100 protein-coding genes and 2 pseudogenes are annotated in these 105,462 nt (G+C 49.5%); 44 read left to right on the forward strand and 58 right to left on the reverse strand.

Features of this window, described 5'->3' with window-relative positions; translation table 11 throughout:
* Positions 1-281: 281 nt before the first annotated feature.
* Together IQ217_RS02945 and IQ217_RS02950 are read right to left on the reverse strand one after the other, a co-directional pair.
* On the reverse strand, positions 282-3,395 hold the full coding sequence (locus IQ217_RS02945; RefSeq protein ID WP_194018863.1) for a UPF0182 family protein: 3,114 nt from the start codon (positions 3,393-3,395) through the stop codon (positions 282-284).
* Positions 3,331-3,582, reverse strand: coding sequence for a hypothetical protein (locus tag IQ217_RS02950; RefSeq protein WP_194018864.1), 252 nt, complete (start codon positions 3,580-3,582; stop codon positions 3,331-3,333). The genes IQ217_RS02945 and IQ217_RS02950 overlap by 65 nt, the downstream gene beginning before the upstream one ends.
* A gap of 226 nt (positions 3,583-3,808) precedes the next feature.
* On the opposite strand from IQ217_RS02950, the gene IQ217_RS02955 reads away from it, so the two are divergent.
* Both IQ217_RS02955 and IQ217_RS02960 read left to right on the forward strand, forming a co-directional pair.
* The gene (locus IQ217_RS02955) at positions 3,809-4,132 is read left to right on the forward strand and encodes a PepSY domain-containing protein (RefSeq protein ID WP_338116576.1); all 324 of its coding nucleotides are present in this window, start codon (positions 3,809-3,811) and stop codon (positions 4,130-4,132) included.
* Positions 4,133-4,339: 207 nt separating this feature from the next.
* Positions 4,340-5,149: a prepilin peptidase gene (locus tag IQ217_RS02960; protein WP_194018865.1), complete on the forward strand. Its 810-nt coding sequence runs from the start codon at positions 4,340-4,342 to the stop codon at positions 5,147-5,149.
* 140 nt (positions 5,150-5,289) lie between these two features.
* Here IQ217_RS02960 and ychF read toward each other — a convergent pair whose 3' ends face one another.
* From ychF to phoU, 9 genes are all read right to left on the reverse strand, one after another.
* The gene (gene ychF, locus IQ217_RS02965; RefSeq protein ID WP_194018866.1) at positions 5,290-6,381 is read right to left on the reverse strand and encodes a redox-regulated ATPase YchF; all 1,092 of its coding nucleotides are present in this window, start codon (positions 6,379-6,381) and stop codon (positions 5,290-5,292) included.
* Positions 6,382-6,518: 137 nt separating this feature from the next.
* Positions 6,519-6,941, reverse strand: a complete 423-nt coding sequence (locus IQ217_RS02970; protein ID WP_194018867.1) for a hypothetical protein — start codon at positions 6,939-6,941, stop codon at positions 6,519-6,521.
* A 63-nt stretch (positions 6,942-7,004) separates the two neighbouring features.
* Positions 7,005-9,245, reverse strand: coding sequence for a glycogen debranching protein GlgX (gene glgX, locus IQ217_RS02975; RefSeq protein WP_194018868.1), 2,241 nt, complete (start codon positions 9,243-9,245; stop codon positions 7,005-7,007).
* 184 nt (positions 9,246-9,429) lie between these two features.
* Positions 9,430-10,098, reverse strand: a complete 669-nt coding sequence (locus IQ217_RS02980; protein ID WP_194018869.1) for a glutathione S-transferase family protein — start codon at positions 10,096-10,098, stop codon at positions 9,430-9,432.
* A 1-nt stretch (position 10,099) separates the two neighbouring features.
* A complete protein-coding gene (gene infB, locus IQ217_RS02985; protein WP_194018870.1) occupies positions 10,100-13,117 on the reverse strand; it encodes a translation initiation factor IF-2 in 3,018 nt (1,005 codons plus the stop codon).
* A gap of 259 nt (positions 13,118-13,376) precedes the next feature.
* Positions 13,377-13,631 (reverse strand): YlxR family protein, encoded by a 255-nt coding sequence (locus tag IQ217_RS02990; RefSeq protein ID WP_190597250.1) that lies wholly within the window; start codon positions 13,629-13,631, stop codon positions 13,377-13,379.
* Positions 13,632-13,694: 63 nt separating this feature from the next.
* Complete coding sequence (gene nusA, locus IQ217_RS02995; RefSeq protein WP_190597252.1) at positions 13,695-15,071, reverse strand: transcription termination factor NusA; 1,377 nt, start codon at positions 15,069-15,071, stop codon at positions 13,695-13,697.
* A gap of 75 nt (positions 15,072-15,146) precedes the next feature.
* Positions 15,147-15,602, reverse strand: coding sequence for a ribosome maturation factor RimP (rimP, locus tag IQ217_RS03000; protein ID WP_190597254.1), 456 nt, complete (start codon positions 15,600-15,602; stop codon positions 15,147-15,149).
* 161 nt (positions 15,603-15,763) lie between these two features.
* Positions 15,764-16,438, reverse strand: coding sequence for a phosphate signaling complex protein PhoU (gene phoU, locus IQ217_RS03005; RefSeq protein WP_190597256.1), 675 nt, complete (start codon positions 16,436-16,438; stop codon positions 15,764-15,766).
* 186 nt (positions 16,439-16,624) lie between these two features.
* Here phoU and IQ217_RS03010 point away from each other — a divergent pair, with 186 nt between their 5' ends.
* On the forward strand, positions 16,625-17,482 hold the full coding sequence (locus IQ217_RS03010; protein ID WP_194018871.1) for a CPBP family intramembrane glutamic endopeptidase: 858 nt from the start codon (positions 16,625-16,627) through the stop codon (positions 17,480-17,482).
* Here IQ217_RS03010 and IQ217_RS03015 read toward each other — a convergent pair.
* From IQ217_RS03015 to psaD, 4 genes are all read right to left on the reverse strand, one after another.
* Positions 17,479-17,874, reverse strand: a complete 396-nt coding sequence (locus tag IQ217_RS03015; RefSeq protein ID WP_194018872.1) for a hypothetical protein — start codon at positions 17,872-17,874, stop codon at positions 17,479-17,481. The genes IQ217_RS03010 and IQ217_RS03015 overlap by 4 nt on opposite strands.
* Before the next feature lie 79 nt (positions 17,875-17,953).
* Complete coding sequence (gene crtE / locus IQ217_RS03020) at positions 17,954-18,862, reverse strand: geranylgeranyl diphosphate synthase CrtE (RefSeq protein WP_194018873.1); 909 nt, start codon at positions 18,860-18,862, stop codon at positions 17,954-17,956.
* Between the two features lie 89 nt (positions 18,863-18,951).
* Positions 18,952-20,478, reverse strand: a complete 1,527-nt coding sequence (gene trpE, locus IQ217_RS03025; RefSeq protein ID WP_190597264.1) for an anthranilate synthase component I — start codon at positions 20,476-20,478, stop codon at positions 18,952-18,954.
* Positions 20,479-20,599: 121 nt separating this feature from the next.
* Entirely contained in the window at positions 20,600-21,025 is a 426-nt protein-coding gene (gene psaD / locus IQ217_RS03030; RefSeq protein ID WP_010871317.1) for a photosystem I reaction center subunit II PsaD, read from the reverse strand.
* A gap of 195 nt (positions 21,026-21,220) precedes the next feature.
* On the opposite strand from psaD, the gene nblS reads away from it, so the two are divergent.
* Positions 21,221-23,212, forward strand: coding sequence for a two-component system sensor histidine kinase NblS (gene nblS / locus IQ217_RS03035; protein WP_190597266.1), 1,992 nt, complete (start codon positions 21,221-21,223; stop codon positions 23,210-23,212).
* A 45-nt stretch (positions 23,213-23,257) separates the two neighbouring features.
* Here nblS and IQ217_RS03040 read toward each other — a convergent pair whose 3' ends face one another.
* Complete coding sequence (locus tag IQ217_RS03040) at positions 23,258-24,376, reverse strand: NAD(P)/FAD-dependent oxidoreductase (RefSeq protein ID WP_194018874.1); 1,119 nt, start codon at positions 24,374-24,376, stop codon at positions 23,258-23,260.
* Between the two features lie 318 nt (positions 24,377-24,694).
* Between IQ217_RS03040 and IQ217_RS03045 the strand changes: the two genes are divergently transcribed.
* Positions 24,695-24,952, forward strand: coding sequence for a carboxysome distribution maintenance protein McdB (locus IQ217_RS03045; RefSeq protein WP_228016722.1), 258 nt, complete (start codon positions 24,695-24,697; stop codon positions 24,950-24,952).
* 45 nt (positions 24,953-24,997) lie between these two features.
* Here the strand turns inward: IQ217_RS03045 and IQ217_RS03050 are convergent, their stop codons facing one another.
* Positions 24,998-25,939: a tyrosine-type recombinase/integrase gene (locus IQ217_RS03050; protein ID WP_194018876.1), complete on the reverse strand. Its 942-nt coding sequence runs from the start codon at positions 25,937-25,939 to the stop codon at positions 24,998-25,000.
* Positions 25,940-26,107: 168 nt separating this feature from the next.
* On the opposite strand from IQ217_RS03050, the gene IQ217_RS03055 reads away from it, so the two are divergent.
* Positions 26,108-26,365 (forward strand): hypothetical protein, encoded by a 258-nt coding sequence (locus IQ217_RS03055; RefSeq protein WP_199309594.1) that lies wholly within the window; start codon positions 26,108-26,110, stop codon positions 26,363-26,365.
* An 80-nt stretch (positions 26,366-26,445) separates the two neighbouring features.
* On the opposite strand, the gene IQ217_RS03060 is transcribed toward IQ217_RS03055, so the two are convergent.
* Entirely contained in the window at positions 26,446-26,697 is a 252-nt protein-coding gene (locus IQ217_RS03060) for a DUF2283 domain-containing protein (protein WP_194018877.1), read from the reverse strand.
* A gap of 174 nt (positions 26,698-26,871) precedes the next feature.
* Between IQ217_RS03060 and IQ217_RS03065 the strand changes: the two genes are divergently transcribed.
* On the forward strand, positions 26,872-27,264 hold the full coding sequence (locus IQ217_RS03065; protein WP_194018878.1) for a hypothetical protein: 393 nt from the start codon (positions 26,872-26,874) through the stop codon (positions 27,262-27,264).
* Between the two features lie 67 nt (positions 27,265-27,331).
* On the forward strand, positions 27,332-28,501 hold the full coding sequence (locus tag IQ217_RS03070; protein WP_194018879.1) for an FAD-dependent oxidoreductase: 1,170 nt from the start codon (positions 27,332-27,334) through the stop codon (positions 28,499-28,501).
* A gap of 1 nt (position 28,502) precedes the next feature.
* Here IQ217_RS03070 and IQ217_RS03075 read toward each other — a convergent pair whose 3' ends face one another.
* Positions 28,503-28,904 carry a phosphate-starvation-inducible PsiE family protein gene (locus IQ217_RS03075; RefSeq protein WP_476718263.1) on the reverse strand — a complete coding sequence of 134 codons (402 nt, stop codon included), beginning with the start codon at positions 28,902-28,904 and terminating at the stop codon, positions 28,503-28,505.
* Between the two features lie 241 nt (positions 28,905-29,145).
* Here IQ217_RS03075 and IQ217_RS03080 point away from each other — a divergent pair, with 241 nt between their 5' ends.
* On the forward strand, positions 29,146-30,321 hold the full coding sequence (locus IQ217_RS03080; protein WP_194018880.1) for a cysteine desulfurase family protein: 1,176 nt from the start codon (positions 29,146-29,148) through the stop codon (positions 30,319-30,321).
* Between the two features lie 33 nt (positions 30,322-30,354).
* Here the strand turns inward: IQ217_RS03080 and IQ217_RS03085 are convergent, their stop codons facing one another.
* The 8 genes and pseudogenes from IQ217_RS03085 to IQ217_RS03120 form a co-directional block, all read right to left on the reverse strand.
* A complete protein-coding gene (locus tag IQ217_RS03085; protein ID WP_194018881.1) occupies positions 30,355-31,557 on the reverse strand; it encodes a DUF3086 domain-containing protein in 1,203 nt (400 codons plus the stop codon).
* The gene (locus IQ217_RS03090; protein ID WP_190597285.1) at positions 31,554-31,952 is read right to left on the reverse strand and encodes a DUF3119 family protein; all 399 of its coding nucleotides are present in this window, start codon (positions 31,950-31,952) and stop codon (positions 31,554-31,556) included. The genes IQ217_RS03085 and IQ217_RS03090 overlap by 4 nt, the downstream gene beginning before the upstream one ends.
* 91 nt (positions 31,953-32,043) lie before the next feature.
* Positions 32,044-32,349, reverse strand: coding sequence for a DUF3181 family protein (locus IQ217_RS03095; protein ID WP_194018882.1), 306 nt, complete (start codon positions 32,347-32,349; stop codon positions 32,044-32,046).
* A 129-nt stretch (positions 32,350-32,478) separates the two neighbouring features.
* A complete protein-coding gene (locus tag IQ217_RS03100) occupies positions 32,479-33,807 on the reverse strand; it encodes an O-antigen ligase family protein (protein WP_228023966.1) in 1,329 nt (442 codons plus the stop codon).
* Between the two features lie 84 nt (positions 33,808-33,891).
* Positions 33,892-34,905 carry a hypothetical protein gene (locus IQ217_RS03105; protein ID WP_194018883.1) on the reverse strand — a complete coding sequence of 338 codons (1,014 nt, stop codon included), beginning with the start codon at positions 34,903-34,905 and terminating at the stop codon, positions 33,892-33,894.
* Positions 34,906-34,919: 14 nt separating this feature from the next.
* A complete protein-coding gene (locus IQ217_RS03110; protein WP_194018884.1) occupies positions 34,920-35,486 on the reverse strand; it encodes a J domain-containing protein in 567 nt (188 codons plus the stop codon).
* Between the two features lie 225 nt (positions 35,487-35,711).
* Positions 35,712-36,824: a hypothetical protein gene (locus tag IQ217_RS03115; RefSeq protein ID WP_194018885.1), complete on the reverse strand. Its 1,113-nt coding sequence runs from the start codon at positions 36,822-36,824 to the stop codon at positions 35,712-35,714.
* Positions 36,825-36,845: 21 nt separating this feature from the next.
* Positions 36,846-37,735 (reverse strand): annotated as a pseudogene (locus IQ217_RS03120) (16S rRNA (uracil(1498)-N(3))-methyltransferase).
* Here IQ217_RS03120 and rsmA point away from each other — a divergent pair.
* The 6 genes from rsmA to IQ217_RS03150 all read left to right on the forward strand — a co-directional run bounded on the left by rsmA (position 37,700) and on the right by IQ217_RS03150 (position 42,468).
* Positions 37,700-38,530: a 16S rRNA (adenine(1518)-N(6)/adenine(1519)-N(6))-dimethyltransferase RsmA gene (gene rsmA, locus IQ217_RS03125; protein ID WP_194018886.1), complete on the forward strand. Its 831-nt coding sequence runs from the start codon at positions 37,700-37,702 to the stop codon at positions 38,528-38,530. The pseudogene IQ217_RS03120 and the gene rsmA sit on opposite strands and share 36 nt — an antisense overlap.
* A gap of 198 nt (positions 38,531-38,728) precedes the next feature.
* Positions 38,729-39,145 carry a XisH family protein gene (locus IQ217_RS03130; RefSeq protein ID WP_194018887.1) on the forward strand — a complete coding sequence of 139 codons (417 nt, stop codon included), beginning with the start codon at positions 38,729-38,731 and terminating at the stop codon, positions 39,143-39,145.
* Positions 39,133-39,468 carry a XisI protein gene (locus IQ217_RS03135; RefSeq protein ID WP_194018888.1) on the forward strand — a complete coding sequence of 112 codons (336 nt, stop codon included), beginning with the start codon at positions 39,133-39,135 and terminating at the stop codon, positions 39,466-39,468. The genes IQ217_RS03130 and IQ217_RS03135 overlap by 13 nt, the downstream gene beginning before the upstream one ends.
* A 104-nt stretch (positions 39,469-39,572) precedes the next feature.
* A complete protein-coding gene (ispE, locus tag IQ217_RS03140; RefSeq protein WP_194018889.1) occupies positions 39,573-40,520 on the forward strand; it encodes a 4-(cytidine 5'-diphospho)-2-C-methyl-D-erythritol kinase in 948 nt (315 codons plus the stop codon).
* A 105-nt stretch (positions 40,521-40,625) separates the two neighbouring features.
* Complete coding sequence (locus IQ217_RS03145; RefSeq protein ID WP_190597302.1) at positions 40,626-41,603, forward strand: cysteine synthase A; 978 nt, start codon at positions 40,626-40,628, stop codon at positions 41,601-41,603.
* A gap of 157 nt (positions 41,604-41,760) precedes the next feature.
* Complete coding sequence (locus IQ217_RS03150) at positions 41,761-42,468, forward strand: hypothetical protein (RefSeq protein WP_194018890.1); 708 nt, start codon at positions 41,761-41,763, stop codon at positions 42,466-42,468.
* Positions 42,469-42,518: 50 nt separating this feature from the next.
* Here the strand turns inward: IQ217_RS03150 and IQ217_RS03155 are convergent, their stop codons facing one another.
* Positions 42,519-43,910, reverse strand: coding sequence for an NAD-dependent malic enzyme (locus tag IQ217_RS03155; protein ID WP_194016448.1), 1,392 nt, complete (start codon positions 43,908-43,910; stop codon positions 42,519-42,521).
* A gap of 190 nt (positions 43,911-44,100) precedes the next feature.
* Between IQ217_RS03155 and lepB the strand changes: the two genes are divergently transcribed.
* Positions 44,101-44,673, forward strand: coding sequence for a signal peptidase I (gene lepB, locus IQ217_RS03160; protein ID WP_194018891.1), 573 nt, complete (start codon positions 44,101-44,103; stop codon positions 44,671-44,673).
* 20 nt (positions 44,674-44,693) lie between these two features.
* Here the strand turns inward: lepB and IQ217_RS03165 are convergent, their stop codons facing one another.
* Entirely contained in the window at positions 44,694-44,849 is a 156-nt protein-coding gene (locus tag IQ217_RS03165; RefSeq protein ID WP_190597310.1) for a hypothetical protein, read from the reverse strand.
* Between the two features lie 20 nt (positions 44,850-44,869).
* Between IQ217_RS03165 and IQ217_RS03170 the strand changes: the two genes are divergently transcribed.
* The 3 genes from IQ217_RS03170 (at position 44,870) to mutT (ending at position 48,208) form a co-directional block, all read left to right on the forward strand.
* Positions 44,870-45,202, forward strand: a complete 333-nt coding sequence (locus IQ217_RS03170; RefSeq protein WP_190597311.1) for a cupin domain-containing protein — start codon at positions 44,870-44,872, stop codon at positions 45,200-45,202.
* 206 nt (positions 45,203-45,408) lie between these two features.
* Positions 45,409-47,565 (forward strand): polyribonucleotide nucleotidyltransferase, encoded by a 2,157-nt coding sequence (locus IQ217_RS03175; RefSeq protein WP_190597313.1) that lies wholly within the window; start codon positions 45,409-45,411, stop codon positions 47,563-47,565.
* Positions 47,566-47,797: 232 nt separating this feature from the next.
* Positions 47,798-48,208, forward strand: coding sequence for an 8-oxo-dGTP diphosphatase MutT (gene mutT / locus IQ217_RS03180; RefSeq protein ID WP_190597315.1), 411 nt, complete (start codon positions 47,798-47,800; stop codon positions 48,206-48,208).
* Positions 48,209-48,217: 9 nt separating this feature from the next.
* On the opposite strand, the gene IQ217_RS03185 is transcribed toward mutT, so the two are convergent.
* The 4 genes from IQ217_RS03185 to IQ217_RS03200 all read right to left on the reverse strand — a co-directional run bounded on the left by IQ217_RS03185 (position 48,218) and on the right by IQ217_RS03200 (position 53,327).
* Positions 48,218-48,790 (reverse strand): ribonuclease HII, encoded by a 573-nt coding sequence (locus IQ217_RS03185; protein ID WP_190597395.1) that lies wholly within the window; start codon positions 48,788-48,790, stop codon positions 48,218-48,220.
* 83 nt (positions 48,791-48,873) lie between these two features.
* Positions 48,874-50,901 (reverse strand): ribonuclease E, encoded by a 2,028-nt coding sequence (gene rne / locus IQ217_RS03190; protein ID WP_194018892.1) that lies wholly within the window; start codon positions 50,899-50,901, stop codon positions 48,874-48,876.
* 650 nt (positions 50,902-51,551) lie between these two features.
* Positions 51,552-52,517 (reverse strand): SPFH domain-containing protein, encoded by a 966-nt coding sequence (locus IQ217_RS03195; protein ID WP_190597318.1) that lies wholly within the window; start codon positions 52,515-52,517, stop codon positions 51,552-51,554.
* A gap of 135 nt (positions 52,518-52,652) precedes the next feature.
* On the reverse strand, positions 52,653-53,327 hold the full coding sequence (locus IQ217_RS03200; protein ID WP_228017200.1) for a hypothetical protein: 675 nt from the start codon (positions 53,325-53,327) through the stop codon (positions 52,653-52,655).
* 224 nt (positions 53,328-53,551) lie between these two features.
* Between IQ217_RS03200 and IQ217_RS03205 the strand changes: the two genes are divergently transcribed.
* The 3 genes from IQ217_RS03205 (at position 53,552) to IQ217_RS03215 (ending at position 56,538) form a co-directional block, all read left to right on the forward strand.
* Positions 53,552-55,246, forward strand: coding sequence for a transglutaminase domain-containing protein (locus IQ217_RS03205; protein ID WP_338116533.1), 1,695 nt, complete (start codon positions 53,552-53,554; stop codon positions 55,244-55,246).
* 165 nt (positions 55,247-55,411) lie between these two features.
* Positions 55,412-56,056: a HEAT repeat domain-containing protein gene (locus IQ217_RS03210; protein WP_194018894.1), complete on the forward strand. Its 645-nt coding sequence runs from the start codon at positions 55,412-55,414 to the stop codon at positions 56,054-56,056.
* Positions 56,057-56,163: 107 nt separating this feature from the next.
* Positions 56,164-56,538, forward strand: a complete 375-nt coding sequence (locus IQ217_RS03215; RefSeq protein ID WP_190597327.1) for a sulfite exporter TauE/SafE family protein — start codon at positions 56,164-56,166, stop codon at positions 56,536-56,538.
* Between the two features lie 173 nt (positions 56,539-56,711).
* On the opposite strand, the gene IQ217_RS03220 is transcribed toward IQ217_RS03215, so the two are convergent.
* The 3 genes from IQ217_RS03220 to gmk all read right to left on the reverse strand — a co-directional run bounded on the left by IQ217_RS03220 (position 56,712) and on the right by gmk (position 60,010).
* Positions 56,712-57,971, reverse strand: a complete 1,260-nt coding sequence (locus IQ217_RS03220) for a glycosyltransferase (protein WP_194018895.1) — start codon at positions 57,969-57,971, stop codon at positions 56,712-56,714.
* A 53-nt stretch (positions 57,972-58,024) separates the two neighbouring features.
* The gene (locus tag IQ217_RS03225; RefSeq protein ID WP_194018896.1) at positions 58,025-59,356 is read right to left on the reverse strand and encodes a histidine phosphatase family protein; all 1,332 of its coding nucleotides are present in this window, start codon (positions 59,354-59,356) and stop codon (positions 58,025-58,027) included.
* Between the two features lie 66 nt (positions 59,357-59,422).
* Positions 59,423-60,010 carry a guanylate kinase gene (gene gmk, locus IQ217_RS03230; protein ID WP_194018897.1) on the reverse strand — a complete coding sequence of 196 codons (588 nt, stop codon included), beginning with the start codon at positions 60,008-60,010 and terminating at the stop codon, positions 59,423-59,425.
* A 270-nt stretch (positions 60,011-60,280) separates the two neighbouring features.
* On the opposite strand from gmk, the gene IQ217_RS03235 reads away from it, so the two are divergent.
* Both IQ217_RS03235 and IQ217_RS03240 read left to right on the forward strand, forming a co-directional pair.
* A complete protein-coding gene (locus tag IQ217_RS03235; protein WP_194018898.1) occupies positions 60,281-61,843 on the forward strand; it encodes an efflux RND transporter periplasmic adaptor subunit in 1,563 nt (520 codons plus the stop codon).
* Positions 61,844-61,876: 33 nt separating this feature from the next.
* The gene (locus IQ217_RS03240; protein WP_194018899.1) at positions 61,877-62,440 is read left to right on the forward strand and encodes an NUDIX hydrolase; all 564 of its coding nucleotides are present in this window, start codon (positions 61,877-61,879) and stop codon (positions 62,438-62,440) included.
* A 5-nt stretch (positions 62,441-62,445) separates the two neighbouring features.
* On the opposite strand, the gene IQ217_RS03245 is transcribed toward IQ217_RS03240, so the two are convergent.
* On the reverse strand, positions 62,446-63,198 hold the full coding sequence (locus IQ217_RS03245; RefSeq protein WP_194018900.1) for a hypothetical protein: 753 nt from the start codon (positions 63,196-63,198) through the stop codon (positions 62,446-62,448).
* 153 nt (positions 63,199-63,351) lie between these two features.
* On the opposite strand from IQ217_RS03245, the gene purL reads away from it, so the two are divergent.
* From purL to IQ217_RS03280, 7 genes and pseudogenes are all read left to right on the forward strand, one after another.
* On the forward strand, positions 63,352-65,658 hold the full coding sequence (gene purL, locus IQ217_RS03250) for a phosphoribosylformylglycinamidine synthase subunit PurL (protein WP_194018901.1): 2,307 nt from the start codon (positions 63,352-63,354) through the stop codon (positions 65,656-65,658).
* Between the two features lie 145 nt (positions 65,659-65,803).
* Positions 65,804-65,920, forward strand: coding sequence for a DUF4160 domain-containing protein (locus IQ217_RS19460; protein ID WP_420826662.1), 117 nt, complete (start codon positions 65,804-65,806; stop codon positions 65,918-65,920).
* On the forward strand, positions 65,880-66,146 hold the full coding sequence (locus tag IQ217_RS03260) for a DUF2442 domain-containing protein (protein WP_194018902.1): 267 nt from the start codon (positions 65,880-65,882) through the stop codon (positions 66,144-66,146). The genes IQ217_RS19460 and IQ217_RS03260 overlap by 41 nt, the downstream gene beginning before the upstream one ends.
* Positions 66,147-66,299: 153 nt before the next feature.
* Positions 66,300-66,632, forward strand: a complete 333-nt coding sequence (locus IQ217_RS03265) for a thioredoxin family protein (protein WP_228017028.1) — start codon at positions 66,300-66,302, stop codon at positions 66,630-66,632.
* Between the two features lie 89 nt (positions 66,633-66,721).
* A complete protein-coding gene (gene dapB / locus IQ217_RS03270) occupies positions 66,722-67,549 on the forward strand; it encodes a 4-hydroxy-tetrahydrodipicolinate reductase (RefSeq protein ID WP_194018903.1) in 828 nt (275 codons plus the stop codon).
* A gap of 241 nt (positions 67,550-67,790) precedes the next feature.
* Entirely contained in the window at positions 67,791-68,336 is a 546-nt protein-coding gene (locus tag IQ217_RS03275) for an adenylate kinase family protein (protein WP_194018904.1), read from the forward strand.
* Positions 68,337-68,359: 23 nt separating this feature from the next.
* Positions 68,360-68,428 (forward strand): annotated as a pseudogene (locus tag IQ217_RS03280) (transposase); the annotation flags it as partial.
* 25 nt (positions 68,429-68,453) lie between these two features.
* Here the strand turns inward: IQ217_RS03280 and queA are convergent.
* Positions 68,454-69,539 carry a tRNA preQ1(34) S-adenosylmethionine ribosyltransferase-isomerase QueA gene (queA, locus tag IQ217_RS03285; RefSeq protein WP_194018905.1) on the reverse strand — a complete coding sequence of 362 codons (1,086 nt, stop codon included), beginning with the start codon at positions 69,537-69,539 and terminating at the stop codon, positions 68,454-68,456.
* 82 nt (positions 69,540-69,621) lie between these two features.
* Entirely contained in the window at positions 69,622-70,707 is a 1,086-nt protein-coding gene (locus tag IQ217_RS03290) for an AI-2E family transporter (protein WP_194018906.1), read from the reverse strand.
* A gap of 35 nt (positions 70,708-70,742) precedes the next feature.
* Here IQ217_RS03290 and IQ217_RS19165 point away from each other — a divergent pair, with 35 nt between their 5' ends.
* Positions 70,743-70,865, forward strand: a complete 123-nt coding sequence (locus IQ217_RS19165) for a hypothetical protein (protein WP_265583610.1) — start codon at positions 70,743-70,745, stop codon at positions 70,863-70,865.
* A 118-nt stretch (positions 70,866-70,983) separates the two neighbouring features.
* On the opposite strand, the gene IQ217_RS03295 is transcribed toward IQ217_RS19165, so the two are convergent.
* From IQ217_RS03295 to glk, 4 genes are all read right to left on the reverse strand, one after another.
* Positions 70,984-71,724 carry a creatininase family protein gene (locus tag IQ217_RS03295; RefSeq protein WP_194018907.1) on the reverse strand — a complete coding sequence of 247 codons (741 nt, stop codon included), beginning with the start codon at positions 71,722-71,724 and terminating at the stop codon, positions 70,984-70,986.
* A gap of 35 nt (positions 71,725-71,759) precedes the next feature.
* The gene (locus tag IQ217_RS03300) at positions 71,760-72,065 is read right to left on the reverse strand and encodes a hypothetical protein (protein ID WP_228023967.1); all 306 of its coding nucleotides are present in this window, start codon (positions 72,063-72,065) and stop codon (positions 71,760-71,762) included.
* Between the two features lie 185 nt (positions 72,066-72,250).
* Positions 72,251-72,868 (reverse strand): Crp/Fnr family transcriptional regulator, encoded by a 618-nt coding sequence (locus IQ217_RS03305; RefSeq protein WP_194014920.1) that lies wholly within the window; start codon positions 72,866-72,868, stop codon positions 72,251-72,253.
* A 181-nt stretch (positions 72,869-73,049) separates the two neighbouring features.
* On the reverse strand, positions 73,050-74,117 hold the full coding sequence (glk, locus tag IQ217_RS03310) for a glucokinase (RefSeq protein ID WP_194018909.1): 1,068 nt from the start codon (positions 74,115-74,117) through the stop codon (positions 73,050-73,052).
* Between the two features lie 206 nt (positions 74,118-74,323).
* Between glk and IQ217_RS03315 the strand changes: the two genes are divergently transcribed.
* Together IQ217_RS03315 and IQ217_RS03320 are read left to right on the forward strand one after the other, a co-directional pair.
* Positions 74,324-76,066: an ABC transporter ATP-binding protein gene (locus tag IQ217_RS03315; RefSeq protein WP_194018910.1), complete on the forward strand. Its 1,743-nt coding sequence runs from the start codon at positions 74,324-74,326 to the stop codon at positions 76,064-76,066.
* 64 nt (positions 76,067-76,130) lie between these two features.
* Positions 76,131-78,137 carry an NAD(P)/FAD-dependent oxidoreductase gene (locus IQ217_RS03320; protein WP_194018911.1) on the forward strand — a complete coding sequence of 669 codons (2,007 nt, stop codon included), beginning with the start codon at positions 76,131-76,133 and terminating at the stop codon, positions 78,135-78,137.
* A gap of 100 nt (positions 78,138-78,237) precedes the next feature.
* On the opposite strand, the gene IQ217_RS18780 is transcribed toward IQ217_RS03320, so the two are convergent.
* On the reverse strand, positions 78,238-78,375 hold the full coding sequence (locus IQ217_RS18780) for a hypothetical protein (protein ID WP_228023968.1): 138 nt from the start codon (positions 78,373-78,375) through the stop codon (positions 78,238-78,240).
* Between IQ217_RS18780 and IQ217_RS03325 the strand changes: the two genes are divergently transcribed.
* The 3 genes from IQ217_RS03325 (at position 78,374) to IQ217_RS03335 (ending at position 84,024) form a co-directional block, all read left to right on the forward strand.
* Complete coding sequence (locus tag IQ217_RS03325; RefSeq protein WP_228023969.1) at positions 78,374-80,515, forward strand: caspase family protein; 2,142 nt, start codon at positions 78,374-78,376, stop codon at positions 80,513-80,515. The genes IQ217_RS18780 and IQ217_RS03325 overlap by 2 nt on opposite strands.
* Positions 80,516-80,717: 202 nt before the next feature.
* Entirely contained in the window at positions 80,718-82,358 is a 1,641-nt protein-coding gene (locus tag IQ217_RS03330) for a DUF6930 domain-containing protein (protein WP_194018913.1), read from the forward strand.
* A 34-nt stretch (positions 82,359-82,392) separates the two neighbouring features.
* Positions 82,393-84,024: a DUF3352 domain-containing protein gene (locus IQ217_RS03335; protein ID WP_194018914.1), complete on the forward strand. Its 1,632-nt coding sequence runs from the start codon at positions 82,393-82,395 to the stop codon at positions 84,022-84,024.
* A 178-nt stretch (positions 84,025-84,202) separates the two neighbouring features.
* Here IQ217_RS03335 and IQ217_RS03340 read toward each other — a convergent pair whose 3' ends face one another.
* Positions 84,203-84,415 carry a chlorophyll a/b-binding protein gene (locus IQ217_RS03340; RefSeq protein WP_010871838.1) on the reverse strand — a complete coding sequence of 71 codons (213 nt, stop codon included), beginning with the start codon at positions 84,413-84,415 and terminating at the stop codon, positions 84,203-84,205.
* Positions 84,416-84,479: 64 nt separating this feature from the next.
* Here IQ217_RS03340 and IQ217_RS03345 point away from each other — a divergent pair, with 64 nt between their 5' ends.
* The 3 genes from IQ217_RS03345 (at position 84,480) to IQ217_RS03355 (ending at position 88,165) form a co-directional block, all read left to right on the forward strand.
* Complete coding sequence (locus IQ217_RS03345) at positions 84,480-87,329, forward strand: GAF domain-containing protein (RefSeq protein WP_228024196.1); 2,850 nt, start codon at positions 84,480-84,482, stop codon at positions 87,327-87,329.
* Between the two features lie 122 nt (positions 87,330-87,451).
* Positions 87,452-87,907, forward strand: coding sequence for a divergent PAP2 family protein (locus IQ217_RS03350; protein WP_190597373.1), 456 nt, complete (start codon positions 87,452-87,454; stop codon positions 87,905-87,907).
* 63 nt (positions 87,908-87,970) lie between these two features.
* Entirely contained in the window at positions 87,971-88,165 is a 195-nt protein-coding gene (locus tag IQ217_RS03355; RefSeq protein WP_190597375.1) for a hypothetical protein, read from the forward strand.
* A 98-nt stretch (positions 88,166-88,263) separates the two neighbouring features.
* Here IQ217_RS03355 and IQ217_RS03360 read toward each other — a convergent pair whose 3' ends face one another.
* From IQ217_RS03360 to IQ217_RS03385, 6 genes are all read right to left on the reverse strand, one after another.
* The gene (locus IQ217_RS03360; RefSeq protein ID WP_194018916.1) at positions 88,264-88,575 is read right to left on the reverse strand and encodes a transposase; all 312 of its coding nucleotides are present in this window, start codon (positions 88,573-88,575) and stop codon (positions 88,264-88,266) included.
* 354 nt (positions 88,576-88,929) lie between these two features.
* Complete coding sequence (locus tag IQ217_RS03365; protein ID WP_194018917.1) at positions 88,930-90,720, reverse strand: outer membrane protein; 1,791 nt, start codon at positions 90,718-90,720, stop codon at positions 88,930-88,932.
* Between the two features lie 30 nt (positions 90,721-90,750).
* On the reverse strand, positions 90,751-91,434 hold the full coding sequence (locus IQ217_RS03370; protein WP_190597379.1) for a MarC family protein: 684 nt from the start codon (positions 91,432-91,434) through the stop codon (positions 90,751-90,753).
* A gap of 186 nt (positions 91,435-91,620) precedes the next feature.
* Positions 91,621-92,211, reverse strand: coding sequence for a DUF924 family protein (locus IQ217_RS03375; RefSeq protein ID WP_194018918.1), 591 nt, complete (start codon positions 92,209-92,211; stop codon positions 91,621-91,623).
* 207 nt (positions 92,212-92,418) lie between these two features.
* Entirely contained in the window at positions 92,419-93,987 is a 1,569-nt protein-coding gene (locus tag IQ217_RS03380; protein WP_194018919.1) for an arylsulfatase, read from the reverse strand.
* Between the two features lie 300 nt (positions 93,988-94,287).
* Positions 94,288-95,619, reverse strand: a complete 1,332-nt coding sequence (locus IQ217_RS03385) for an anaerobic sulfatase maturase (RefSeq protein ID WP_194018920.1) — start codon at positions 95,617-95,619, stop codon at positions 94,288-94,290.
* 367 nt (positions 95,620-95,986) lie between these two features.
* Here IQ217_RS03385 and IQ217_RS03390 point away from each other — a divergent pair, with 367 nt between their 5' ends.
* Positions 95,987-96,955 (forward strand): AraC family transcriptional regulator, encoded by a 969-nt coding sequence (locus tag IQ217_RS03390; RefSeq protein ID WP_194018921.1) that lies wholly within the window; start codon positions 95,987-95,989, stop codon positions 96,953-96,955.
* 58 nt (positions 96,956-97,013) lie between these two features.
* Here the strand turns inward: IQ217_RS03390 and IQ217_RS19170 are convergent, their stop codons facing one another.
* A complete protein-coding gene (locus IQ217_RS19170; RefSeq protein WP_255512823.1) occupies positions 97,014-97,136 on the reverse strand; it encodes a hypothetical protein in 123 nt (40 codons plus the stop codon).
* 152 nt (positions 97,137-97,288) lie between these two features.
* Between IQ217_RS19170 and IQ217_RS03395 the strand changes: the two genes are divergently transcribed.
* Both IQ217_RS03395 and IQ217_RS03400 read left to right on the forward strand, forming a co-directional pair.
* Complete coding sequence (locus IQ217_RS03395; protein ID WP_194018922.1) at positions 97,289-98,512, forward strand: cation:proton antiporter; 1,224 nt, start codon at positions 97,289-97,291, stop codon at positions 98,510-98,512.
* Entirely contained in the window at positions 98,509-100,401 is a 1,893-nt protein-coding gene (locus IQ217_RS03400; protein WP_194018923.1) for a mechanosensitive ion channel family protein, read from the forward strand. Before IQ217_RS03395 ends, IQ217_RS03400 begins: the two co-directional genes overlap by 4 nt.
* Positions 100,402-100,713: 312 nt before the next feature.
* Here IQ217_RS03400 and IQ217_RS19175 read toward each other — a convergent pair whose 3' ends face one another.
* From IQ217_RS19175 to IQ217_RS03425, 6 genes are all read right to left on the reverse strand, one after another.
* Positions 100,714-100,836, reverse strand: a complete 123-nt coding sequence (locus tag IQ217_RS19175; RefSeq protein WP_255512839.1) for a hypothetical protein — start codon at positions 100,834-100,836, stop codon at positions 100,714-100,716.
* Positions 100,837-100,894: 58 nt separating this feature from the next.
* On the reverse strand, positions 100,895-101,569 hold the full coding sequence (locus tag IQ217_RS03405) for a potassium channel family protein (RefSeq protein WP_194018924.1): 675 nt from the start codon (positions 101,567-101,569) through the stop codon (positions 100,895-100,897).
* Positions 101,570-101,749: 180 nt separating this feature from the next.
* Positions 101,750-102,169, reverse strand: coding sequence for a YidH family protein (locus IQ217_RS03410; protein WP_194018925.1), 420 nt, complete (start codon positions 102,167-102,169; stop codon positions 101,750-101,752).
* Between the two features lie 15 nt (positions 102,170-102,184).
* Positions 102,185-103,036, reverse strand: a complete 852-nt coding sequence (locus tag IQ217_RS03415; RefSeq protein WP_194018926.1) for a bile acid:sodium symporter — start codon at positions 103,034-103,036, stop codon at positions 102,185-102,187.
* The gene (locus tag IQ217_RS03420) at positions 103,033-104,079 is read right to left on the reverse strand and encodes an HAD family hydrolase (RefSeq protein WP_194018927.1); all 1,047 of its coding nucleotides are present in this window, start codon (positions 104,077-104,079) and stop codon (positions 103,033-103,035) included. The genes IQ217_RS03415 and IQ217_RS03420 overlap by 4 nt, the downstream gene beginning before the upstream one ends.
* 368 nt (positions 104,080-104,447) lie before the next feature.
* A complete protein-coding gene (locus tag IQ217_RS03425) occupies positions 104,448-104,804 on the reverse strand; it encodes a type II toxin-antitoxin system VapC family toxin (RefSeq protein WP_228017236.1) in 357 nt (118 codons plus the stop codon).
* 36 nt (positions 104,805-104,840) lie between these two features.
* Here IQ217_RS03425 and IQ217_RS03430 point away from each other — a divergent pair.
* Positions 104,841-105,462 (forward strand): IS256 family transposase (locus tag IQ217_RS03430; RefSeq protein WP_194018928.1); only part of this gene is annotated, 622 nt, incomplete at its 3' end.

Below are 105,462 nucleotides of genomic sequence, written 5' to 3' on the forward strand. Positions count from 1 at the left end.
TCTATCAATCCAGCCACTATCCCTAGATGATCTAGATTCTCTACTTTCATTGCAGGCTCCATACACCCTCTTCATTATTAATACATCCCAATTATATCAGTCCCCGCTTTTAATAGCGGAATGTAAGTTGAAAAATTAAGTTTTCGGAGTTAGATTGTTAGACTTCTCCTTGCGCCCCTTGATGAGTTATAAATTTTGGCCGCAGTCTCTTCTGTCAAACCGTAGCTTCAGTGGCATGGAGCTATTGGTTTAAGCTGGTTTGAATTTTGTAAACTTACCCCTTAGTTAGATTCTTCATTAATACCTCCGCTATTAAGGTCATTAACAGCGTCATCCAGGGGGCGAACAATTGCGTTTCTTCCAGTTGGATTAGGGTCAAAAATGGCATCTATGGCTTCATTTAAACTCTCTGCCATAACAATTTGATTACCATAAACTACCACCACCCGAGCGAGAGTGGGCAAACTATTTTTCTCTGCTTCCAGATAAATTGGTTCCACATACAGTAAGGATTCTTCAATGGGAATTACCAGCAAATTACCCTGAATAGCCCGAGAACCTCGGCGATTCCACAAACTAATCCGTTCCGAAATTACCGGATCTTGATTAACCAATGCTTCAATTTGTTCTGGCCCATAGACTAGTCTTTCCTTGGGTAGAGTATAGAGCAACAATTTGCCATAATTTTGTTCATCACAACGGGCAAAGAGCAAGGCAATCAGGTTATTACGGGCGTTGGGAGTGTAAACCTGGGAAAGAACAAACTCTTCTTCTTTGGCATCAATCCCTGCCAATTTCATAATTAAATAATAGGGCGCAATGGGTTGTTGCTCATCGGCATAGGTTTCCTGGGGAATGCGCCATTGGTCTTCCCGATTGTAAAATACGTCAATATCCTCCATGTGGTAGGTCAATAACCGCTCCGATTGGGTACTGAACATATCCACCGGATAACGAATATGACTTTTTAAAGTGGCGGGCATGGAGCTAAAAGGTAAGAATAATTCGGGAAATATTTTTTGCCAGGCATTAATTAACGGATCTTGTTTATCAATGGTAAAAAGCCGCACATCGCCGTTGTAGGCATCTACCAAAATTTTGACCGAATTACGAATGTAGTTAAAGTTGCGCCCCGGTTGGTTAGCATCTCCTTCCCCCGGATCGGAATAGGGATAGTAGTTGCTGGTGGTGTAGGCATCAATCAACCAATAAAGGGTGGAATGTTCTTCTCCTTTTACTTTGGCTGTTACTAAGTAAGGATCACGGTCAAAGCGTAAAAAGGGAGCAATGTGGCGGATGCGATGGTTAATATTACGACGAAATAAAATTCTGGTATCAGGCTTAAAGTTCTCCGTGAACAGCATTTGCCAGTCCCGCAAATAAACGGCAAATAATAATTTTCTGATGGGAGAATTCAAAAAAATGCCACCCCGACCGTCATAAAAGTTGTAAACGTTTTCCTCGCCACTGGGAAAATCTAGTTCAGGAATGGCGGTGTTGGTCATGATGTAGTTATCAGTAATCTCACCAAAATAAATGCGGGGCTTGCCGATGGGAATACTGGTGCGGATCAGTTCACTGGAGGTGCGCAGAGCGCCTTCGTTTTCGTCAGTACCAATATCTTTGACAAAGTAATAGGGCAAACCCCCTTGGTCCACTAGATTAACGGGGGAAAGGGTGAAACCGTAGCCGTGGGTATAGACCAAATGTTTGTTTACCCAGGTTTGGGCCTTTTCTGGCACAGCGGTGTAGTCCAATTCCCTGGGGGCAATGAGAACCTGTTGTTTGGCTGTGCTGATGGTTTGGGTGTCGTCTTTTTGCACCCGGATGGTGTAGCGGTCTAGGTCAGCATCAACGAATTTATAGTAAAGCCGAATTTGTTGTAGTTGCCGATTGGTTTTCAGCAGGGTGATGGGGTCCCAAAGGCGGATATTGTCCAGGGTGAGTCGGTTTTTTTCTAGACTAGCCGGGGTGAGTTGGCCACGACCACTGAGGGTGGCGGGCTGAATAATTTGTAGGTTAAAAGCTTCCCTGGTGGCGGCGATGTTGCGGGCAAGATAGGGCCTTTCCCTGGTGAGTTGATTGGGTTGCACCACCAACAGTTCGATCGCCCAACCGCCCAGGTTTTGCAGTAGCAGAATTAAAAGATAAATAGACATCGGCAACCAGAGGCCAATGAGGGGTAACTGTCCCCGTCGCTGGGGAACACTGTTTCCTTTCCCTAGGGGCCAACCTTTAAGGCTCAACCATCCCGACCAAAGGGCGATCGCCACGCTGAAAACTACTAGCCCAGTTTCTACGGGTAAACGCCAATGAACATCAGTGTAATTGGCTCCATAGACAACGCCATGGTTAGCAAACAAATAATCGTAACGTTTTAACCAATGCTCCACGGCTAGGGTGGCGGCCAGAGCGGCGACCAAGGCACTTAGATGTCTCAACTGAGCTGAGGAAAAGCCAGGAAATCGTCCCTCCGATAAACTATTACCGGATTTAAGAATAATTAGAGTTACCGCCAACAAACTGAAGAGAAATAGTCCCCGCCACCAACTCTCTAGCAACTGCCAGAGGGGAATTTGGAAAATATAAAAGCTAATATTGCGGTGAAATTGGGGGTCAATGGCATTGAAGGACTGACTGTTAAAAGAAAGCAACAATCGAAACCAGTTGCCCGACAGCAACAGTCCCCAAACCCCACTCAAAATAAAAACTAAGCCTGGTAATAGCCTGGGACCCCGTAATACACCAATGAGGGCTAAAACTCCGGCCAAAGCCGTTGCTCCTAATTGGGCAGGCCCATTGCCGAAATTGGTAAACAACAAATGAAGCCGAAAGGGTTGGGGCACCGCCGGGGTGATATTGGGCAGAGTATAGTCTGGGGTCCACACTTGAATGGTGATGAAAACGTAATACATCACTAGGGCCACCAGAATCAGCTGTAGGGCAATAATCAGGGGCAGTAGAACGGGTAATTGTAGAGAACGGGAATGGGCTTTTGGCCCCACCGGCGGCTCGGGCATGGGCAAGTAACGGGAGCCGATCGCCACGGGCACTGGTGCAGAAGCAGCTTGGGCAAGGGCAAGGCTTTTCAGTTGGGCTTCCTCGTGGGCCAGACGGTTAGCGACTTTGACCTGGAAAACGACAAAGGCCCAGGAAATAAAGCCTGCAACCAACGCAATGCTCCCCTGCCAGCGCACCCGCTTCCAAAAGACGGACTGGAAGTTTAACTCTCGGAACCAGAGATTTTCCACATAGATGCGGGCAATGACTTCCAAACCAACCCAAGCGATGGCCAGAACAATCGCCACCTTGACCCACCCTTTCATGGCCCTAACTCCCTTGTTTTGCAGTGAACCATTGGGAAAGTTTTTTGATCCCCCAACTACTGATGGCACCCAAAATTAAAATACTAATGGCGGGATTGAACAGGGGTAGCCAGAGTTTTTGCCAAATTTGATAGCCCAAGGGAATACCGGTGGATTCCCCCACCACAGCGATGGCAAACCAGAAAAAGCCCAGCAGCACCAGGAATACATCGGCAATCAAAATACAGTCTAGCCAGGTTAGTAGTAAAGTTTTCATACAATTTGCATCCAATCCAGATAATCATGTCGGCGACTGATTTCTGCTTAGCGGTGGGGCCGGGGCCCCCAATTGATACCCATGGCAGGTATTTGTTTCCCATCTTAATCCTTTGGTGGATGGCCTCCGTTAACTAGCCGCTTGGCCCCAGGGAGTGGGCGATCGCCAAGCTGTTAACCCTCGCCTTGGTAAACCAACCATGACGGTCTAGGTTGGAAAAACTAATGTGTTGCTTAAACTTCCCTTGGAGAAACTAACCATGATGAATGCCATCAAACAAATTAGCTATTTTCTAGCCGGCGTGGTGCTGATGGAAATGACCCTCACAGCGGCGATCGCCAGGGCCGATGACCGGGATGTGACGGCCCAGGAAAGACAGAGAATCGTCCAAGTACTCAATGGCATGGGCTGTAATTCCTTTGATGATGCTGAGTACGAAATCGACAAAAAACGTTTTGAAATTGACGATGCAGTTTGTGCCGACGGGCGGGAATATGAAATTTATCTAGATACCAATTATCGAGTTATCAAGAAGGAATTGGATGACTAACCCTAGTCAATCAGGAAAAAATTGGGCTTTTCAAAAACAAAACGGACTACATTTGTTTTAGAACCTGTTCGTCAAGTCCAATTCTGCTCCTTAAATTTTCTAATGCCTTAATGTCGGGGGACTTTAAGTTTTTCCCGTCAAATGGGGGGGCAAGGAGGCTTGGCAAACACCACCTTAAATTTTTGACTTTCCTTAGCCGAAACCAGCATGGATCCCCTGATTGCTCCCCTTGCCTTCCTGCTTGTCATTGCCCTGGGCTCTGCTGTGGGTAGTTTTCTCAACGTGGTGGCCTATCGCTTACCAGAGGGTTTATCCCTGGTGCATCCCCCTTCCCGTTGTCCCCACTGTGGCCACCCACTGGGGCCAAAAGAAAATGTGCCAGTGGTGGGTTGGCTTTGGCTACGGGGTAAATGCCGTTGGTGCCAAGTCTCTATTTCCCCCCGCTATCCCGTGGTGGAGGCTGTTACGGGTTTATTATTTGCCCTGACCTGTTGGCGTTTTGGTTGGCAGTGGCAAATCCTCGGCTACTGGACATTAATTAGTTTTTTAATTGCCCTAACTTTAATCGACTGGGACACCATGACCCTACCCAATAGTCTCACTAAACCAGGACTGGTGCTGGGGCTATTATTTCATTTACTGCTGGGTTGGCAGAGCGGCAATTGGATTATTCCCTTGGTGGAGGCGATCGCCTCGGCGGTATTGGGGCTATGGCTGTTTGATTTGATCCGCATGGGAGGGAGTCTGTTGCTCGGCAGGGAAGGCATGGGGGACGGCGATCCCAAATTAGCGGCCATGGTGGGAGCTTGGTTGGGCTGGCCATCATTGCTCTTGACCACATTCATTGCCTGTCTATTCGGTTCCATCTATGGCGGTTTAAAGCTATTGCTGGGCACATTGCAACGGCGACAGGGCTTTCCCTTCGGCCCCTTTTTGGCGATCGGTGCCCTCGTCAGTCTCTTTTGGGGTGAAAAACTGATTGCTAGCTACTTAAACTTTGTGACCCCACAATTTTGAACTTTTGGGTGTCGTTATTGCTTCTTACAGCGGTTACAGTACTTGAATGAAACAGTAAAACCTTTGCAAAAGTGGGTTTACCGCTCTTCTATCAGAAAAGGGAAGATGGAAGAGTGATAATTCCGAGTGGGGATCGAAACCTAAACGTTGAAGCGGAAGAGCAAAACATCTCCTTCTTGCACCACATATTCTTTGCCTTCACTGCGTACCAAACCCTTTTCTTTGGCTCCTTGCATACTGCCACAGCTAATTAAATCTTCATAGGCCACGGTTTCTGCCCGGATAAAGCCCCGCTCAAAATCGGTGTGAATTACTCCCGCCGCTTGGGGAGCTTTCATACCACTGATGATGGTCCAAGCCCTGGTTTCCTGGGGTCCCGTGGTCAGGTAGGTGCGTAGCCCCAGCAGTTCATAGGTAGCTCTAATTAAGGATTTTAATCCCCCTTCCGTCACCCCCAAGCTAGCCAAAAAATCCTGTCGTTCTTCCTCCGGCAATTCAATCAGCTCCGATTCCACTTGGGCCGAAATCACTACCACTTTTGCTTCATCCTTGGCGGCGATCGCCTTTACTTGTTCCACCCAATCATTGCCGGTGGCCAAATCATCCTCGGTGACGTTGGTGGCATAAATGATCGGTTTGAGAGTCAGTAAACCCAGGGATTTAATTAATTCCTGTTCCTCCGCCGTTAGTCCCACCCGTCGGGCTGGAATACCCTCATTGAGGGCGGCGACTAATTTTTCCAAGATGGCCACTTCTTCCAATAGGTCCTTATTGCCCCGAGCTTGCTTGCGACTGCGTTCTAATCGTTTTTCCACCTGGGCTAAATCCGCCAGCACCAACTCTAGATCAATCACCTCCACATCCCGCACCGGATCCACCGAACCCGCCACATGGATAATGTCATCGTCATCAAAACAGCGCACCACATGGACAATGGCATCTACTTCCCGGATATTGGCTAAGAACTGGTTCCCCAATCCCTCTCCCTTGCTGGCCCCTGCCACCAAACCGGCAATATCAACAAATTCCATCCGGGTGGGAACTACCTTAATCGATTGGGAAATCTCTGCCAATTTGCCCAGGCGATCGTCCGGCACAGATACCACCCCCACATTGGGTTCGATGGTGCAGAAGGGGAAGTTGGCCGCTTCCGCCTTGGCATTGGCCACCAGGGCGTTAAAGAGGGTAGATTTTCCCACATTGGGCAGACCAACAATTCCAGCTCTAAGCATAATGTCTAACTATCTTGAGGATGATTATGGGGGGCAAAACAGTCTCCCATCGTACCAAAATCAGGTGGGCACTACATCACATTGGCAGTCTCCCACAGTATTAAACCGCTTGTGATTTTAGTGAACTTGATGCAAATTCACGGGAATTTATAGACAATACCGCCGGACTCACTGGCTTCAAACGTGGCATTAAATTCGATCGCCTTTTGGTCTAAATATTCCTTGGCTTCCTTACCTTCAATTTCTGCGGCCTTGCAAAATTCCAGCACGGTAATAGTGTTGTCATTTTCTTCTAGAACTTGAAAGAAAATTTTTCTGAGGTTCTCCGAGGCTTCCATGCTTATTTTTTGTCGTTGCTTTCTGCCATCATGGACTGCACTCCAAAGTAGCCCGCCTCCCAAGACGCTCATCGGTAAAGCAAAAATCATGAGGGCCGCTGCGGCTCCATCCCGGTCCTCCTGGGACTTGGTGGAATCAAATATTTCCACCACACAGTACAGTCCTAAAGGCAATCCCAAAGAGAGCAAAAGAAAGGCCAAAATCTGCTTAATCAGTTTCATTATTTTAGTAAGCTGACAAAAGTGAAATTGGGCAAAAATTCAAGCAACACCTCCATTGAGGCACTATTTTGCCATTAATACCACCGATGAGCGGGGTTGGACCCAATATTGATCGCCCTTGATAGGAGGAGCAATTTCTGGCTCTTGAAAATCCGCCGGGGTGGGCAGATAGGTATCCACCAGTCGGTGCCACACCATACCATCATTTAAAGGGGGCAACTCAAAACTGAGGGGTTCCCAATAGGCGTTAAAAATTAGATGCAAAATTTCCTTGGCTGCTGGATAGAATAGTGTGGCCGCCAAGGTGTGGGAAGTATAGGACCAATCGGGCTGGGCCAGTTTTGCCCCCTGCCAGACCACACAGGGTCCAGGTAAATCCTTGGTAGCCTTGAGGTACATTTCCCGCAGAGTCACTTCATCCACTGGCGGGAGGGGTTTATAAATAGGCTCCTCCCCCTCCTGGCTATCCTCCTCGGAGCCGTCATTTTCATCGGGCAAGCGGGGCAGGTCAAAATGTAGCACCGGCAATAAACTTTCCTCAAGGAAGAGGGATAACTTTTGGGTCAGGGCAATAATTCCCCGCAAAAAGTGGGTTTCATCGCTGTGGGTTTCTTCCCCGCTCCAGTCGAACCAACTGAGTTTGTTATCTTGGCAATAGCCGTTATTGTTACCCTTTTGGGTGCGCCCCACCGGGTCTCCCATCAATAACATTGGTGTGCCCTGGGAGAAAAAAAGAATGGTAAGAAAATTTTTAATCTGTCGCAGTCGCAGTTGGTTAATTTCAGGATCATCGGTTTCCCCTTCCACGCCGCAGTTCCAACTAAAGTTGTCATTGGCGCCGTCGCGATTATTCTCTCCGTTGGCTTCATTGTGTTTTTCGTTGTAGGAAACCAAGTCGTAAATAGTAAAACCGTCGTGACAGGTGACAAAATTAATACTGCGGTTAATGTCCGTATCTTGACGATGGTAAATGTCAGGACTACCCAGTAAGCGGCTAGCTAGGAGGGGTACAGTGCCATTATCCCCTTTGACAAAACGGCGTACATCGTCCCGAAAGGGGCCATTCCATTCCGCAAACCAGTCCGCCAATTCCACAAATTTCCCCACGCTATACAGACCAGCCGCATCCCAGGCTTCGGCAATTAATTTCGTGCCAGCCAAAATGGGATCGGATTCGATCGCCCAGATAACGTTAGCGGTGGCAATGGCACTGTCATGGAGGGGCACTCCTTTGGTATCTCGCACCAGTACCGAAGCGAGGTCGAAACGGAAACCATCCACGTGCATTTCTGAAACCCAGTAACGGAGGGAATCAAGAATTAGGCCGCCGACGATGGGGTGATTGGCTTTGATGCTGTTGCCGCAACCACTATAGTTGCTGTAGGAACTCTTGTCTTCATCAAGAATATAGTACACCCTGTTATCAATGCCCCGGAAGGAAAGGGTCGGGCCATTTTCGTTGCCCTCTGCCGTATGGTTAAACACCACATCTAAAATTACCTCTATGCCCGCTTTGTGCAGGGCTTTGACCATATCCCGAAATTCGTCCACCACTTCCAGGGGATCATCGGCGGCACTGTAGCCCTGGTGGGGAGCAAAAAAGCCGATGGTGCTATAACCCCAATAGTTGGTCAGCCCCGGTTGGGCGTCTTCAGGGTCAAAATAATGCACCGGCAATAATTCCACCGCTGTAATACCCAGTTCCTTGAGGTAGGGAATTTTTTCAATTAAGCCGGCATAGGTGCCCCGCTTGTTTTCACTGAGCCCGGAATTGGGGTTGCGGGTAAAACCCCCCACGTGGAGTTCGTAGATAATGCTGGCGGCGTAGGGCGTACGGGGAGCATGGTCATCTTCCCAGTCGTAGACACTGGTGTCCACCACCACACTGCGTAGGGCCTGGGCACAGTTATCTCCGGGAACCATGGCCGCTTTGCGGTCGTAAATATCCTTACCGGCGATCGCCTTGGCGTAGGGATCGAGCAAAACTTTATCTGGATCGAAGCGATGGCCCTTTTCTGGCTCGTGGGGGCCATCAATGCGGTAAGCGTAAACCTGTCCTGCCTTTAAACCCGCCACAAAAATGTGCCAGTAGTAGAAAGTCCGGTTCTGCCCTCGATGGAGCTCAATGGTGCGGGCCGGGGCCGGATCATTAGGGCGATCAAACAACAATAGCGTCACCTTTTCTGCATGCTTGGAAAACAGGCAGAAATTGACCCCATCGGCATAAACCGTTGCCCCCAACGGAAAAGTTTGGCCTAGGCGGACATCGGTGGACAGGTTGGGAACAGGTATCAACTGTGGCACGGGCAATTCCAAAAATTGTTCAGACTCTTTCCTTTAAAGCTAGCAAACCTTTGGAAAAGGGAAACAATTCCGATCGCCATGGCCAGATGGAACTGTTCCTTCCCTAGGGGCAGGAAGTTGGGCTAGAACCGCCAGGAAAAAGTGAGAAGTTAAAACTTCTGGGGTAATGGGCTCTTATCGTTCCTCACCCTAGCCCCGGTGGCAAAGGTTCCCCACAAATTAAATGCACTTCCTTGATGCGCTCAAACAACCAAGGTACGGACTCTCGATAAGCAGGCAACAGTGCCAAGGGACTGAGCAAAGCGGCGGCGGTTAAATCTGCCACGGTCAATTGATCACCGCACAGATAGGGGCGATCCCGCCAACCAGCTAGCACCTGGAAAGCTAAGTCTAATCGTTTTTTGGCCAGGGCAACGGTGGTGTTATTGATGTTGTACTGGTGACGGACAATTTGAATAACTATCTGACTGGCCAGGGATGGATCAATGGCCTTGCCCGCCCCAGCTCGGTAGTCGTAATAAACAAACCGGGTTGCCGTACCAATACTCTCATCCAGCCAATCTTCCAACCATTCCGTCCTTAATCTCTGTTCAGCATCTGGGGGAAACAAACGGCGATCGGGGGAGATTTCCTCTAAAAAACGGAAAATTTCGCTGGAATCACTGATATATTCCGGTTGCCCTGGGAGTTCTGGACAAAGCACCGGCACCGTAGTGGCACCGGTCTTGGGTTTAAGTTGCAGGGCATGGACACCGGGGGTTAAATTTCTAACTCGGTAAACCATGCTCTTATAACCCAGGGCCAGCCTGGCTTTGCGGCAATAATGGGAAGTGCTGAATTGGAGCAACAACATCCTAAGTAGCCAATGTGCGACGCTTCATGGTCATTTCATAGGCTTCGATGATGTCTCCCTCTTTCCAATCGTTGAACTTGCTACAGCCAATACCGCATTCATAGCCGGCATTAACTTCCCGCACGTCCTCCTTAATACGTTTGAGGGAATCAATGTTGCCTTCAAACACCACTTGGTCACCCCGACGCACCCGTAGGTTACGGTTCCGGATAATTTTGCCCGACTGGACGTAACAACCGGCAATGTTGCCCCGACCCACAGGGAAGACCGCCCGCACTTCTGCCGTTCCCAGGGAGGACTCAATTTCTTCGGGATCCAATAGACCTTCCATGGCCCCTTGGATGTCATCCAGAAGCTTATAGATAATGTCGTATTCCCGAATGTCCACCCCTTCCTGGTCGGCCGCTTGACGGGCCCCACTGGCCAAGGTGGTGTTGAAACCAATGATAATTGCTCCACTGGCGGCGGCTAGGTCCACATCGGTTTCCGTTACCTCTCCAGGGGATGCTAACAGAACCCGGATCTGTACTTCCCCTTGGGGTAATTGTTCCAAGGAACCCAAAATCGCCCCCACCGAACCTTGTACGTCCGCTTTGAGGATAATATTCAGTTCTTTGAGTTCCCCTTCCTGGGCCTGGGCAGAAATACTGCTGAGGGTCACCTTGCGGGAAGACATGGCTTGTTGCAGACGGGTTTGACGGTCTTCCATGGCCCGGGCTTCGGCCTGGAGACGGGCATCCTTTTCATTGGTGAAGACTTCAAACTCATCCCCAGCGGCGGGCACATCCCCCAGACCAAGGATTTCCACGGCGAAGGAAGGACTGGCTTCTTCCACCTTGTCGCCCCGGTCGTCGATCATGGCTCGGATTTTTCCGTACACAGCCCCCACCACAATGGCATCCCCAACCCGGAGAGTACCATTTTGGATCAAGAGGGTAGCCACAGGGCCCCTGGTGCGGTCTAGGTGAGCTTCGATTACCGTACCTTTGGCTTGACGTTGGGGGTTAGCCACCAATTCTTCTACTTCCGACACCAGCAGAATCATTTCCAACAAGCCATCTAGGTTGTCGCCGTTGAGGGCACTGACGGGCACCATGATGGTGTCTCCACCCCATTCTTCGGCCAGGAGACCAAGCTCGGATAACTCCTGCTTAATGCGATCGGGATTAGCTTCGGGCTTATCGACTTTGTTGATGGCCACAATTAAGGGCACGCCGGCGGCCTTGGCATGGCTAATGGCCTCTTTGGTTTGGGGTTGCACACCGTCATCGGCGGCCACCACCAGAATGGCAATGTCTGTAACCTTAGCTCCCCGGGCCCGCATGGCGGTAAAGGCTTCGTGGCCAGGAGTATCGAGGAAGACAATCTGTTCGGTTTTGTCGTTGTGCTCCACTTCAACGTGGTAAGCACCAATGTGCTGGGTAATGCCCCCTGCTTCCCCTTGGGCTACCTTGGTTTTGCGAATGGAGTCCAACAGGGTAGTTTTACCGTGGTCTACGTGCCCCATGATGGTAACCACGGGGGGACGACGCACCAGGTTATCCAGATCCGCTTCGTCGAGCATTTCTGTGGTTTTAGCAGCGGCGGCCACTTTTTCGGGGGTTTCCACTGCCACTTCAAAGGATTCGGCCACCATGCGGGCGGTTTCTTCGTCCAGGGTTTGGGTAATTTGTACCGCTACCCCTTTGAGGAAGAGCCGTTTGATAATGTCCGTTTCGGAAACTTTTAACAGATCTGCCAGATCCCGGACAGTTAAGCTCCGGTCCAACATGATCACTTCTGGTTTTTGCACCACTTCCTTCCGGTCGCGGCGATCACCACGGTTACGGGAACTGCTGCTGCTACCACTGCCGGCCTCGGACTTGAGGGTCGGCTTTTTAACCTTGGCCACAGTGGGGGTGCTAGGTTTAGCTACCAAGGATTTTGGTTTGGGAGGACGGGCAATGGAAAGACTAACGAGGGTGGGCTTGGGACCATTATCCCCATCTATATCCAGGTCATCGTCATCGTCGTCCATCTTGGGCCGTCGTTTGCCCTTGTTGGCCGCCTTAGCTTTATTGGCTTTTTCGTCTTCATCATCCTCCCATTGATCCGGTTTACCAAGGCGAGGAGGGGTGGGACGTTTTAGCTTCGGCTTGGGTTTTTCGGTGGAGAGCAGATCACTGTCATCGCCATCGTTATCTCCATCGCCTCCTTTGCCCCGACTGAGGGGAGGAAATTCCAGCAATTCTGGTAAATTTTCGTCCTCTTCGGGCCGGGGGGGCTTGGGACGGCGCAATTCTACCTTGGGCTTGGGGGGCTCCGGAGCATTATTGGACTTAGGGGCCCCAACCGGGACCGCTAGTTTTTCCTCTTTATCGTTATTGGCGGAGCGACTCTGACCGCGGTTGTCCTTAAGACTGACAATTTCCGGACGGTTAGCTTTGGGCTTGGCTGGAGCAGCGGGCTTGCCTGGACTGGAAGTGCGGCTGGGAGGCCCTGCTAAACGGGGAGCCGCAGCAGTTTTCTTCGCCGGGGAGCTGGGAAGAACCGGCTTACTGGGGGGCGTTTGTAGGCTGGGTACAGGGGGAGGAGTCAGGGAAGGGGGAGCACTCTTCAGGGTCTCATTAGGAATATCTTCCTGTTTCTGCACCTTCGGGGCTGGAGCTTTAGCCACGGGGGGCTGGGGTGGAGTAGGGGCCTTCGGTGCCTGTAGTTTTGGCCTGGGAGCAGGGGTGGGGCGGGCCGGAGATGCAGCGCCGGATTTCTCCTGTTTGTGGTGGATTGCTAAAATCTTTTGTTGCTTGGGATCTGACTTATCCTCTTTCGACTCTGGCTTAGCGGCCACTCTAGGCTTCTTTGGTTGCTGGGGGGTGAATTTTTCGGCCGCCGCTTTGATGCGCTCCGCATCGGATTCACTAATGGTACTGCTGTGACTTTTGGCGGCCACGTTGAGCCGTTCGCAGATGTCTAAAATATCTCGATTCTCCAGATTTAATTCTTTTGATAGGTCATAAATTCTGACTTTGGCGTTGTTCATCCACTGTCCCCCTGACTAATGATCCATAAATTTAATAAGTGACAAATTGGTTTAGGTGAGTGCAAAGACTGGGTGCACAGACAGAGCACTAACTCTTTCCAGGGGAATCGTCCCCGGGAACGCTTTGCGGAGTTGATAAGGTGAAGCCGAGATGGTAGATGGTCTTACTCCTAATGCTAACTAACGATAACTGCCGCTGGGTAAGTTTCGGCAAGGGGCATCCATGGTGGTGGATAGGGAGAGGGTTTATGACAGGGCCTCAGGGAGTGGCGAGAAGACGAGCTTCTAGTTGCTCAAAGAGATGGCTGGGGACTGGGGCTCGGAGGGCCCGCCCCAACAGATTTTTGTGGCGAGCCTTACGCAGACAGTCATGGGTCGGACATAAATAAGCCGATCGCCCCATACCGTGATCTAATTGTACAGTTCGGGATGGATAGACTCTGACAATTCGCCAAAATTGTCGGCGATCGCCTACTTTGCGGCAACTGAGGCAACGACGGTATCCGGGGGCCATGGTCAACGGTGGGCTAGAAATGGTCAGGACAAATTAGCAGAAAGCTGGCATTGTCAATCTTCCCTAGCTTAGCGCTTCTTCATCCCCTAACTCCGGCCCTTGGTCTTGGTCTGATTCCTCCAGTTCTTCTTCCCCCCCGGCGATCGCCTCGGCAGTGGACTCCAATTCTTCTGCTTCTTCCGCTTGGAGGGCGGCCATTTCCGCTTCTAATTTAGCCTGGGCTTCCTGTTCCGCTGCTTCCCGTTCTGCCCTGGCCTGGGCAGAAGCCGCCGCCCGTTCCAAAATAGATTGTTCAATGGCTTCCTTATCCCGGGCATAGGTTTCGGGGTCTTTGATGTCAATTTTCCAACCAGTTAAACGGGCTGCCAAACGGACATTTTGCCCCTCCTTACCGATCGCCAAACTAAGTTGATCCTCTGCCACAATTACCAGGGCATGGCGCTCCTCCGCATGGATGAGGTAAACCTGGTCCACCCGGGCTGGGCTAAGGGCCTGGGCAATGTAGGTAGCGGGGTCTGGGGACCAACGGATCACATCAATTTTTTCTCCCCGTAATTCATTGACCACCGCGTGGATTCGGGAACCCCGGGCGCCAATGCAAGCCCCCACTGGGTCTACGTCCCGCTCCAGGGTATCCACGGCAATTTTAGTGCGGGGCCCTACAGAGGGGGAAGGGGGTTTAGCTTCCCTGGCCACTGCCACGATGCGCACCACTTCTTCTTCAATTTCCGGTACTTCCACACTGAAGAGGTCCACCACCAAACCGGCCGCCGCCCGGGAGACTACTAATTGGGGCCCCCGTTGGGAGCCTTCCCGTACCCGTTTGAGATACACCCGGAAAGTGGAGTTAGCCCGGTAATTATCATTGGGCAACTGTTCTCGCTTGGGCAATTCCGCTTCCACTTCTGGCTGGCCAAAACTACTCTGGACCGCCACAATGATCGATTGACGCTCAAACCGGAGGGCCCGGGCATTGAGCACTGACCCCTCCAGATCTTGGAATTCTTCTTGGATAATTTTTCGTTGTTGATCCCGCAGTTTTTGCAGTAGCACCTGCTTAGTTTGGATGGCGGCCATGCGCCCAAAGTCTTTCTGCTCCGGGGTCACATCCAACACCACTTCGTCCCCCAGTTGGGCTTCTTGGGCCACTTCTAACACTTCCTTGAGGGAAATTTGTTGGTCAGAATTTTCCACTTCCTCCACAATGCGCTTGGTGGAAAGCACCCGAAAACCCTCTTCCTCCGTGTCTAGTTCCACCTCAAAGTTATTGAAATATTCTTCGGGGAATTGGTGCCCCATCAACTGCGATCGCCGAAAACGTTCGTAGCCCTTCAATAAAGCTTCCCGCAGGGCTTCTTCCACCGCCGTGGTGGGCAAATTATTGCGCTTACTAATTTCACTGATCATGGCCGGGAGCCCCGGTAAACTGACAAGAGACATGGAAAATCCTCCAAAATGTTTGCGATAAGGCTCTAGGCCGTCCCCAGAGCTAGGCTGGCTAAATTCTGGGGTCAATCAATGGGGTAGCTGCACCGTTAACCCCGCTGCCAAAGGAATAGCTACGGTTCTCCCCCTAATGCTCAAGTACACCGCCTCTCCATCTCGCCCCTGTAAACTCCCCTGCCACTGACTTTGACCCTGGTGGGGATTGTCACTGGTAACCATCACTTCAAACCCTTTAAAGGCAATAAAATCTCGCTCCGTGGCGAGGTAGGGGGAAATGCCTGGGCTAGAAACTTCCAACACGTAGGCGCTGGCTATCAAACTGCTTTCCTCTAATTGGGCTTCAAAGCTCCGACTAAAGGCTTCACAGTCATTTAGGCTAGTATCCTGCTGGAGATTACGGACATCAATCCGCAATACCGGTGGACGTTTATTGGTTTGGAACACCGCATCCGTCACTTCCAGCCCCAAATCCTCAGCAATGGGCTGTGCTAATGCAAGAATGTCGGGAATTACGGGATGGGTCATTGAATACAATTGGGCATAAAAAAAGCGGGGGACACCCACTTCTGGAAAAAAGTCCAAGATTGGGGCAGACCGCACCGTTGCGTATCTACTCTCCGTCTAGTTTAGCAAATCTTCGTTGCCATCAGACCGAATCTCCCCAGTCCCTAATTGATCGCCTCACCTCATTCCCTTTTGCCGGTGACGATATAGGAAACCCGTTGGGCGATGTTAGTGGCATGATCGGCCATTCTTTCCAGGTGGCGGATCACCAAGGCCATGAGCAAAATGGGTTCCACCACTCCTTTGATATCCCGCTGAAAGGCGAGGGTTTTATAAAGGCGATCGTAGGCATCGTCCACCACATCGTCCATTTTTTTGACAATTTCCCCGGCGTTGGGGTCTAGCTGGGTCAGGCAAACGAGACTCTGGTCTAACATGTGTTGGGCCTGCCAGGCCATGGCGGCAATGTCGTCCATACAGGGATGGGGCGGATAACGGGTCAACTTCATGGCAATTTCCCCCAAATCCTGGGCATAGTCGCCAATTCTTTCTAAGTCCCGCACTAATTGCATAATGGCGCTGAGTAGGCGCAAATCTTGGGCCACGGGGGCCTGGAGGGTGAGAAAACTGGCGCATTCCTGTTCAATGTGGCGGTAGAGGCGATCAATTTCCTTTTCCAATTCGACAATTTTGAGGGGAGTTTCCAATCTATTCTCAAACAAGGCCTGGTGACTCATGCGGAAGGATTCCTCCACCAAAGCCCCCATGCGGAGTACATCCTGCTCCACTCGCTTGAGGGCTTGCTCAAAATAACTACGTTCGGGATTGTTAATCTGTTGGGATAAACTGGCGGCCATGGCGGGAATGGGGAGGGAGAGAGCAATGGAAACAACTGGGAGCGGGGGCGGAGCCTCAAGTCTGCCTAACTATCTAATTTTTGGGAAAAGTCCTGATTTTAATGGGTCAATGTTAAGAGGCAGCATGGGACTTTACCAAGGAATTCTTGGCAAACAAACTATTGAGCTTTATTCAGGAAGAACAGCATGCCCAAATCCGTCGTTAATTTTAGGTTGAACGGCCAAGCCATGGCTCGGCTAGCTCCCCCATTGAGAATAGGTGTGTTCATTTTACTGCTGGCCATTGCCTGGTTGCCGTTTTTGCTGCCCCTATCCCTGGCGATCGCCGATGCCAATTTGCGTTCCATTGTGGTGATGGGGATTTTATTTTTAATTTTCCTCATCTTGCTAATTTTTTGGAGTCATTGGTGTTACCAAACGCCGCTGTCCCTAAGGGCTTATGGGGAGTATGGTTTGGGCTGGAACCGCCGCCAGAGAGTGGAGTTATTACAAGGGCTGGGGCTGGGTTTTGGTTTTACGTTCGGTTTGTTTATCATCCAGGCGTTGTTGGGGTGGGCGGTGCTGGAACCCGCTGGCGATCGCCTCTGGGCAATTATCCTACAGGGGAGCCTTACGGGGCTGGGGGTGGCCCTGGCGGAGGAATTATTTTTTCGGGGCTGGTTGCTGAAGGAGTTGGAACAGGGTTACAGCAGGGGAGTTTCCCTGGGCAGTAATGCCATCATTTTTGCCGTGCTCCATTTTCTTAAGCCCCTGGGGGAAGTAATCCGCACCCTACCCCAATTTCCCGCTTTGGTGTTGTTGGGTTTGAGCTTGGTGGTCACGAAACACCGCCACGGCGATCGCCTGGGGCATTGCATTGGTCTCCACGGAGGATTGGTGTGGGCTTATTACATTGTCAATGTGGGGCAGTTGATCAGCTATACCGATAGGGTACCGGCCTGGGTAACGGGCATTGATCAAAATCCCCTCTCCGGGGTGATGGGCATTGCCGGTTTATCCCTTTTACTCTTGCTGGTGAGCCGGGGACAGAAAGCTTCGGTTTAAACGGACTGGCCCTTAATTCCGGTAACGAATTGCCGCAACTTCAATAAACTCACCGTCTGTCCCAAATTTAAGGGCAAGATAGAAATGCCTTCCAAACGGGATTGCACCCAGCCATCGCCCCAGTACCATTCATGGAAACCGTCAATGGCCCCACTGAGTATGAGGCGTAAATGGTCGTCCCCCACCCGGTCCACCGTTTGGGTTAAGGTGGCAAAACCAATGCCAGTGTGGAGCGTAACACCGGGGACGAGACGTTCCGGTAAACCTTCCCCCAGGGGGAGGGGCGCTAACCATTGCCGCAGTTGGGGAATTTTGGTTAAGCTGTCCCGAATTACCGGCGCCGCCGCTTCTACTTCAAGGCGGAGTTGGCTATGTTGAAAATTTCCCAGCATGGCGAGTGTGAGTTCAGTTAATGCATTGAACAGATCAAACTGTCCCTAGCTTAACGAGAAACCAGTCCAAAGCAAGGAATCAATACTTTCTGGCAACAATATATTCGGCGATCGCCTGGAGAGGCTGGGCGGAGGGGCCAAAGGGTTCCAGGGCGGCAATGGCTTGGTCAATCAAACTTTGGGCCTGGGCCCGAGAAGCTTCCAAACCGAGCAGACTGGGATAGGTGGCCTTTTGGGCTTTGACATCTTTACCGGCGGTTTTACCCAATTCTTCCTGGGTGGCAGTAATGTCGAGGATGTCATCCACCACCTGAAAAGCCAAACCAATGTTTTGGGCATAGCGAGCCAACCTCTGTTGTTGCTCCCCACTGGCCCCCGCCAAAATCGCCCCAGTGAGCACGGAAGCTTCCAGTAACGCTCCGGTTTTATGGGTATGGATAAAAGTTAAAGTTTCCGGCGTAATGTCTGTGCGGCCCTCCGATTCCAGGTCTAGGACTTGACCCCCCACTAAACCGGCTGCCCCCACAGTGCGACCTAAACGGGCAATGACCTGGAGCAAAGCTTGGGGATCGGCTTGGGGAGTATGGGTGACTACATACTCAAACGCATAGGCCAGCAGTCCATCCCCGGCCAAAATGGCAATGTCTTCCCCGTACACTTTGTGGTTAGTGGGTTTCCCGCGGCGAAAATCGTCATTATCCATGGAGGGCAGATCGTCATGGATGAGGGACATGGTATGAATCATTTCCAGGGCACAGGCCGTGGGCAGGGCCAGGGCTTCATCGCCGCCACATAGTTCACAGGCCGTAATACATAAAATAGGGCGCAGTCGTTTTCCCCCCGCCAACAGGGAGTAGCGCATGGCTTCGTAAATCTTTTCGGGGCGGGCGATCGCCAGGGAACTATCTAGGGCTGCCTCGACCACGCCTTTTTTAATTTGTAAGTATTGGGCTAAATCAAAGTCGGTTCGTGTTTGTTGGGCAACCATACTGTCACTGGATACTGAATAACGGTGTTGGGCAATGGCCGGGGACGGCACCTACGGCCCATTTTACAGGTAGGGGTGATGGAAGAAACCTAGGATAGGGCACGAATGGCTTCCAACAGGCCCCGGGCTTTATTGAGGGTTTCTTCGTACTCTTTTTGGGGATCGGAATCCGCCACAATGCCCGCTCCGGCCTGCACCGATACCCGGTGGGTTCCATCAGCCTGTTCCTGGACCACCATGGTACGAATGGCGATCGCCGTGTTTAATTGCCCTTCAAAATCGTAATAACCATATACTCCAGAGTAGGGCCCCCGCCGTTCCGGTTCCAGTTCATTAATAATTTCCATGGCCCGGATTTTGGGTGCACCACTGACAGTGCCAGCGGGAAAACAGGCCTTCAACAGATCCCAGGCCGTTTTATCGGCAGCCATTTCCCCAATGACATTACTAACAATGTGCATAACGTGGGAGTAACGCTCAATCACCATCAATTCATTGACCTTAACGGAACCCTGCACACAGACTCGCCCCAGATCGTTACGTCCTAAATCCACCAGCATGACGTGTTCAGCAATTTCCTTGGGATCGTTGAGCAATTCTTCCGCTAACTGTTCATCTTCTAGGTGGGTTGTGCCCCTGGGTCTAGTACCCGCAATAGGCCTAACCGTGGCCACGAGTTTCCCGTCCGGTTGCCGTTCCGCCTTCACCATTACCTCCGGGCTGGAGCCAATAATTTGCCAATGGCCAAAGTTGTAATAGGCCATGTAGGGGGAAGGGTTAATCAGCCTGAGGGAACGGTATAGCTTAAACGGATCATCCCGATAAATGGTGGAGAGGCGTTGGGAGAGCACCACCTGGAAAATGTCCCCCGCAGTAATGTAATCCTTGGCAGTGGTCACTTCCTCTAAAAATTTGCCCTGTTCGGTATTGCTGGCGTAGTGCAGTTCTTTGCCTTGGAGTTGCCCTGGACTCAATAACTCTAGGGGAGTGGCATCGGGGGGCAGGGGCAGTTGCAATTGCAGAACCAATTTGGTCACCCGTTGACAGGCCGCTTGGTAGGCGGCTTCCAGGTCTACATTCTCTCCCCGCAGATCCGCAAAGGCGATCGCCCAAATTTTGCGTTTTACCTGGTCAAAAATCAGCAGATGATCCACCTGCATCCAAATACCGTCCGGTAGGTCTTCGGGCTGGGGTTCATAAACGGGAACTCTGGGTTCCATCCAACGAATCAACTCATAGCCCCAAACCCCAAATAGCCCACCAATGCCCGGAGGTAGCTGGGGTAAATTCACCGGGCGGATAGATTCCAAACATTGGGACAAAATATCTAGGGGATTGCCCGTAAATGTCTGCTTCTGGCCATCCCGCCAAACTAAATTGGTTACCATCCCCCTGGCTTCCAATACCCACATTGGGTCACAACCAAGGAAGCTATAGCGGCCAATATTTTCTCCCCCTTCCACCGACTCCAGCAGGAAATTGTAGGGTTGGGTGGAGCAAACTTTATACCAAGCAGAAACTGGTGTTTCTAAATCCGCCACCCATTCTTGATACACCGGAATAAAATTACCGTGTTGGGCGAGTTCAGTGAAGTGAGAAAACCCAGGGGAAATCATAAAACCTTTGCCAACAGTGAAAGAGCGAACTGTCAAAGGTGCAGTGGTGCCTTTAACAAATTCGCCCGTTAGTTAAACTTCTGCCAATTGTGCAAGTTCCGCAAGCAAATATCGCCAGGAACTAAACCTCGTAGGGGGCTTTACCGGAGAACTTGATGGTTACAGGTTCTGGGTTTTGGCCAATGCGGCGGGTTTTGGTACCTTGGGCTTCCCGACCTTCGTTGACTTTTTCAGGGAAAACGCCATCGGCGGGGTGCAGGTATTGAACTTCACCGCTGGGATAAACACGGTAAATTTTGTAGTCTTGAATTTTGGGTTTAAATTTTGTCCGTAGCTGGGTTCCGAGGGCTAAACATTGTTCTTTGCGGGCTAGATAAAGGAGATTTTCCCCTTCATTCATAATTGCCGCGCCGCCGGTGGGCATTTCAAAAACTTGTTCAGAGGCGCTGGTCCAGGTGATGGCATACTTTTCTTCCCGGTTGGCCTTGGAGAGAAGTCCACCAGTGCTGCCACCGAATTTAGGCGGTTGTCCAGAGAGTTCTGTCATAGGGATGAAAATGGAATTTCATAAGGTATTTTAGGGAATCCTACCACTGACCTACGGTTACCATCTGGCTTTGTCAAGAACTGTAACATTTCACCAAATTTTGTCCCCCGCTGCACCGGGTAGCGGATCTCTGCTAGAACCCCTAGTAGGTTGGTGTAATCAAGATAGAATCATAGGAGTTTTGGCAAGGAGATTATGGGGACTTCCGTGTCCAATCCGACGGCGATTTTACAGACCCTGCAGGGTTTTCTGCGGAAATGGTGGTCTGAGTTTAACCTGCAAACTCGGTTGATGGCGGCGGCCACCCTGGTGGTGTCCCTATTGATGAGTGGGCTAACTTTTTGGGCAGTAAATACAATCCAAGAGGATGCTCAATTGGTGGATACCCGTTTTGGCCGGGATGTGGGTTTGTTGTTGGCGGCCAATGTTGCCCCCATGATTGCCGATAAAAATTTGACGGAAGTGGCCCGGTTTTCCAGTCGCTTTTACGAAAATACTTCTAATATCCGTTACATGATCTATGCTGACCCCTCCGGCAAGATCTTTTTTGGCATTCCCTATTCCGAAGAAACCGTCCAAAACTCCCTCACCCTAGAGCGGCGTATCGAATTACCCCAGATTGATCCCCACAACTTTGACCAGCCTTTTGTGCGGCAACACCACACTCCCAATGGCGATGTCACCGATGTCTTCATTCCCCTGCAATACCAGGGCAAATCCCTCGGAGTTTTGGCGATCGGGATCAACCCCAACCCCGCTGCGGTCAACTCTTCCAACTTGACCAGGGATGTGACCATTGCTGTTTTTATTTCCATCTGGGTGATGGTAATTCTCGGGGCTGTATTCAATGCCCTCACCATTACCCAACCGATTAAGGAATTATTGCTGGGGGTAAAGAACATCGCCGCCGGTAACTTTAAGCAGAGAATCACCCTGCCCTTCGGGGGGGAATTGGGGGAATTAATTGTTAACTTCAACGAGATGGCGGAGAGGCTAGAGCGCTATGAAGCCCAAAACATTGAAGAGTTGACTGCGGAAAAAGCCAAACTGGACACCCTGGTTTCCACGATCGCCGATGGGGCCATGTTAGTGGACACCAACTTGGAACTATTGTTGGTCAATCCCACTGCCCGCCGCCTATTTGCCTGGGAAAATAAGCCCATCATTGGCGAGAATCTACTGGAAAATTTACCCCCGGAAATCACGGCCCAACTGACCCAACCCCTAAGAGAATTGGCTGCTGACCAGGGAAGCTTGCTGTTTGCCCCCGGCCATGGGCCTCAAGAAAAAGAGGAGGATAAAACCTATGCCCCGGAAGAATTTCGCATTAGCCTCACCCAACCGTTTCCCCGCACCATTCGTCTGATGTTGACCCAGGTGTTGGATCAAAACAGGGAAAATTTACGGGGCATTGTGATGACGGTGCAGGATATTACCAGGGAAGTGGAATTAAATGAAGCCAAAAGTCAGTTCATCAGTAATGTTTCCCACGAACTGCGTACCCCCCTATTCAACATCAAATCCTTCATTGAAACCCTGAGCGAGTTTGGGGAAGATTTGAGTGAAGTGGAGCGGAAGGAATTTTTAGAAACTGCCAACCACGAAACCGATCGCCTGAGCCGATTGGTCAACGATGTGTTGGATTTATCCCGGCTGGAATCCTCAAAAATTTACCAGTTGGACGCGGTGGATCTGCATCAATTAATTGAGCAAAGTTTACGTAGTTACCAACTCAATGCCAAGGATAAACAACTACAGTTGGAAAAAATCTTGGATCCGGATCTACCCCTGGCTCTGGGCAACTACGACCTACTCCTGCAGGTAATGACCAATTTAATTGGTAATTCCTTTAAATTCACTAAAGCCGGGGGGAAAATCATTGTGCGGGCCTATGCTCTCCACCGCAGTAACCTCAGGGCAGAAGATGGCCCAGGACTAGTCCGGGTGGAAATTTCCGACACTGGCATTGGCATCGACCCAGAGGATCAAGCGGCTATTTTTGAGCGTTTCTTTCGGGTGGAAAACCGAGTCCACACCCTGGAAGGTACGGGACTGGGGCTTTCCATTGTCAAAAACATCATTGCCAAACACCAAAGCCAAATTCATTTGGTCAGTGAGGTGGGGGTTGGTACCACCTTTTGGTTTGATCTAGCGGTATATCAATCAATGTTGATGGTGGTGGGCTAGATTTTCTTTTGTCGGCGCTGGTTTAAAAGGCAAATTTTTCTCTCTTTAGGTTAGTTTTGCCTTTAACCAAGTTTTTACTTCCTGGGCTGTGCCTGGGGCAAGGAGCACACCATTGCGGTGATGGCCAGTGGCCAAGAGAACATTGTCATAGCCATCCAGGGGGCGGATTACCGGCGCACTTTCCCCCACCGGCCGAGGACGTTTCCCACTCCAATAATTAATAATTTCTGCCCGTTCTAAAAATGGATAATAGGCGATCGCCTGTTGCCAAAGCTTTTCCCTTAGTTCAGTATTAGGCTCTCCACTGGGACAGTCGGCGGGAAATTCCACGGTGGCCCCCAACCAAAATTGGCCATTGGCAAGGGGGACGAGGTGAATATCTTCTGTAGTCAAGACCGATCGCCAAGGGGAATGGTGCAGGGGATTATAGGCGTCGGCAAATTGTAGTAGGAAGGCTTGGCCAATCACTGGCTGTAACTGCAATAGTGGATTTTTACCATTTGCGGTCCCTACTAGGGGATCACTGCCTAGGCCGGCGGTGACGATAACATAGTCCACCGGAAAATCATCCTGGCTGGTGGGCAAACTCTGGCAATGTTTACTAACAGTAGCCGGAGGCAGAGAATGAACAGTTTGCTGGAAATGGCAACGCACTCCCCGTTGTTGGGCTGCTTCAATCAAACTTTGGGTGAGAGCCTGGGGCTGAATTTGCCAATCCCAGGGGGAATAGATGGCTCCGGCCATGGCTTCGTAGTCCAAAGACCAGCCCGATAATTTTTGTTCAACTTCTGCCCTAGTCCACAATTCCAGGGGATAGCCCTGACTGCGACGCACAGTTTGCAGTTGTTGCCAGCGGGACCAATCCTCTTCCAGCAAGATTTTTACTAAGCCTTGGCGATCGCCGGGAATGGTCTTGCCTGTGGCCGCTTCTAGTTCGGGTAAAAGGGTGCGGTATCTCTGTAAACTCTGTTCCCGCAAGCGCCAACCCCGGCCCTTGGTTTTCTGACTAATGACCGCCATCAAAATGCCTAAGGCTGCTCCAGTGGCTCCTTGGGCTGGTGCCTGGGCATCAAACAGGTCAATGGTTAACCCTGGCAATCCACTAAGCTCATAGGCGATGGTGGCCCCCACCACCCCAGCTCCGACAATGGCTACTTTTGGCATTGGTGAACTTTGCTGATGCTGAAAATCTGATCATAGGGGAAAATTTCCGGTTTTGCTCTCACCCTAAAAGGACTGTTGCCCCGTATCCCAGAAAATAATTGCCTCCTATCCCGGCCAGCAGCAATAAATTTTTCAAAATACTTTTAGTTTCTAGAATTTTTTAATCTGTAAATTCTAGACTTTTAGAGTTCAGGTATTTAGCATTCTAGGTATCTAGACTAAAATGCAACAAAGTTGCTAAAATACTTTAAACTAAGAAATCTAGTAACTAAGTTAACTAAAATTAAAGCAATGCTAAATTCTAGCACTGTAAACTCCATGGGCAAAATCAGTAAAAATTTTTCCACCAAACAGACCACCATCCGCCTGGAAAGCAAACTCATGGAGCGGATTGGTAAGCTCTGTGCCAAGGAAGGTTTGAGCAGAGAAGTTTTATTTGAGGCTTTATTCGAGCACTATCTGGAAGACAAAGAGGCCTGGGCCGCCATTCTGGAACAGGCGAAGCAAAAGGCTGAATTTCGCCAGGCGATCGCCAACCATAAGCGGGCAAAAACGATGATGGAAAAGTTTGGTTAGAAAAATTGAGAGAATTACCAGTATTTTTCCCATAAACCAGAAAATTTAAAGTAGATCCGCCAGAATATCGGTGATTTGAGCTTGGTGCTGGTGGCGGTTATCGTCGTAAATCATCAGGGTATTTAAATTGCTGTGGCGACTTAGTTTTTGCACTTTGCGAGTATCACCATTGGTAGCTTCTAGGGCGGCGGTGATGGCGCTGTGGCGCACTCGGTGGGGACTCATAACTTTATTGATCCCGGCGGATTCTGCACTGGTGCGGACGATGTTATAGATGGCGTTCCCACTGAGGCGATGGCCAAAAGTTGCCCGGTCGAGGGTGCAAAATAGGGGCTCATTTTTAGGGCGGGGCCCAATAGCAGTTAACCATTGGTTAATTAAAGCAATGCCTTTAACGCTGAGGGTGATGGCCTGTTTGCCTAATTTTCCCTTGCCTTTAATAAGTAATTGACGCTCCGTTGGCTGATAGTCCCCCAGGTTAAGAGCGCACACTTCCGCCCGTCGGAGGGCATTGTCCCAGAGCAAACGCAGAATGGCTAAATCCCGCTTACCTTTGAGGGAATCAGGGGTAATGTGGTCGGTAATTTGTTTGAAGGAAGTGGGGCTAACTCCGGTGGTATCCCGATAGGTTTCTGCTTTTAAACCTTCCACATCTTCCAGGGTGTACTGACATTTTCCTACCCGACGGGCGTAGTTTACCAAGCTTTTGATCGCCGCCAATCGCACATTAATGGTGGCTGGTTTCAATTCCCTTTCTAATAATTCCGCCCGATAGCGTAAAACCATGGCGATCGCCTCGAAGTGATCCAAGCTTAAAAACCAGGCAATGACATCTGGGGACGGTTCTTCCCCGGCCATGGTGAGGAAAAAATCCTTTAACGCTTTGGCATAGGTTCTCCGGGTATTAGGCGATCGTTTATCCCGCAGTAGTTCTTCGAGGATGTTTTGGTTAAGCCCAGATAAATTGGTAGGGGAAGGGAGAAACATAGGGGGAAAGTTGTTGTTTTATTCTTGCTCTTTAACCATCAGGCAAAGTTCTATAACTTGACGGCAGTCGTGGGCCCCACTCTGATCCGTTACCCTAAAAGCAGAAAAGGAAAGGCCGCAAACCCTCCCTTTCCAACCAAAATTTGAACTTTAAAGGAGGTGTAACCCATGACTGAAATGGATAGCCCAAGGTTTTATGATTTGTTTCGTAAGGTAGCCAGCTTAGAAAAGCGATTAACTAAGCTAGAGGATGGACATCAACAGCTAGATAACATTCTTGATCCAAGCGGTTGGATAGGGGAAGCATTTGATTTGCAGGAGCAAGACCTGGAAGCTATCAAAGCTGAGATTAAAGGATTACAGGCAGAAGTTAATGGCAAGTTAGATGTGATTCTGAGTCACCTAACCGGACTGAGCAAAGACTAACAGTAAGCATTGTTAAACCACCATCACCCTGGCCAAAGCCGGGGATTTTTATTTGGGGGAGTGTCAAAAAAATAAAAAAATTAGGCGATCGCCAATTTGGGCAACCATTCTTGAAGTCGCTCCAAGGCTGATTGTGAAAGTAAAGACTTTAGTTTCTGAAAATCATCGGGGTTAATTGTCTTAACTCCCAAAAGCTCTACGGCGATCACATTCCTGTTTTGGTCATAGTCAACAATAATGCCGTCTGCAATTTCTTCAGAGTCAATCCCAGGTTGATCTGCCAGCCGAAAATAGACTGAATCAACTTCTGGGTCATATTCGATATTGTTCATTATTTACCTCTGGTTTATGGTGAAAATCAAGGATGCGGAAACATCCATTATCACATCCTTAATATAAGATAGCCCCCAGACAGTAAAGGTTCCAGCCCACTCAATCCACACCGGAGCAAGGCTAGGGGTAGAATTGCCAGGAAAGAGAATTATCCCCCCTTTAATTGTTCGCCCATGGCCATCGTTATCAATTACCGTTTCCCGATCGCCGTCCTTGGGGCCTGCCTATGCCTCTCGGCGATCGCCCCTGCCGAAGCTGTGCCCCTGCAGTCTCCTATGTTGATTAGCCAAACCCAATTGCTACCACCGCCCCCCACCAGTCCCAATCCGGTGCCTGACCCCAGTGCGTTGAGCTTCACCCCCAATGCCACTTCCTACCGGGTGATGGCCCTAGTAACCTCTCCAGTGCAGGAACAACAGGTTAAAGCCGCCTATCCTGGGGCCTTTTTCACCACCTTCAATGGGCAACGGCTATTGCAAATTGGTAGTTTTAGTGACCCCCTTAACGCCCAACAGGCGGCCTTGAGTTTGCAAAATTTGGGACTAGAAACGGTAATCAATCCCTAGGTTGGTAAACTGTTCCATCCTTCAATTCCCTGGAAGGCGATCGCCTGTTACCAGTTAAAGGTCAACTATGTATCAGCTAGTGATTATCGGGGCCAGTCCAGAGGGGTTAGCGGCGGCCCATAGCTGCGTTGAACAATATCCCACGGCCAGAATTGCCCTAGTCACCCAGGGTTGGGAACGGGGTTGGTCTGGCGATCGCCATGGAGAGTTAGCGGAGGAAAACTTTTGGGAGCAGTTACGCCTACTGGCGGCCCAAACAGTTGATGTAGTGGTGGGAGAGGGCACTTTTTCACAAACACCGTCAGGATTGCTATATCAAACCCAGGAGCGGACGTTAGAAGGGGAAAGTTATTTACTTACCAGCGGCAAAGTTGATGAAGAAAACTTTAATCGTCTCAGTGAAACTCCCCAACGGTGGGCTTTGGTGGGGGCCTTGCCGGAAAATCTGGTTTTAGCCCAGGAGTTAACCAAACAAGGCCATGGGGTCACCATCCTGACTCGCAACAGTCACCTATTACCGGGGGAAGACCCCGAAATGGCAGCCCTTCTGCAAACCTATTTGACCAGTTTAGGCATTGAGTTTTGGTTTAACTGCCGTAACTTGATTTCCCATTACGGCCAAAGCAATTGTACTTATGGACTCCAGTTTAACCATGGTTCCGAGGGGGCTAGCCATCACCTCACTGTGGATAACCTACGTTCCAAGGGGCGATCGCCTAGGTACGAGAATTTACTAGCTAACCTGCCGGAATTAAATGACAATGCCAGCCCAAGGCAAAATTGCTACCTGACTGTAAACCCGAACTTGCAAACCGCCCATGGCCAAATCTATGCCTGTGGTGATTGGTTAAAAGGCTACCGTTGCCCCGCCATTGCCCAGCGGGAAGCCAAGTATGTGGTCCACCGAATTTTAGGCCAAGATACTACCCCCATTAACTACGGTCAAATACCCTTTACCGTTGACCTAGAGCCTCTTTGGTATCGCATCGGCGACCCCACCGCCCTGGACTATGCCCAGAAAATCATCCGGGGCTTTGAACCCTACAGCGACCACTGTGACCTAAGGGGAATGTTTAAATTGGCATTGGACTCCCAAGACCGGATTATCAGCGCCCACTGGTTTGGGCAACGGGGCCAGGAAAGTATGTCCTTATTACTACTGGCGATCGCCAAGGGGATTAGCTGGCGGGAATTGCAACCCCTACCCCTGTGGGAAAATTGTCAAACTTTGTACTAAGTTAATGCTTAATATTAACATTCAGCCTCTTAATCATCCAAAAGCTCGTCGCCAAACACAAAATCGCAAAGCCCAACGCCAATAAATCTAAGCCTTCATATTTGCTGAAGTCAAAAATAATAATTTTCCTGGCTACGGCAATCATGGCCGTCACAATCACCAGTTCCACTTGGATAACATTATCTTTCAGATAAACGGTGATATTTTCCAACAGTTCTAGGGCGATCAATATATTTAAAAATAAACCAAAAATCTCGATTAAAGTTCGATTAAAAAAACCAAAGGGTTCCCCCCGTAATTCGATAACTAACACCTTAAAAAGGTCGAACACAGCAACAAAAACCACCACCATCAGGCAAATGGCCAGTAATTTAGAAACTAGCTTCTCAAAACTACGTAGCACCGACAAAAATAGTGAGTCTTGATCCGTAGATAATAGTAATCTGATGTATCTCTGGATTGATTTCATGGAGTGGCAATGAGCAATAACAAAGGTCTCGCCATATTTTATCGGCAATGATCAGCCAAAATTTGCCCAGTTTGCAATGATAATTATTTTCTCGACGATCGCCGGAGGGGTAGGGAAGATTACAATGGGGTTAATCCCATAGGAAGAGTGTTATCCGTTACCCGATCAATGTGCCATGAAAATTTACCTCGATTACAGTGCCACCACTCCGCCCCGGCAAGAGGTAAAGGCCGCAGTGCAAAATTTTTTGGATCAAAGTTGGGGCAATCCCGCTAGTCTGCACCATTGGGGGAACCGGGCCGCCCTGGCCCTGGAAACCGCTCGCCTGCAAGTGGCCCAATTGCTCAACGCTGGCCACCCCGACAGTATCGTTTTTACCTCCGGTGGCACGGAAGCTAACCATCTGGCTCTGTTTGGGGTCACCCGCAATTACCCCAGCCCCCAACATTTAATCATTTCCACTGTGGAACACTCGGCGATCGCCGCCCCGGTGCGATGGTTAGAAAACCAAGGTTGGCAAGTAACTCGCCTAGGGGTAAATGCCCAGGGTCGGGTCAATCCGGCCGCATTAGCCGAGGCCATCCAAAGCAATACGGTGCTAATTTCCGTCATCTATGGCCAAAGTGAAGTGGGCACCCTCCAACCCATCGAAGAATTGGGGCGCATTGCCCGACAACGACATATTCCCTTCCACACCGATGCAGTACAGGTGGCGGGGCGCTGTCCAGTGGACGTGAAACATTTACCGGTGGATCTCCTCTCCCTCTCCAGCCACAAACTCTACGGCATCCAAGGCGCTGGCGCTTTATACATCCATCCCGACCTGGCCATTGGCCCTCTGCTCATGGGAGGCGGCCAAGAACAGGGTTTACGATCCGGAACTCCTCCCCTGCCGGCCATTGTTGGTTTGGGGATGGCCGCCGAGTTGGCCCAAGGGGAATTGGCCGAAGAAGTAGCCAGGCTACAAGCCCTGCGGGACCGTTGCTTTGACCTACTGGCCGATTGTGAATTTTTGACCCCCACTGGCGATCGCCTTTATCGGTTGCCCCATCACGTTAGCTTTGTTGTCCAATCCCGTCTCCATTGCACTGCGGGGCTGACGGGAAAACAATTGGTGCGGGCTTTGAATCGGGAAGGCATTGCCATTAGTGCCGGGGCCGCCTGCAATTCCGGTAAACTCAATCCCAGTCCGGTACTGTTGGCCATGGGTTACCAAGAACAGCAGGCCCTAGCTGGCATTCGTCTCACCTTTGGCCGGGAAACCACCATGGCCGATATTGAGGTAACGGCCCGGACCATTAAAGAGGTTTTTGCCCAACTTTGTCCCCAGTTAACCGGCATCCAAGGTTAGGGCACTGACTGGATTAATTTGATTTCGACTAGACTACGAAAAATAGTTACTGCCCCCGGCTTGGTAACTAGGCGCAAAGGCCAGTAAAAGGGGAAATTGCAACAGGGCCAAGTCAATTTGTTCTTCTGTTTCATCCACCAGGACCAAGGGCATTTGGCGATCGCCGACTAGTCTTTCTGCCCGCTGAATCAGAGCACTAGCAGATTCAAACAGGACAATGCCCCGCTCTGGGCCAAAATCACTGCGGGAAATACCCAAACAATCCTGTAAACCCCGTCGCCATTCCCCCAAGCGTTCCGGTGTGGCTGCCAAAATTAACGCCCGACAACGATCGCCGTAGAGTTGATTCAAAATGGCGATCGCCGCTGAACCCACCAAAATATTTTGCAAACGACTGTCTAAACTGAGGATGGCCCCCCGGCCGCCCAGGGTAAATAACCAATTTTCAATCCGTTCTGCATGGATCGGCTCAAAGGTGCGACGTAATTGCCAAGGGGGACCGTAATAATCAGGGCGGGTGCGGTATTGCTCCAACAAAGCTTGGATTTGTCGTTTTTGGCTACTGAAACCCTGCTCTGCAAAACTCACCACGGGAGTGGTGTCGGCATTTTCAATAATCGCATCCCCATGGGTAGAGGAAGATTCCCAACTGTCCCCTACTCCCAATTCCAATTGGTCGGCGGCGGAAACTAAATCCTGCAAACTCCCCACCAAATAATCCTTAAAGCCCTGCACCCGGATAGCCAACTCCTGGGAAGCCCCAGCGAAGGTGGTACGCATTTCCTGTTGAATCCGTTCCTGGCGCCGTTCTAACTTCTCAATTTCCTTTTCCAGGGCTGCTCTTTTTTGCACTAATTCCCTGGTGCCTTCTTCCACTAGCTGGGCCATTTCCCGTTGTAATTGCTGGAACTGCTGGCCATACCACTGGGCTTTTTCCCGTTGCAGAGCGGCAATTTCTTTTTCCAGGGTAGTCTTTTGGGCGGTTAAGTCACTCAACGCTAGGGGTTCGGCCTCCAATTGAGCTTCCACCACTGGAGCTATTTCTGCCACTTCCGCCACCATGGCATCCATCGGGGGCAACTCCTCCGGGGGGGAAAGTTCCTCTGCCACTACCCCATCTCCTTCCCGATCTTGCTCCGGTTCATGGGCATCACCATCCTGGCCAACAGCCGCTGGGGTCAGCCAAGCATCAGAAGGAGTTTCTTCGGGAAAATTAGGATTCAATTCTGGGGTCATTCCGGACGTAGGGACTGGAGGGGACAATGGCGCTCAAGACAAGCCTTGAGGGTGCCGGGGTCAAAGATAATCGGCAAAAAATGGATGCTCTTGACCTCTTTAAAATAAAACAAAATGGGAGCGGGTTCCCAAAAGATTCGCCAGTTTTGCCACTCTGTGTAAGGGAAAGAGCGAATTAGCTTGCTCCCACGGTACACTTCCAACGCAGTGGCCGTAAAGCTGAGTTTGATGATGGCGGTTTGCACCATTAAAAAAACACCAAACACGGCGATCGCCAGGCCGACCCACATCTGCAAAAAGAAGACCGGTATGGCCCCAAACAGCAGTACGAGGGGAATGACAAAGCTGGGTTCTAAGTCGGTGCGGGCTTGGCTCTGGATGGGGGTGCTGGCCATAGGAATTGTGCTTGGTGACGAATGTTTGCGGGCAAAGGCAAAAACGCCGAACAGTTAGGGATTTTTCCCAACCTTTAACGGCGGAAAAATTTTAAAAATTCTTACTTTGATATTCTTCCAACAGGGTCAGCAAACGGTTAACCATGGTGCTAGATAGGGCATCCAGTAGGGAAATGTTGACCTTGCCCCCACCGATCGCCACGGACAAATCCTTCAGAGCGCTTTCTACTGTGGCCCGGCTTAGTTCATCCTTCTCCAACAGGGGATAAACCCTTTCGGCCAGGGGAATATGCAAATGGGCTTCCGCCAAAAATAGATTCCACTTGGCCACATCAATGGCAATTTGTTCACCAATGTCAGCGGCGAGGGCTTCAATTTCTGGGGTGGTTGAGCTCATGGTCAATGGGGAGGGGATGGGGTTGACGGGGCAAACTTAAGGGAGCATTGCCGGTATCTAGCAATTAACTTCATGTTGCCACTCCCCCCATGGTAGATCACAACCCTAAGAACCTGGGGCAACGACCATTTACCCAGGCACTTCTAACTTGGCCGGATTACCCCGGGCCAATTTTGCTCCATAGCGTTGACTCACCCCGGCGATCGCCGCGAGGAAAATCCAGCCCAGCACATTATTGCGCATATCAAAAATGGTGACATCGAATAGGTTGTACAAACAAAGGGCGGCAAAGGCAATGCCATAGGACAGCAGTAATAAATGTTGGGACTGACGGCGAAAACCACGACAACGACCAAGGTTGATCAATAGCATCATGCCCTGGGCCAGAATGAAACCCACTGCTCCCAACATCAAGCCAGTACCAATCAAGCCCGTTTCCCCCAACAGCATCAGCACCAAGTTATGGGGATGGCCAATCCAAACGTTCATGGCGGCTTGGTACAGGGGGGTAAAATTTCTCAAGCCCTGGCCAAAAATGGGTTGATCGAGGAACATATCCCAACTAAATTGCCACTGGGTACTCCTGAGGGCCGTTCTGTAACGGTCCGGGTAAAGTTCATCCGACAATCTGCCCCAAAAATATTTAGGCACTATCATTCGCAATGGTTCTTTGCCGAAGGGGCCAAAGGATGCCCATAACACCATGGCAGTCGCTCCCCCGGCCAAGGCCACTAACCAGTACCAACTTAAATAGATGGCGTAGGCAATGCCAATTAGTAACCCAATGCCCCAAGCACTGCGGGAACCGGTCAACACCAAGGCGATCGCCTCTAGGATGCAAGCAAGCAAGAGGGCCCACACCAGGGGAGGAGGATTAAGGCGGTTACTGGGGGCGGTGAAATGCCAGCGGCGGATGCATTGGATTAATAGCCCCAGGCTGAGGGGAAACACCATCAATAACCAAGCGGAAAATAGGTTGGCATACATTAATAAGGATGACATCCGACCTTCCGGTCTGCCTCCGGCCACTAGGTTGGTGCCGATCGCCGCTAACCAATCGGGGGTGGCCCAGTTGCCATAGATTTGCCCAAAGCCAAGGATGACTAATACTACGGTGTTGGCGGTCAGTAGCCAGGCTAAGTTATTCAGTTGCTTAAATTGGCAAATTACCTGACTGAAGGCCAGAAAAACGATGAAGTAGGGTACAAAGTTGGCCAGTCCCAACAGGGCTTCCCCCCGGTCATGGGCGGTGAAGGTGGTCAACAAAAACCACAGGGTCAGGGCAGTCCACACTTTGGCCAGGGGTAGGCTTGCTAATTTTTTACCATGGAAAAACCAGGGGCTCAGGCTAGCAAACAGCAGTGGCAGTAACCCCGCTACGGCGTTGAAGGGCAGTAGGGTTAACCCCACAGAGACCGCTAGTTGTTCTTTCTTTAAGAGATGGGAAGGGATTTTCAACTGCAACTCCCAAAATTACCACTCCCCATATTATCCCCAGGCGATCGCCTTCCGCATTGACCCTCCGTCTGATTGGTAGTCAAGCTACTTGGCAACCTCAACCTTCAATATGTTTTTGACTTGATAAAGTCTTTGCATCAGGGTTTCGTTAGCATGTTCTGGATATCTCTCAACTACAAAATCAATAAAATCTTGTACAGTACAGGGCTGATCAAATCCTCCCATCCAACTATGGAACTCTTGATGGATGATTGAATCAATAGTGATCAAGTTATCTACAACCGAGGCTAGATGGGGATAACCTTTGACAGAATAAAGGTGGTGAGCTGTCAGAATCATTTGATTGATACTATTCGGCTTGATTAGTTTTATCTGACAAGTTTTTTTATTTCTTTTCTTAGCTCTAATTTTTGCATTCTCAATTTTCCTGGAGATATTTTTTGTATCGTTATCAAGAGCTTGTAATGCTTTTTCTATTTCAACTGTGATAGTACGGCATTTGCTTCTTCTCGCTTTATCTTTGAGGGTTTGACTGATTTCACGAGAAACGATCACACAACCTTTACCAGAGAACCATAGTTGTTGTCCCTGTTTCTGCTTTTTGGGGTTATGAAAGTTCCTTTCGACGTAATCAATGTCAATCTCTAGTGGGCTATTCTGCCTTAAATATTCAAGAGTTCTTTTAATAGTCTGTCCATTAGTCTCCAAGATACGTCGTAGGCATTGCTTATGAACAAAATTACGACCGTTAACCTGAACGATTTTATCTTGGGGCTCAGAAAATTCCTCTTGGATAATTCTTTGAGCCAAAGCGTGTTTCAGCCTATTTGAATTTTGAGTAATGAAATCTTTAATACGATGTACGAAACCAAGACTACCGTGGGCATCAAGGTAGTAAGCTATTTCAAGAGCCCCTTTATCAGAGAATTTTTTCATTCCCAAAGATGGTCTAATAACGATATAGTCCTTTCCTTCTACTAAATCCCATTCGTCATCGGGGTCTGAGTCAAAAAACTCAATAATGTCTAACAGTTTTTGATGACTAATATCAAGTGCCTTAGCTAATTCTTCCTCAGAAATAGTAAATTTTATAGGCATAGCGCTGATCCTGTCTATTTGAAGGTGTTCGGATTGATGGAACGATACATTTGATTGATGCGGTCGAAAACTTTAGCATTCCCTGTTTGAGGATTGTCGGGATGATAAACCTTAGATAGTTGTCGGTAGGCACTTTTGATCTGTTCTTCTGTTGCTGTGGTGCCATCTAGACCAAATACTTGCCAGGGTTTGAAATACTTAAATATATTTATGCCGTTTATGCAATCCTCCCCAGTTTCTCCCACCTCGTTTGGCAAGATACCAACAAAGTCTCGGTATAGCTTTTCCCAAGAATCTTTTTTGCTGAAATTTAGCTCCATATCCCGTGTAGCTAGTTGAAACTCACCAGATTCTTTCAATTCATCAGTGTTAGATACGGCAAAGTATTTGTAGACTGCTTCCTTAACTTCACTCAACTTCAGGGCAGGGACTTTCTTCGGTTTCTTGGGAGTCGTTTTTGCTTTAGCTTTAGGCTTTTTCTGGGCAAGGACAAACTCCGCAAATTGCTCTAGGTGCCCGGCATCATAGCCATGCAGGGAAACTAGTCTCTCTATTTCCTTTCTGATGCCATCAGTGACCATGCACTTTCCCTCAGTAGCAGATTACTTTAATAATAAATGCTAATTGAAAATTCGTATGTATGCTTAGGACGAGATTCTACCAGATTATGGATCTACTCTGCTAAATCTGCTTAAAGTTTTTTAAACTACAAGGTCATAATGCCTGTAGTCTTGTGGCGATGGGCGTAAAAGCAGTCTAACCAAACCTTGGTGAGGTGTATCGTGGGGGGCTGTTAGAAACTCTGTTTATTCCAAAAGGCGATCGCGGCAGAAGGCGAGGGTGCTGTAGAGATGGAAAGCCTTATCCCAATTAGTATCTTCCCGGCGGAGAAAAGGAATGTGGGGGTCCACTGATTTGAGTAATTCCTGAAAATCTAGGGCCGTTTCCGCAAACGCATTGAACTCCTTCCAAGCTGGTTTATCCGCTAAATTTGTCTGCCAGATGTGGCTCAGTTGTTGCCATTGTTGATGGGCCGTACCCTGTTGCCCATGGACAGATTTTTCATCATCTAGGCTAATGCCCTGGTTAAACTCGTAAATTTGGTCGCAAAAACGCAGAATTGTTTGGTGTTGCGGTAAATGTAAATCACAAATGTGGGCGTAATCTAAAATTTCCGTTTTGCGCTGGATTTTGCCCCGCACATTCACATCCACACATTCCTCAAAAATGGGCAATAAACCCTCCACCGTTTGACTGACATCTTGCCAAGTAAAGCTAAAAGTCCCCTCCTCCTCCCGACTAATGCGATAGGTAACCGTGACCACGGGGGACAAACTTTCAATGCGGAAAACGGGGAAAACTTTTAGGGCCAAAATGTCAGCTAAAGCCACAGAAAAGCTAGGAATGGCCGCCGCCTGACATTGCTGATGGTAATAGTTCAACTCTCCGATCGCCCCAGTGCGATAGAGCCGCCAAGCCCGACTGGGTAACTGGAGCCGAGCCGTGTAGGGGTCCATGGCCATGATTTTGCCAAACTGTATTGCCTTGGCTTGTTTTTCCGCAAGGGGCACCGGTTCCAGCACAAAAATTCCCGCCGACTGGGCCTCCGGATCTGCCTTGGCCTCCTCAATGGCCGCCTGTTGTTCCGCCAGGGATTGGGCTGTTTCCGCTTGACGATGGGTATCAATGCGACCCAGCCCCGCCCTAATTTTGGCCACCAGTTGGGGACTGTGACTAATGACCAACAATTGCCGAAATTTTTCCTCCGCCCCGTTTAAATTTCCCTGGGCTTCCAGCAGGCGAGCTTGGTAATAGGCCGTCATCGGGTTTTCCCAACTCTCCCCCTCCATCGCGGCCAACAGTTGTTCTGCTGTGGCCAGGTCGTGGCTGTCAATGGCGTCGGCAATGGCTTTATACATAGGGAAACAGGCCGAAAAATATTAGGTTTCCAACAGAGCAGTAAGCTGGGCTAGGGCTACGGTGGGGGCTGTCACCGCCCGCAAAATCCGTTTACCGAGGGATACGGGCTGAAACCCTTTGGCGATCGCCAGGGCGATTTCCTGATCCGTCCATCCCCCCTCTGGGCCAGTGGCCAACACCATTTGGGCCGGCAAACCACTCTGTTTCAAGTATGCCCCAAGCATAGGGCTATTTCTACGGGTCACACAGAGCAAAGCCAGGGTTTCTGGCCCCGTAACCTCTTCGACAAATTGACCAAACGTTAATGGAGGAGCCACCGGGGGTAACCATTGCCGCTCCGACTGTTCCGCCGCTTCTGTGACAATGCGTTGCCAACGCTCAAGTTTGTTTGGACTGGGCTTTAGCAGGGTGCGTTCCGTCAACAAAGGTTGAAACGCTGTGGCTCCCAACTCCGTACAGGGGCGAATAATTTCCTCAAACCCACTGCCCTTGGGCAAGGCGATCGCCAAAGTCACCGCCAGGGGTAATTCATTCTGCTCACTGACCGCTTCTAATAATTGGGCTGTGCCATCATCCAAATCATTTAACTGGGCCCGCCATACTCCGCCACCACCATCCAACACCATGAAGCCATCACCCCTTTGCAGTCGCAATACCCGCTGGAGATAATGCCGCTGGGAAGCAGTCAGCATAACTGTAGCATCAGTAATTTGCTCTGGGGCAACAACCAAACGGTAGGCCATAGGACAGTAATTGAGGAATTTTTCCCCGCTAAAATCAATCCCCAAACGAGGGTGGAGGATAGGACAAATTGTACAATGGGCTTCTGGCATTGCCTCCCCAGGGCACTGACCCAAGCACTAAGCAAAATTTTATGGCTTTTCGACCCCGCAAACGCTTTGGCCAACATTGGCTGAACCATCCACCAACTTTGCAGGCCATTGTGGCGGCGGCAGATATCCAACCCGGCGATCGCCTCTGGGAAATTGGCCCGGGCATGGGGGTTTTGACCAAGCAGTTATTAGCAACGGGCAATCCCCTGGTGGCGGTGGAGTTAGACCGGGATTTATGTCTTAAATTACGCAAAAAATTAGGGCAACGGGAAAATTTTCTGCTTTTGGAAGGAGATGTCTTAAAACTAGATTTAAACGCTTTATTACAGGATTTTCCCCAATTTTCAGCCCCGAATAAGGTAGTGGCAAACATTCCCTACAACATCACCAGCCCCATTCTCGAACTACTACTCGGCACCATCCAAAAACCCCGATCACCTAGTTTGGCCACCATTGTTTTATTAGTACAAAAAGAAATTGCGGAACGATTAACGGCCCAACCCAGCACCAAAGCCTACGGAGCCTTGTCGGTGCGGATGCAATACCTCGCCCGGGTGGATTGGATTGTGGATGTATCCCCCAAAGCCTTTACCCCGCCGCCCAAAGTGGATTCCGCTGTTATTCGCTTAACTCCCTACCCCGTAGATCAGTTACCAGGCGATCGCCGTTTATTGGATCAACTCCTCCGACTGGGGTTCGCCAATCGCCGTAAAATGTTACGCAATAACCTCAAGGGATTAATTGCCCCGGAACAGTTAACTACCGTATTAGAACAGTTAGCCTTGCCGAGTACTGCCCGGGCGGAAGACTTGAGCCTAGAACAATGGTTAGAGTTAACTAATTTGTTGCCGACTTTCTTTTCCCCAACCTGATGCATTACTACACCCTCCACGCCCCGCCAAAATCAATCTTTTCCTGGAAATTCTTGGCGATCGCCAAGCAAATTATGGCTATCACTGACGGCGGATCAAGTTTTGCTAGAAAGTTTTAGATTTATGTTTGTAGTTCTTACAGTTATGGGATCTTTAATCCAGCTTTTCGAATAGATTAAAATTAAATTCTAGCAACCTATGCCAGCCAAAGATATTTTCCACGACTGTGTTAAAAATGCTTTGATTAAGGAAGGATGGACGATCACGGAAGACCCCCTGAGCTTGAAAATAGGCAAAAAGGATCTGTTTGTTGATTTGGCGGCGGAAAAGTTGCTGATTGCAGAAAAACAGAATCGCAGAATTGCGGTAGAGATTAAAAGTTTTATTGGTACATCGGAGGTGGAAGACCTTAAAAATGCTTTAGGTCAATATATTCTTTATGAAAAAATCATCAAAAGGCAATCTCTTGGTCGAGTTTTGTATCTTGCCATTAGGGACGCTATTTATAGAAAATTATTTATGGAGGAGATTGGCCAAATTTTACTAGAAGAAAACACAGTTAGATTAATTGTCTTTGACCCTGAAAAAGAGGTTATTATCCAATGGATAGGCTAGCTAAACATCGCCAAATTATTGAGAAAGTCCTAACTCCCTATGCCAATATTTCCTATGCCAACGCCGAAATTAAAAATCGTCTTGTCATTGATGAAACCCATGATCAATACCTAATTATTTCCGAAGGTTGGCAACGGAACCAACGCTATCACAGTGTTCTAATTCATCTGGAAATTATTGACGGTAAGCTCTGGATTCAGTGTGACAACACAGAGGATGGCATTGCCACAGAACTCGTCAGTGCAGGTATTGCCAAAGAAGAAATTGTCCTTGGCTTCCATGAGCCACAAATACGCCCCTATACTGGTTTCGCCGTTGCTTAGAAAAAGATCAAATTAGGATTCGCCAATCGCCGTAAAATGTTAGGCGAGATAACTTGAGTGGTTAGATTTAACTGATTTATTGCCCCTCTTTCACCCCCAACCTAATGTATTCCTACACCCTCCACGCCCCCGCCAAAATTAATCTTTTCCTGGAAATTCTTGGCGATCGCCCCGACGGCTTCCACGAATTGGTGATGGTGTTGCAGAGCATTGCCCTGGGGGATGAAATTACCGTGCGGGCCAACGGCACTGATGACATCCGCCTCAGTTGTGGGGACAGTCCCCTGGCCAACGATGCCACTAATTTGGCCTACCGGGCGGCCCAGTTGATGATTAACCATTTTCCCCAGGCCCATAGTCAGTATGGCGGTGTAGATATCACCCTGACCAAGCACATTCCCATGGCGGCGGGGTTAGCAGGCGGTTCGGCCGATGCGGCGGCGGTGTTAGTGGGTTTAGACCTGCTCTGGAATTTGGGTTTAACCAGGCCGGAATTAGAACAGTTAGCGGCCCAACTGGGTTCCGACATTCCCTTTTGCATTGGGGGCGGCACGGCGATCGCCACGGGACGGGGGGAAATCCTCGACCCCTTACCGGACGGGGATTGTTTCTGGGTGGTGTTGGCCAAACACCGTTCCATGGAAGTTTCTACCCCCTGGGCCTACCAAACCTATCGCCAACAGTTTGGCAAAAATTACCTAAACGACGACCAATCCCAACGGGCCCGGCGTAAAACCATCCATGCGGGGCCCCTCCTCCAGGGCATTCAGCACCGCAACCCAGGGCAAATTGCCAGCCATATCCACAATGATTTAGAAAAAGTTGTGTTACCCGCCCATGAAGCTGTGGCCCAGTTACGCCAGGCCTTACAGTCCGCGGGGGGATTGGGCACCATGATGTCCGGCTCCGGCCCCAGCGTTTTTACCCTCTGTCAGGATCAAGCGACCGCAGAACAGGTGTTGGCGATCGCCAAAGAAAAATTAAACGACCCCGATGTGGATTTTTGGTTAACCCACACCATCGGCCATGGCATTCAAATTATTGATCACTGAAATTGGGCACTGAATCAGATCAACCAATTCCGCGAAAATTCTCCCTGGGGTAGGATAACCTAACAGGGTTTTAACCCCAGATTGCCCGCCCTACCTCAATTCAGCATGGATATTAAGCATGGCTTTGTGGACTCCATTGGCCACACCCCCTTGATTCGCCTCAACAGTTTCAGTGACGAAACCGGCTGTGAAATTTTAGGCAAAGCGGAATTCCTCAACCCCGGCGGCTCCGTCAAAGACCGGGCGGCCCTGGGCATCATTGAAACGGCGGAAAAGCAAGGCCAGCTTAAACCAGGCGGCACCGTGGTGGAAGGCACAGCCGGTAATACGGGCATTGGTTTGGCCCATATTTGCAATGCCAAAGGCTATAAATGCTTAATCGTCATTCCCGACACCCAATCCCAGGAAAAAATTGACCTACTGCGTACCCTCGGCGCAGAAGTGAGGACAGTGCCAGCGGTGCCCTACCGAGACCCCAACAATTACGTCAAACTATCCGGCCGCATTGCCGCAGAACTGGATAATGCCATCTGGGCCAATCAATTTGATAATTTGGCTAACCGTGAAGCCCACTACCACACCACCGGCCCGGAAATTTGGCAACAAACGGACGGCAAAGTGGATGCCTGGGTAGCAGCTACGGGTACTGGGGGCACCTATGCAGGGGTAGCCCTGTACCTCAAGGAACAGTCCGCAGCGGTGCAATGCGTGGTGGCGGACCCCATGGGCAGTGGCCTGTATAGCTTCGTTAAAACCGGGGAAATTAACCCCAGCGGTAATTCCATCACTGAAGGCATTGGCAACAGTCGCATCACCGCCAATATGGAAAATGTGCCCATTGACGATGCGGTGCAAATCGATGACCCGGAAGCGTTGCGGGTGGTGTACCAACTGCTACGACAGGATGGCCTCTTTATGGGCGGCTCCGTGGGCATTAATGTGGGGGCGGCCTATGAGTTGGCCAAAAAGCTAGGGCCAGGGCACACCATTGTTACCGTACTTTGTGACGGAGGAGCCCGTTACCAATCCCGTCTTTACAACGGGGAATGGCTGGCCAGTAAGGGTTTAACCGTTCCAGATTAGTTTCGGCGCCGAGGCTCTTGCTTTTTATCGGGGAACGGGGCCCATAGTGCTCCATTTGATCGTCGCCATGGAAAAAATTGGTCTAACAATCTATGCCTTTGGAAACTGCCAAAATTTTTCAGCTTAGGTTAACCGGAAATATTCTCGGTGATAGGCCATGGCGATCGTTTTTCAGCTAATTATCCTGACCATAGGTTTCGCCCTCTTTCACCGCATGGGTTGGAGTTATCTCCAAGCTCTAGCTCAATACCAACCACTGCCTCCCGGTAAAAGGGGGCGATCGGGTCAAAAGGTCTATGTGGAAGGAATGTATGGTTCAGGAACCATTTTACGGTCTCCCATTGCCCAGGAATTTTGCCTCCGCTGGCGGGTTATCGTCACCGAAAAACAAGGTAAAAACAGCATTAGCCGCCTCGACCATGGTTCCTACGGAGTGGAAAATTTTGCCATTCTACGCCGGGGCGATCGCCGTTCCTTTCTAGTTGAGCAGCAACCGGACACTGTGCTGAAGCAGATCCATGACCTGGGGGGTCACCATGGCCCCAAACATCAATACCAACAAAACTTGCTTTGGCAGAGTAATCATCCCCAGATGGTGGAGTTTTTGCAGAACAATGGCATTAGCCCTGATAACTGGTTGGGGGTGCGACGTTCCCTCACCGTCACTGAACTATTTTGGCGCACTAACGATCCTGTTTTTGTCTTCGGTGAACTGACAGAACAAGAAGGACAGTGGTGCCTGAAAGCCCATTTGCTCAGCGACCAATCCGTGGAAAAACTCAGGCGGGTGCCTAGTCTATTCCTGTTAATTGGTGTGGTTATTCTCTTTTTTGCCGGCTTGGGGATGTTCAACCTTTGGCGCTGAATCTTATCCCAACGCTTAGTAATAGCAGTGACTGGTTTACCCAACGGGCATTATCGGGCCGCTACCCCCTCACTGCGGGCGGCCAACTGCACCGCACTGGCCACGGTGGTGGCAACTCGATTGTCAAAAACCGAAGGAATAATATGCTCACTATCTAGGGTGTTGCTGTGCACCAAAGAGGCGATCGCCTTGGCCGCTTCGATGCACATGCTGGTGGTGATGATACTAGCCCGACAATCAATAGCTCCCCGGAAAACCCCCGGAAAAGCGAGCACATTGTTAATTTGGTTGGGGTAATCACTGCGCCCCGTGGCAATGACCGCCGCATCCTCCTGAATTAATTCCGGTTGAATTTCCGGGATGGGATTGGCCATGGCAAACACAATCGGATCTTTGGCCATGGATTGCACCATTTCCCTGGTCACTACCCCCGGCGCACTCACCCCTAAAAAGACATCGGCTCCGGCCATGGCATCGGCCAGGGTACCTTCCGCCTCCACCGCAAAGCCCTGTTTTTTGCTGTTTAAATCGGTGCGATGTTTACCCACAATGCCCTTGGAATCGCAGATCCAAATATTTTCTGCCCCGGATTCCTGCAGTAATTCGGCGATCGCCAACCCGGCGGCCCCAGCGCCGTTGATGACAATGCGTACCTTAGCCATGGCCTTGCCGACAAACTTCAGCGCATTGAACAGGGCGGCCAGGGTAACAATGGCGGTGCCATGTTGATCGTCGTGAAATACGGGGATATTTAATTCTTTTTTGAGGCGGGCTTCAATTTCAAAGCAGCGGGGAGCGGCAATATCTTCCAAATTAATCCCCCCAAATACCGGGGCGATCGCCTTAACGGTGCGGATAATTTCCTCCGTATCCTGGGTGGCCAAACAGATGGGAAACGCATCTAGTTGGGCAAATTCTTTGAACAGCATTGCTTTCCCTTCCATCACTGGCAAGGCCGCTTCTGGCCCCAGGTTGCCCAATCCCAACACCGCACTGCCATCGGTCACCACCGCCACCGTATTACTTTTGATGGTCAGGGAGTAAACCTTATCCGGGTCCTCGGCGATCGCCCGGCAAATGCGCCCCACCCCAGGGGTATAGGCCATGGCCAAGTCCGACTGGGAAGTGAGGGGAATGCGACTGACAACGCTAATTTTTCCCTGGCGATGCAAATCAAAGGTGCGGTCAGATACCTTCAGTAATTTGACATTATCCAGAGCCTTCACCGCCCCAATAATTTTTTCCGCATGCTCACTGCTCGAAGCATCTACGGAAATTTCCCGGCGGGTGAGCTTAAGATTACTTTCAATCAAGGAAATTTGCCCAAAACTTCCCCCCGCATCGGCGATCGCCTGGGTAACGCTGGCCAAGGTGCCGGCATGGTTGGGTAGCTCCAACAGGAGGCTGACGCTATAACTCGGATTGGGGGTAAGGCTAACCATAGGGCGATCGAAAAAAGGTTGAAAAGCGAAAATCGATAATCTCAGGCGGCGTTTGGGTACGCAGTCTCTCCTCGATTATGCTTGATCTGTGACCTTTGCTTACCGAGGTTTGCCCTGGCTGTCAGGGTTTGCCTATCTATCCAGCCCTAGCAATCTCCCCCCAGGACCGTTTCCCGTTCGATTCCCTTTTATGCAAAATTCCCCCGCCTCTTCCCGTTGGCAATTCATCAAGGAAAATATTCCCCTGCTCGTTGTGGCCCTGCTGTTGGCCCTGCTACTGCGTTTCTTTGTGGCGGAACCCCGCTACATTCCCTCCGACTCCATGCTGCCCACCCTCGAACAAGGCGATCGCCTGGTGGTGGAGAAAATTTCCTACCATTTCCATCCTCCCCAGGTTGGGGACATCATCGTGTTCCATCCGCCGGAGTTGTTGCAGGTGCAGGGCTACGACGGCAATCAAGCCTTTATCAAACGGGTCATTGCCATGCCTGGGCAAACGATAGCGGTGAATAATGGCATTGTCTACCGGGATGGACAACCCCTGGAAGAGAAATATATTTTGGAGCCGCCCCAATATAATTTGCCCGCCGTGCAGGTGCCAGAAGGTCAAGTGTTTGTCATGGGGGACAACCGCAACAACAGCAACGATTCCCATGTGTGGGGATTTTTACCCCAGGAAAACATCATCGGCCATGCCCTATTTCGCTTTTTTCCCGCCAGCCGTTGGGGGCAACTGACCGGCCCGGAATCATCGGTAGCCTAATCGACTCAGTTGCCAACTTTTTACTCAGTTTGTCGTTGGGCGATCGCCGTGAGCTCATTGGCATCAAGAATGGTAATCTTGCCTCCCCGTTGGTCGGTAAGGTACCTATTGCCAAACCAAAAAATGGGGCGAGAACTGCTCCCCAGCAAGAGCCAAAGTTTAATTCCAAATTGCAACCATTGTCTTCGAGGTTTTTATGGTCAACACCATTCTTTCCCTACAACCATCATCCACTCAATTACAAAGTCACATTGAGTATCCCCAGGCCGGCATCCTGAGTAAAGTACTACTCCAAGACCGGGTTTGTCAGTACACGCTTTTTTGTCTAGCGACAGGCACCGACATCTCAGAACACAGCACTCCCCGTAACGCCGTCGTGCAATGTCTGGAAGGCACAGGAGAACTGAGCTTGGACGGCCAAAACATTACCCTGGAACCAGGCGTGTGGGTGGTGATGCCGGCCAATGCGCCCCATGCTCTCAAAGCGACGTCCAACTTGGCCTTTTTACTTACCCTCAGTCAGCCCTAGACCCCAATCTGACCAACGGTTCTCTATTCCCATAGCGCAACAAAAAAGTTCAACCAGCTCGGAAAAAGCCCTAAGGCCAAGGGGAATCCTGGCAAAGATAGGGATCATGCCCAGGCGATCGCCGTTTGGTCGGCCCAGGGTTCGTCAATGGTGTTAGGATCTGCTGAGAAGAAGAAACGTCATAGCACATAAGGAAAACACGTTAAATGCAAGAGTTTGACAAGTCCATATCCTTCGACGGACGGGATATAAGACTCAAAATGGGAACCCTAGCTCCCCAAGCAGGAGGTTCAGTCCTCATTCAATCCGGTGATACAGCGGTGTTGGTCACGGCGACCAGAGCTAAAGGAAGGGATGGCATTGATTTTCTACCCCTAACGGTGGACTACGAAGGACGACTCTATGCCGCAGGTCGTATTCCGGGCGGTTTTTTGCGGCGGGAAGGCCGACCCCCAGAAAAGGCCACATTAATTAGCCGCCTCATTGATCGTCCTTTACGTCCCCTGTTTCCCCATTGGCTCAGGGATGAACTACAAATAGTTGCCACTACCCTTTCCATGGACGAGGAAGTTCCCCCCGATGTTTTGGCTGTGACAGGGGCTTCGGTGGCGGTCATTCTAGCCAAAATTCCCTTCAAAGGTCCCATGGCCGCAGTGCGGGTAGGTCTAGTGGGGGATGATTTCATTATTAACCCCACCTATCGAGAGGTCTATAACGGAGATTTGGACTTGGTGGTGGCTGGTACCCCCGCCGGTATTGTCATGGTAGAAGCTGGAGCGAACCAGTTACCAGAACAGGACATCATCGAAGCGATTGATTTTGGCTATGAAGCAGTACAGGATCTGATCAACGCCCAGCAGGAATTGATGACAGATTTGGGCATCACCCTGGCTACCTCTGAGCCTCCCTTGGTCAATACCACGGTGGAACAGTTCATCGAAAGTAAAGCCGCCCCAAAAATTATCACTGTACTTGGTAAATTTGACCTGGGTAAAGATGGTAGGGACGCCGCCCTCGATGAAATTAAAGCCAGTGAAGTGGAAGCGGCGATCGCCGAATTGCCGGAAACCGATCCCGTCAAACAGAGTGTGGAAGAAGACCCCAAACTAGTGGGCAATCTCTACAAAGCATTGACCAAAAAGTTAATGCGCAAACAGATTGTCGAAGAAGGGGTACGGGTAGACGGCCGCAAACTCGAACAGGTACGACCCATTAGCTGTGAAGTGGGCTTTCTGCCCCGGCGGGTCCATGGTAGTGGTTTATTTAACCGGGGTTTAACCCAGGTACTATCCCTCGCCACCCTTGGTTCCCCAGGTGATGCCCAGGATCTAGCGGACGACCTCCATCCCGAGGACGAAAAGCGCTATCTCCACCATTACAACTTTCCCCCCTACTCTGTGGGTGAGGCCCGCCCCATGCGCTCCCCTGGCCGCCGGGAAATTGGCCACGGTGCTTTAGCAGAACGGGCCATCATACCAGTACTCCCCCCCCAGGAAGACTTTCCCTATGTGGTGCGGGTGGTATCGGAAGTTCTGTCTTCCAACGGTTCCACCTCCATGGGCTCCGTTTGTGGTTCCACCCTTGCCCTGATGGATGCCGGGGTACCGATCAAAAAACCCGTCAGTGGCGCCGCCATGGGCTTGATCAAAGAAGGGGATGAAATTCGTATTCTCACCGATATTCAGGGCATTGAAGATTTCCTTGGGGATATGGATTTCAAAGTAGCTGGTACCGATTCCGGTATCACCGCCCTGCAAATGGATATGAAAATTGATGGTCTGAGCATGGAAGTAGTCTCTAAGGCCATCATGCAAGCCCTCCCCGCCCGGCTCCATATCCTCGACAAAATGTTAGCCACCATCCGGGAGCCCCGTCCCGAGTTGTCTCCCTTTGCGCCCCGGTTATTGACCCTGAAAATCGAGCCCGAACATATCGGCATGGTCATTGGGCCCGGTGGTAAAACCATTAAGGGCATCACCGAACAAACCAGTTGCAAAATCGACATTGCCGACGATGGTACTGTTACCATTGCCTCCAGCGAAGGGGAACGGGCAGAACGGGCTCGGCAGATGATTTACAACATGACCCGCAAACTCAACGAAGGGGAAGTGTACCTCGGTCGTGTGACCCGAATCATTCCCATTGGGGCTTTTGTGGAAGTGCTACCTGGAAAAGAAGGCATGATCCATATTTCCCAATTAACGGAAGGCCGGGTCGGCAAAGTGGAAGACGAAGTGGGCGTGGGTGATGAGGTCATTGTCAAAGTACGGGAAATTGACAGTAAAGGCCGCTTAAACCTGACCCGCTTGGGTATCCACCCCGATGAAGCGGCGGAAGCCCGTCGTAACGTCAGCCGGGGCTAAGTTAACTTGCTTGTGGGGGTTTAGGGCTAATTGGCCTATTGCCAATAGGGGTCAGACCTAAATTGATTTTGGGTTTGACTCTCCCAACGCCACTGATTACAAGCCAATGAGCCGCAACTGTTTTGCCTAACTTGACCAAGTAAGCTGATATCATCCCGATCCCCTGGGTATCCGAACTTAGGGGATTTGCTTTGGTGTTTACTCCGAGTTTTTATTGACACTGTTTTTTCCCATGGCCCATTCTTTTCCCCATAAACAAATTGGCGTAGCGGTAATTATCAATGACCAAGGCCAAGTATTGATCGATCGCCGTCCGGTGGGGGGATCCTTTGGGGGGCTGTGGGAATTTCCTGGGGGTAAACTGGAGCCGGGGGAAACCGCCGCCGAATGTATTGCACGGGAAGTGCGGGAAGAAATTGCCATTGAAGTGGCAGTGGGGGAATCCCTGCTCACCATTGACCATACCTATCCCCAGGTGCGACTAACTTTGTATGTCCATCTCTGTCAGTATTTATCGGGGCAACCCCAAACCATTGCCTGTGAAGAAGTACGCTGGGTGGCGATCGCCGATTTAGGGGAGTATCGTTTTCCCAAGGCTAATGGGGAAATTATTCAGGCCCTGCGCCAAAAGTTTCTGAAATAAACGGGTCGGTCAATCCAGGTCTTCAATAATTTTGCGACAAAAAAGCGGGCGATGTAGAGGAGTTGCACCATACTGCCTTAACCCTTGGCGATGGTTGGCCGTGCCATAACCTTTATTGCTAGCCAGGTCGTAATGGGGAAAGCGTTCTGCTAAACGGGTAATTAAACTATCCCGCCAAACCTTAGCTAAAATGCTAGCGGCACCGATTAGCAAAGATTTACCATCTCCCCCGGTAATGGCCATTTGGGCAGAAACAATGCGGGGTAACCTGTCTCGCCCATCCACCAACACATAGGCCGGCATAACGGGCAATTTCTGCACCGCTCTCTCCATGGCCAACAAACTAGCTTGACGAATATTAATCCGTTCAATAGTGGGCACATCGGCAAAGCTAATGCCATAGCTGTGGAGATAGGGGGGCAATGCCTGGGCCAACTGGGCACGACGTTGGGGAGACAGTTTTTTACTATCCTTCACCCCCAAAGCCTGTAACTGGTCAATGGCTTCGATGGGAACTAGCACCGCCGCCGCCACCACCGGCCCAAATAAAGCTCCCCGCCCCACTTCATCCACCCCCGCCACCAGGCGATCGCCGGATAGTCCTTGGCTCTCCTGCCACCATTGGCGATCGTTGTAACAACTGGGAGAGTAAATCAAGCTAATACCTACTCCGCCGAAGAACGCCGCCGTCTTCTGCCAGGACGTTTTTTTGTTTCCGTGGGAGTAGATACCTCTGCCACCGCAGCAGATGAAGCTTCATCATCGAGTTGGGGCAAGTCAACTTTTTCCTGAGCTACCGTTTCGTCTACTGATTGCTCAATAACTGGGGCTGTGACCTCAGATATAATCGTCGGCCCATCACTGGGGACATCATCGGGACTATTATCGCCATTGTCCACCGCTGTAATGACCGTATTAACCTGACTGCCATTACCATTGTTATTTTCCTCCCGGGCCGTACCCGCAGTAACCACCGAAACCACAAAGGAGCGGGGGTCCTGGTCAGCGTATTCCGTTTTGACCAGGGGAGAAATTCCCATGCGGGCATAAATGTCCTGTTCCAAAGTTGTCATGGTGACATCCACCGGAACCAACGTTTTTTCCACTCGACGGGACGGCCGCTCACGACGGGGAGGGGCAGTGCCACTGGCCTTTTCCTTGGTAGGGCTGGGGCTAGTGCCAGTGCTCTTACTGCGGGCAACCCCCACGGACTTAGTATTTTCCTTTTCAGAAAAGTCCGAGCCTCGACGACGGCGACGACGGCGGTTATTATCCCGATCGCCTTGCTCTTGATAATTAGGATGGAAGAGTAAGTCCAGAGGGCTAGATATTTTCGCTTCTTCCTTCTTCGGCGGCTCACTGACCTTGGCAGTGGGGGGAGAGAGAATTGGTTTTTCCACCAACCGGGGGGGAATGCTACTACTGACCGCTGTGGGAACCAAGGAAACAAAACCCTTTTCGCCAGGGAGTTCCACCAAATGGCCTAAACCACCACACTCAGGACAGGTCTGGCCAAACAGTTCATACAAATTCTGTCCCTGGCGCTTACGGGTCAACTCCACTAGCCCCAACTCCGTCAACTGGGCAATCTGGGGCCGGGCTTTGTCGGACTCCAAACAACGGTTGAAATGCTCCAAAAGTTGTAGTTGATCCTTATGGGTGTCCATGTCAATAAAGTCGACAATGATTACCCCACCAATATTTCTTAGCTTCAACTGGCGCGCAATTTCCGTGGCCGCTTCATAGTTAGTCCAGAGCACCGTTTCCCGGGAATTGGCCGAATGGGTAAAGGAACCAGAGTTAACGTCAATGACCGTCAAAGCTTCCGTCGGTTCAATAATTACATAACCCCCCGAAGGCAGATCCACCCTGGGCTTGAGGGCTTCCCGGATGGTGGCATTGACTCGAAAATACTCCAGAATACTGAGGGATTCCCGGTGACAATCAATTAAAACCCCCTCCGGCAAACGACCTTGGTCCCAGTTCATCAATTGTTGTTTGATCCGTTTCATCCCCGCCGGGGTATCCACCACAATGCGATTCACTTCGCTGGAATACATATCCCGCAGCACTCGCTTGATGAAATCATCATCCCGGTCTAGGAGCATGGGGGCACTACGGGTCATGGCCTGTTGTTGCACCAACTCCCATTGCTTTTGCAGATTTTCCAAATCTTCGATAATTGCATCTTCCGGCACATCTTCCGCTTCCGTCCGCACCAGTAGTCCCATGCCCGGTGGCTTGATCAACACCGCCAAAGCCCTTAAACGACTGCGTTCCTCCTCCCGGTTAATGCGGCGGGAAAGATTAACTCCCCGACCATAGGGCATCAACACCATGTAACGCCCTGGCATACTGATATTTCCAGTCAGGCGGGGGCCTTTATTCCCGGTGGGTTCTTTCATCACCTGCACCAACACCCTCTGTTGGGGAGCTAAAAGTTCCGAAATGGAACCGGCGGTGCGTCTTAATCTAACTGGGCCTAGGTCGCTGACGTGGATAAAGCCATTTTTTTCGGTGTCCCCAATGTTAATAAAAGCGGCGTCAATGCTGGGCAGAATATTGTCAACTAAGCCTAAATAAATATCTCCCACCTGTTGGCTGCCCGTGGACACCACCAATTCTTGAATTTGATCCTTCCAAAAAACAGCAGCAACCTGATGTTTTTCAGCAATGACAATTTGTTTTGGCATAAATATATTCCTCAAAAGGCCATCCGAAAGCCGTCCCAGTGGTGTGGACAGGGGCAGGGTGGCCTACAGAAAAATGTTGTAATGTTGGACATGGGGTGAACTGAATATTTTCCTCTCTAGGGTCAACCTACCCTCTCGCCCAGTGAACTACTCCCGTCATCCCCATGGCCATAGTTGTGACCGTTTTTTGCCACCACAGCTTCCTGATCAGGTGTGAGCAGGAACTTTTGGGGGGGCATGGATTACGGTCAGCTTGCTGGAGAAAGCCGTAGATATTCCCAGGGAAACGCCCAGGGGACAGCCGCCCATCGCACGGACGGGGGAGATAGATAGGCAAGAGTATTGGAGGCAGTTTAAGACGGAAAAAACTATCTGTTTTTCTGCACCGTAAGAACGACAACCGGTAACGATTAGAAAAGAAGAATCGGGGGCTGCTTACGGCGATTCACTACAGGGGCATAACTTTTGCTGGTTATCCCTGGATCAATGCCAATGATTACATCGGACATCGAACCTGAGGGTTTGGAGTCCCTCTCAAAATAACCCGGGCATTGTCAAAAGAAATAAACCTGATGCCCAAGAAATTTAAACTGAATATAACCTGAAATGGTAGCCTTTAGCAAGAAACCCCGGCTCTCCAGGCCAGTTGCCTACCCAGCCCGATGACGATCCACCTTATCCAAGGCCGCCTCTAATCCTTCATCCAGGGCACCATCCCCCACAATGGACCGCACTCCTTCCAAGGTGGAAAGAATGTTACGGGGGTCGAGGAACATTACCTTGCTGCTGTCACTACTGCCGATCGCCGTACCCATGTTGAGGTATTGCTGGGCCAGAAGAAATTGCAGAGCTTCCCTGGCATGGTTATCGGAACTCAATTTTTCCGTAAGGATACTGAGGGCCTCCGCTGTAGCCTTAGCTTCCAACACTTTTTTCTGTTGTTCCGCTTCTGCATTGAGGATAGCCGCTTTTTTCTTAGCCTCCGCTTCTAACACCCGAGCTTGGGCATCCCCCTGGGCTGAGTTGATGGCGGAATCCCGTTGACCTTCGGAAGTGAGAATAGCCGCCCGTTTTTTTCTCTCTGCGGTCATTTGCAGTTCCATGGAATCCAACACTGCTTTAGAAGGCATAATGTCCCGTAATTCCACCCTAGTAACTTTTACCCCCCAAGGGTCAGTGGAAATATCCAGTTCCCGCAGTAGTAATTCATTAATTTCCGTCCGGGCAGTGAAGGTTTGATCCAACTCAAGCTTGCCAATTTCAGAGCGGATTTGGGTCAACACCAAGTTCACCATGGCGGACTGTAAATTTTCCACCTTGTAATAGGCTTTCTCCATATCGATAATGCGCCAATAGACCACAGCATCGGCGGTAATGGCCACGTTGTCTTTGGTAATACAGGACTGGGGGGGAATGTCGATGACCTTTTCCCTGGTGGTTTGCTTAAAAACGACCCGATCCAAAATAGGAACCGTAAAATTCAGCCCTGGGGTAAGTTTTTTGTTGTAACTTCCCAGCCGTTCCACTAGAAATTCATTTTTTTCATTAACAATTTTGACCGAAGTACCGATCGCCGATCCGAAGAAGACGAGAAAGAAGAGAAAAAAGGCTTCCATGGTTTAGCTCCGCTGTGACTGGGGAAAGTTGGGGACAATGTCAGTAAAATCAACAATCAATCAGTGAAAAAAGACGAAAGGATAGAAAACTTGTTCTATGGGTCTAGCCATTGGCCGGAGGGTGTTATGGCAAGGCTAGAGTTGAATTTGAAACTGATCCTCAGGGGGTTGGAAAGGTTCGTCCTGGTCCCCTGGTAGGGACTGACTGGGTAGATCCTGAATATGAATTTCCTGTCGTTGCTGTTCGTTGAGGGTGATGGGCTCCAGGGTTCCCCCGCCAGTATTCAACTGGTACGCTTCAGAAACCAGGGCACTAGGACAACATTGGGGGTCTCCCTGCTGGTGCTTCAACATATTGAGGCGGATTTGCCCATTTTTAATAACTAAACTTTGTACCCGCACTCGATCGCCGAGGAAATAGGTGTTGGGGTTGGCGATCGGTCCATTGAGCCCATCGGTCACCACTGCGAGGTAAATCAGTTCTTCTGGGCCCACCGCACTGCCCCAGCGTAAAATCACCGCCGCATCCTGGTCGCCGTCTTGGTCCACGTCCCCAAGGGCAATGGGCTTAATCAAATTGAGGTTAAAGGTTCCGCCGGTAAACACACCGTTGTTGAGGGGGTATATGCCCTGGTCGGGAATGCTATAGCTCAGGTTTTTCAACACATCCACCGTCAAAGGGGCAGAGCTATTCTGGGCGATCGCCAGGGGGGGCCTTAAAGGGGTTGCCATTACCAGGGACCCCAGGGCCTCCCCTCCCACCAGGGCAGTGAGTAAACCTAAACTTATTGAACCAATCCTATTAGCCATTGTCTCAATCCTTTGGGAAATTTCTCTGAACATTGTGCCCAGACAGAAGCACTTTCCTAGGGCAAAAGGACAGTTTCGCAGTGGTTTTTGTTGCCCTCTTTTCCGTTCTAAAGGCATGGTAGCACGACCCCTGGGAACAGTAGCAGGGGAACGTTCGTGGTGAGCATCTGCCCCACCTGGGCCTTTGTTAAGCTGTAGAATTGCCTAAACTGTCCTGCCATCTAGTGTCTATGGTTGTCGATTCTGTGCCCGATTCATCTACCTTTGTGGGAAAAACCATTCGTCCCGTGGCCGCCGTTTCCATCCATGGCATTGTCTTCGACGGAGATCGTCTGTTGGCTGTGGACAGCAAAAATGGTTACCTGTTGGAAATCGATCCCTACACCAACAACACCAAGTTACTCAACGGTCAGTACTGGCAAGAATTTATCGGGGCCACCGGCCTGGCGATCGCCGACGGGCAGCTATGGTTTAGCTCAGGACAGTATGTTTACACCTGTAATCTGGAAGGGGAAGACCTGAAGCCGGAGGTATTTGCCTGGTTTGACGACCCAGTCAATGGGGTAGCCATCTGGGGCAGCACTGTGTACATTACCTGCCATAAGCGGGGCCACATTTTGGTGTATGGCAGGGACACCCGCAAGCTAGTGGCCACTTTTTACAGTCCCGGCATCGGCGTGGAAAACATTACCGTGCGGGGGGAAGAACTGTGGGTATGTGACAGTGCCGAACAAAGTGTTTATTGCCTCGATCGGGCCACCGGGGAAATTAATTTTAGCCTGATTACCCCCTTTGAAAGCCCCACTGGCCTGGCTTTTTACAACGATCAAGCTGGGGAAAAAGCAACCCTCTATGTGGCCTATGTGCAACAGGAACCCTACGTCCGGGATAACCCCAACGCCGATCCCAACCACGAGTTGATGTATCGGGAAACCACCTTCATCCATCCCCTCTATTTCTACAACGATACCCACAAGCGTTGTACCTTTTCCAACGGGTACTTGGTGGAGATGCGCTACGTTGAGGAACTAGCCCCCCTGGACCCCGTTGATTTAAAACAGGTGGAATGGCGCATGGCCCTGCCGGCGGCCACCCCCCGACAAAGAATTCGCAAAATTGAATCGGTGGGTTTACCCTTTAGCCGTATTGATGATGTCAACGGGCAAAAAGTGGCTGTGTTCGAGTTTGACCAGCTTGATTTAGATAGTCGGGCCGTGTTTGGTTGGCGGGTGGAAATGGAAGTATGGGGCATTAAATATCGCCTGAAACCCAGTGATTGCGAGCATCTTCCCGCCTTACCTGAAGGCTTTGCTGACCGTTATTTAGTGGATAACGATAACCTCAGCATGGAAACCGATATTATTATCCGGGCCGCGGCCGAGGCGATCGGTCGGGAAACCAACAGCCTCCGTAAGATGTTCAATATCCGGAACTACGTCTACGATCGCCTTTCCTATGGCATTAAACCCCACATTGATACTCCCGACTTAGCCCTACGGCGGGGGGTGGGGTCCTGCGGGGAATACGTGGGGGTTTTGTTAGCCCTGGCCCGGTTGAATGGCATTGCCTGTCGCACCGCTGGCCGCTATAAATGCCCCCCCCATCCCCTCCAGCGTAATTTGCCCATGGAACCGGACTTCAACCATGTTTGGTTTGAATTTTATCTGCCCGGCATCGGTTGGTTGCCTATGGAATCTAATCCCGACGACACCAATGATGGTGGCCCGTACCCCACCCGTTTCTTTATGGGTCTGGCTTGGTACCACGCTGAAACCGCCAAGGATGTGCCCTTTGAGCAGCTACTGAGTCAGGGTATTCCCGTCAATAAACAGGTGGTTTCCATTGGCGAACTGGCCATTAACCATGTGCAATTCACCATCCTGGAGGAACTAGACCCGGCGGTGCATTTGGCTGATTAATTTAACTTTGGTAAGAGGGAAACTTCCTCCCCTGTCTACGAGGTAGTGCTGGGAATATTCCCCCGCTCTTTAATGCCTGGTATTTACAGAGATGTTAGGGCCGAAGCAATGTTATGGTGATTCACTGTCAGTAGCATAGGTAGCGTAGGCTTCAGGGGCTAAACCATGGAGGATAATAGCGTCATAACTCCGGAAATTGAACAATTAATCCAAGCAGTGGAAACCGCAGACTCGGCGGCCAAGTTAGTGGGGGCAGTGCGAGCCCTGGCGGCCACCCGATCGCCGTTGGCAGTACCCCAATTGACCACAGTGTTGCGTTACAACAATCCAGGGGCAGCGGTGGCGGCGGTGGATGGGCTGATCCAAATCGGGGACGCGGCCATGGCCCACTTGATGGCCAATATGGATGGCTACAATTATGGCGCTAGGGCCTGGGCCACCAGAGCCTGTGCAGGCATTGGTGATCCGAGAGCGTTGGCTTTGTTGCAGGAAGCGGCCCTGACGGATTTTGCCCTTAGTGTGCGGCGGGCGGCGGCCAAGGGACTAGGTTTTCTCCGCTGGCAATCCCTACCCCAGGAAGAACAAGAGACAGTACAAAAAGCTATTTACGACACCCTGGTCCAAGTTTGTGAAGATCCAGAATGGGTGGTGCGCTACGGGGCGATCGCCGGTTTGGAAAATTTAACTACCCAGGCTGTCCATTATCGCCAACCCCTCACGACATTTCTCCAAGCTCTACTGAAAAAGGAACCAGAGGCGATCGTGGGGGAACGCATTCTTTTGGCCCTGGAAAATATCAGCCCGATGTAAACCCTGTGGAGCAGATTTAAGCTTCCACTGCAGGGATTGTCAAAACCTAGACCCAGATTGGCCATACACTGGAACAAAAAATTTCCAAATTAATTTACCCAGCAAAGATGGCCATCAACACTTTCACCATTGTCAGTTTTATTGCCCTAGGTTTAATGGCCGGCTTTGCCAGCGGCCTCATTGGCATCGGCGGCGGGTTGGTTATTGTACCAGTGCTAGTGTTTGGTTTTGGTTTTACCCAACATTTAGCCCAAGGCACGACCCTCGCCCTCATGGTGCCCCCCATCGGTCTGGCGGCGGCCTGGACCTACTACCAAAAGGGGGACGTGGACATCAAAGTAGCCGTGCTAATTTGCCTGGGATTTGTCCTTGGTAGTCTGTTTGGCGCCAGGGTCGCCACCAACATTTCCAATGAACTGCTGGGGCGTATTTTTGGCGGAGCGATGTTGGTTATTGCCCTCAAAATGATTTGGGGCAAATAGTTTGGATGGGCATGACCTCCCCTGGGGGAAGTTCAAATGGTTTTCCTTAACCTCCGCCCATACCAAATCGTCCGTCGTCATCGTACCCACGAACTTTCCTCTTTTTTTCTACCGCTTGCCCGACTATTTCACCACCAAGGAACAAGATTTTCCACTGCTAGAATTGTTGAAATTTAGCGAATCACCCCCGCTGTTACCTGTTCGATAATATCCGCCGCCTTGGTAACACCTCCAGCAGTTTTAATTGCTTGTTGAAGCTGGAGAGCCTTTCTTTTGTAGGAATCTTCTGTGAGAACTTTTTCAAGGGCCGTCCGCAGATTGTTCACATTCAATTTACTTAAGGGAATAAATTCCCCCACTCCAGCCCAGGCAATGCGGGCCGCCACGGCTGGTTGGTCATTGGCAATGGGAATGGCCACCATGGGCACTGCGTTATTGAGGCATTCCAATGTGGTGTTGAGGCCGGCATGGGTAATGGTAAGAGCTGTTCTTTGCAAAAGTTCCAGTTGGGGGGCGTAATTAACAACAAGGGGATTACCAGGTAGTACCGGCATAGATTCCAAATCAGCTCCCCCCAGAGAAATAGCCAATTGGGCATCTAGGCCTACGCAGGCTTCGGCAATGGTTTTAAAGGTGCCCACTAACTGATTTTGAATCGTACCCAGGGAGGCATAAATTAGGGGTTTACCATTGAGTTTATCCCAGGGAAAATCGGGCACATCTCGCCCCACCGCGCTGTGAAATGGGCCAGTGAAATGGAAATGGGCTGGTAAGCATTGTCGAGGAAATTCAAATGCTGCCGGTTGCTGACTAATTTGCGCTAATGGGGAATAACGATCATTGGGACTGAATTGGCGGGGTAAATTCCAGCGATGACGATAATCATTAATCAATTCCGTAATTGGTTTGGTAGCCCGTTCTAAAAGTGCATAGCCAAGGCGATTCCGCAGTTGCCCCAACCAATTAGGAGCGTATGGCCAAGGGGTGGCACAGGGGGGGATAGTGGGCTCACGATTAAGCACCACAGCACTACAGATTGTGACAAAAGGAATACCAAGGTGATCGGCAATGGTGCCCCCTTCCTGGGAAACTTGATCGACCAATAGAACTTCCACACCAGCCTTGGTTATCACCCCAGGGGCTTCCTTAAAAAAGGCTTCTGTTTTTTTTGTGATCATGGCCACAGTGCATTGCAACGCCTTCAGCCCACTGAGTTTCCCCAACCGGGCCATAAACTCTATTTGGGCACCCAAGGGAAATTCCTCTACGGCGATCGCCTGAAAATCCAGACCGGCCGCTAGGGTTTTAGCCTGGGCATCCAACACCCCAAACATGGTCACGGTGTGACCCCGCTGTTGCAACTCCTTGCCTAAGGGCAACATGGTGTTGAGGTGCCCCGTTGTTGCTGGACAGAGTAGGCCGAAGTGAGTCATGGCAAAAAGTAGTTAGGGAACTAATGGGAGCATCACCTGCCCGTTCAACAGGTCTATAGGGCCCCGGCGGCGGTCTGATCCAACACTGTCCCCAAATGGCCCATTAAGTTAATGGCTTGAATAACCGGGGGTTTATCCAAACCCTGGGGATAATCAATGACGCTCACCCCGCCATTGCCCTGTTTAATCTGCCAAAAATGGGCTGGGGATAACCCCAATAAATAGGCCAAAATCACCTTGTTAATAGCATCGTGGGCCACCACAATTCCCACCGTGGAGCCATCCCCCTGGCTATAGAATTTGACCCGTTCCTGCCAACAGGCGATCGCCCGGTCCCAAACTTGTTGTAAATTTTCCCCTTCTGGCATTTGCACCGTGGCGGGGGCATCCTTCCACTGTTGCAGTAAACCAGGGTATTCCGCTTCAATTTCTGTTTCTAGTTTCCCTTCCCATAACCCGTGGCAAATTTCTGTCAATTCCGGTTGTAAATCCAGGGTGACAGCGGGATGATATTGCAGAATAATCTCCGCCGTTTCCTTGGGCCGAGCCATGGGACTGCTGATACCTAGGTTGATCGGTATATTCTTGAGAAACTCTGCCGCCTTTTGAGCTTGGTTTTTACCATTTTCGTTCAAGGGAATATCCCGAATGCCTTGGAAACGTCCTTCCCGATTCCATTGGGTTTCCCCATGGCGAATGAGCAGTAACCGCAGGCGATTATTCTCCTTACGGGGAGGGGGGAGGGGGACTCCCATATGGGCCGTTTGGTTGAGGGACTCTAGTTGCACTGGATCGCCCCAGCCACCGCTAAAGTTCAACACGTTAATGTTGCAGTTGGACTGTTGTAGGCGCTGATAATGGGAAGCCGGCATGCCAATGGCACTCATTAACAGGCAACGGTTAATGCCATTGTGGGCCACAATCAGCAAGGTTTGCCCGGCCGCATCGGCTAACACATCCTGCCAAAACCTTTGAGCCTGGGCGTAGAGGGCGGCAACGGGGTAATACTCGGCCCCGTCCACTGTCATGGCGAGCTGATCTGGAGCTTCATGCCAAAGACAGTATTCCACCGGATATTGATTGGCCACATCCTCCTTAGTCATTTTTTCCCAGAGGGGCAGGTTGACCTCCAATAAATTTTCGCTGGGGACCAATGCCGGGGGTTGGGCAAAGCTGGCTTGGATGATCTGGGCGGTTTCCTTGGCCCGGCGCAGGGGACTGCAATAGATTTTGTCGATCGCCAGGGAGCCTAGGGTTTGCCCTACTTTTTGGGCATCGGCCTTACCCTTGTCGGTGAGCACTGATAGATCACTGCGACCTTGAATGCGTTTTTCTGCGTTATAGGTGCTCTGCCCGTGGCGAACAATGATGACCCGAGTAGCCAATCCCCCTGCCTCCTGAACGATAAAATCAGACCAATTTTACAGGGTTGGGGTGGCACTGGCCGTATTTTAATCCTGGGGCTGGTTCCCTTCCTCAATTAGATCAATTAAGCAATGCAATGCCCGGTCCAAGTCATCATTCACCAGTTGGTGGTCAAATTCCGCCGCTGCCTGCAATTCCTGCTGGGCCTGGGCTAAACGCTTGGCGATCGCCGTTTCACTGTCGGAACCCCGGCCTCGTAACCTTTCCTCCAGCACCTCCACGGAGGGGGGCAAAATAAAAATCCGTCGGGCGGAGGGAAAAGTTTGTTTAATTTGTCGGGCTCCCAGCACTTCGATTTCCAGCAACACAGTTTTACCCTGGGCGATCTGGGCTTCCACCGGTTGCCTGGGGGTGCCGTAATAGTTGCCTGCATATTCAGCCCATTCCAGTAGTTTTTCCTCCCCAATCCAGGTTTGAAACTCTTCCTTGCTTAAAAAATAGTAGGACTGCCCGTCTTCCTCCCCAGCCCTTGGCGATCGGGTGGTGGCGGAAATGGACAAAAACCAATGGGGGTGTCGCTCCAGCAGTAGTTGCACCAACGTCCCCTTACCTACACCACTCGGGCCCGTTAGCACAATCAATTGTCCTTTTGCTGAGGTTTGGTCTGGGGCCATGGAGCTTAACAACTACTTAATTAAAATAAGGTGAATAATTCTGATAAACCTGGGACAGGGATAGGGAAGCAAAAACTAAGGCTAGATAGCAACAAAGGAGACCAAGGTTAAGCAACCTCTGGTTGACCGGGGCTTTTTAGTAGGAACAACCTTAAAATCCCCAAATACTCCCTAAGAACGAAGCGCCCTGGGGGAAAGATCCGCTACCCTGGGGTTTTGCGTCCGTGTAAACTTTTCTTAAAGATTAGCCCATTTAGTCCCCCCTTACCCATGACTGAGCCCCCCGTACTGCACGAAACTCATCCGGAATCGGAAAAGGAACAAAGCATTGGTAAACAAAATTTGTCCTTTCAGCCCATTCCCCAGGCTTCCAAACCAGGCAAACGACTCTGGCTAGTGGTGGGGGCCTTAATTTTGCTGGGGGGCGGAGGTTATTGGTGGTTTCAGTCCCGTTCCGGTGGCCCTCCCGGAGGAGCCATGATGGGTCAAATGCCGCCAGCCCCTGTGAAGTGGCAGGTGTTAGAACCCACTGAAGTTAGGGATTTCACCACGTTGATGGGAACGTTGGAAGCGCCCAAGGGCATGGAAATTGATTCAGAAATTGATGGGCGGGTCCAAGAAATTTTAGTCAGGGAAGGGCAACGGGTACAACAGGGGCAGGTTTTGTTTCGCATTGATAACGATGTCCTCCAAACCGAGTTATTGGAAGCCCAGGCTAATTTAGCGGCGGAAAGGGCCCAATTGGCTGAGTTGGAGGCGGGCAGTCGTCAGGAAGATGTTGCGGCGGCGGAGGCCCAGTTACGTCAAGCTCAAACCCGTTTAGCCAATGCTAAGGGAGGATCTAGCCCGGAAGAAATTGCCCAGGCCCAAGCCCAGTTAGATTCCACCAAGGCGGGGGCGGAATTGGCCAGTGAGCGGGTGCGCCGGTTTCGTAATCTGCGGGACCAAGGGGTGATTTCCCTCGATGCCTATGATCAACAGTTGAAGGAAGAACGGCAGGCGATCGCCGATGTGGAAGCGGCCCAACGGCGGTTACAACAGCTTAAACAAGCCCGCAGCTCCGATGTGGAAAGGTTAACGGCGGAAGTGGATGCCCAACGACAAAATTTAAACCGTTTAAGGGCGGGGGAAAGGCCCGAAAGCATTGCCCAAGCTCGGGCCCGGGTGGGGCAAGCCCTGGCCAGCGTCAAAACCTTGCAAGCCCGCCTAGGTAAGTCGGAAATTACCGCCCCCTTTGCGGGGATAGTGGGGTACATTCCAGTGAAATTGGGGGATTACGTCCAGGCCAATGATGATTTGACTCATTTGACCGAAAATCAGCAATTAGATCTGAATTTAGCCGTACCCCTTGCCCAAGCACCCCGGTTACGCCCCGGCCTGACCGTGGAAATCCTTGATGGCCAAGAAACGGCGATCGCCAGGGGGCAAATTAGTTTTGTCTCCCCCGATGTGGACAATGATGGCCAGAGTGTATTAGCCAGGGCCACCTTCAGCAACCAAGACCAAAAACTGCTCAACAATCAGTTAGTGCAGGCCCGCATCATTTGGGAGCAAGACACGGGGCTAGTGGTGCCCACCGTGGCCATCACCCGCATTGGCGGGGAAAGTTTTGTTTACGTAGTCCAAGAAAAAGAAAACGAGCAAACCGGGGAACCAGGTTTAGTGGCTCAACAAAAAGCCGTTAACCTGGGCAGTATCCAAGGTAGTGATTACCAAGTTCTGTCCGGTTTAGAACCGGGGGATAAGGTAATTACAGCGGGGCTATTGAGGGTACAGGATGGAGCCCCCATCCAGCCAGCACCAGCAGAAGAGCCGTCCAATCCAATTCCCTAGACCCATCGTTAAGACCCATCTTTTTTGCTTAGTATGATTGCCCCAGATTCATCCCCCCGTTCTTTGGAAATTGCCCCGGTACTCCAGCAAAAACTCTTTTACCGAGGACGCAAATTTAACTTTGATGTCAGTCGGAGGCAGTTACCCAACGGCGTGGTAGGGGACTGGGAATTAATCCAACACCCAGGGGGGGCCCTAGTGGTGCCCATTACCAACGAAGGTCAGTTGGTGCTAGTGCGGCAATATCGTTTCGCTTTGGCGGCGCGGCTGTTGGAATTTCCGGCGGGCACCGTAGAAGTGGGGGAAAATCCAGCAGAAACTATTAGACGGGAATTGGAAGAAGAAGCGGGTTACCGGGGCCATGCCTGGCAGACCATTGGTCAATTTCCCCTCGCTCCGGGCTACTCCGACGAAATTATCTATGCCTATCTCGCTACCGATCTCGAAAAGTTACCCAATCCACCGGCCCAAGACGAAGATGAAGACATTGAAGTGGTGTTAATGACATTTGACCAGTTTGAAACGGCGATCGCCAAAGGGGAAATGGTTGACGCTAAATCCATTGCTAGTTATTTCTGGATGCGCCATTTGCTTTGAAAAAACTAAAATAAACGACGTTTGGCCGGGGAAGACTTGGGCGGAGTGGTGGCGGATTTTTTAACCGGCTTGGGTGTACTGGTTTTGGGTTTAGGCGTTGACTTCCCAGTGGGTTTGCCTGAGCTTGGCCGTCGTTGCATCTGCCCCAGGTCAGTGGCTTTTTCCAAAACTAGTTCATTGCCCTGGAGAGTTGCTTCCATATCCCAAAAACGCCGGAGGGGACGACGACAAATTTCCCCTTCCCCATCCTTTAAAATTCCGCTAATTTTTACCTTAAAAAACAAGGGCCGTTTGCTGGGGGACTTGGGGGATTGGCGAATTTTCATCACAATGTTTTCCCTCGCCTGGGATACAAATACTACTTCTCCCCGAATGGAAAAATAGGGGTGATCTACTTTGGGACTAGGTAAACTGTTCGACGCAGGGTCAGAGGCTGAGGTCAGACCAGGGCCAAGATTTTCTGGTTCCCATAAGCCTGCCAACTGAAAATGGAGATGATCATCCTTATCCCGTAGTCGGGGATAAACCACCCAAAAATGGGGATCTTCTAAGTTGACATGGCGTTTAAACAGACTAAAAGTTTTTCCCAATAACACCGACTCCACAATGTCCCCGGTTTCCGTCACCAATATCCCCCGTTGACTGGATTCCTCGCTGGCATAGTAGCGCCCATATACCACCCCGATCGCCCGGAATTGTTTGGGGTGACTGGGGGGGGAAATGGGATGCTGACGGGGTTGTAGCGCAGAATCGGCCATGGATGATCAGAGTCAGTGTTTAAAAGTTGGAGGGTTGATTTGACGCCCGATGGACACTAGGCACATTCTACCTTGAACTATCTAAGCGGATTGTTTTTGGGCAATGTCAGATAAAATGAGCCTGGAATCCCTGACCCTTTTACCCTCCTTGCCATGACCGCCCCCTTTACCCCTACCGAAATCGCCGCCGAAGGTATAAAACCAGAGGAGTACCTGGATATTGTGCAACGGCTGGGTCGCCATCCTAACAAAGCTGAGCTTGGCATGTTCGGTGTCATGTGGTCAGAACATTGTTGTTATAAAAATTCCCGGCCCCTATTGAGTAATTTTCCTACCGAAGGGGAACGGATTTTAGTAGGCCCTGGGGAAAATGCCGGCGTCGTGGATCTGGGGGATGGCTTGCAACTGGCTTTTAAAATCGAATCCCATAACCATCCCTCTGCAGTGGAACCATTCCAGGGAGCAGCCACCGGGGTGGGGGGCATTCTGCGGGACATTTTCACCATGGGAGCCCGGCCGATCGCCATTTTAAATTCCCTACGGTTTGGTAATTTGGACGATGCCAGAAATCGACGCATTTTCACCGGGGTAGTGGATGGGATCAGTCATTACGGAAATGCAGTTGGAGTACCCACCGTAGGGGGAGAAATCTATTTTGATCCAGCCTATTCCGGTAATCCCTTAGTCAACGCCATGGCCTTGGGCTTGATGGAAACGGAAGAAATTGTCAAAGCCGGGGCTTCTGGGGTGGGCAATCCGGTTTTATATGTGGGTTCCACCACGGGGCGGGATGGCATGGGGGGAGCCAGTTTTGCCAGTGCTGAATTAACGGATCAGTCCATGGACGATCGCCCGGCGGTGCAGGTGGGGGATCCATTTTTGGAAAAATCCTTGATTGAAGCTTGTTTGGAAGCCTTTAAAAGTGGAGCAGTGGTGGCGGCCCAGGACATGGGGGCGGCTGGTATTACCTGTTCTACGGCGGAAATGGCGGCCAAGGGAGGGGTAGGCATCGAGCTGGATTTGGACAAAATTCCAGTGCGGGAAACGGGCATGGTGCCCTACGAATATCTCCTATCTGAATCCCAGGAGCGGATGTTATTTGTGGCCCAACCGGGAAGGGAGCAAGAATTAATTGATATTTTCCATCGTTGGGGTTTGCAGGCAGTGGTGGCCGGGCAAGTAATTGCTGACTCCATTGTGCGGATCTTTTTCCAGGGGGAAATTGCGGCGGAAATTCCTGCTACAGCCTTGGCCGATAACACTCCCATTTACCATCGTCAGTTGCTAGACCAGGCCCCGGACTATGCCCAACAAGCTTGGCAGTGGCAGGAAAATGATTTACCTCCAGTGGCGATCGCCGGGATTGCCATTGCCAACCAAAATCATAGTTGGAACCAGATTTTACTCACCCTATTGGATAGTCCCACCATTGCTTCCAAGCATTGGGTGTACCGTCAATACGACCATCAGGTCCAAAACAATACGGTCATAGTGCCTGGTGGGGCCGATGCGGCGGTGGTGCGGGTGCGGCCCCTGGATGCTAAACCGGAGGAATGTGTGATTGGGGTGGCGGCCACTACGGATTGTAATGCCCGTTACGTTTATCTCAATCCCCTTGAAGGAGCAAAGGCGGCGGTGGCAGAGGCAGCCCGCAATCTCAGTTGTGTGGGAGCAGAACCCCTGGCAGTGACAGATAATTTAAACTTTGGTAGCCCCGAAAATCCGGTGGGCTATTGGCAACTAGCCTTAGCTTGTGAAGGCATTGCGGAGGGCTGTCGGCAGTTGAACACTCCGGTAACCGGGGGTAATGTCAGCCTCTATAACGAAACGTTGGATTCTAACGGCAAACCCCAACCCATTTATCCTACGCCGGTCATTGGCATGGTGGGACGGGTGGAAAATATCAATCAAGTTGTGGGCCAAGGTTGGCGCAATCCAGGGGATAGCATTTACCTGTTAGGTAGTAATGATGGCAATACCCTCGGGGGATCAGAATACTTAGCTGTTGTTCATCACACCGTTGCTGGTCAGCCGCCCCAAGTGGATTTTGATCTAGAAAAAGTTGTGCAACAGGCCTGCCGCTACGGCATTGCCCAAGGATGGGTGAATGCGGCCCACGATTGTGCGGAAGGGGGTTTATCGGTGGCCTTAGCGGAAATGGCGATCGCCGCTCAGTTAGGAGCGAAAATTAATCTATCCAACGGTGATCGTAGACTAGATACCTTGTTGTTTGGCGAATCCGCCAGTCGCATTGTGGTGGCAGTGACACCGGAACATCAGCCTGTCTGGGAAGCCTATTTAACTAGTCAATCCTTCCCCTGGCAATTATTGGGAGCGGTGGGTAGTGAACAGGGCAATCTAACTCTTTTAGATGGCCAAAATAACCCTCTGATTGATTTACCAGTTTCCGCTCTGACAGAACCTTGGCAAACGGCGATCAGCCGACGGTTACAGTTTTAAATGTCAACAATGAAAAAACTCCATGAGTCCAACGGTTTTTAAAGAGGAGGGTTATCGTTTTTTCTTCTTTTCTCGTTAAGAAACTAGAATACATGTCCATATCTATTGCGAAAGGGGAGAAGCAAAGTTTTGGCTTGAACCTGAAATTGAGTTGGCAAAAAACGACAAATTATCTCGTTCGGAACTGAAAACCATCGAAAAAATTATTGAGGCCAGACAAGATGAGCTTAGAAACGCTTGGCAAAAACATTTCAACTGTTGAAGTTACCCATATTTCCAGCCACGGAATTTGGTTGCTGTTTGGGGATAATGAATTATTTTTGTCCTACGAGGATTTTCCTTGGTTTAAAGACGCCTCAGTAAAGCACATTCTTAACGTCACTGAGCCCACTGCCAATCATTTTTATTGGCCTGACCTAGATATAGATTTGACATTGGACATCATCAAGCATCCTGATCGTTTCCCATTAGCTTTTACTGAAGCCTGAATAACTGCCTGGTTTTGTGAAAGTCACTTCATGGCGATCGCCCGTCGTCTGAGCCAGTAAAACAAGGGAGATCAGTTGGGATCAGTCCTCCCTTTGGGGGCGAAAATGGTTGTAGCATGGGGAACAAGGGACCAGTCCGCTAGAAACACGCCCATGCTAGCCGTTAACGAAGACAACTTTGATAATCTCGTTCTTCAATGCCCAAAACCGATTTTGGTTTACTTTGGGGCTCCCTGGTGTGGGCTGTGTCACTTCGTCAAACCCCTACTCAATCACATCCATGGGGAATGGGGAGAACAACTCGTCTGTGTGGAGGTCAACGCCGACGTAAACCTGCATTTGGCCAACGCCTACCGCCTGAAAAATCTCCCCACCCTAATCCTGTTCAACCGTGGTCAGATTATCCAACGCTTAGAAGATTTTCGTGCCAGGGAAGACCTCCACCGTATTCGAGAGCAGATTGCCATTTCCATTTTTCCCCCCTAAAGCTGGCCAATGCTTGCCCTGGGTTAACGCTTGTCCAACAATGGAGGGGTTAACCATTGTGATCAATTTTGGACAAGGCTGGGGCAGTTATGGCTAATCAAGATTTAATTCCTGTAGTGGTGAACGGTGCGGCGGGAAAAATGGGTCGGGAAGTGATCAAAGCCGTGGCCCAGGCCTCCGATCTCCAGTTGGTGGGAGCGGTGGACCACAATCCAGCTCTCCAGGGCCAAGACATTGGCGAAGTCGTAGGTATTGGGCCATTGGAAGTTCCTGTCCTAGCTGATCTCCAGAGTGTGTTGGTGTTGGCCACCCAGGAAAAAATCCAAGGGGTGATGGTGGATTTTACCCACCCCAGTGGCGTTTATGACAATGTTCGTTCGGCGATCGCCTATGGAGTAAGGCCTGTAGTCGGTACCACCGGATTGAGTGAACAACAAATCCAAGACCTGGGGGACTTTGCCGAAAAAGCCAGTACAGGCTGTTTGATTGCTCCCAACTTCGCCATCGGGGTCCTATTAATGCAACAGGCCGCCGTGCAAGCCTGCCAGTACTTTGACCATGTGGAAATCATTGAATTGCACCATAACCAGAAAGCCGATGCCCCCAGTGGCACTGCCATTAAAACAGCTCAAATGTTGGCGGAAATGGGCAAAACCTTTAACCCAGCGGCGGTGGAAGAAAAGGAAATCATTGCCGGGGCCAAAGGAGGACTAGGGCCAGGACAAATTCCCATCCACAGTATTCGTTTACCGGGGCTAATTGCCCACCAAGAAGTCCTATTCGGTTCCCCTGGGCAACTCTACACCATCCGCCACGACACCACTGACCGAGCTTGTTATATGCCGGGGGTCCTTTTGGGCATTCGTAAAGTGGTAGAACTGAAGGGCTTAGTTTACGGTTTAGAAAAACTACTCTAGGGATCAATGGCGCATCACCATACCGCAGAGGATGAAAGCAGGAAACCGAAACCCTCTGTAGCATAAGTTGAAAGCCCAATAAATTGAGCTAATTTAGAGACAACAGGTCAAGTTAATTAACTCAAATTTTGGAGGGAGAATCCCCAACTTCAGTGTCAGGGTCAGGATCGAAAGTCAAGCAAATTATTCTTCCATCATCCATCAACAGTCTTCAACCCATTAACAATTCGACCTTTAAATTATGCGATTAGTTATGCTCGGTGGCCCAGGGTCAGGGAAAAGTACCCAGTCAAATAACCTCAGCCAACAGCTTAATTTGCCCGTGATTTCCATGGGAGGTATTCTGCGTGAAGCCATTGCCAGCGCCACTCCCCTGGGGGTCAAGGCCAAACCCTATGTGGAAAAAGGAGACTTGTTGCCAGATCCGATAATGATCGAATTTATTCAACAGAGATTAGTGCAGGAAGATGGGGGTCAGGGCTGGATTTTGGAAGGTTATCCCCGCACCGCTTTCCAGGCAGAAGAACTGGATTTTTTACTTGAAGATCTAGGACAACCCTTGGATTGGGCCCTGTACCTAAAAATTGATGAAGCAACAATGGTGGAGCGTTCCCTCAACCGTTCTTTGTTTGATGACCATCCCGAAATTGTGAGCACTCGCATTGGCCGGTTCCATGAGTACACCATTCCCCTGTTGGAATACTACGATGCGAAAAAAAAATTACTGACAGTGAATGCACACCCTGAGGTTGATCAAGTAACAAAGGTGATTTTGGCGCAGTTTTAAGAGCCTGTTTTAAAGGTCTTCGTTTGTTACGCAAGCGCTCCATTATCGAGACCGTCAATGACCAACTCAAAAATATCTGCCAAATCCAACATTGCCCCTAGTTTTGTGGAATTTTTCCTAAAACCGACAAGCTTCCGGCAAAATTACCATGGCATCCCCGAACGAATAAAAACGATATCCTTTGGCGATCGCCGTTTCGTAGATGGCCATTAACCGAGGGCGACCGATGAGGGCACTGACCAACATTAATAAGCTAGATTTGGGCAAGTGGAAGTTGGTAATTAATCCGTCCACCAAGCGCCATTGGTAACCAGGGTAAATAAACAAATCCGTCTGGCCCCGAAAGGGTTGTAGGGGTTGCTCGGGAAAATCACTTGCCTGGGCCATGCCTTCTAAACAGCGCACCACCGTGGTGCCCACCGCAAAAACTCTGCCCCCCTTTGCCCTAGTTTGTTCAATAGCTTGCACCGCCGTCGGGGGTACATCAATCCATTCCTGGTGCATAACATGGTCAAGGATATTTTCCGTTTCCACTGGGCGGAATGTACCAATGCCCACATGGAGAGTAACTTTTGTTGTTTTTACCCCCTGGTGCGCTAATTTTGCCAACAAATCCTCGGTGAAATGTAACCCCGCTGTGGGAGCCGCCACCGCCCCTAATTTTTCGGCATAGATGGTTTGGTACTGATCATCCGTAGCTTGGCGATCGCCAATATAGGGGGGGAAAGGAATTTCGCCATAGTCTGGCAACACATCCCAGAGTCGTTGTCCCGGCTCCAAGGCGAACTCCAATAACCGACCCCCGGTGGCCTCATCCCGTTGCAAAATGGTCGCCCAAAGATCGGGTTTATCGCCCTGCTGGGAGGGAAATTTAACTTTTGCTCCCAGTTTTAATCTTTTTCCCGGCTTAACTAGGGCAATCCATTGGTTTTCAGTACATTCTGTCAGCAGCAAAATTTCCACTGCCACGCCATTTTCTTTATGGCCATGTAGGCGGGCGGGCATTACTTTAGTGTCATTAAGAACTAATAAATCCCCCGGTTTTAAATAATTGCCTAAATCGTAGAAATGGCCATGGTCCACCGTAAATTGATCTTTCACCGCTAACAAGCGGGAGTGGTCCCTGGGGACAGCGGGAGTTTGGGCAATGCATTGGGGAGGCAGTTGGTAATCGTAACTACTAAGGTGTTTATCCTGGTCCATGGATGGTCGAAACGTAAAAAATCTAAATGACAGAGACAGCAAAAAAATAAAGCCCGACAAGCTTTAACAATTATCCAAAAATTTAGGTCGAGCTCACGGAAACTTCAGCGGATTTTTCCACGGATTTTTCCGATAGCCCCCGCAGGCGATCGCTACTGGCCTTAATAACACTGGCCAGGGGCACTGCCACCAACAGACCTAAAATCCCCCCCAACTTGCTGCCCAAAAACAAGGAAACAATAATCCAAGCGGGATTTAAACCAGTGCGGTTCCCCATTAAACGAGGGGAGATAACATTATCATTAATTTGCCCCACAATCACCGCTGCCAAGAGAATTTTTACCCCCAACCAAAAGTTTTCTAACATCAGCAAAAGACTAATGGTAATAATGCTTAAACCACTGGCAAAAGGAATCAACGTACTTAAACCGATGGTGATGGCAAAAAGGATGGCATAGGGAGCCTGGAGTATGGTGAACACCACCATCTGCGCTGCGGTGAGAATGCCGGCTAGAATTGCTTGGGTGGCAAAATAGCCCTCGAAAGTTTCTCGAATCAGGTTTTGCAAGTCTCTCTGCCAAGGATGGGGAAACCAGCTAAAAATGCCATCCCAAATTGTTTCTCCCCCGAGGACAAGGAAAATGGTCAGCACTAGTAAAATCAACCCGTTAATACCGGTGCTGATAGTCACCCCCACCAGTCCCAACAGTTGATTGCCAAAGGAATTGAGAATGCGGCTCAACTTTTCAATTACCTGACTGATCAGAGGTTGGAGGTCTACCTGGAGGTTAGCGTAATGCTCGTTTACCCAGGCTTGTAGTACCAGCAGTTGAGCGTTGCCGGAACGGAACCAACCGGGCAAGTTGTCTAGCAGTTGTCCTAATTGATTGATCGCCAGGGGAATGACAATCAGGAGGAAAAGACTGATCACAATCAGGGCAATGAGGAGCACACTGGCTACGGCCCAGGGACGTTTTAAGCCTTTTTCCACCAAAATCCTGACGGGGATATCCAGCAAAAAAGCCAATAGGGCCGCCGCCACCAATAAACTACTGAGGGGTTGCAGAAAACCCATGGCTTTGTAGATTAACCAGCCGTTGAGGAAAAAGAGGGGAAATAGTAAACTCAGCCGGAGCCAAGGAGGGGATTGTTTCAGTTCTTCCAACATGGCAAAGGGAATGGATGGAAATCCAGGGCAACGCAATGTTCACCTACCTTAACCCAGCCTGGGCCTGCTGGCGATCGCCGATGGAAGCTCTGGTTAATCACCGCCAAGGCAAGGGCCTGTTGGCAAAGTTCCGGTTTGCCCCCTCAATTGATCGATAAAACTCCGGCAATGGGGGAGGACTTTTCTCTAGTTTCACTTCCAACTTGGGGGAACTATGCAAGGTCTGAAACACACTCTACGAATTTCGCCAATGGGAAAAACTTGGCGAAATTGTGGCTAATTTTCCGCCAAAAACCGTTGATAACTTTCACTTAGTTCTTTGACCGCCACTTCATAAAACCGTTGGCCGTGTTCGGGGGTAGCAAGGGCAGGATTGGAACCCATGCGGCCGTCGGAGTAATGCTCTCGGAAATCTTGGGCACTGTAAATACTATGACCTGAAGCAACTTCCGGATTTAGCGGCGCTGTTTTAATCGCTTCGGGATAAACAAATTGGGTCAGGGCCACTTCGCTGGGGGTAGCGTGGTGGCCTTCTTGGTCACCGTAGAGTTCCTTGGCTAACTGATAAACTCCCCTGGCCATGAACCAATTACCCAGGTGACAACGGACATTTTGGCTATGGCCGAGGCTACCCAAATGGTGATAGGCTTCGGAAAAAGCGGCTTTGAGGGTGGCAATATTCCCTCCATGGCCATTGATAAAGTAAAACCGGCTAAAACCGGCAGGGGCTAAACTGCTGACGTAATCGACGATCACCCGGATCAGAGTACTGGGGCGCAGGCTAACACTGCCAGGAAAAGCCAGGTGATGCAAAGCCATGCCCACATTAATGGTTGGCCCCACCATGGCTCCGGTGGCTTCCCCTACCCCCTTGGCGATCGCCTCGGCACAGATGGCATCGGTACCAATCAGACCAGTAGGGCCGTGTTGTTCGGTGGAACCAATGGGGAAAATGATGCCAGGGGAGGATTGTAAATAGCTTTCGACTTCGGGCCAGGTGGAGAGTTGTAATTGCATGGTGGGCTTGGGCAAAATGGGCTAACTAGTTCCATCTACCTTAAAACAGGTTCGGAGAAAATAGTCTTACCATTCTTTGTTACCCGCAACTGTTGCCGGTTTACCCAATAGGTGTAAGCCCCATTGGTGGCGTAGTAGGTGCCGCCATCGGTGCTGAGCACATCCATTACATTGATTTGGTCGCCGTTGTTTTTATTCACACCCCGGTAGAAAAATTGTCCGTCGTAGGTTTGACAGATATAGGCCAGATAGGTTTTGGTTTCATAGGCTTCCACCACTTCGGCCCTGGGACAACCCCGGATAATTTCCGCTAGTAAAAATGGAGCAGGCAATGGGGTCAACTCGTTCAGGGGAGGTGCGCTGTAGACCTTCAGTGGAGCTAATGCCAGCGCCGCAATTCCCAGCGTACAAACTCCAAGCCATCGACAACGGCACCTAAATTTTGCCCAGACCATAGCCATTTCCTCAACTGTGCAACAACTGAGTTCAGGCTATCAAAAAATCCCTGGCCAATAAAATTTAAACTTTAGTTTTCCAGAGCAACAACCAAATGGCGATCGCCATCTAAGCTCACTTTCCCCTGGGCCTGGAATTCCCCCAGCAGACGGGTGACCGTTACCCTGGTGGTGCCAATGGCATTGGCCAACATTTGATGGGTGAGCCGCACCGATAAACGCAAACCCCCGGTTGTTGGTTGCCCCAACTCCTGGCCCAACAAATTCAACAATCCTTGCAACCGTTCATCCACCCTTTTATAACCGGCGATCGCCAGTAGAGCTTCTCTTTGTCTTACCTGTTGTAGGGTCTGGTCCAGCACCAGGCGACATAACTTGGCATTGTTGGTAATCATCTGGAGGGAATAGCCCCGCAGATACACATCCGTCAAAGCCCGAATCTGGTAAGTTTCCCGTTGATTGGCACTGAAATCCAAGCCCACGAAGCTACCGGGCTGGGCCCAACCCATCAGCACCTCGTCGCCCCCCAGGGTCCATTGACTAACCTGTAAAACCCCCCGATAAATTTGCCAACAACCTTGGTCTTTGGGCGGCACAATATCACCCCTTTCATAGAACTGTAGGGGCTGGGAGTCTAACCCTACCAACGTATTCAAACCATCGGCGATTGGGGAACTGTTCACAAACATAAAACTCAAGCAACCCTCAAAAATCAATCCAGGCGATCGGTCTTAGTCCCCATTGATCAAGCATCTTGTTGGCGCTGCCAAAGCATTACTTTCATTGGGCTAGACCCCCCCAAAAGTCAGCATAACCTTTCCCCGCAATTCCCAGGTAAAGACAAAGTTAACAACCGGAAATGTCCACTTCCTAGGACTGGGCCGCGCAGACCGCCGCTCCGATCAGACCCACCTTGGGGTTGAGTACTACTTTGACGGGAATTGTCCCCATTAAGCTTTGCATCCTGCCTTTGTCGCTAAAGCCTTGCATAAAACTGCCCTTTTCCAGTAGGGAGATAATTTTGGGGGCAATGCCACCGGCAACATAAAGTCCGCCTCGGGGTAGGAATTTGAGGGCAAGATTCCCGGCTTCGGCGCCATAGGAACCAAGAAAAAGCTCCATGGCCTGGCTGGCTAAATTGTCTGTGCCTTCTAAGGCCGCTTGGGATACGGCCGCCGCTAAGTCAACGGTTTTGGCTTCTTGCTCTTTTTCCTGGTGCCAGGTTTGGAACAGTTTGTTGAATTGGGCTGATTCCCGTTCTGGGTATTGGTGCCGCAAAAATTCATAAATCACGGCGATGCCCATGCCCGATACCACCCGTTCAATGGAAACCCGCGACAGGGCATACTGCTGTTTGAGATACTCCAACAATTGCCACTCCAATGGCGATCGGGGGGCAAAATCGCCATGGGCTCCTTCGGAGGCAAAAACTCGATAGCGTCCTTGACCCTGGGGAATAACGTAGCATTGTCCCAAGCCGGTGCCCGCTCCCAAGATGGCGATCGCCCCTGACGGATCCACCGGCGCGGACTGGAGTACGGTTAAATCCTCTGACCCTAGCCCTAAAATGCCGTAGCCCACAGCGGCAAAGTCATTGATGAGGTCAACCTGGGCAATGGCCAACTCCTGGGCCAGGCGATCGCCGCTGAGATGCCAATCTAAATTGGTGAGGCGACAGGTGTTATCGACCACGGGGCCGGCAATGGCAAAACAAGCTTTAGCGACGGAGACCGGATTACCCAGCACAAAGGCCGCTTCTTGGCGGAATTGTTGCACCATGGGCACCAGATCGGAAAAAGCTGGACTACTGTAGGTTTGTTCAAACAGGATCACGGGCTGACCCAATCCAGGACTGTCATCTTTCACCGTCACCAGGGCCAGAATAGTTTTAGTGCCACCAATATCCCCTGCCAAAAAATTTACGCCCATGACGCCCATGGCCCCAAAGCCATCAAAAAATTACACAAAACACGGTCTTTTAGCAGTTTAGGCTACGGGGGAAATGGTCACCAAATAAAAAGCCAAAATTCTCCCATTTCAGCAAGGTTTAGCAACGTTAGCAGTGCAGTTCTTCCCCCTGGGTCAGAGGAAATTAACCGTTAAATGGGTTAGGATCAAGGCTGTTTTCCCTTTAGGTTCCGTCCATGGCCGCCCCCAGCGTCAAGCAGTTACTTCGTTATTTAACTCCCCATTGGCGGGCGATCGGAGCTGGAACTTTTGCCCTGTTTTTGGCCAATGCCCTGGGAGTTTATATTCCTCTTTTGATGCGGGATAGCATTGATGATTTAATGCCCCCGTTTGAAGCGTCGGACGTGGCCCGCATTGTGGTGCTGATTGTCATTTTGGCTTCCCTGATGTGGTTTATTCGCATGGCCTCCCGCATTTTTATTTTTGGGGTGGGGAGACAGGTGGAATATGAGCTCAAACAGAAAATTTTTGACCATTTGCTCAGGCTAGAACCTCTTTATTTTACTGAAAATACCATTGGGGATTTGATTAACCGGGCCACCAGCGATGTGGACAATATTCGCCGTTTGGTAGGTTTTGCGGTGTTGAGTTTGATTAACACCATCTTTGCCTATGCCCTGACTATCCCGGCCATGTTTGCCCTCCACATTCCCCTCACTTTGTTAGCCATTTCCGTTTATCCATTGATGCTGATGAGTGTTAATCTTTTCAGCGGCAAATTACGGGATTATCAACTAGAGGTGCAGGAAGAGTTATCCGCCCTGAGTGAACTGGTGCAAGAGGACATGAGTGGCATCAGTTTAATCAAAATTTATTCCCAGGAAGATAACGAACGGCAGGCTTTTCAGACAAGAAACCAAAAATTGCTCCAGGCGAACCTGAAGCTGGCCCGCATTAGAAATTTTCTCTTTCCCCTCATTGAAGGTCTGGCTTACCTGAGCTTGCTCATTTTGCTGGCCTTTGGCACAGGTTTAATTCAAGATGGCAGCATCACCATTGGGGATTTCATTGCCCTGATTATTTTAGTGGAACGGTTGGTATTTCCCACTGCTCTGCTGGGTTTTACCATCACCGCCTATCAACGGGGAGAAGTGAGCATTCAACGGGTGGAAGCTATTTTCCACACCACCCCGAAAATTTTAACTGTGCCCCAACCTTTACCCTTTAGTCCGGCTCGGGCAACGGGAAAAATTACTGCCCGCGGCCTGAGTTATTGCTACCCCGGCAGCGACCTACCGGCCCTGGAGAAGGTGGATTTCACTGTTTACCCCGGGGAAATGGTAGCCATTGTGGGGCCCATCGGTGCCGGTAAATCTACCCTGGTTAATGCCTTACCCCGTTTGCTAGATATTGCTCCTGGGCAGGTGTTCATTGATGACTACGACATCACCCAAATTGCCCTCAGCGATCTACGGTCGGCGATCGCCTTTGTGCCCCAGGATAGCTTTTTGTTCAGCACCACCATTGCCGAAAACATTGCCTACAGTGATCCGAGTCAAACCGACACGGCGATCGAGCAGGCGGCCCAACAGGCCCATTTAGACCAGGAAATTGCCAATTTTCCCCAGCATTACCAAACCCTAGTGGGGGAAAGGGGCATTACCCTATCCGGTGGGCAAAGACAACGGGCCGCTTTGGCTAGAGCTTTGATTCTCGATGCACCCCTGCTGGTGCTAGACGACGCCCTTTCCAGCGTGGATAACCAGACCGCTACCCGCATTTTGCATTACTTAGCCCGCCGCAACAACACAGTGCTATTTGTTTCCCACCAACTGTCCGCCGCCGCCCAAGCTGACCGCATTTTTGTCATGGACCATGGCCACATTGTCCAAACCGGCACCCATGAAGAACTACTGCAGAAGTCAGGACTTTATCAATCCCTTTGGCAACAACATGAGTTAGAAAAAGTTTTAAGTTGATTTCGTCCTCGCAATAACTCCTTTTACTGGAAAATTAGTTAAGTTTTAAGTCCATCTCCAACCCATGCGTGAACTGCTCTACTGTGAAGTCCCCACCCCTGCCACCGCCGAAGTTGTTGCTTGGCTCCAGGGAACTTGGTCGCCCTTAGTGGGGCAAAAGTTGCCCACTCAACAGGGTTTAAGACTCAGGGGATCCTCAGGCCAAAGCAGTGAACTATCCATCTTTGTTTGGTCTTTACAAAGAACCACCTATCTTAAATGTGTGCGTTGGGGTGACACCAGCTTCCCTCAAGAAACGGTGATCGCCAAGGAATTACGGCGGGCATTAGAACAAAAATTTCCCCCTACCTATCCGGCCCCACCGGCGATCGATCTAGAGCGGCAAAATATTTTCCAGGCATTGCAAGACCGATATCCTGAAACAGTTAAATTCTTCCAGAAATTTCCCCAGGGGGAATATGACCTCAAACGGGTTTACTGGTGGGAACAACGGTGGCGGGAAAATGTGGCCAATCCCCAAACACCCAAGCAAGTGATCAGTCAAACTCCTACAGCGAAGGCGTTAGACCCTGCAACCCCTGAGTTTGACCTAATTTACCTGGGCGGGGCCCTGGGCTCAGTCCATGCGGCGGTGATGGCTCAATTAGGTTATCGAGTCCTGCTCATTGAACGATTGCCCTTTGGCCGCATGAATCGGGAATGGAATATTTCTCGGGATGAATTTCAGCGGTTAATTGACTTAAATTTATTCACTCCAGAGGAATTTGAAAGCGTCATTGCTCGAGAATATCGAGACGGGTTTAATAAATTTTTTGACGCCTATAATCCCCCCCATCTCAAAGCCAATGTGCTCCACACTCCCACTGTGTTAAACATTGCCCTAGATTCGGCTAAATTTTTGGCAATTTGTGGAGAAAAACTCCAAGAAGCGGGAGGGACTATTTGGGACGAAACTGAATTTATAGACGCCACCATTGACCCGAAAAAAGTAGTAGTCCATTGTCTGAACCTGCAAAATAATCAAACACAACTAGCCCAAGCCAGATTGTTGGTGGATGCCATGGGCACCGCTTCCCCCATTGCTTGGCAACTAAATGGCGGTAAAACCTTTAACAGTGTGTGTCCCACCGTGGGGGCCGTGGTGGAAGGCATTGATCCGGTGGTTTGGGATAATGCCTATGGTGATGTGCTCAATTCCCATGGGGATATTTCCCGGGGTAGGCAATTAATTTGGGAATTGTTCCCCGGAGCAGGGGACGAAATGACCATTTATCTTTTCCATTACCATCAAGTTAACCCAAAAAATCCAGGCTCATTGTTGGAAATGTACGAAGACTTTTTCAGCATTTTGCCGGAGTATCGTCGCTGTAATCTAGAAAAGTTAACTTGGAAAAAAGCTACCTTCGGTTATATTCCTGGTCACTTTAGCACCAGCGCCCAGGACCGCACCATTGCCCTAGACCGATTAGTGGCGATCGGGGATGCCGCTTCCCTACAATCTCCGTTGGTATTTACTGGGTTTGGATCATTGGTAAGGAACCTAGCAAAATTGACAGACTTGTTGCACACGGCTTTGCAGTATGACCTGCTCCAAGCAAAGCAATTAAATCAAATTCGAGCCTACCAAAGTAATATTGCTGTGACTTGGATGTTTTCCAAGGGGATGATGGTGCCGACGGGCAAACAGTTGCCGCCCCAACAGGTTAACGCCATGCTCAATACTTTTTTTGGCCTATTGGCAGATTCTCCCCCCACGGTGGCGGAAACTTTCATTAAAGACCGCACCACTTGGTTGTTATTTTCCCGCTTAGCGCTAAAGGCGGCCCGTAAAAATCCCCAACTATTGTTTTGGATTTGGCAGATGGCTGGTACCACGGATCTATTAAAATGGCTGTTAGTTTATTTTGACTTTTCCCGTCAGGCTTTGCTCAATGCTTTGTTCCGCTTTTGGTATCCCCAGTGGCTAATTAATTCCCGCACTTGGTTGGAAAAGCTTTCTCCCCAATTATGGTTTTCTCTGTTGTGTTTCGGTTATCAAATTCAACCAAAATTAGCTCAACAATCTAAGTAGATTAGTGTGACATTAAGGAAAAAATGTTTGCTCCAGCACATTCACCAGGGCAGACATTGCTGTTAATCTAATTATGGGAATGTGTCCAGCACCAAAGTTCTCAAAACGCTAGGCTAGGCCCATGGCGATCGCCTGAGAGAGTTGAATTGACAATGACCTTTGACCGACGGACATTTTTACGTAGCGGCATCGCCCTGGGGCTTGGTTCCTGGGCCTGGGGATGGTCCGGCAGAACCATGGGCCAATCCCTAGCATCTAACACGAATCAAAAGTGGGCCCTACTGTTGGCGGCGGGGCAGGGTGATGGATCTACTGGCGATCGCCGGGGATTGACGGGATGCACCACCGATAGGCAATTGTTAGGGGAAGTATTAAGGGGACGTTACGGCTTTGAAACTGCCAAAGTGGCCGGCCTAGACTCCCAGGCCATGACATTGCCAGCCCTGGAAACTTTGTTTGACAATCATCTGCGGCAACAGGTGCAAAAAGGCGATCCAGTGGTGGTGGCCTTTAGTGGTTACGGCAGTTATAATCCGCCAGCGGCCATGACCCCTAACCCCACCTGGGAGCAGGCTTTGCCCTATTTGGGGTTATTTTTAAGCGGAGAAAAGGAAAATAATCTTCTGCCCCTCACTACCCTGGTCAATTGGTTACAATCCCTGAAAACCAAACAAATCTATCTTGTGCTCGACTGTGGCTTTAGCACTGGGTCCCAAGAGTTTGAGGGGAATTTGCGGGGTCGCAGTGGGGGCCGGGGAGGGCTGATGCCTCCAGAGGTCAATGCTAGTAATCCCCCAGCCAAAGCAAGCTTGGGCAATATCACCCTAATGAGCGCCACTGGCCCTGGACAAACTGCGGTGGAAGTTCAATTGGGCAAACAGTCAGCGGGACTATTCACCTTGGCCCTAACCCAGAGTCTTTGGGAAAACAACTCCGCCAGCGCGATGGCCAGCCTTTGGGACCATAGCCGCAATTTACTAGTTCCCCGTTTAGGCACAGAACAAATTCCCCAATGGCGATCGCCGAATAATTCTCCGGATTTCTTAGCTCCCACAACCCTGGGAATGGGGGGAGAGGGCATGGTAACGGGCTTAGTCGGCGGCAATTCTCTCCAAGGCCAAATTGTGGCCCTGGCTCCCTTGGTGCAAAAGCGGGCCCTGGTGCATTCCTGTTATTTAACGGTTCCAACCATGGGGGCGGGAAATGACCTTAACCCAACGGATAATCCCGATCGCCCGGACAATACCCTTTGGCAAGTGCAAAGCGTCAAAGGACAAAGCGCTACCTTAACGGCGATCACCACCACTGCATCAACCAAGGCGGAGTCAGCACCAACCTCAACGGCAGCCAATGACGAAGAAGCCGAAAAAGAAACTCTGGTGGGCAGTGGCCTGCGGGAAATGTACCGAGCCATTCCCAAAACCCTCGCCTTAACCGTCGCCCTAGCCCATGACCTGGAGCGCATTGAGCGGGTGGATGCCACCAGTGCCTTTGGGGCGATCGCCGCCGTGGAAGCAGTGATTAATGCCGGCGATGGCAGTGCGGATTGTGTGTTTGGCAAGCTAGAAGCCCATCGCTACAGCCTATTTACGGAGGGGGGAAATCCCCTGCAACCCCTGACCAAGTCCGAGTCTAGCGGAGCAGTGAAAACTGTCATTAGTGCCCTGGACCCCTGCTTGAACCGTTTGCTCGCCTTGAAGTGGCTGACCCTGCTGGCCAACGGAGATAGTACCCAACTGGGGGCCGCCCTCAAATTGGTGCAACAAACCAGCGGTGACAACCCCCTGCCCCGTTTGACCTACCAATGGCGATCGGCCCGTTACCCCCATCTTCCCCAGGACAACAGCACGGGCAATGGGGCCAATGGCGTTCCCAATGCCCCCCCCAGCTTCCTACCCACCGTGGCTACGAACCAAGCTTTACAGTGTGAATTGGAAAACTTTAGCCAGGAACCCCTCTACGGTTGTTTAATTGGGGTCAATAATCGTGGTCTGAGTGTGGCGGCCATTCTCCATCCAGACCTAAAGTTATTGCAGGGCAAAGAACAACTCACCTGGCCCAGTCCAGACGATCCCCTCTGGATTATTGGGGGAGATAAGGCGATCGCCCATTGGTTTTTAATCCTTTCCCGTTTTCCCTTGCCCGCCACCGCCACTGCCCTGGGACAACAAATCACCGGCAACAACTCCACCAATCCCCCTAGCCTAGAAAACAATCCCCCCCGGGTGCTGGCGTTGAAAAATTTGCTCCCTGTAGTCCTAGCTCTGGTGCAGGACCTAACCGCCCACGGAGTAACGGTGGCTCCAGTCCCCGACGACATGGTATTGCTATCCACCGCCGATTGGTTAAGTTTGCCCATTATGTATCAAGTCATTTAGAAAAGCCCGCAATCTAGGGATTCCTTGTTAGGATGTTAGACGTTTCAAGGTTGGTGGAGCTTGCCTTGACCAAGGGGGTCTGATTCTGTCTATGCCATTGACCTTGATGCGGTCGTTAACTCTAGACATTACTTTTCCCACTGAAAATGCTCCCCACCCCCAGCCATTGTGCTAACTATTTTTGTCCGTCCATTGTTCATCTATGACATCTTCCTTGCCCTCGTCTACCCAGCATCGGTTGCAGCAATTACCACAGATTCCGAGTGTCTGGGAAGGCGATCGCCGCCCGTTTAATGGGGGGGCCTTGGGGGAAAGGGAAGACGGGGAGCCGGGGGAATGCATTCTCTGGGTGGACGGTACCGAGGGATTAGTGCGTTCCATGGATGTAATTCCTGAAACCTCCGGTATGGAAACCGTGGTCCGTACCCTAATCCGGGCCATGGAGATGCCCCGATCGCCAGCGCCCCCCTGTCGGCCCAAAAAAATTGTTGTCCGCAACCGGGAGCTACAGTTTTTACTGCGGGGTATTCTCCAGGGTTTGAATATCAATGTGGAATACCAAGCCCAACTACCTCTAATTGATGAACTTTTTCGCACCTTTGACAGCATTGATGACCGTCGCCCGGACTCTGTTCCCCCACTGTTCGATGCCCCCCTCAAAAAGTTAGCTCGGGAAATTTGGCATTTAGCCCCCTGGGAAGTGTTGACTGACTTGGACATTATTGCTATCCAAATCCCACGCCTAGAGGAAGTGCCGCCGCTCTACGCCTGTGTGATGGGGATGTTGGGGGAAGAATATGGCATCATCCTCTATCGTTCCCTGGAATCCCTGAAAAACTTTCGGGAAATGGCCATGGGGGAGGAAGATAACCAGTCTTTAGAACAGGTTTTTCTCTCCCAGGACTGCTGGTTTATTAATTATGAAGCCGGTGACCAGGGGGAAACCATGCCCAAGGAAAACCCCCTGTTTTTCTCTGCTAGCCAGGATGGCCAGGCCATGGCCATTTTTGGCAGTATCCATCCCTTAGAAGGTATTCGTCCCTTTATTGACGAAGGGGAAGCCTTAGCTATCTACTGTGCCCTGGAAGGGTTGGCCCATTTTGTCAAAGCCCACCACGCCGATTTTGAAGCGGAGAATTTGGAGCTAATCAGCAAAGAGGTGCAGGTCAAACACCCCCTCAAACCCAAGGTCGCCAAGGAACAGTTACTGGTACGACTGTCCACTCAACCGGATCTAACAGCGGAATTTTTAGCGCAACTGGGCTTTGATGAGGAAGACGAAGAAGACGACGATGACCTGTTAGAAGATGATTTAATTCCCGACAATTCCTATATGAGCTTGGGCATGGTGCCCTGGGAGTTAGTGCACAGTCTCCGTTCTTCCCCCATGGTTCATTACCAAGCTGGTGAGTTTCGCCAAAAGGGGGACGGGATGCCAGTGTTGATGATCCAAACTAGCCGCCCCAAAGCCAAAGATTTGATTCGTCGCCTCCAGCAAGAGGGAGAAATCGCCGGACTGGGTTTTAATGTGGGGCGAGACCCCTGGACGGAAACTAAATATGACCTGGGTATCCTCAAAACCGGCCGGGATAAATTATTTCTCTTTGGGGAATTTCTCCTTGACGCCCCGGCCCACCGCCAGGCGAAAAAGAATTGGGAGCGTCGTTGTCGGGATACCAAGGGTTATTGTGCGGTGCTGATTGCCATGGGGGTAACGGGACAATCCAAGGGCAGGCCGGAACTGCGCCATATGTTGGGTTATTTTGAAACCCGCTTCCTCACGCCCCAAGAGTTGGGATTGGGACCCCTGCGTTTGTCCCTGGGGGTGGACCTAGACTTCTAGGGATTTTGTAAATTTTTATTAAAAGAGTGCCGCTATGACTACCCAGAAATCCAGTCTCACCTATGTGCTCGGGGCGACGGTGGCGGCGATCGCCATTGTGGTGGGGGGAGGGCTTTTTCTCTACTCAAGGATGAACCGGGGTCAGGGTTTAACTCCCCAGACTGGAGCCCAGGTGCTCCCCTCGGACACCATGATGGCGGGGTTTGTGGAAACTGATCAACAACGGTGGTTGGCCCTGGGTAAATTCCAGGCTTTTGCTCCGGAGCAATGGGGCGATACGTTACAGGAAAATTTACTCGCCAGCGGTGACATTAACTATGCCCAGGACATCCAACCCTGGCTGGGCAATGTGATGATGGCCATGGTGCCGATGGCAGGGGAAGCAGATCAAACCGATCTATTGCTGGTGGTGGGGGTTAAGGATAAAACCAAAGCACTGCAATTCTTTCAAAAGTTAGCGGCGCAATGGCAGTCGCCTCCCCAGGAGTTGGAGTATGAAGGGGTGAAACTCTGGGAGGCAGTGACAGGTAAGGGAGAAACCATTAGCTATGCCTTGGTGGACGAAAAGTTGGTGGTGGCGTCCCAAACCAGCACCATTGAAACGGCGATCGCCACGACCCAACAGGGCAATTCCCTGGCGGCAGCGTCCCAGGACCGGGGGTTATGGGAAAAGACTGCCAGCTTGAACAATCCCATCGCCACATTTTATGTGCTCGATTACGGTCAACTACTGACGGCCATGGCGACCCAGTCCGGGGAAAGCTTACCACCGGAGACCTTAGAACAATTAGCCCAAATTGAGTCTGTGGTGATGGGGGTGGGCGTCGCAGAGCAAGGATTACACTTCCAGGCGATCGCCAATTTGGCCCCTGGAGCGCCGATGGACTTTCCCCCCAGTGATAATCGCATCCTAGAAAGGGTGCCCGCAGATGCTCTGATGGCCCTCAATGGCGCTGATATCAAGGGACGTTGGCAACAGTTGGTCAGTCAAGGAGAGACCATTGCCCCCCTGGGGACGACAGTGGAGGAAATACGCCGCACTTTTACCGCGGAAACTGCCTTGGATTTGGACAATGATGTGTTTGGTTGGATGGATGGGGAATTTGCGCTGGGTATGGTTCCAGCTCGGGGAGGCATGTTGGGGGACTTTGGCGTTGGCGGTTTAATTCTGTTGGAAACAGGCGATCGCCAGACAGCGGAAAACACCATTACCCAATTGGAGAACCTAGTCCGTCGGGAATTGCCCCCGGGGATGGACTCCCGTCAAGAGGAGGTACAGGGGGTGAAAATTACCCTTTGGGATAGCCCCGATCAAAGAACAGCAATGGGCTATGGCTGGTTAGATGAAGATGTTTTCCTGCTCACCATTGGTTTTGCCCCCGATCCTTTAGTGGACCTTCCTAGGGACGATTCCCTCGCTACTGGAGAGACTTTTGCTGAGGTTACCTCTGCTTTGCCCCAGCGCAACCATGGTTATTTTTACGTTAATTTCGAGGAGGTCTGGCCCTTGTTTGGGGCTCTGTCCGGAGCTACGGCAGAAGTGCCACCAGAAGCCCAATCGATTTTAGAGGGTATCACCGGCTTAGCTATAACCACCAGTAATGTTGATGGGGAAACGGGACAGGTGGACTTGATGGTGTTGCTTAAAACTGCGCCGGAGCAATAGTTTTTACTCGGGCAACCGGAGGAGACGAAATCACTACCCTTCCCCCGGTTTGTTTAACGGTTCGACGAGTTGGCCGAAAGCCCTTGGCAACGTTTTAAGGCGGCCCCAGTAATGCGGGCTTTGGTCTAACTTCTGCCCAAACTTGGGTGGTCCAAGGAGCTCGACAACGCTACTTCTTCTACAGACTGTTTAGCCAGCCAATGACACCGTGCCCTGTGACCACTTCCATAATTAGGAGGGAGGCAAAACCGATCATGGCAAAACGACCATTCATTTTTTCGGCGTATTTAGTCCAACCCGCTTGTACGGAAGAGTCGACGTAAACTTCTGGTTCAATGGCAAAGTTGTTGAGACGGTTGTCCTGATCCAAGCGGAAGCCACGGGTGGTCATAATTGGATTACTCCTAATAAAAACTTATGTTAACTATTGTAACACTTTTTTAAGGAATGTAACAATGACCCCTTCTTCCCATGGCACTGCAGTCCAACAGGCGATCGCCGATCAACTGCTAGAAATTATTCTCCAACCCCAGGATTTACATCATATTTATCGACTGGTGGTGGAGGGATTGCAGCGGGGTCTAGGGGTAGACCGGGTGTTATTGGTGCAGAATGCGGTGTTCCCGAACCTTCAATCTCGCCTCGTGGCTCAAGCTACCGCTCCCGGCAGGGGCATTGTGCAGTTAGATGAACCCTGTATGGATTGTCGTTGGCTCCATTTACTGGGGCAACTACCCCACGACGGCCTGTGGACAGTGGGGGGGCAGGGAGATAAATTTGTCGAACTAGAACCAGTACAGGAAGAATTTTGTCGGACCCTAGGGATTAAAAGTCTATTGCATTTACCCTTGAGGATTAACGATCGCCATTGGGGAGTCCTCAGCCTCCAATACCTCCGCCAAGCCCGACTCTGGCCCATTGGAGACCAACAATTTGCCCAGCGCATTGCCCATTTATTCTGTTTGGGTTTGATGAAAACGGAGCTTTGGATTCATTGCCAGAACCATAAAAATGCTTTGCAGACTGTGGTGGCCGATGGCCAAGCCCAAAAGGAAACCTACCTTAAATCCGCCCAGCGGGAACGGGCGATCGCCGATGTCATCGATAAAATTCGCTTTACCCTTGATCTACGCTCCCTGTTTCAAACCACAGTGACAGAGGTGGGAAATTTGTTGGCAGCAGACCGGGTGGTCATTATTAAGATTAGGCAGAATAAAAATTTTTCCTGGGGAGAAATTCAGGCAGAAACCCAGGCGGACGAAAAGCTCTGCCCTGTGCCCCCAAAGGAAAAAGTGCCTTTGTCCACCCAATGGATTGACCATTTTGCCAAGGGATTAATTTTGGCCATGGATGACACCGGCGACCAGGGAGCGGATTTTGCTACATCCATGTTGGGATTACCCAAGGCTAATTTGGTGGTGCCCCTCTTTTCTGGCGATCGCCTCTGGGGGGTGTTGTCGGTGCACCAATATGGCGAGTCCCGGGCGTGGGAAAGTTCGGAAATTGAGTTTACCCTGAAAATTGCCCTCAACTTAGGGGTGGCATTGCAACAGGCAGAATTATTAACCGAGTCCCAACGGCGATCAACTGCGCTCCAAAGTGCCCTGGGGGAAGTGGAAGCCCAAAAAGATTATCTCGCTCGCATTGCAGAGGAAGAACGGGCCCTCACCAGGGTGATTGAAGGCATTCGCCGGACGTTGGAGTTACAGACTATTTTCCGAGCCACCAGCGACGAAGTGCGCCATTTACTCAGTTGCGACCGGGTGTTGGTTTATCGTTTTAACCCAGACTGGAGCGGGGAATTTATCCATGAGTCCGTAGCTCAAATGTGGGAACCCCTGCTAGATGCCAACAATAATTTTCCCCTCTGGCAAGATACCTATCTCCAGGAAACCCAGGGGGGGCGCTATCGCCAGCATGAGAGTTTAGCAGTGGGCGATGTGGAAACAGCGGGTTTTAGTGATTGTCATTTGGCCAATTTGCGCCAGTTTGAAATTCGTGCTTTTGTGACGGTGCCGGTGTTTGTGGGGGAACAACTCTGGGGACTGTTAGGGGCCTATCAAAATGGGGCTCCCCGCCATTGGCAAGCAAGGGAAATCCATCTACTCCACCAAATTGCCAATCAGTTAGGCGTAGCAGTGTACCAAGCCCAGTTGTTAGCCCGCTTCCAGGAGCAGTCCAAAACCATGGAAAATACCCTGGCTGACCTGACGGCGATCGTTGATAATCTGGCCGATGGCCTATTAGTGATTGATCTGTTTGGTCGCATTACCCGCTATAACCCAGCTCTGTTGGCCATGTTTGACCTGGAAGGTCTGGAACTATTGGGCGCGGGGGTAGATGCCTATTTTCCCGCCACTTTGAATCAGTTGTTGGCTAAACCGGAAAGACAAGAGCAACAAGTGGTCACCACCGATGTGGCATTAAGTCAGGGTCGCCAAGGGCAAGCGTTGATCACTAGCATTACTTCCAATGAAGATGGATGTAAATATTCCCAATGCCTAGGGGCGGTGATTATGATCCGGGACGTGACCCATGAACGGGAAGTGGAACGGATGAAAACCGATTTTTTAGCCACAGTGTCCCACGAGTTACGCACTCCCTTAACTTCAATTTTGGGTTTTGCCACGGTCATTCAGGATAAGTTGCAGCGGGTGATTATCCCAGAATTGGATCTGGCCCAGCCTCACCTTGGCAAGGCCACGGAACGGGTGATGCGAAATTTGGCCATCATTGAGTCGGAGGCCCACCGTCTCACTGCGTTGATCAACGATGTGCTAGACATTGCCAAAATGGAAGCAGGACAGGAATCCTGGGAGGCAAACCCCTGTGCCATTAACCCCATCGTTGAGCGGGCGATCGCCACCCTGACTCCCCAAGCCCAGGGAAAAAATATTAGTTTGCAGGGGGAACTGGAACCGGATTTACCTAATTTTATCGGGGACGAAAACCGGATTTTGCAGGTGGTGCTTAATTTACTCTCCAATGCGGTCAAATTCACCGCCGATGGCCTAATCATCGCCCGTAGCCACCGCCACCAAGATTATCTCTGGGTGGAAATTATCGACCATGGCCCTGGTATCCATCCGGCGGATCAAGCCAAAATTTTTGAGCCCTTTCAGCAGGGAGGAGACGTACTCACCGACAAACCCCAGGGCACTGGCTTAGGCTTACCGATCTGCAAGAAAATTGTTGAACACCACGGCGGCACCATCGGTGTCCATAGCAGTCTAGGTCAGGGCAGTACTTTCTATTTTTCCTTGCCTATCCCGGTTCCTGAGGTGGAAATTTCCCTGGTTGTCTGAGGGGGGTTTAAGGTTATTTTTCCTTTGGTGTCCACGGCCAGCAACGGCGATCGCCTAAGTTTAAGGTATGGTTGATCATGGTAGTTTAACCAAGGCCGGCCTTTTTCCAGCCTGCATTATCTATGCAAGATTTTGGCGCAGTATTCCACAACCAAGTGCTTCTGATTTCCCTGGCAGCCTGTTTTTTGGCCCAGGGCATTAAGGCGATCGTGGAAATTTTCCGCAACGGTAAAATTAATCTCCGTTCCCTGGTTTCCACCGGAGGAATGCCCAGTGCCCATTCTGCGTTGGTGGGAGCCCTGGCCACCGGGGTCGGCTTGCAGAAAGGGTGGGGCAGTAACGAGTTTGCCATTGCTTGTTTATTTGCCGTCATTGTCATGTACGATGCGGCGGGGGTCAGACAGGCCGCCGGTAAACAAGCCCGCATTCTCAATCAGTTAATTGATGAATTGTTTCAGGAAGATCAAAGCCTCACGGAGGAGCGACTAAAGGAACTACTGGGGCACACCCCGGTACAGGTTTTTGCCGGTTTAGCATTGGGCATTGCCATCGCCTTTTTCGCCGTGCCGGTGCAGTGAAGGATGTGAAAATATTGGGCATTAAGGAAGCTTTCTGAGAGCGGAGATCAGGAGATTAAATTCATGGAAATTATCCTTTTACTGGCCACTATTTTGATCATTGGCTTGGTACTAAGCTGGTTTTTTAAGGTGACAACGGCAACCATTAAAAATGGAGTCATTATTATCATTATCTTGGTGGTGCTTTATCTCGTGTTTAAGATTACTCCCGCTCAGGTGTGGGAGCAGATGCAACAAATTTTCCAGGGCAAACGATAGAAAGTTACCCCCCTATAAAGCTGAGTTCGAGAAGAAAGAAAAGTAGGAAAAAAACTGAAGGTTAAGAGGATGTCTGAAAAGCAATTAGATGATAAGGATTAAGCTAAGCGCCTGAGTAGAATGCGAATTGATGCCAGATATAACCAAGCTGACCCTGACTGAGAAAAATGGACAAATCCCACATCGAGATGAATCATTGTTGCTGTATCCACCGATTGAGAATCCACCACCCCATAGCTGGGTGAGAGGGGATCGCTCATGACCAGTGTTGCGTTCCCACTTTCCCACTGATGGAGAGTTTGATTAATGCGTTCGAGGGTGCCATCATCACGCCACTGACGGAAGTAGTGGTAAACGGTTTTCCACTTGGGAAAATCATGGGAGAGTGAAGGCCAGGTAATCCCTGCCATGAGGATTTACAGGAGGGCGTTGACTACTTGCCGCAAGTCTGTGGAGCGAGGACATCCCCCAGGTTTCCCTGGAGCAAACAGAGGGGCAATCAGAGAGCACTGGTAATTACTGAGATCAGTGCCGGTAGGATGTAACCATATTTTTTGGTTTAGAGATTTTAGTACTTCTACAGACTGAATTTCTCTTTTTTTTCGCCATACTCTTATCAGACAGCCTCTAATAGAAAGGAGCTTAGTTTTCTTGTGGAATATCGTAAAATATGAGCTTTCAGCACCTTAGTTATTGATGGATGATTAGATTTGTTTAAATTGTACGATATTCAAAACAAATAGAGATGGAGAAATTAGCCAAAGCTAGAAATGAAAACTAGCAGAAAGAAAGGGCCCATTAAAAGATTCCGAAAAGCCAAAGGCATTGCTGCCCGTACCTGTTTGATAATTAAGTTGATAGAAACGATAGGCCAATTGCAAAGAAATATTTTCCCTGACCCACCAATCCATACCAAAAAATAAATTCCAACTGTAATTAGTGTCTCCTGATAGACCAAAACCTGAAACATCACCTCGAAACCAAAGGGTAATTGGATCAGATAACTGTAAACCTAGTTTTCCACCGATGAGGGGATCAAGCCAAACTTTTCCTGCCTGAAGAGTATTTTGGGTCGTACCTTCAATATTGACTAGACTACTAGAAATGCTGTAGTTAATCGTATTTTCAAGTTGCAGATTAACACTGTTCAGACGCACTCCTAAAATGGGCTGGAACCAGAAACGGGGAAATTCTTTTCCAGAAGGTTCTTTTGGCAACCCCGCGGGGGGAGAATCACCGAAGTTATAACTAATAGCAAAGTCATAAATCCCTTGATTAAATTGAAGACTACTGTCAATATTATTGTTGATTTGTTGTGGTTCCCGATTATCTTGAAAATTTTGAACTTTGTTTATATCCTCTATTTGTTGATCAATTAATTGTTTATCTTGTTCAATGGTGGATTGCAATGTCCGTAGCGATTCACTATCTTCAATTTGCTGTAATTCTTGAACTTTTTGACCCGCTTCTTCTAAGACTGCTCTAGTTTGCTGTAGGTTTTGCTGAACTTGATTTAGGCTGGGAATGGTGCCAATATTTTGAATTTGTTGCTGTAGATCTCGTAATTGTTCCTGATTCTTGGCAATGGCACTATTGAGGGCGATCGCCTTTTTGAATCCTTGATCTACTTCGAGAGGGACGTTGAGGGATTGAACCTCCTGAATGTTTGTGGATAAAGTTTCTAGTTTCCGACCATCTTGAGCTAAGGTCTCCGTAAAAAATTTAAAATCAGATGCTAAAGTTTCTAGGGATTGGGCATCTTTCGCCAGGGTCACCTGGAGGTCATTTACTTCTCTTTCAAAGTTTTGTAGGGTTTCACTAGCTTTCAGTTCCTCTTGTTCTTGCAAGAGTTGCACTTGCTGATCTAAAAGGTTCGCAACTTCCTGGATATTGCTGTTAATGCCTTTAGTTAAAAAATAGTCCACCGTATTAATTGGACTAGGAGTACGGGTATTTGTTCTCTGAACACTACCCGCTCCCTGTAAATTGACATAGTAACCATCGATGATAAATCCCCAGTTTCCTTTCCAGGCTTCCACACGACCACTCGCCGCTACGTTGAGGTATTGCAACAATTCTCCCAGTCCCAAGCGGTAATTAACGGTCTCTCCTTTAACGGTAGCACTGCCATAAGTACTAATAGGAATAGTGGCGTAGGGTTGAAAGACAAATCTCCATTTATCGCTATCTTCTACGGTCTGAACTTGTAAGGGATCAAGAACTTCAGAGGAGTCGGGGACAGTTTCAGGCGGGGGGATAAACTCCTGAGAAATTAGGGTATTTGGTTCGGAAGATAGAATTTCTAAATCCGAGGCACAGGAACTTGTCGGAGCCGGTAAGGGTTGCTCTTCCTCCAAACTGGATTCGGTCGGTGTAATGAAGTTTGATGTCGGCACAACTTCATTACAGGAACTAATCGATTTTGCTTCTGGGGCTATTGAAGATAATGAAACAGGATTGGCAAGCACTTTTGGGGTAAATAAACCAGAAGTTCCCAGCAAAAAACCTTGAATGATTAGGATTAATTTAATAGGATTTTTCAGTTGTTCTAACACGGCGATCACTCCTCTTATTTTTCAGATATATTACTTGATTTTTGATAATTCAGGCATAATTTGGCTAGTAAAAATATCAATTACCCCTGTAACCATAAATTGAACCCCGATCGCCGCAACAAATAAGCCCATGACCCGTTGAGTAATACTCAGTCCAATATTACCTAAAAGTCGTTGTAATGATTTACCTGAAGCGAGAACAAGGAAAACCAGAAAAGTCACAAAAGCGGTCACAGGAATGAGTTCAAAAGCGGTCCCTTTATGAATTTTCTCCGCCTCACTGGCGTAAAGAATCACATTAGCAATAACCCCTGGCCCCACTAATAAGGGCATGGCCATGGGAATCACAATTTGACTGTAAACTGATTTTGCTTCAATTAGATTACTTTTCTTGTCTTCTTGCTTATCAGAAAGAGAGTCTGTTGTATTTGTTCCCTTTCCGTTCACGATATTGATACCGATGATTAAGAGAAGTATGCCCCCCGCAATCCGAAAGGAATTTAGGGTCACACCAAAAAAATTAAGCATCGGTGTCCCTACGAGCATAAAGATCACTAACAAACCTAGAACAGTCAGAGAGACAAAAAAAGCAACAATCCGTTGGACTTCTTTGGTTTCACGGGCAGTGTAACTGATAAAAATAGGTAGCATGCCTAAGGCATTCAAGAGAGCAAATAGGGTAATTCCAAAATTTCTTAAAAATGAAAAATCCATAATCTGAAAATTCAAATAAAATTTAGACAGAAAATATTGGTAATCCCCAAATAAGTATTCTACCTAAGGGAAAAGCTAGAAACTTATCTTCAAGAGAAATTAATGCTCACAATTGTTCCTGGCTAAAAGGCGATCGCCATGTGACTTATGCTAGTGGTGCCCGTGTCATTCCCCGTTTCCAATCAATTAAAAAGAGGAACCGGGTTGTTTGAGGAATTCCGTTTCTTCTGGGGTGTTTTCTCTGCCTAAAATTTGATTGCGGTGGGGAAAACGCCCAAATTTTTCGATAACTTGATAATGGCGAATGGCATAGTCAATAGTAGATGCACTATCGGCATCCTCCCTAAGTTGTTCAAAGAGGGCGACAGACTGGCGTTGATGTTCGAGGTTTTCGCTGTGTTCATAGGGCAGATAGATAAACCACCGTTTTATAGGAATCATTTGTTGGTCGAAACCTTGTTCGACGGCGTATTGAGCGGCGCTTAAAGCTTTAGGGTCGGTGGCAAAAGAGCGCCATTGACCTCGAAACAGATTTCGAGGCAATTGGTCTAGCAAAATGATCAATGCCAGACAGCTTTCTGGGGCAGTTTGCCAGGAGTCAAGTTTACCGGCGGCGGCAGCTTCGTAGTCGGTATAAAAATGTGATCGCACTTCTTCGTCGAAGTCGGGGTTTTTGATAAACCAGATTTTTCTTGGTTTCCCATAGTCTTGGTTATTGGGTTCACCAAACCAAAAATTTAAGATATCTTTAACTCGGTGGGAGATTTCTGAGTTCATCATAATTGGGGTGATAACAGAAAAGAGAAATTTTGTACGCTGGCCAAGGGGGCAAAACCGAGATTCTCGGCATGGTCGTTGATGACAATGAAATCGAGACTACATCCAGATCATAGTTAGCACCCACCAGTTTCAAGTACTGGCAGGTGCATTGCCCCAGGCTAGTGTGACTGTTAAGCTCAATCGTGCATTAACACCAGTTTTGGGCTAGTTTCCGGTGGGTAAGGGTATTGTGATGCCCTCCTTCGCGAGCATTTCCCGGATATGTTGGAAGCGCTCATACTGGGTGAGCGTAATCGGGCCAGCATACCCCTCGCTCTGTAGCTTGCGCGGTGGATACTGCACATAGGTTTTCATTAGCTCTTTGACCTTTTCGCTCATGGTGACCAGCATCCAGGTGCGTTCCGTATAGTTGTTCATGAAGATGTCGTAGCGTTCCTGGGGGTCTTGCCACAGGTCAAACATCTGCGGCACGACGGCAACATAACTCTCTGCCCCCTTCCATCCCAGGTTGGAGTCTACGGCTAGACCTCCGGTCGTTGCACCATCGTCACCCCGCAGGTTAAATACCGCCTTGTAATTGTTGACCCGTACTGCCCCCGGTGTCAGTTCATTCTCGGTGAAATAGAACCAGGATTTGCGTTCACACTTACCCGTACCAAACAGCGCTGGAGACATGTCGTAGCTGTCAAAGATGATCGGTTGGCCTTCACGATCATTGGTGGGTAGTGACACCCCGGCGAGGTTAGCAAAGGTCGCCATCAGATCGAGACCGCCCACAATATCGTGGTTCTTCACGCCGGGCGCGATCTTCCCGGGCCACCAGGCGATCGCCGGGACGCGGTTGCCCCCCTCACGGACGGTGCCCTTTGTGCCCCGGAATGGGGTGTAGCCAGCGTCAGGATAGACATCCTGCCAGGCCCCATTGTCGGTCGTCCAGAAGACGAAAGTATCCTCTTCCAGGCCAAGTTCCCGTACTTTATCCATAATTGCCCCGATGCGAGAGTCCAGCTCGACAATCGAGTCTGCATACTTGCACTTAGAAGGCGATTTGTGAATGAAGTTGGGGTGGGGCAGGTTGGGCTGGTGTACCTTCATAAAGTTGACGTTGAGGAAGAAGGGCTGGTCTTCCTTGGCCGCATCTTCGAGAAATTCGATCGCCGCTTTCTCGACATAGCCATCAAAGAAAGGAATTCCCACAACGCCTTCATCTGGCGTATCGACGTACTGACCATTGATCTTGAAATCTTCCTTGGCCTTCTCACCGGCCTTAGCGGACAGCGATCCTTTGGTCACATTTTGGAACATGGCCCGTAGTTCTGGCTCCATATCGGGGAACCAGGTGGGGTCGGCATAGGTATAGGCATTTAGGTGGTAGAGACCGACATACTTCATCTCGTCGTAGCCCTGGGCATTGGGTAGTGCATAATCGTCCTCACCCAAATGCCATTTGCCCGTGAAAAAGGTGCGGTAGTTGGCCTGTTTTAGCACAGAGGCCAGGGTCCACTCCGCTGCGGGTAAGCCGCCGCCCTGGCCCTGAAATGCCACGGTGGTCATGCCGCTACGGTTGGGGATACGACCCGTTTGCATGGCCGCCCGACCCGGAGTACAACTCGGTTGGGCATAGAAGGAAAAGAAGGTCATGCCTTCCGCCGCCATGCGATCAAAGTTTGGGGTTGGCATCCCCCGTCCTTCGCCGCCGCCGTAGGGGCCAAGATCGCCATAGCCGGTGTCATCGGTTACTAACAGAATAATGTTGGGTTTTTTATTCGACATTGTTTTGTCTCTCCATTAAATGGTTATTAGAGTTATCAGTCAGCAGGGGAATGCTGCCAAGGGATTTAATCGTGTGGCATTACTGAATCAGGGTATGAGTTTGTGAGCTTCAAGATTTTTTATCGCCCCCTAAATCCCCCAATGCTGGGGGACTTTCCATTTTTGGTTCCCCCCAAATTTGGGGAGCTAGGGGGGCTAAACATACCTCAAATCAGCAATGCCAATTCTGTATTCGTACACCGCCCTCCTATTGAGACATTGACCGCCGGAAGGCAAATCGATCAATGCGGCCCTACACCATTAAGTTCGGGCCGGTTGACAGGCGGTTTTCCGGCTTTTTTTGGTTTTATGCAGACCATGGCATTTCTTAAACTTCTGACCACTGCCACAAGGGCAGGGATCGTTGGGATGGGCTTTGGCAAAAGCGGCATCCTGGGCGGCCAAGATGGGCATGATTTTTGCGGCAGGATAGTTGCGTCGCATGATTTCTGCTAAAAGCCGGAGGGGTTCATCAATGTGATGGAAAAATTCCTTATACCCGGCACACAGGTAATTCAGCCCTGGTTCCCCATCGGGGGTGGTAATGAACCGATTTTTAGGACATTCGCCGTTACAGGCAAAGCGCACGTCACAGTCCAGGCAATACTTTGGTAGTTTTTCCAATTTGTCCCGCCCAAACTGATGCTGGCGATCGCCGCCGACCAGATCCCCTATGGGCTGATCCTGAATGTTGCCCAGCTTATAATCGGGTTCGACAAAGTGGTCACAGGAGTAAAGATCACCGTTATGTTCTAAGGCCACCGCATGACCACAGGTGGGTTCAAAGACGCACATGCCAGAGGGCGCACCGATCCACTTGCTGACGGCGGCTTCAAAGGTTTGTACGAATACCTTGCCCACATCATGGCGCACCCATTCATCAAAGATACTGATCAAAAAGCTGCCAAATTGCTCAGGTTTAACGGAGCGATCAGAAACGAGGGTTCCCTGTTGGTGGAGGGTACTGCCGTCCTCATTTATCCGCTCAATAATGGGGATGAACTGAACCCAGCTAGCGCCCACTTCATCCCGAAGAAATCGATAGACCTCCAGGGGATGATTGCCATTTGCCGCATTGACAGTGGTCAGAATGTTGTACTCTACTCCATGTTTCTGCAACAGCCGCAGACCCCGCATCACGTTATCAAAGGTCGGCCCCCCAGCTTTATCAACCCGATAGGCATCATGGAGTTCCCTTGGCCCATCAATACTCAACCCAACCAAATAGTTGTTTTCTTTCAAAAACTCACACCACTCATCGTTGAGTAACGTACCGTTGGTTTGGATCGTATTCTCAAAGGTCATTCCCGGCTTGCGGTACTTCTCCTGGTAGGCGATCGCCTTGCGAAAGAAATCGACTCCCATCAGGGTGGGTTCTCCTCCCTGCCAGGCCACCGTAACCTCTTTTGTGCGGTGGGTTTCGATCAGTTGACGAATATAGTTTTCCAACAGCTCATCCGCCATCCGAAACTTACTGCCTGGATAAAGCTGTTCTTTGTCTAGAAAAAAGCAGTAGGAGCAGTTGAGGTTACAAATTGCTCCGGTTGGTTTAGCCAGAACATGGATGCGGGGAGGAGTTTTGGGCTGGGTCATACTGTGGATCTCGGTGGCTGAATGTGGATCAAGATCCAATTTAAACTTGTCATTTGTTTTGATCAGTCACAAGGATCAATCGCTTATTAAGATGATGCAGTTTCCGTACAATCGCTGAAAGTTTTGTTTGACAATGGTTACAGGCGTTTAACCTGTTTGCCATTTCATTCTTCCCACCTACTTAGGGATTTCTTATAAAGCCCCCATTGTTCGTGCGGGAGAGCAACAACTGAACGACTTGGGTCATCTTGCCACTACCCATCGGTTTAGGCTATACAAAAATGGCAAACTTTTGGGAAATCAACACTTTTTCACAGAATGTAGGTAACAATCGGTGTTTTTTGCCATTGCAACATAAGCTAATATTATGGTTCAAAAAGTTCAGCCGCCAACGCCGAATCTTATTCATCAAAAGTTTCAAGATACCGATGAAATGGCTGAGGCGCTGAGGCTTCCCCTCAGAATTACCCCGTTAGTGCTTGCCCCCTACTCCTGTGAAGCGGTGCAACTCAACCTGGGGAACATTGCCTTTAACTTTACGAAAAGTGTTGTGCCCTTGCGGGTTGTTGGGCCGAAACCAGCCGAAGCCGTCTTTTTTTCCTTTCTACTCAATGCGGTAGATGAGCAGAAATTTATAGCCCACAACTGTCCAATCAATCGGCAGATGCTGTTTGGCTTCGACTCTGAGCGGGAGGTTGATCTCGTGATAGCTGACTCGGTTTTATATTGTTATGTTGCTGTCAGCGCCGTCCTACTAAATCAATATCTTTGCCTGATGGAACGGGACGACCTTGATGCCAGATTCTTAGGGCAAAATCAAGTCTGCATTCCAACCACTATTGGGCCGCTCCAGGTCTTTGTCCGGGAACTCTATACTTTGGTCGTTAACCAGACTGCTTGCCTCGCCAGCTTAACTTTTCAGAGGCTATTGAAAGAGGACTTTATTCCTCTCTTGATTCAGTCCATTCCGCCTAAAGGACAGCTTCCCACAACGTCCCAACGTCCCTTGCGCCGAGGCGATTTAGTCCGACAAACGGAAGCATTCCTAGAAGCCCATCTCAACCAGCCCATCACCCTGGCCGCCGTTGCAAAGAGCATCTTTACTAGCCAGCGTACCCTAACCTATGCCTTTGACCAAATTTTAGGTATCTCCCCCATGGTCTACCTCAAGATTTTACGTTTGCAGGTGGTGCGTCGGTTGCTGAAAATGACAGTACCTGGGACTAGGACTATTTCGGCCATTGCCGCTGAGCACGGTTTTTACAGTCCAGGTCACTTTGCTAGAGACTACAAGACCCTGTTTGGTGAGACTCCCAAAGAAACCCTGAAACAGTAATCAAAAGGAACTCTTTAGGTTACTCGCGGACACTGCCTCGAACTCCGGTGGGTGATGGTTAATTCAACACCTCTTGATCCGTTACGGTGGGCATGGGATTAATGGTTTGGTGGGGAATGCCAACCCGAATTTCGGCTTTATCAAAGGCCTGTTTCACCCGCCGTCGGAATTCTCGCCCCACATTCCACTGTTCACAGGGCTAGGTTTTTATCAATAAACAAATCAAAATTTCTTATTTATTTTTCTTTTAAATTGAACAGTAGATGTTATTTTATAGCGTGTTGTTTCCTGGAAAAGACAGCCAAAGTCTGTAAATACTTGTAATAAAAATTTATGATTGAACCATATAGCGATTGGGCTATTCTAGCAATTTTTGTTTTTCTGTATAGTTTGATTGCAGGAAGATTATCCAAAACGTGGCTGTCCGATGCAATTATTTTTTCAGGTTTTGGCTTACTCTTTGGCGCTTTTGGACTCAATCTAATTCAATTCAATGTCACCTCGGAAAATCTCAAAACGATCGCCGAATTAACCCTGGCGTCGATTTTATTTACTGATGCGGCCAATGCAAATTTAAGCATATTACGGAATAGCTTGCGGTTACCCTGGCGTTTGCTGGCGGTGGGACTGCCCCTCACGATTGGACTGGGTTTTATCGCTGGCCAATTCTTATTTCCCCAATTTAGTCCAGCGGAAGCGGGCATTCTCGCAGTGATGTTGGCCCCCACCGATGCCGCCTTGGGAAAAGCAGTGGTCACCAATCCCCAGGTTCCTGACAATATCCGTGAAGATTTGAATGTGGAAAGTGGACTCAATGACGGTATTTGTGTCCCGCTTTTATTTACATTACTGGCGATCGCCAATCCAGATCAGACAGATACCAACAATACAGCCAGTTTATTATTTAACCTCTTCACTCAACAGATCGGTATTGGGGCTTTAATTGGGGCCAGTTTTGCCGTAATTGGAGTACAACTTAGGAGCTTTTGCCTCCAGCGGGATTGGATCGCCGCCGATTGGCAACCGATCTTGGCGATCGCCCTGGCCATTGCCTGTTTTGCCAGCGCCCAACACTTAGGCGGCAGTGGTTTTATTGCCTGTTTTGTGGGGGGATTGACTTTTGGGAGGATGGTGAAAACCGAAAAGGAAGACTTGCTGATTGCCGCCGAAGCCACCGGGGACGCTTTATCGTTGATTACCTGGGTGATGTTTGGCGCTAGCGTTGTACCCTTTGTGATCAATGAGCTAACTTGGTCAGCCTTTGTTTATGCCGTGTTGAGCTTGACGGTCATCCGTATCCTGCCTGTATTTTTGGCCGTTTTAGGGATGGGGTTAGACCGTTGGAGCACCTTGTTTGTCGGTTGGTTTGGCCCCAGGGGATTAGCCAGCATCGTCTTTGCCGTTATCGTGCTGGACGAAAAGTTACCCCATAGCCGCGATATTGCGATTATTGCTTCTTGTACGATTTTATTGAGCGTTTTGGCCCACGGTTTTAGCGCAACGCCCCTGGCCAATTGGTATGGTCAATGGAGTCGTCGCCAGAATCATCAACCATGAACTTATTCGTCGTTAATGTGAACAAATTGATTGCCTATTTCAAAATTAAAACCGTTGACAGGTACATTACTCGGAGAATCACTCACCGCCTTAACTTTGGGTGTCGAGCCTTAAAAAAAATACAAAAATTCTTGTTATTCCTGATCGCTGGCCTGTTGGCGATCGCCTTAACGAGTGTTAGCCTACCCGCCCAAGGGCAACTGATCAACCTGCCCAAAAATGTCTCCGTGCCCCTCAGTGATGTGAGCCAAGAAGGGAATCTAGATATTGCCAAAGTTAGGCTTGATGGCAAGGTACTTTTTGCCATTGCGGCCCCCACAACCAATCAGTCAAGCGATGAAAACATCGTTTCTCCCATTCAGCGACGGGTTAAGAGCATTAACTATAACCTCAGCAAAATTGTTAGCGATGGCTTTGATCCCCAATCCCTGAGCATTGACCCTGCGGTTTTGAATGATCAAACGGTGCTGGTGGCATCGGATCAAAATTGGGGTCCCAGATATTTATTAACCGTCACCCAGGCGGATACTGAGTTAGATGAACCAATCGCCATTGATGGCACAGCTCAGAAATGGTCTGACATTATCCGACAAGCATTATTACAAGCCCAGAGGGAAAGACAAGTCCCCTATCAAAAACAACAAATTCCGCTGATTCTGGCTTTGATTCTAATCATGCTAGCCAGCAGTTGGGTGATTAGACGCTTACAAAAATGGCGGCGATCGCAGCGTCTTCGTCTGGAACACTATCGACAAGTCTTACTCACCTCCAAAGAAAACCATGAGCTTGCGGATGCTTCTCCAGCAGAGTTGGAGTTAGACGAAACCTTTATCCGTCAGTCTCAGAAGGCTTGGTATCACCGTTATCTGCCTCGAATTTCCGTTGAAAGTCAAATTGAGTTTCTATTGATTTTGCGACCCCTATTGTTTGCCATGCAACTCAGCCTGTGGTTTGGGGGGGGGGGCTGGATTTTGCATCGGTTTCCCCAAACCCGCGCCGTCAGTGATTGGTTAATTCGATTTCCCCTAGCTTACATTGGCATTATGCTGGGCATTTTCCTATCAAAACCGATCTTAGATAGCATTTGTCGCCTGGTTTTAACCCGCATTATTGATTTTATTCAAGAAAAAGGGATGGAATATCCCCGCGTAAAAACCCGTGCAATTACGATTTTTTCTGTTTTAAAACAATTCAATATTTATTTGATTTTAATATTGGGATTTTTATTATTTTCCTATTTTATTAATGTTTTATATTTTGCCTTGATCATTCTGGCAGGACTGGCTTTTTTGGTTCAAAATGTTCTCCAAGATTTTGTCAAAACCTATTTTATTTTGGCAGAAGATCAGTATGGATTGGGGGATATTGTGCAAATTGGCGAGGTTTCCGGCACAGTAGAACGAATTTCTCTCCGCAATAGTCAACTCCGCACCGTTTGCGGGGATTTGTTTATTGTTTCCCATAGTAGTTTCGACAAAATAACCAATTTTACCCACGGTCAATCGGGGATTAAAGTGTTTATTGATGTTGCTTACAGCACAGATTTAGATCTGGCCATTACGGTGATCAATCAAGTTGTGGAAGACATGCAACAAGATGAGGTTTGGAGTAAGTATGAAATTCAGTCAGACATGAAAGGGGTAGACAATTTTGGCGATAATAGTATTACGATCTTTTTGGTTTTAAAAACGAAACTGAGTGAGCAATGGACAGTGGTACGAGAATACCGTCGGCGTTTGAAGTTAGCGTTTGATCAACAGGGAATTTCTATTCCTTTTCCCCAACGATCTATTTGGTTTGAAAATAAGTTGACAATGGTTGACTCTTCGATGAAAAATAGTCAAAATAATGATCAGGCCTTGATCCGTGAAAGTGGACAAGAAAGTTAAATAAATTGGTCGCTTAACTATAGATTGCTGAAGCTATTTCTGGACAAAGATTTAGAATGTCAAATTGCTGATTCATCTAAATTCTATGTTTGATAAGCGTTTCATAAAATCATCCTTTTTTAAGACCAGTACCCAATAAATCTATCTACAATGTGAATAAATTGATCGCCTATTTTAAAATAAAGGTGTTGTTTTCAGGAAAAAGTAAGGTTTGAGTAAATCCACTTTTTTCACTAAACTTGTTTGGGTTAAAGGAGATGGCCGGATAAATCTTACCAGTACGCTAGGTGATTCCTTGAAACTGCCTGATGGTCAGTTTAGGACTTCTTGATCCGTTGCACTGGGCATCAGAGTGATGGTTTGGTGGGGAATGCCAGCCCGAATTTCAGCTTTATCAAAGGCCTGTTTCACCCACCACCGGAATTCTCGCCCCACATTCCACTGTTCACAGGGCTAAGTTTTGATTATTTGTGAATTTACATTGTCATAAAGATTAGTTATCCAGGTTACCATATAGAGAAACTAAGCGAGCAATAATTACAGTTAAAAAAATTGCCCCAGCCATTGCTTCAAAATTTGCGAGAAGCATTACCCACCTTCCTGTGGGAATAATGCCGCCATAGCCAACAGTGGTTAAGGTAATTAAACTAAAATACATTGCCAAATTCCAAGGCTGTAATTGATATTCCCTGACGTCATTAATTTTGAAAGAATGGGGATCTATTTGCCAAATCATGAAATAAATAAAGGACCAGATAATTCCGATAAAAAGATAGGCAATAATCGCCAAGATGATAATGTTACTGGTTACTTTTTGTCTATGGGCTAATGCCTGAATAGTGGCGAACCATTCGTATCCAAAAACTGAAATTTTAATGACGGTAGCAGTGGCCAAGAAAAAAGCACTAAAACTAGGAATCCACTGAAAGTGGAATATCGAATCAAATAAAAAAGAAATTGAAATTAGGACAAATACAATTTTTGCTCTTTTTTTAGAATAGACACGATCATGACGATCAAAATCCCTAAGCGAAATTAAGAATATGGTAGCTAAAAAAGTTATATTAACAAAGAACAACTCAAACGTATTTTTGCCAACAATCGCAATCGCAATACCAATTACGGTAATAATTAAAATAATGTAAGGGTTTGTCAATGGTTTGAGCATACTCTTTTCTATTATTCGACAAATTCCAGAAGCGTTCTTAAGATTCGAAGGAGCCGAAACAACGGCTTTAGTGATCGCCTCCCTAATTAAAAAGTAATCGCCTTAGTCTCTTCGAGATTGGACATTTTGATATTCTCCCTTGTACCAGTAAAAATTGAGTCATGATTCCTCACATTTTGGTTAAAAATTCATAGATTTAACTATCACTCCAATAAAACTAATTAATCCAATTACCAACAGTGCTACTCCAACAATTTCCGCACTGTAGGATGTTTCATAGATATAGCTATTACTTTCAATTTGCTTGATTAACTTACGGTGTTGTTTTAACCCTACAAACATCCCAAACATTCCTGTACCAATAAAGGATAATCCTACAATAACTGAAAATCTTACTGGATTAAGATGATGTTCAATATGGATATTTTCAATTGACCTCACGATGGTAGGGATACCAAAACCAAAACCAATTAATGATAGAGACGTGCGGATCCAAGCCATTAAGGTACGATCGGCGGCGGCTCGACTACGATATTTAGCTAGTTCAGTACGATCTGCAGCTAAATCATTGGTAGAAGACTGCTTGGGAGTTTGACTCATAATTGATCAGTTTTTTTAGGGTAATTTGGCTAATTTGCGCTTATGGTAAATTGAGTAAAGAACACCTAAAACAGCCCCCACCATTAAATAAGCTACTATTGTTGGTATTACTTGTTTTTCCAGACCATTTAAAATAGTGATAAATAAAGCTAAACCAATATTACGAGCAATACAGGAAATTGCTAGGATAGACCTATGATCTTCATCGGGGCCTCCTAAAATGTGTCCAATACCCAGAGAGACAATCACCATAATAGTGATCACAACTAATGGTAATCCCCAAAGTTTAAACAACAAAGGAAATCCAATAATACAGGCTAAAATAACTAGTATAAAAAACAGAAAATTAGCGATAAAAGTTAAAGATTTTTCAACCCTTACTGCATAATTAGCCCCAAATTTTTGCAGTAAAAGGCCTAGACTAACGGGTAAAAGTTGCACTATAGTCACTTGTTTAGCGACATCTAACATAGTTAGTTTTTCGGGAATACTTTGAAATAGGATAGTAAAAATAGCTAAAGTCAGAGGGGTAATAATAACCGCAAGTAAAGCCAGAGTTAGCTGAAGACTAGCAGACTGACTAGATTTAGCTCCCGCCATTTTGGTTCTTTTTGTGGTCAGAGGCGCACCTGGAGAGGCTGCTAAAAAGACTAATCCCATCGCTACTCCCAAAGGTAAATTAAATAGTTTCAGAAGTGCCACTACCACTAGGGGAACCAGCACAACAACTGCTAATAGCGCACGAAATAGTAAAGCAGGTTTGCGCCAAAAAGAAAACATTGTCTCCAAAGAAAACTTGATTCCCATGGCTAACATTAGGGAAAAAATTGTAACTTTGACGATTATGAGCAAAAAAGGATGGTTCATGACTTAAATGCGAAGATTTGTCGCCAATCATTTTTCATGCTGATTACGAACCAACCTTCTTTCTTGGCTTCATCGTACAGTGCCTGAGTGAATGTTCCGACCCTGGTGTCGGGCAGTCCTTGGGCTGGACCGTAGGCGTACTCCCGTTTTGCGTCGTCGTGCAGCACAAGCATTGATAACCTTGCCCCATCCCCTGCCTTGGTGTATTCCAGCATCTGGCGATCGCCAGTTGAGTTACCAAAGGCGGCGTAAGGTCGGCGTCCGATCATCAGGTGGATGCCTTCGGGTTTACCGGCATTGTTGTCGTTAAGGAGTAGTTTTGGTTCTTTAGTGAGCATTGGCTGACCGTTTTCGTCGTAGCCATACTTGGTGCTACCCGCACTGCCAACGACCTGCTCAGGGGGAATACCGTAGGTCTGCTCTGAGTAAACCCTTACGAAGTCTTGTCCACCACCCGTAACGATATAAGTCTTGTAATCGTTAGCACGCAGATATTTCAGCAACTCCTGCATGGGCAGATAGGTGAGTTCAGTGTAAGGTCGATTCCATCGGGAATTTTTAGCCGTTTCTAGCCATTTTTTAGCTTCAGTTTTGAACTCATCCACTGTCATGCCTGTAAGGGTGGCGACAAGAATCTTTTCAAGATCCGGCAGGGAGAGCTTGGCGATCGCCTCTTTGTTGCCCGAAAGCACGGTTTTAAAGGGCTCAACATCGGCAAGCTTTGGTTTGTCCTTAACCACCACCGGAACACGATCAAAGACATAGTCTACCTGGGTATACATAGGATATTCGACCCATAAAGTTCCGTCTTGATCAAACGTCGCAATCCGCTCTGGTAAGGGGACGAAATTCGGGTTCGATGGGTCGGTTGTTGTTTGCACAAACTCAATAATTGCGCTTTTTGTTGCTCCCTTATTCCAAGAGGGCAAAGGATCGGTGGATTGGGCAAATACCTTACCGAAGTTGGCAAGGTTCCCCATCCATGTCACTACTAGAACGCCCAATAGGGCAATCAGTAAGGTCTTGAGCGAGAATTTTTTCATCTTGTGATTTTTGGCTCAGTATTCTGGAACTAAGAAGAAAAAATTTCTATCCTTGGCGGACAGTTCCCTTTTTTTTCTTCTCTCTAAAACGTTCGACTACTTTGCATTTTCTCTAATAATTGATCAATAGTTTACTGATTTTCTTGAATTAATATCTGAACCTGCATTGCAAGGTCTTCAGCATAATTGGGCTCGGTGACGACTCCATATTTATGACTAAGCAAACACCTGGGGTTATTTTTCCACTACCCGTCGGCTCAGGCTATACAAAAATGGCAAACTTTTGGTCAGTCACCTTTAGGCGATCGCCCCTTGAAGTTTAATCAATTCAATGATGGAGATCGCACTTCCCAAGAGCTACTAACTTCTTAACGTCCTAATTGTTGCAATAATTCCTGTATTGATAGCACAGGCATAGAAGAACCAAAAAAACCTTGGGCGTCGCGTGTGAGAATAGCGTCCAATCCCTGCTCGACAGCACAAAAAATTTGAACAGCGTCTTCAAAATCGGCCAAACCATACCTGAATGCTGCTTCTAAAACGGCTCGGTTGACAGGACAAATAACCATAACAGTCAGCATTTCTGAGATTGCTTGTCGTGATTGCTCGATACTGCGAGTATGCTTGCGAGCAATATAGAAAATATCCGTAAGCGTTGTTGCTGTCACATGGCCAACAACTTGACCAGTATCAATGGGACTGTAAATTAATTTGTGTAAAAGCAAAAATACAAATTAACCCATTTCAGCAAGGAGGCAATGATGGCAAGGAAGAAAAAAGAGGATACCGTAGCCGATAAATTAATGGATGAACTGTTAAAGGATTATTCAACCCCGGAAGAAATCCTGGGGGAGAACGGTCTGCTCAAGCAGTTAGGTAAACGGCTGATAGAACGGGCACTAAAGGGAGAGCTAAGCTACTATCTGGAGCAAAATGAGGAAGAGTCAAATAGCCGTAATGGCTATTCTGACAAGACAATCCAGAGTGCCCAGGGGGAAATGACCATTAACGTACCCAGGGACCGAAAAAGTAACTTTGAGCCAATACTAGTGCCGAAACGAGAAAAAAGAATCCAGGGACTAGATGAAAAAATCCTTGGGTTATATGCCCGTGGCATGAGCACTCGCGATATCCAAGAACAAATCGAGGAACTCTACGGAGTAAAAATATCGGCCGGGTTGGTGAGCCAGATAACGGCGGAGGTAAAGGAAGACATCAGGGAATGGCAGAATCGCCCGCTCGAAGCCGTTTATCCCATCGTCTGGCTAGACGGACTGCGGGTGAACATACGCCATGAAGGGCGGGTCTCCATCCATGTACTCCACGTCGCCATGGGGGTAAACATTGAGGGACACAAAGAGGTTCTGGGGTTATGGCTATCGG

Origin of the sequence: Synechocystis salina LEGE 00031, assembly GCF_015207985.1 — a bacterium.
GTDB classification, from domain to species: Bacteria; Cyanobacteriota; Cyanobacteriia; order Cyanobacteriales; family Microcystaceae; genus Synechocystis; species Synechocystis salina.

Coding starts and splice junctions, on each gene's coding strand:
- IQ217_RS02950 (WP_194018864.1), bottom strand. CDS start 3,582: ATGAAAACTTTACTACTAACCTGGCTAGACTGTATTTTGATTGCCGAT.
- IQ217_RS02960 (WP_194018865.1), top strand. CDS start 4,340: ATGGATCCCCTGATTGCTCCCCTTGCCTTCCTGCTTGTCATTGCCCTG.
- ychF (WP_194018866.1), bottom strand. CDS start 6,381: ATGCTTAGAGCTGGAATTGTTGGTCTGCCCAATGTGGGAAAATCTACC.
- IQ217_RS02970 (WP_194018867.1), bottom strand. CDS start 6,941: ATGAAACTGATTAAGCAGATTTTGGCCTTTCTTTTGCTCTCTTTGGGA.
- IQ217_RS02980 (WP_194018869.1), bottom strand. CDS start 10,098: ATGTTGTTGCTCCAATTCAGCACTTCCCATTATTGCCGCAAAGCCAGG.
- infB (WP_194018870.1), bottom strand. CDS start 13,117: ATGAACAACGCCAAAGTCAGAATTTATGACCTATCAAAAGAATTAAAT.
- IQ217_RS02990 (WP_190597250.1), bottom strand. CDS start 13,631: ATGGCCCCCGGATACCGTCGTTGCCTCAGTTGCCGCAAAGTAGGCGAT.
- nusA (WP_190597252.1), bottom strand. CDS start 15,071: ATGTCTCTTGTCAGTTTACCGGGGCTCCCGGCCATGATCAGTGAAATT.
- rimP (WP_190597254.1), bottom strand. CDS start 15,602: ATGACCCATCCCGTAATTCCCGACATTCTTGCATTAGCACAGCCCATT.
- phoU (WP_190597256.1), bottom strand. CDS start 16,438: ATGGCCGCCAGTTTATCCCAACAGATTAACAATCCCGAACGTAGTTAT.
- IQ217_RS03010 (WP_194018871.1), top strand. CDS start 16,625: ATGCCCAAATCCGTCGTTAATTTTAGGTTGAACGGCCAAGCCATGGCT.
- IQ217_RS03015 (WP_194018872.1), bottom strand. CDS start 17,874: ATGCTGGGAAATTTTCAACATAGCCAACTCCGCCTTGAAGTAGAAGCG.
- crtE (WP_194018873.1), bottom strand. CDS start 18,862: ATGGTTGCCCAACAAACACGAACCGACTTTGATTTAGCCCAATACTTA.
- trpE (WP_190597264.1), bottom strand. CDS start 20,478: ATGATTTCCCCTGGGTTTTCTCACTTCACTGAACTCGCCCAACACGGT.
- psaD (WP_010871317.1), bottom strand. CDS start 21,025: ATGACAGAACTCTCTGGACAACCGCCTAAATTCGGTGGCAGCACTGGT.
- nblS (WP_190597266.1), top strand. CDS start 21,221: ATGGGGACTTCCGTGTCCAATCCGACGGCGATTTTACAGACCCTGCAG.
- IQ217_RS03040 (WP_194018874.1), bottom strand. CDS start 24,376: ATGCCAAAAGTAGCCATTGTCGGAGCTGGGGTGGTGGGGGCCACCATC.
- IQ217_RS03045 (WP_228016722.1), top strand. CDS start 24,695: ATGGGCAAAATCAGTAAAAATTTTTCCACCAAACAGACCACCATCCGC.
- IQ217_RS03050 (WP_194018876.1), bottom strand. CDS start 25,939: ATGTTTCTCCCTTCCCCTACCAATTTATCTGGGCTTAACCAAAACATC.
- IQ217_RS03055 (WP_199309594.1), top strand. CDS start 26,108: ATGACTGAAATGGATAGCCCAAGGTTTTATGATTTGTTTCGTAAGGTA.
- IQ217_RS03060 (WP_194018877.1), bottom strand. CDS start 26,697: ATGAACAATATCGAATATGACCCAGAAGTTGATTCAGTCTATTTTCGG.
- IQ217_RS03065 (WP_194018878.1), top strand. CDS start 26,872: ATGGCCATCGTTATCAATTACCGTTTCCCGATCGCCGTCCTTGGGGCC.
- IQ217_RS03070 (WP_194018879.1), top strand. CDS start 27,332: ATGTATCAGCTAGTGATTATCGGGGCCAGTCCAGAGGGGTTAGCGGCG.
- IQ217_RS03080 (WP_194018880.1), top strand. CDS start 29,146: ATGAAAATTTACCTCGATTACAGTGCCACCACTCCGCCCCGGCAAGAG.
- IQ217_RS03085 (WP_194018881.1), bottom strand. CDS start 31,557: ATGACCCCAGAATTGAATCCTAATTTTCCCGAAGAAACTCCTTCTGAT.
- IQ217_RS03090 (WP_190597285.1), bottom strand. CDS start 31,952: ATGGCCAGCACCCCCATCCAGAGCCAAGCCCGCACCGACTTAGAACCC.
- IQ217_RS03095 (WP_194018882.1), bottom strand. CDS start 32,349: ATGAGCTCAACCACCCCAGAAATTGAAGCCCTCGCCGCTGACATTGGT.
- IQ217_RS03105 (WP_194018883.1), bottom strand. CDS start 34,905: ATGCCTATAAAATTTACTATTTCTGAGGAAGAATTAGCTAAGGCACTT.
- IQ217_RS03110 (WP_194018884.1), bottom strand. CDS start 35,486: ATGGTCACTGATGGCATCAGAAAGGAAATAGAGAGACTAGTTTCCCTG.
- IQ217_RS03115 (WP_194018885.1), bottom strand. CDS start 36,824: ATGTATAAAGCCATTGCCGACGCCATTGACAGCCACGACCTGGCCACA.
- rsmA (WP_194018886.1), top strand. CDS start 37,700: ATGGCTTTTCGACCCCGCAAACGCTTTGGCCAACATTGGCTGAACCAT.
- IQ217_RS03130 (WP_194018887.1), top strand. CDS start 38,729: ATGCCAGCCAAAGATATTTTCCACGACTGTGTTAAAAATGCTTTGATT.
- IQ217_RS03135 (WP_194018888.1), top strand. CDS start 39,133: ATGGATAGGCTAGCTAAACATCGCCAAATTATTGAGAAAGTCCTAACT.
- ispE (WP_194018889.1), top strand. CDS start 39,573: ATGTATTCCTACACCCTCCACGCCCCCGCCAAAATTAATCTTTTCCTG.
- IQ217_RS03145 (WP_190597302.1), top strand. CDS start 40,626: ATGGATATTAAGCATGGCTTTGTGGACTCCATTGGCCACACCCCCTTG.
- IQ217_RS03150 (WP_194018890.1), top strand. CDS start 41,761: ATGGCGATCGTTTTTCAGCTAATTATCCTGACCATAGGTTTCGCCCTC.
- IQ217_RS03155 (WP_194016448.1), bottom strand. CDS start 43,910: ATGGTTAGCCTTACCCCCAATCCGAGTTATAGCGTCAGCCTCCTGTTG.
- lepB (WP_194018891.1), top strand. CDS start 44,101: ATGCAAAATTCCCCCGCCTCTTCCCGTTGGCAATTCATCAAGGAAAAT.
- IQ217_RS03170 (WP_190597311.1), top strand. CDS start 44,870: ATGGTCAACACCATTCTTTCCCTACAACCATCATCCACTCAATTACAA.
- IQ217_RS03175 (WP_190597313.1), top strand. CDS start 45,409: ATGCAAGAGTTTGACAAGTCCATATCCTTCGACGGACGGGATATAAGA.
- mutT (WP_190597315.1), top strand. CDS start 47,798: ATGGCCCATTCTTTTCCCCATAAACAAATTGGCGTAGCGGTAATTATC.
- rne (WP_194018892.1), bottom strand. CDS start 50,901: ATGCCAAAACAAATTGTCATTGCTGAAAAACATCAGGTTGCTGCTGTT.
- IQ217_RS03195 (WP_190597318.1), bottom strand. CDS start 52,517: ATGGAAGCCTTTTTTCTCTTCTTTCTCGTCTTCTTCGGATCGGCGATC.
- IQ217_RS03200 (WP_228017200.1), bottom strand. CDS start 53,327: ATGGCTAATAGGATTGGTTCAATAAGTTTAGGTTTACTCACTGCCCTG.
- IQ217_RS03210 (WP_194018894.1), top strand. CDS start 55,412: ATGGAGGATAATAGCGTCATAACTCCGGAAATTGAACAATTAATCCAA.
- IQ217_RS03215 (WP_190597327.1), top strand. CDS start 56,164: ATGGCCATCAACACTTTCACCATTGTCAGTTTTATTGCCCTAGGTTTA.
- IQ217_RS03220 (WP_194018895.1), bottom strand. CDS start 57,971: ATGACTCACTTCGGCCTACTCTGTCCAGCAACAACGGGGCACCTCAAC.
- gmk (WP_194018897.1), bottom strand. CDS start 60,010: ATGGCCCCAGACCAAACCTCAGCAAAAGGACAATTGATTGTGCTAACG.
- IQ217_RS03235 (WP_194018898.1), top strand. CDS start 60,281: ATGACTGAGCCCCCCGTACTGCACGAAACTCATCCGGAATCGGAAAAG.
- IQ217_RS03240 (WP_194018899.1), top strand. CDS start 61,877: ATGATTGCCCCAGATTCATCCCCCCGTTCTTTGGAAATTGCCCCGGTA.
- IQ217_RS03245 (WP_194018900.1), bottom strand. CDS start 63,198: ATGGCCGATTCTGCGCTACAACCCCGTCAGCATCCCATTTCCCCCCCC.
- purL (WP_194018901.1), top strand. CDS start 63,352: ATGACCGCCCCCTTTACCCCTACCGAAATCGCCGCCGAAGGTATAAAA.
- IQ217_RS03260 (WP_194018902.1), top strand. CDS start 65,880: ATGAGCTTAGAAACGCTTGGCAAAAACATTTCAACTGTTGAAGTTACC.
- IQ217_RS03265 (WP_228017028.1), top strand. CDS start 66,300: ATGCTAGCCGTTAACGAAGACAACTTTGATAATCTCGTTCTTCAATGC.
- dapB (WP_194018903.1), top strand. CDS start 66,722: ATGGCTAATCAAGATTTAATTCCTGTAGTGGTGAACGGTGCGGCGGGA.
- IQ217_RS03275 (WP_194018904.1), top strand. CDS start 67,791: ATGCGATTAGTTATGCTCGGTGGCCCAGGGTCAGGGAAAAGTACCCAG.
- queA (WP_194018905.1), bottom strand. CDS start 69,539: ATGGACCAGGATAAACACCTTAGTAGTTACGATTACCAACTGCCTCCC.
- IQ217_RS03290 (WP_194018906.1), bottom strand. CDS start 70,707: ATGTTGGAAGAACTGAAACAATCCCCTCCTTGGCTCCGGCTGAGTTTA.
- IQ217_RS19165 (WP_265583610.1), top strand. CDS start 70,743: ATGTTCACCTACCTTAACCCAGCCTGGGCCTGCTGGCGATCGCCGATG.
- IQ217_RS03295 (WP_194018907.1), bottom strand. CDS start 71,724: ATGCAATTACAACTCTCCACCTGGCCCGAAGTCGAAAGCTATTTACAA.
- IQ217_RS03305 (WP_194014920.1), bottom strand. CDS start 72,868: ATGTTTGTGAACAGTTCCCCAATCGCCGATGGTTTGAATACGTTGGTA.
- glk (WP_194018909.1), bottom strand. CDS start 74,117: ATGGGCGTCATGGGCGTAAATTTTTTGGCAGGGGATATTGGTGGCACT.
- IQ217_RS03315 (WP_194018910.1), top strand. CDS start 74,324: ATGGCCGCCCCCAGCGTCAAGCAGTTACTTCGTTATTTAACTCCCCAT.
- IQ217_RS03320 (WP_194018911.1), top strand. CDS start 76,131: ATGCGTGAACTGCTCTACTGTGAAGTCCCCACCCCTGCCACCGCCGAA.
- IQ217_RS03325 (WP_228023969.1), top strand. CDS start 78,374: ATGGGCCAATCCCTAGCATCTAACACGAATCAAAAGTGGGCCCTACTG.
- IQ217_RS18780 (WP_228023968.1), bottom strand. CDS start 78,375: ATGGTTCTGCCGGACCATCCCCAGGCCCAGGAACCAAGCCCCAGGGCG.
- IQ217_RS03330 (WP_194018913.1), top strand. CDS start 80,718: ATGACATCTTCCTTGCCCTCGTCTACCCAGCATCGGTTGCAGCAATTA.
- IQ217_RS03335 (WP_194018914.1), top strand. CDS start 82,393: ATGACTACCCAGAAATCCAGTCTCACCTATGTGCTCGGGGCGACGGTG.
- IQ217_RS03340 (WP_010871838.1), bottom strand. CDS start 84,415: ATGACCACCCGTGGCTTCCGCTTGGATCAGGACAACCGTCTCAACAAC.
- IQ217_RS03345 (WP_228024196.1), top strand. CDS start 84,480: ATGACCCCTTCTTCCCATGGCACTGCAGTCCAACAGGCGATCGCCGAT.
- IQ217_RS03350 (WP_190597373.1), top strand. CDS start 87,452: ATGCAAGATTTTGGCGCAGTATTCCACAACCAAGTGCTTCTGATTTCC.
- IQ217_RS03355 (WP_190597375.1), top strand. CDS start 87,971: ATGGAAATTATCCTTTTACTGGCCACTATTTTGATCATTGGCTTGGTA.
- IQ217_RS03360 (WP_194018916.1), bottom strand. CDS start 88,575: ATGGCAGGGATTACCTGGCCTTCACTCTCCCATGATTTTCCCAAGTGG.
- IQ217_RS03370 (WP_190597379.1), bottom strand. CDS start 91,434: ATGGATTTTTCATTTTTAAGAAATTTTGGAATTACCCTATTTGCTCTC.
- IQ217_RS03375 (WP_194018918.1), bottom strand. CDS start 92,211: ATGAACTCAGAAATCTCCCACCGAGTTAAAGATATCTTAAATTTTTGG.
- IQ217_RS03380 (WP_194018919.1), bottom strand. CDS start 93,987: ATGTCGAATAAAAAACCCAACATTATTCTGTTAGTAACCGATGACACC.
- IQ217_RS03385 (WP_194018920.1), bottom strand. CDS start 95,619: ATGACCCAGCCCAAAACTCCTCCCCGCATCCATGTTCTGGCTAAACCA.
- IQ217_RS03390 (WP_194018921.1), top strand. CDS start 95,987: ATGGTTCAAAAAGTTCAGCCGCCAACGCCGAATCTTATTCATCAAAAG.
- IQ217_RS03395 (WP_194018922.1), top strand. CDS start 97,289: ATGATTGAACCATATAGCGATTGGGCTATTCTAGCAATTTTTGTTTTT.
- IQ217_RS03400 (WP_194018923.1), top strand. CDS start 98,509: ATGAACTTATTCGTCGTTAATGTGAACAAATTGATTGCCTATTTCAAA.
- IQ217_RS03405 (WP_194018924.1), bottom strand. CDS start 101,569: ATGCTCAAACCATTGACAAACCCTTACATTATTTTAATTATTACCGTA.
- IQ217_RS03410 (WP_194018925.1), bottom strand. CDS start 102,169: ATGAGTCAAACTCCCAAGCAGTCTTCTACCAATGATTTAGCTGCAGAT.
- IQ217_RS03415 (WP_194018926.1), bottom strand. CDS start 103,036: ATGAACCATCCTTTTTTGCTCATAATCGTCAAAGTTACAATTTTTTCC.
- IQ217_RS03420 (WP_194018927.1), bottom strand. CDS start 104,079: ATGAAAAAATTCTCGCTCAAGACCTTACTGATTGCCCTATTGGGCGTT.